Origin of the sequence: Rhizobium deserti, assembly GCF_004358025.1 — a bacterium.
GTDB lineage: Bacteria > Pseudomonadota > Alphaproteobacteria > Rhizobiales > Rhizobiaceae > Neorhizobium > Neorhizobium deserti.
In genome coordinates this window covers 1,014,113-1,126,372 of the sequence record NZ_SMTL01000002.1, presented here as the reverse complement: position 1 = coordinate 1,126,372, position 112,260 = coordinate 1,014,113, and the positions used below count along the sequence as shown (strand labels likewise).

Genomic DNA, 112,260 nt, shown 5'->3' with positions numbered 1-112,260 from the left:
CATATAGCGCCGGCCGATATGGCCGGCCCGGCCGAACGCCTCGACAGCAGCAAAGCCGGCGGCCCGGCGCGCAAGCGCAAGCGACGCCGCGCGAAATCTAGGCAGGCCGAAGGTCGCTCCGGTATGGTGGCGCCTTCGGCTGTCTCCGTTGCCGAAGGCGGGCAAGCAACCCAGCCGGCCCAGCCCGCCGGAGCCCGGCCTGCCGACGAGGCCGGCCGGGCTCGCAGCCGCCGCAAGAAAAACCGCGGCGGGCGCGGCCTTCAGGGGCGGCCCCTTGCGCAGTCGAAACTAGCCCAATCCAAACCGGCGCAATCCAAACCGGCGCAGGGAAAGTTTCCGGCACCGACGACAGCCAAGGCGTTGGGCGCACCCCCGGCAGCAGCGAACCGGCCTTTGCGCAGTCGCTCCGGCGAAGATGCCGCGGCCATCTTCGATGCCGGCAGCGACAGGCATGCCCAGCACCGCGACGATCTTTATGCGGCGCTTGACCTCGGCACCAACAATTGCCGCCTGCTGATCGCCCAGCCCGCCAGGCCCGGCCAGTTCCGTGTCGTCGATGCCTTTTCGCGCATCGTCCGCCTCGGCGAGGGACTCGGTGCTAGCGGCAGGCTATCTCCCGACGCCATGGACCGTGCGGTGGAAGCCTTGCGGGTCTGCGCGAGCAAGCTCGCCAACAGGCCGGTTCGGCGCATGCGTCTGATCGCCACCGAAGCCTGCAGAGCTGCCGAAAACGGTGAGGAATTCCTGGCGCGGGTGACGGCGGAAACCGGATTGCAACTGGAAATCATCGATCGGGAAACCGAAGCAAGGCTTGCTGTTTCCGGATGTTCCTCGCTGGTCGGGCGCGAAGCGCGTTCCGTGGTTCTTTTCGATATCGGCGGCGGCTCCTCGGAAATCGCCGTCATCCGCATCGGTGAAAACCGTTCCAGCCGGCTCGCCAACCACATCACGCACTGGACCTCTCTGCCGGTCGGCGTCGTCACCCTGTCCGAGCGGCATGGCGGGCGCGACGTCACGCCGGACGTCTTCGCCGCCATGGTCGACGAGGTCGAGGGCATGTTGGCCAAGTTCCATTGCCCGCCGATCGGCTTTTCGGACGCACCGGACGGGGAAGATTTTCATCTTATCGGCACGTCGGGCACGGTCACGACGCTCGCCGGCGTGCATCTCGATCTTCCCCGCTACGACCGCCGCAAGGTCGATGGCGTCTGGCTTTCCGATGAGGAAGTCACCGCCATGCAGGCCAAGCTTCTGTCCTGGGATTTCGACGACCGGGCCGCCAATGCCTGTATCGGACCCGACCGCGCCGACCTCGTGCTCGCCGGTTGCGCCATCCTGGAAGCCATCCGCCGCCGCTGGCCGAGTTCGCGCATGCGGGTTGCCGATCGCGGCCTGCGCGAAGGACTGCTGACCGACATGATGGCGGATGACGGCGTATGGCGGCGGGTTCGCCCCCGTCGTTTCGGCCCAGCCCAGCTTGAAGAGGCAGGATCAAGGCGATGACCAAACCACCCGTAGGCAGCAATCGCACCGGCCGCAAGCTCGGCCAGAGGGTCAAGAAGGGCAAGCTCAAGGCGTCGTCTCGGCGCTGGCTGGAGCGCCATATCAACGATCCTTATGTGCAGCGGGCAAAGCTCGAGGGTTACCGGGCACGTGCCGCCTTCAAGCTTCTGGAAATCGATGAGAAACACCAAATCCTCAAGGGCGCGCGACGGATCATCGACCTTGGCGCGGCACCGGGAAGCTGGTCGCAGATCGCCGCCAATGTGACCCGCTCCACGGATGAGGATATTCGCGTCGCCGCAATCGACTTCCTGGAAATGGCCCCGCTGCCGGGCGTCACCATCCTGCAGCTGGATTTTCTGGATCCCGATGCGCCGCGTCAGCTGAAGGAGGCGATTGGCGGAAGGCCGGATGTGGTTCTGTCCGACATGGCGTCTCCGACCACCGGGCATCAGAAGACCGACCATCTTCGCACCATGCACTTATGCGAAGTTGCCGCTTACTTCGCCGTCGAGGTGCTGGCCGAAGGCGGGCATTTTCTGGCCAAAACTTTCCAGGGCGGCACGGAACGCGAGCTTCTGACCATGCTGAAGCAGAATTTCCGGCAGGTGATCCACGTCAAGCCGGGTGCTTCGCGCCAGGAATCGGTGGAAATGTTCCTGCTCGCGAAGCACTTCAAGGGACGCAGCGCCACGCCTTCTGACGACCCTGCCGAAGACGGGGTCGAGGCTGAGGTTGAGCTCGAGCCTGCGTCGGAAGCCTGAGGCTATTCGCCCGGCTCCGGTTCCGGCTTCGGGCCGGCCTTGACCGTGCCGCGGCGGCGATAGCCGGACACGGCGGCGCCGGCCATGGGATCGAGCTTTATCAGCGGCAGGATGGAAAACAGCGACAGGGCCGCCACTAGGAAAAAGGCGAGGTGGAAATCGGCAAGCTGCAGATGCGTGCCGGAGATCGCCGAGGAGGCTTCGAGAATGAAGGCTGCGAAGGCAACGCCGAGCGCCAGGCTCACTTGCTGCAGCACTGAGGCGATCGAGGTCGCCTGGCTCGCCTGCGCGTCGCTGATCTCGGAATAGCTGAGCGCGTTCGAACCGGTGAAGAAGAAGGACCGGCAAAGTCCGCCCACCAGCAGGAAAAAGATGATCAGCAGATGCGGCGTCTGCGGCGTGAAGAAGCCGTTGACCACCGTGGTGGCGGCGCCGCAAACGCCCGCTGCGATCAGCGTGAACTTGAAGCCGGTGGCGGCAAAGACCCGTCGGGCGACGAATTTCACCATCAATGCGCCCAGCGCCCCGGCAAAGGTGATCAGACCCGACTGAAACGGGTTGAGGCCGAAGCCGAGCTGCAGCATCAGCGGCATCAGGAAGGGGATGGCCCCGGTCGAAATGCGAAACAGCGTGCCGCCTGTCGTCGCGGCGCGAAAGGCCTTGTCATTGAAGATGTTGAGGTTGAGGATGGGCGCTGGATGCGAGCGCGCATGCCGCAGATAAAGCAGGCAGGCGGCAATGCCGGCAATGGTGGCGCCGATCCCGATCCCGGGCGGCAAGGCCGGAAGTCCTATTACGGAAAGTCCGAAAACCACCCCGGCGGCGGCGATTGCAGTCAAGGCGAAACCGACCCAATCCATTTTCGGCGGGTTGGTCGGCGGAACCTCCGGCAGATAGACGCCCGAAAGGTAGATGCCGAGAATTCCGATCGGCACATTGATGATGAAGATCCAGTGCCAGCTGAAATAGGTGGTGATGAAGCCACCGATCGGCGGTCCGGTCAGGGGGCCGACCAGAGCCGGAATGGTGAGAAGCGCCATGGCGGACACGAGTTCGCTGCGCTGGGTAGTTCGCAAGAGGACGAGCCGGCCGACCGGCGTCATCATGGCCCCGCCCATGCCCTGCAGGAAGCGCGACAACACGAACTGAAGGAGCGATGAGGAGATCGCGCACAGGATCGAACCGATCACGAAGACCATGATCGCCAGCCGGAAGATCTTCTTGGCGCCGAACCGGTCGGACATCCAGCCGCTGAGCGGTATGAACATGGCGAGCGCCACCATGTAGGATGTCAGCGCCAGCTTCAGGGTGATCGGGCTGACGCCCAGGTCAATGGCAATGGTCGGCAGCGCCGTGGCAATCACCGTGGAGTCCATCTGCTCCATGAAGAGCGCGACGGCAAGGATCAGGGGAATGATGCGATTCATGGACAGGCCCGCAATGCGCGAATGGCCCCTCCTAAACCTCTTGCTCCCCCATGCCAATGAATGAATTTCACCTTTCCGACATTCGGGTCACGTCTGCGTGAGCGTGGATTTTCATGGCCGGAGATACGCTATCTTGCGCCCAAGCCACGGTGTGAGGGCTGCACGATCAACGGAGGGAGCTTAAGTCATGACATTATCGGCTATGGGACGAAGGACGCTGCTGGGCACAGCCGGGTTGGGGGTCCTTGCCGCGCCGGCCATTATCAGCGGGCAGGCTATGGCGCAGGAGAACAAGCAGCTGGCAATCGATCGTGTCACGCCGCCGGACATCCACCAGTTCAAGGTGGGCGGGTTCAAGGTGCTGGTCATCAAGGACGGTGCCCGGCCCTCCGGCAAGCCGGGGGAAACCTTTGGCACCAACCAGCCGGCTGAAGCGGTTGGCAGCCTTCTGACGGAAAATTTCCTGCCGCCGGACCAGTTCGTCAACAGCTTCTCGCCGACGCTGATCGACACGGGAAGCGAAGTGGTCCTCTTCGATACCGGCCTTGGGGAAGCGGCCCGCGCGCAAGGGGGAGGTCGGCTGATCGAAGGCCTGGCGGCCGCCGGTTACATGCCTGAGGACATTTCCACCGTCGTCATTACCCATATGCATGGTGACCATATCGGCGGATTGATGGACGGCGGAAAACCGACCTTTGCCAAGGCGCGTTACCTGGCCGGCCAGGTGGAGTATGATTTCTGGACCGATGGCGCCCGTGCCGGCACGCCGGCGGAAGGCAACCAGAAAGCCGTTCTCGCCAACGTCAAGCCGCTGGCTGAGAAGACGACCTTCCTCAAGGACGGCGGCGAAGTGGTGTCCGGCATCACTGCCATGTTGGCGCCGGGGCATACACCGGGGCACCTGATCTTCAACATCGAGTCGCAGGGCAAGCGCCTGGTGCTGACGGCAGATGCCGCCAATCATTATGTCCTGTCGCTGCAGCGTCCGGAATGGGAAGTCCGCTTCGACATGGACAAGGCGCAGGCGGCCGCCACGCGAAAGAAGGTCTTCGACATGATCGCAACCGAAAAAGTGGCTTTCCTTGGTTATCACATGCCGTTCCCGGCTGTCGGCTATGCGGAAAAGCAGCAGACCGGCTACCGCTTCGTGCCCAAGAGCTATCAGTTCGACATCTGATCCGATCGGTGAGACCTATGCAAACCCGGAAGCTCTGGCCTCCGGGTTTTGCTATTCCTTTCCTGTCATGAACGTGTTACCAGCCCTCGCCAACTTCCAAGCAATTATTGCCGGAACGACAGGACCTATCCATCGGCCCTTGAGCGTATCCCGCATTTTCTAGATCGAAGGAATTGGCCATGGCACGCATCATTGAAACGGCAACCGGCGCGGATGCGCTTACCTTCGACGACGTGCTGCTGCAGCCTGGCCATTCGGAAGTCATGCCGGGCCAGACGAACATTTCCACGACGATCGCCCAGGATATCGAACTCAATATCCCGATCATTTCCTCGGCCATGGATACGGTGACGGAAAGCCGCCTGGCGATCGCCATGGCGCAGGCCGGTGGCATCGGGGTCATCCACCGGAACCTGACGCCGGTCGAGCAGGCCGAAGAGGTCCGCCAGGTCAAGAAGTTCGAAAGCGGCATGGTCGTCAATCCGGTCACGATCGGGCCGGACGAGACCTTGGCGGATGCGCTCGGCCTGATGAAGACCTATCGCATTTCCGGCATTCCGGTCGTGGAGAAATCCGGCCGCCTGGTCGGCATCCTGACCAACCGCGACGTGCGCTTTGCCTCGGATCCCAGCCAGAAGATCTACGAACTGATGACGCGGGAAAATCTCGTCACCGTCAAGGAAAGCGTCGATCAGCAGGAAGCCAAGCGGCTCCTGCATGCGCACCGGATCGAAAAGCTGCTCGTGGTGGATGGCGAGGGCCGTTGCGTCGGGCTCATCACCGTCAAGGATATCGAGAAGTCGCAGCTCAACCCGAATGCATCGAAGGATGCCCAGGGCCGCCTGCGGGCCGCGGCTGCGATCAGCGTTGGTGACGATGGCTTCGAACGCGCCGAACGGCTGATCGAGGCCGGCGTTGATCTGCTCGTCGTCGACACCGCCCACGGCCATTCGCAACGGGTGCTCGACGCCGTGACGCGCGTGAAGAAACTGTCCAACTCTGTGCGCATCATGGCTGGCAATGTTGCCACGGCCGATGGCACAAGGGCGCTGATCGATGCAGGTGCCGATGCCGTCAAGGTCGGCATCGGCCCCGGCTCGATCTGCACCACCCGCATTGTCGCCGGCGTCGGCGTGCCGCAGCTCGCCGCCATCATGTCGTCCGTAGAGGCGGCGCGGGCGCAGAATATTCCGGTGATCGCCGATGGCGGCATCAAGTTTTCCGGCGACCTCGCCAAGGCGATCGCGGCCGGCGCTTCAGCGGTCATGATCGGCTCGCTGCTTGCCGGCACCGACGAAAGCCCGGGCGAAGTCTACCTCTACCAGGGCCGCTCCTTCAAAGCCTATCGCGGCATGGGATCGGTCGGCGCCATGGCGCGCGGCTCGGCCGATCGTTATTTCCAGGCGGAAGTGCGCGACACGCTGAAGCTGGTGCCGGAAGGCATCGAAGGACAGGTTCCTTATAAAGGCCCGGTTTCCGGCGTGCTGCATCAGCTGGGCGGCGGCTTGAAGGCGGCCATGGGCTATGTCGGCGGCGCAACGATCAAGGACTTCCAGGAACGCGCCACCTTCGTCCGTATCTCCGGGGCCGGTCTGCGCGAAAGCCATGCGCATGACGTGACGATCACCCGCGAAAGCCCCAATTATCCGGGCGCCGGCCTATAATCAGGCCGGAGACCTGCATGTCATAAAACTTGAATGCCGGGTCGGTCTCGATCCGGCATTTTTCGAGGGGATGGGGAGGATCGATGCTGACCACCGAGGCGATGCTTTGGCCGATGATCGCGCATGCCGCGCTGATCTTCTTTCTTTACTGGCTCTTATCCAAAAGGCGTTTTGCGGCCGTCAGGGCGGGAAGCGCCGAAGCGGGACAGTTCCGCGAAAACAGGCAGGAGCCCCTCGAAAGCCTGCTGGTCCACAACAACCTGAAGAACCAGTTCGAACTGCCGGTGCTTTTTTACGCCGTCTGCCTGGCACTCTACGTTTCGACCGCCGACAATGCCGCAACGATCGCTCTCGCCTGGCTCTTCGTCTTGTCGCGCTATGCCCATTCCTACCTGCACTTGACAAGCAACCGGCTGCGCTACCGCCGTCCTGCCTTTCTGGTGAGTTTTTTCACACTGATGATCATGTGGATCTGGCTCGCCGTCTGGATGGCGTTGAACTAGCGGGAGCAAGGGGTTCTCCCGTCTGCTCACGCACATGTGTAGCCGGCGGGCCGCCGATCACCGAATGTTTCATCTCCGGGTGCCGCTGCTTGGCTATAGTTTCTCTCACACAAAGGAGAGAGGAACTGAGCCATGGACAAGGAAGAGTCGAAGATCACCCAGGCGATGATCAACGCCTATGACGACTACACTCATCTTCATCTCGATCGCCGCCGCTTCATGGAGCGTCTGACCGCGCTGGCCGGCTCCGGCGCGGCAGCGGCTGCCATCGCGCCCATGCTTGCCGCCAGTGGTGCCAGGGCCGACATCATCCCCAGCACCGATGATCGGCTGACCAGCGAGGACGTTGCCTATCCGGGCACCAACGGCGCCACGATGAAGGGTTACCTGGTCCGCCCGAAGACGGCGGCGGGATCCTTAGGCAGCGTCATCGTTATCCATGAAAACCGCGGGCTGAACAGCCACATCAAGGACGTTGCGCGGCGGGTGGCACTTGAAGGCTTCAATGCCCTGGCCGTCGATTTCCTGTCGCCGCAGGGCGGCACACCTGCCGACGAGGATAAGGCCCGCCAGATGTTTTCCGCCGTCAAGCCGGAGGAAGTCGCTGCCAATGGCGAAGCGAGCCGGGTCTATCTGGCGGCGAGGAGCGGCGCCAATGGCAAGGTCGGGGCGATCGGCTTCTGCTGGGGCGGCGGCGCCGTCAATAATCTCGCCGTCAGGTCGCCGGACCTCAGTGCCGGGGTCGCCTATTACGGTGCGCAACCGAAGGCGCAAGACGTGCCGTCCATCAAGGCTCCGCTGATGCTGCATTACGGCGGCCTCGACGAGCGCATCAATGCAGGGATTCCGGCCTATCGTGATGCATTGGAAAAGAACGGCAAGACATTCGAGATCTATATCTACGAAGGTGCCAACCACGCCTTCAACAACGAGACGTCGGCTGCGCGCTACGACAAGGCGGCGGCCGATCTGGCGTGGAACCGCACCACCGCCTTTTTTAAAAAATATCTCGCCTAGTCTGCCTGCACCGGCACGCAAGCCTTGATCGCTTCTGCCAGAGCGGCCATGTCCCCTGGACGGCCGCTCGATTTTCGCCAGACGAGGCCGATCTGGCGGCATGGCGCGGGATCCGCAAAAGGTACAATATTCAGATTGTTGCGGGCGGTCTCGGTGCGGATGGCGATCTCCGGGATCAGCGTCATGCCCATGTCGTGGGACACCATCTGCAGCAGGGTCGCCATGGAAGTGGCGCCGAAATTGACGAGACTGCGTTTGCCGGCCACGCCACATACGGCCAGTGCCTGGTCGCGCAGGCAATGGCCTTCTTCCAGCAGAAGCAGCCGCTCGGCATCCACCTGATGTTCCGCAAGCGGCGACATCAGGACCTCGCTGTCGTTCCTCGCCATTGCCATATAGAAGCGGTCGGTGAACAGGAGCTCGGTTTCGATATTTTCCGCCTCCACCGGCAAGGCGGCGATCACCGCATCGAGCCGGCCGTCGAGAAGCTCGGTGATCATCCGGTCCGTCACCGCTTCCTTCAGCTCGATCTCAATGGCTGGATAATGCTTGCGTAGATGGGGAATGAGGCGGGGCACGAGATAAGGCGCGACGGTCGGGATGATGCCGATCCGGATCAGCCCGGCAAGCGTACCGCGGTCGTGGCGAGCCATCTGCTCCAGCCGCTCCACCTCGCCTAGGATCACCCGGACGCTGGCCAGCACGTCCTCGCCCTTTTTCGTCAGCAGCACGCCGTTGCGGTTGCGCTCGACGAGCTTGACCCCGAGATGCTCCTCCATGTCCATGATCTGCGCCGACAGCGCTGGCTGGCTGATATGTGCCTGTTGGGCAGCGCGGCCAAAATGCCTTGTGGATGCGAGCGCTTCGAAATAGCGCATCTGGCGCAGGGTCACCACGATAATTTTATCCGATCGAGATCTTAAAGAAATACGATTGGAAATTATCGATCTCGAATGGGATGGTCAATCCGTTGAGCCCGCTCGGGCTCCGGGGATTTTTTCCATCGAGGGAGATACTAATGACCGATCGTCCTATTTTGACGACGACCGCCGGTGCGCCTGTACCGGACAACCAGAACACCATGACGGCAGGCCCGCGCGGCGGCGTCATGCTGCAGGATTACCAGCTTCTGGAAAAGCTGGCCCATCAGAACCGCGAGCGCATTCCGGAACGCGTCGTGCATGCCAAGGGCTGGGGCGCCTATGGCACGCTGTCGATCACCGGCGACATCTCCCGTTATACGAAGGCCAAGTGTCTGCAGCCTGGCGCAACCACGCCGATGCTGGCGCGCTTTTCCACCGTTGCCGGCGAACTGGGTGCCGCCGACCATGAACGCGACGTTCGCGGCTTCGCATTGAAGTTCTACACCGAAGAAGGCAATTGGGATCTGGTCGGCAACAACACGCCGGTTTTCTTTATCCGCGATCCCTACAAGTTCCCGGACTTCATCCACACGCAGAAGCGCCACCCGAAGACCAATATGCGCTCCGCAACTGCCATGTGGGATTTCTGGTCCCTGTCGCCTGAATCTCTGCACCAGGTTACCATCCTGATGTCGGACCGCGGCCTGCCGGTCGACCCGATGCATATGAACGGCTACGGCTCGCATACCTATTCGCTTTGGAACGATGCCGGCGAACGCTTCTGGGTGAAATTCCACTTCAAGACCCAGCAGGGCCACCAGCACTATACCAATGCGCGGGGTGAAGAGATCATCGGCAAGACCCGCGAGGGCTATCAGGAAGCGCTGTTCGGCACGATCGACCGCGGCGAGTTCCCGAAGTGGACCGTCCAGGTGCAGATCATGACCGAGGCCCAGGCGGAAGCCACCTCCTTCAATCCCTTCGATCTGACCAAGGTTTGGCCGCATGGCGAATTCCCGGTGATCGAGATTGGCACGATGGAGCTCAACCGCAACGCCGAGAACTATTTTGCGGAAATCGAGCAGGCCGCCTTCTCGCCGTCGAACATCATCCCCGGTATCGGCCATTCGCCGGACAAGGTGCTGCAAGCCCGCGTCTTCTCCTATGCGGATGCGCACCGCTACCGCCTCGGCACCCATTATGAGCATATTCCGGTCAACCAGCCGAAATGCCCGGTTCATCACTATCACCGCGATGGCAGCATGAACATGTATGGCGGTCTGGCAACCGGCAATCCGGATGCCTATTACGAGCCGAATTCCGTCGATGGCCCGGTCGAGCAGCCTTCGGCCAAGGAGCCGCCGCTCAAGATCGACGGCGACATGAGCCGCTACAACCACCGCGACGGCAATGACGACTATTCTCAGCCGCGGGCGCTGTTCAATATGTTCGACGCCGATCAGAAGGGTCGCCTCTTCTCCAACATCGCGGCCGCGATGGGCGGCGTCCCGGGTGTCATCGTCGAGCGCCAGCTCGCCCACTTCAAGATGATCCACGAGGATTACGAGGCAGGCGTCCGTGCAGCTCTCGAAAGCCAGCACGGCTACAAGGTCGACACGATCAGCGCGACGCCGACGGCCGCCGAATAAGCAGCCGTATATGCGACAAGAAAAGCCGGGATTTTGTCCCGGCTTTTTTATTGCGTATGTCCACCGAACGTGTACACTTTTGTATATTATCTACTCCAGTCGGAGCAGCTTGCGGTGGAGTTCGAATGGGACGAGACCAAACGGCAGCAGGTGCTTCGCGAGCGCGGGGTCGATATTCTATATGCGGCTTTGATATTCGAAGGACCGGTGCTGACACGCACAGACGACAGGGCTGATTATGGCGAGATTCGCTATGTTTCGCTCGGCGTAGTTGACGACGAATGCTTCATCGTTGTTACGACCGATCGCAACAATGTCAGGCGACTGATCACCGCATGGAAAGGAAGTCGGAATGACCGATCAAGATATCAGGAAAGCCTCGCTCGCAGAGATCCGGGCGATGAAGGACACAGGTAAGGTGGCATCTCGATCCTCCGCGGTCGAAGCGGAGGATCTCGGCGCCGAATTTTGGGCCAAGGCGGAACTCGTGTCCCCCGAAAAGCGCTCCGTTCATCTCAAGATCGAAAACGAGGTCTTCGACTTCTTCTATGAGGAAACCAACGGTAAGGGGCATCTGACGAAGATGCAGAATGTTCTTCGCGCCTATATGCGTGCGCGCAAAGCCGGGTAACCGCCTATAGCCGCAAATCGTTCACCAGCCCGGCATCACCTGGGTGAGGCGCGGTCGCGACAATCTTGCAAACGCCTTGGAATCGCCGTCGAGATCATCCGGAATGACTGCCGGAGAAATATTGTCGAGGCAGGCGGTGATATGGTCGGTGATCGCGTTCATCAGCGACGGCGACAGGCCGGGGCGCTTCATCAGGCCGATCTGGACCGGCGGCAGCGGCGGGAAACCGTCCGCCGAAGTCAGCACCTTCATGCCGGTTCGCAGAGCCGATTCAGGCAGGACGGAAACCGCCATGCCGGCCAGAACGGCGGACGCGACCACAGTCGACGACCAGCTGGTGAACAGAACCTGATACTCCCGGCCGGATGCATCGAGCGCCGAGCAGGCCAGCTGCCGCCACAGGCAGTCGCGCCGACCGACGGCAAGCGGCACGGGCGCATCATCCTTTAAGGGATGATTGGCCGAGCCAACCCAGCAGAGCGGCTCGGTCCGCATGACGTCGGAAATGCGCTGGCGGGGATTGTGTGTAACGAGGGCGATGTCCAGCTCACCGCGCGCCATTTTCTCGGCAAGGCTCACCGACGGCTCGCAAACGATATAGAGCTCGACATTGGGATGGGTCTTGGCGAACCTGCCGATGATCTCTGGCATATAGCGGTCGGCGTAATCGTCCGGCGTGCCGATGCGTAGCGTGCCTTCCAGGCGGTTGTCGTCGAAGGCCGCAATGGCTTCATTGTTCAGCCGGATAATACGCCGCGCATAGTTCAGCAGCTTTTCACCCTCGGCGGTCAGCCGGTTGCCGCGCCCGTCCTTGGCAAACAGCTGCTTGCCGACGCGCTCTTCCAGGCGGCGCATCTGCATGGACACTGCCGACTGCGTCTTGAACACGCGATCCGCAGCCTTGGTGAAGCTGCCCGTATCCACGATGGCGGCGAAAGTATGCAACTGGTCGATATCAAGTGGCGCGGACATACAAGATCACCCATCAGAGCGTTTGATGCTAACCATTAGAAACATTCGTTGGACTGATCAATAGATTTTCAGCGATAACCGGATTGCAAATCACGATCCACTGCCGGCCGCCGAATATGATGGCCAGAAAGACCGGGAGCCTCTGCCGTCAGACGCGGCAGGGGGCGCCCATACTCGTGCCTGATGAAAGGATAATCCAATGCGCACGACCGAATGCGGAGCCGAACTGAAGCTTCTACACGAACCCTTGGGCGGCACGACCCGTCTCGGCCTCGTGCTGTCGCGAACGAAATCCGTATGGCGTGCCCTTCGAAACCGTGTCAGCGCCAACAGCCTTCACGACATGGATGATCGTCAACTCGACGATATCGGAATTACCCGGTACGATGTTGTCATAGCGCTCGAGCGCAGCGGCCTTCTCGACGATCCGTCACTACTTCTTTCACGCGCAGCCAGGGAACGGTCACGCACGCGCTTTGCACGGCCAGCCAATCGCTGAGCTGCGCCTCACATTTCCCCGCAGGGTGATAGCCAATAGCCCTGCTGCTTGCCCGGCCGGTTGATCCGCGCCGGGCTCTTTTTATTCCGGTTTTACGCCGGCCGCTGCAGGCTTATACCCTGAGCCGCTTCCCATATAGCGGTCGAGAATGGCTTCCATATTCGCCTGATAGCTCTTTTGCACCTCAAGACCGGTATCGAACATGCTGTTCATCATGTCCTGGTAGGGATTGGTTTCGGCTGCCGTCTTGTCTTTGGAAGTGCCGGCAGAGGTCGCCGCCGGCTGCCCTAAGGCAAATCCGCCTCCCATCAAGTCTTGGAATGCCTTGCCGAAGGGATTGTCGACGAAGGACGCCTGGCCCGATGGTTGCGGCTGTTCCGGCTTGTCGAGGCCCCACATGGAGCGCATTGCCTGGGCGAAGGGATTGTCGAGCGGATTGCTTGCCGGTTGCTGCGCTGCCTTGGGCTGCAGACCCAGGCCCTCGAGCCATTGCTGGTTCATCCGTGCCATCGCCGCTGCCATGGCTTCGTTGGAGGCGGGAATCTGGCCCGTCATCTGCTTGAAGAGGCCACCCATCATCGTCCCGGCCAGGACGGGCATCATCTTAGCCAAGATGTCCTGGCTGATGCCGGTCAACTGCTCGGCTTGTGCGGCAATGGCGCGCAAAATCTCCTGCGAACCGAACAGTGTTTGCAACACGGCATTCCCGTCGGACATGCCCTGCGGCATGAAGGATTTCGTTACGTCGTCGAAATACTGGGCATAGCTTCCGGTGAATATCGTGTTCATCAGGGCGCTGAGGTCGTAGGGGTTGGCGCTGGTCCGCTTCAGTCCGGAAGAAAAGGCCGGCATTAGCGCCGCCATAGCCTGCGCCGCCTGCTCCTGCGCCAGACCGAACTGCTTTGCCATGGCCTGCATGCCTTCGCCGTTCTGCGCCTGCAGCATCATGTCGAAGAGTGGCAGCATGGACGCTCCTTCCGGATCTGGTGACGAGGTCACTATATCCGGAAACCGGTCGGCGCAAACGGCCTTTTTCCGCTGCTGCGTTGGTCTCTTCTAATATTGATATTCGTCGAAGACGGGGAGAACCGAGCCGTTCCAGCGCCCGTGATACAGTGCCAGCATGTCTTCCGCCATGGTCGCCTTCTTGGCGAGAACCTCGTCGAGCGGCTGCAGGAATATGCTCTCGTCCTGGCCGTCGCCGTTGAGGCGGTGGCGGCTCTTCAGGCCGGCCTTTGCGATGGCGACAGCGTCGCGGGCAACATCCAGCACCGATCTGCTGCGGATTTCGGCAGCAAGCCCTTTGGTGGGCACGGCGTTGCGCATGGCCGTGACGTCGTCAGCCGTCCAGTCGCGGGTCAGCGCATCGGCATCCGCCAGCGCCGTGTCGTCGTAAAGCAGACCGACCCAGAAGGCGGGCAGGGCGCAGATGCGCCGCCACGGCCCGCCGTCGGCCCCTCGCATTTCCAGGAACCGCTTCAGCCGGACATCGGGAAAGAGCGTCGACAGGTGATTGGTCCAGTCGCCGAGATTGGGTTCCCAATCGGCAAGCTCACCTTTCAGCGCTCCGTTCATGAATTGGCGGAAGGTGACATGCGTGCAGTCGTGATACTTGCCGTCTCGCACCACGAAATACATGGGCACGTCGAGCGCCCATTCCACATAGGAATGAAAGCCGAAATCATTCCCGAACACGAAGGGCAGCACGCCGGATCGGCGGTTGTCCGTGTCGCGCCAGATGTCCCCGCGCCAGGAAAGAAGGCCGTTCGGCTTGCCTTCGGTGAAGGGCGAAGAGGCGAAGAGGGCGGTCGCGATCGACTGCAGCTTCATCGACACCCGCATCTTCGCCGCCATGTCCGCTTCGGAGGAGAAGTCGAGATTAACCTGGATGGTGCAGGTGCGGTACATCATGTCAAGGCCTTTTGTGCCGACCTTCGGCATGTAGCGCGTCATGATCTCGTAGCGGGATTTCGGCATGCGCGGCGTCTGCTCAAGCGTCCATTCCGGGCTGCCGCCGAGGCCCAGGAAGCGGATCCCCATCGGTTCGGCGATCTCCTTCACCAGGGCGAGGTGCCTGTTGGATTCCCGACAGGTCTCGTGAAGGGTTTCCACCGGCGCACCGGACAGTTCGAACTGGCCGCCTGGCTCGATCGAAATGGCGCCCATGCCCGATTGCTCACCGAGACCGATGATATTGCCACGGTCCATGATCGGTTCCCAGCCGAGCTTTTCCTGCATGCCCTTCAGCAGCGCCGAAATGCTGGCATCGCCGAAATAGGGAACGGGACTGTGGTCGGTCCGGAAGAAGGCGAACTTCTCGTGCTCCGTGCCGATGCGGAATTGCTCCTTCGGACGCGAGCCCTGCGCCAGGTAGTCCGAAAGCTCGGATACCGAGGAGAGCGGGGTCTGGTCGGTGGTATCACGGGCCATGAAAGTTACCTTGGTCGAATGCCTGATCTGGACGATTGTCCGGCTGCTTGGACCGGAATGAGCTGCGGTGCAAGTGAATTTCTTTCAAGATCGCTTCAGAAAATAGCGCCTTTCCGGGGCATGGTTCAGCGCCAGTCCCCAACCGTCGCCTGCAGCACGGCCAGTGCCGCGACGGCTGCCGTGTCGGCCCGCAAAATGCGCGGTCCAAGCGGAATGGCGGTGACGAAGGGCAGCGCCCGCAGCATGGCTCTTTCGTCTTCGGAAAAACCACCTTCCGGCCCGACTAGCAGGGCGAGCTTGGTTTCCTTGATGGCGGAAAGGATCGGCAAGGGGTTCTGGCCCTGGTCTCCCTCGTCGCAGAAGACGATGCGCCGGTCTTCGGGCCATGCCTCCAGCAGATCCACGAGCTTCCTGGGCGGCAAGACCTGGGGTACTGAAAGGATGCCGCATTGTTCGGCCGCCTCGATCGCATTGGCCTGTAATCTTTCCAGGCTGGTGATCTTGCCCTGGACGTGTTGCGTCATCACCGGCTGCAGGACGCCGGCTCCCATCTCGACCGCCTTTTGCACCAGATAATCGAGCCGGCCCACCTTCAGCGGCGCAAACAGATAATGCAGGTCGCAAGCGCCGGGCTGCGACCTGACCTGTTCAACCGGCTCCAGCAGGATTTTCTTGCGGCTCGGAAAGGTGAGCCTGGTCTTCCATTCGCCATCTCGACCGTTGAACGCAAGGATTTCGGCGCCTTCCTCCATCCGCAGTACATTGGCGAGATAGTTGAACTGCTCGGCGGAGACTGAGACCTGTTCATCAGGGCCAAGCGGCGCGTCGATGAACAGCCTCTGCATCCGGAAATTGGCGCGCATGGAGCTTCTCTCAAAGGAACAAGGCAAACATAGCCGATGCCAACAGAGCCGCAAGAGCGGCTGCGGCCGGGAGGGTAATCATCCAGGCGGCGATGATGCTCAGGAAATGCGAGCGCCTGACAAGGTAGCGCCGGGTCACTTCCTCGTCATTGCGTTCGAAAGGTTCGGGTGCGTCGATATCCTTGCCGGCCCGCACGCGGATATATTCGTAGCGGCGGCGGGAATGGCGGGTATACCATTCGCGGAAAAAGCCGACGCCGAACACGGCTCCGACGGCAATGTGGGTGGAGGAAACGGGCATGCCGATCCAGGACGCCACGAGAACGGTCATCGCCGTCGACAGGGAGACGCAAAAGGCGCGCATCGGGTTGAGCTTGGTGATTTCCGCGCCGACCAGCGTCACCAGTTTCGGCCCATAGAGCAGCAGGCCGAGCGAAATGCCGACGCCACCCACCACCAGTTCCCACAACGGCACATTGGCACCGGCCCCTGCACCGCGCTGGGCTGCCGCGACGATCGCCGCCAAAGGCCCGATCGCGTTGGAAACGTCGTTGGCGCCATGTGCAAAGGAAAGCAGTGCGGCGGCAAATACCAGAGGAAGCCGGAACAGCTTGCGCAGGGACTGGTTGCGGTTCTCCAGACCCTCGGCTTGGTGCGCGATCAGGGGGATCAGCAGTCGCCAGGAGATCAAGCCGCAGGTGACAGCGATGAGCGTCGCGACCGGTGCCGAGACGGACACAAGCTGTCCAAGTCCAAGCAGCGCGAGATAGCCGGCAAAGGCTCCAGCCATTGCGCCGATCAGGATCGGCACCCATCGACGTGCCGCTGCGATCTTGTCCTCGCGGTAGATGATGGTTTCCTTGATGAGGAAAAGGAAGGCGGCCGCAATCACTGCCCCGAGGATCGGCGAGACGACCCAGCTTGCGGTTATGCCTGCTAGCATCGACCAATTGACAGCAGACAGGCCGGCTGCGGCAATGCCGGCACCCGTGACGCTGCCGACGATCGAATGGGTGGTGGAAATCGGCGCACCGAGCCATGTCGCCACGTTGATGAGCAGCGCTGCGGACAAAAGTGCAGCCATCATCGCCCAGATCATCACATTCGGATCGTCGATGACCGCGCTTTGAACGATACCGTTGGCGATCGTGCTGGCGACGCCACGCCCGGCCAAGACGGCCCCGGCCACTTCGAAGACGGCCGCCAGGCCGAGACCGAAGGCCATGCTCATCGCCCGAGCGCCGACCGCAGCGCCGATATTATTGGTTACGTCATTGGCGCCGATATTCATCGCCATATAGGCAGCGAGCGCGGCCGCGGCGATGACCACGACGGCTCCGGGCTGACCTGTGACATAGGAGGCGGCGAAAATGGCGACCAGGATGATGAACAGCAGCGCCGTTCCCGGAGCAGCGAGGCTGCGCGACGTTTGACGCGTGGCTTCTTCCACGGAAGAAAGCTTTTCCAGATCCTTGTCTAGCGTCGGCTTTGCTAAACGCGGCCGTCTCTGGGGCATGTCTTCGTCCTGCGTGGATCCGAGGCGGACGATCGGCAACCACCGCTTGCCGCCTCATGGGTAGAAGTCTCGGCTCCGCTTACGCGCGCCGAGCCCAGAACGCAATATTGTGGGGATGCAAGGTCAGCTGGCCGCCTTGGCGGGAAGGGCGCGATGGCCGTGCTGCATTCTCTCGGCGAACTGAAGCATCAGCATTTTGAGCTCCGGTTCGTTGACGCGGTTGGCAGCTTCTTCGGGGGAAACCCACTCGATCACTCGAGACCCCTTCTCAGGAAAATTCTTGACGCAGTCATGAACTTCCAGGGCATGCACCTGGACCCGCACCGGAATCTTCAGGCCGCTGTCCAGCGTCTTTCGGTAATTGTAGAAGCCGAGCACGTCCTTTTCGACCTTGCCCTTGACGCCGACTTCCTCGAAGGCTTCCCGCTCCGCGACCTGATGAGCCTTTTTGTCGGTCATCGGCCAGCCTTTCGGGATCACCCAACGGCCAGTATCCCGGCTGGTGGCAACAAGAACTTCAACTTGTCCCTGCTTCTTCTTCATCCGATAGCAGAGCGCGGCGTATTGCTGGCGCGGGGGGCGCTGCAACATCAGCCGAAGATTGCTGCTGACTCGATCCATAAGGCCCAACTTCTGCGGTTCCTCCGTCGATAGTGTATTGCTAATATATAGAGCTTGCGCGAGCATTAACGAGAGACCACGGTCTTTTTTTGCGGAGAATCAACCGGCTGCGCACCATCACAAACCATTCTGAAGGCTGATAGTTGCAGGTCAATCGCTAACTTTGCACAGGTGTTCATTTTTGCTGGGTTACTGCTTCAGTGTGCGTGGTGCTGGTCTAAATGCGACGCCCAAGGAAGAAACGTTGAACAGCCCCGCCGATCATGGGATATGTGAGGTGGAGGATTGGGGAGGAAACATGTCAGAGGCAATTCAGTTTCTGCCGCCGCGGGATTCCGTCATGTCGCGGCGAGCGGCGATCGTGACGGATCTCGCCGAACTCTTGCCGCCGGAATGTCTGGTGCATGAGGCGCGCGAGCTGGTGCCCTTCGAGACCGACGCCTTCGTCTCCTATCGGCGGCTTCCGCTTGCCGTCGCCTTGCCCAAAACGACTGCGCAGGTGGCTGCCGTGCTGAAATACTGTCACCGTTACGGTGTGCCCGTGGTGCCGCGCGGGGCAGGAACATCTCTTTCCGGCGGCGCCATCCCTCAGGAGGATGCGGTGGTCCTGTGCTTGTCGAAGATGGCCCGCATCCTCGAGCTGGATTATGCCAACCGCACCGCCACCGTGCAGGCGGGCGTTACCAATCTGAGCATATCCGAGGCGGTCGGAACAGACGGCTTCTTCTATGCTCCGGACCCGAGCTCGCAGCTGGCCTGTACGATCGGCGGCAATATCGGCATGAATTCCGGCGGTGCTCACTGTCTCAAATACGGCGTTACCACCAACAATCTTCTGGGCGTGAAGATGGTTCTGGTCGATGGTGCGGTGATCGAGCTTGGCGGCAAGCATCTGGATGCTTCAGGCTATGACCTGCTTGGCCTGATCTGCGGCTCGGAAGGACAGCTCGGCATCGTGACCGAGGCGACGGTGCGGCTGATTGCCAAGCCGGAGGGGGCAAGGCCAGTCCTGTTCGGCTTTGAAGCCTCCGAAGCGGCGGGCGCCTGCGTCGCCGATATCATCGCCTCCGGCATCATACCCGTGGCGATCGAATTCATGGACAAGCCGGCAATCGAGATCTGCGAAGCCTTCGCCCATGCCGGCTACCCCCTTGATGTCGCCGCACTGCTGATCGTCGAGGTGGAGGGATCCGAAGCCGAAATGGATGCCATGCTGCAAAGCATTGTCGAGATCGCACGCCGCCACCAGGTCAAGACGGTGCGCGAGTGCCAGTCGGCAACCGAAGCGGCGCTCATCTGGAAAGGCCGCAAATCGGCCTTCGGCGCAACCGGCCGCATTGCCGACTATATCTGCATGGACGGAACCGTGCCGCTCAGCAAGCTGTCCTACGTCCTCAACAAGACGGCCGAGATCGTCGAAAGTTTTGGCTTGCGGGTCGCCAATGTCTTCCATGCGGGCGACGGCAACATGCATCCCTTGATCCTCTTCAATGCTAATGATCCGGCTGACGCCGCCAAGGCGGAGGCAGCGGGCAACGAGATCCTCAAGCTCTGTGTCGACGCGGGCGGCTGCCTGACCGGCGAACACGGCGTCGGCATCGAAAAGCGCGATCTGATGCGCCACCAGTATTCCGAGGTGGATCTTCATCAGCAGATGGCGGTGCGCGCCGCCTTCGACGAAGGCTGGATCATGAACCCGTCCAAGGTCTTTCCGCTGGATGGGAGAGCGTGAACACGATGCAGCCTTATCCTTCAAAAGATAGTGCGATACGGCGGGAAGGTTATGCGGCAAGGGGGCCTGTTTGCTGACCCCTCACACCGAAGCCGATGCAGCCTATGTCATCCGCACCGCCGCAACCGACGGCAAGACGCTCGGGCTTTGCGGCGGCAATACGCGCGCAGGCTTCGGCAATGTCACGGAAACCGCTGAAACAGTCAGTTCCCGCGCACTGTCCGGCATCGTCGATTACGATCCCGCCGAAATGGTCGTGACCGCCCGGTCAGGAACGCCGCTTGCTGAAATCGAGGCGGCACTCGCCGCCAACCGGCAGATGCTCGCCTTCGAGCCCATGGACCATCGCGGCATCATGGGCACCGGCGGCGAACCGACCATAGGCGGCGTATTTGCCGCCAATGTCTCGGGGCCCCGCCGTTTCGTGAGCGGAGCCGCCCGTGACAGCCTGCTCGGCATCCGCTTCATCAACGGAAAAGGCGAAGTGATCCGGGCCGGCGGCAGGGTGATGAAGAATGTCACCGGCCTCGACCTCGTGAAGCTGCTGGCGGGGTCTCATGGCACGCTCGGCTTCCTGACCGAAGTCACCTTCCGGGTGCTGCCTGTGCCGCAGACAGCAGAAACCATCGTCATCTCCGGTCTGGATGATGCCGGCGCCGCCAAGGCCATGGCCGCTGCCCTGGCTCTGCCGGTCGAGGTTTCCGGAGCCGCACATCTGCCGCAGACCGTGCGGCATCGGTTTCTGTCCGGCTCGCTTCCCGATGGAGAGGCGACGGTTCTGCGGCTGGAAGGTCTTGCCGCTTCCGTTTCCGTGCGGAGCGAAAAGCTGGCCGCGGTCATGCAGGCCTTCGGGCCGATTGCCCGGCTGGATGCGGATGAAAGTCGAACGTTGTGGCAGGAAATTCGGGATGTTCATCCCTATGCGGATAACAGTCAGAAGCCGCTCTGGCGGGTTTCCGTGGCGCCGTCTGCCGGCCATCAACTGGTGGCGGCGCTCCGGCTTGAGGCCGGCGTCGACGCCTTCTACGATTGGCAGGGTGGCTTGATCTGGATGCGCATGGAGGCCGATCCGGAAGCGGAGCTGCTGCGGCGCTTTATCCGCGCGCTCGGGGGCGGGCATGCGACGCTGGTCAGGGCGTCGGCGACTGTGCGGACGCAATGTCCTGCCTTTGAGCCGCAGCCGGACGCGGTGGCGCAACTTTCGGCGCGGGTGAAGCAGAAGCTCGACCCAGGCGGCATTTTCAGCCCGGGCAAGATGGGATAACCTGGATGCAGACCAATTTCACCGCCGCTCAGCTGGCAGATCCGCAGGTAGCGGAATCCGAAAAGATCCTGAGGCGCTGCGTCCATTGCGGCTTTTGCACCGCCACCTGTCCCACCTATGTGACGCTCGGAAACGAACTCGACAGTCCGCGCGGCCGCATCTACCTCATCAAGGACATGCTCGAAAACGGCAGGCCGGCGGATGAGCAAGTGGTCACCCATATCGATCGCTGTCTTTCCTGCCTTGCCTGCGTCACCACCTGTCCTTCCGGTGTCGATTACATGCATCTTGTCGATCATGCCCGGATCCATATCGAGAAGACCTATCGCCGACCGCTTGCCGACCGGCTGATCCGCGGCCTGCTGGCAAAAACCCTGCCCTATCCGGGACGCATGAGGGCAGCTTTGACGCTTGCCCGGTTCGGGCGGCCCCTGTCTCCGTTCCTCAAGCGCATCCAGGCCCTGCGTCCGCTGGCGGCCATGCTCGATCTCGCCCCGTCTTCTCCCGCCAGGTCATCAATGGCGGGGCTGGGCATACCGCAAGCATCGGGTGAAAGGCGCGGGCGCGTTGCCATCCTGTCCGGCTGCGCCCAACCGGTGCTCGATCCAGGCATCAATGACGCTGCGCTGCGCTTGCTCGCAAGATTCGGCGTCGAGGTTGTCACGCCGGAAGGAGAAGTCTGCTGCGGCGCCATCGTCCACCATATGGGCAAGGAAGACCAGGCGCTCGATTTCGCCAGGCGGAATGTCGATGTCTGGATCCGCGAATTAGAAACCGGCGGGCTGGACGCGATCATCATCACCGCCTCCGGCTGCGGCACGACCATCAAGGATTATGGCCACATGCTGCGGCTCGATCCCGCCTATCGGGACAAGGCCGCGAAAGTGTCGTCGCTCGCCAAGGATATTACCGAATATCTTGCCGGCCTCGATCTGCCCCGGCTCGATGCGAAGGGCGTTACCGTCGCCTACCATTCGGCCTGCTCAATGCAGCATGGCCAGAAGATCGTCGCCGCCCCGAAAAACCTGCTGAAGACGGCGGGCTTCACCGTCCGGGATCCGGCGGAAGGGCATCTCTGCTGCGGATCGGCCGGCACCTATAATATTCTGCAGCCGGAAATCTCGGGGCAGCTCAAGGCCCGCAAGGTGAAAAACATCGAGGCGACAAAGGCGGATGTGATCGCCACCGGCAATATCGGCTGCATGACCCAGATTGCGACCGGCACAGCAATGCCCATCCTGCACACGGTGGAACTGCTCGACTGGGCCTATGGTGGCCCGAGACCTCAAAAATATAAGCAAAAGGCCGCCTCGTGAGGCGGCCTCGGTCCAGTTCTATTGCTGCAGGCTGAGGATCAACCGCCGAAAATGGTGCGGAAAACGTCCATGCCGCGGTCTTCGAAGGCGACATTGCCCTGCTTGTTGCCGGGGCCGATGACGACGACCTTGGCGCCGACCGCAGCGCGATCGTAAAGATGCTCGACATCCTTATTCATCATGCGGATGCAGCCCGACGACATGTTGAGCCCGATGGTCCAAGGCTGGTTGGTGCCGTGGATGCGGAAGATCGTGTCGCGGCCGCCCTTGTAGAGATACATGGCGCGGGCGCCGAGCGGATTGTTGGGACCACCTTCCTGCACGGCGGGCAGGATCCGACCGGCACGGCGTTCGCGAACCCGCATTTCGGCGGGCGGCGTCCAGGAGGGCCACTCTTCCTTGCGGCCGATCGCGACAACGCCCGACCATCCAAAGCCCTCGCGGCCGACACCGATGCCGTAGCGCGTCGCCTTGCCGGCGCCCTCGATATAGTAGAGGAATTTGTTGTTCGTATCGACGATGATGGTGCCGGGTGCCTCGTTGGTGGTGAAGCGGACGGCGCGCCGCTTGTACCGTTCCGGAACCGCTTTTGAGCGAACCGAAGGCACAGCGTCACTGGCCGTCGTCTGCGGCTTGGCCGCACTCGCCGTCTGCGCCTCGGCCGTCGTGGTGATCAATGCCGCCATCATGCATGCGGTGGCGACCAGCATCTTGCCCGAATTCATCCAAACCCCCGTTGTCGAGTAATTTCGCAAAGTGAGACGAAAATGTCTGGGCTTCCGCCTTCAAGCAAGATCAAGAGCCGCAATACTGTCCGATTGCGGTCCTGATTGTTAAAACTGATCATGATCGTGGCTATCCGGCCACATGATTACATGACGATCACCTTGGTGCCGACAGCGACGCGGCCATAGAGATCGACAACGTCTTCGTTACGCATGCGGATGCAGCCGGATGAGACGGCGCTGCCGATCGTCCACGGGGCGTTGGTGCCGTGGATGCGATACAGCGTGGAGCCGAGATACATGGCGCGGGCGCCGAGCGGATTTTCAGGCCCCCCCTCCATGCGTGCCGGGAGATAATGCCCTTTGGCCGCTTCGCGGCTGATCATTTCGGAAGGCGGGTTCCAGTCCGGCCATTCCGCCTTGCGGGTCACCTTGTGTTCGCCGGCCCATTCGAAGCCGGGCTTGCCCACCCCGACGCCATAGCGACGAGCCTGGCCGTTGGCCATGACCAGGTAGAGAAAGCGGTTGTTGGTGTCGATGACGATGGTGCCCGGCTTTTCCCGACTTTCGTAGGAGACCATCTGCGGCAGGTATTGCGGCTCGATGCGGCTGCGAACCGGTGACGGCCGCATCGCGACATCCTGTACCGGGTCCCGGTCGAATATGCCGCGGCGCTGAACCACCCGTGGCCGATATACGACACGGGGTTGCGCGAACCGGCGGGGATAGGCTTCCGCCCGGCCACCCGGACGCGAAAGCTGCATCACCCAGGGAGCCGCCAGGTCTGGGCTGACCACCACCGGCGGACGCTCGCGGTAACGGTCGTTTGCGGTTGCGGCATGGGACATCGCGGCCGCAAGGCCAAACGCCAGGAGCAGGGTCTTCATCATCGTCGGTTCCACTCGTTACAAATAACCAGCCGGGCTTGAAAGCAATGCCCGTTCGCCGTCATCGTGCGTGCGAGGTGAAAGCGAATGGTAAACGGGTGGCGCGGCAGACGAGGCAAACGGCATAAACCTTTTGGCAGGGTTACCGGCAGGTTTTAAAACATGGTTGACCAGTGATAAAGCATCCGCGCAATGCGGGTAACGGGCAGGCTGGGCAGGCGGAAGCATGGAAAAAGCGGGGATCATCATTGGTGAAGACGGCAGGGGGCGCTGCTTCTGGCATGGCGGGCTTGAAGACTATCGCCGCTATCACGACGAGGAATGGGGAAGGCCGGTGACCGACGATTTTCGGCTGTTCGAAAAGATCTGCCTTGAAGGCTTTCAATCGGGCCTTTCCTGGCTGACGATCCTTAGGAAACGCGAAAACTTCCGGGCTGCCTTTGCCGGCTTCGACTTCAACAAGGTGGCGATGTTCGGAGCGGAGGACGTTGAGCGGCTGATGGCCGATGCCGGCATCATCCGCCACCGCGGCAAGATCGCGTCGACCATCAACAATGCCGCCCGTGCCATCGAACTGCGCAATGAATTCGGTTCCCTGGCAAAGTTCTTCTGGAGCTTCGAGCCGGGGCCGCAGGACCGGCCGGAACTAATGGACCTGGAAACCTTGCGCGCCAACCCGACGACATCGGTGTCCACCAGTCTTTCAAAGGCGCTGAAGAAGCGCGGCTGGACGTTTGTCGGCCCCACTACGGTCTATGCCTTCATGCAGGCCATGGGCATGGTCAATGATCATCTCAACGGCTGCTTCTGTCAGGCGGAAGTCCAGCACTTGCGGCTGAACTTCAAGCGCCCATGATTTCTTCCAGCACCGAAGACAGCTGGCCCAGATGCTCGATCTGGCGGAAGCGCGGCGCGTCGGTCGGGGCCTCCACATGTTCCAGCACCCAGGTCAACGCATGCGGTATGAAAACGCCGTAGGCGCCCGCAGCAATGGCCGGGACGATATCTGATTTCAACGAGTTGCCGATCATCATTGCCCGTTCTGGGCCATCGGCAAGCTTCGAGAATATGCGCCGATAGGTGGTAGCACTCTTGTCGCTCACGATTTCGACGGCGTCGAGATAATCGCCAAGTCCTGATTGGGCCAGCTTGCGCTCCTGGTCGAACAGATCGCCCTTGGTGATAAGCACCAGGAGATATTGGCCATTGAGAGTCTCGAGCGTTTCTTCCACATGCGGCAGGGTCTCAACCGGATGCCGCAACAGGTCCCGCCCCACGTCGAGGATCTCGCCGATTATCTTGGTCGGCACCTTGCCCTCGGTGATTTCAATTGCCGTCTCGATCATCGAAAGGGTAAAGCCCTTGATGCCGAAGCCGTAAAAGGAAAGGTTGCGCTTTTCCGCCTCCAGCAGGCGGGCCGACACATCCGGACCTTCGGCAAAATCCCCCAGCAGCTTCTGGAAATGCTCTTCCGTCAGGCGATAATATTGTTCGTTCTGCCAGAGCGTATCGTCGGCGTCAAAGCCGATCGCGGTAATCGGGCGCATGGTCATGTCTGCCTTCGATCATTTGGAGAATGAGCGTACGGCAGCTCCACCTGCCGCTGCGCATCGTCTATTTTCCCTGCGCCTTCAGCCAGGCCTGCATCTCAGTGATCTCAGCTTCCTGAGCCTTGACGATATCCTCGGCGAGCTTGCGCAGCTTGGCATCATTGCCATGCGCCAGCTCCACTTTCGCCATGGCGATGGCGCCCTTGTGGTGGGCGATCATGCCGCGAACGAAATCGACGTCCGTGTCACCGGAATATTCGATTGTCATGTCCTTGTGCATCTGCGCATTGGCGCCCTGGAAAGCCTTGGTGGAAATGCTCTTGTCTTTCGACATGGAGGAGTGGTCCATGCCCTTCATCTCCTGCGCGGCAAGCGTGCTGGCCAGCGAAAGACAGAGTGTCGTTAAGACGATGGTTTTTCCGAACATGCTTATCCCTTTCTCGTAGCGTCATTCGGCACAAAGCCGTTAAACGGCAATCACGTCGTGGATCGCCTCGCAGTTGCGGTCGAGTTCTCCAAACGGCGCGACCGGCCAGGGCCAGTTGCGTTTTGCCGGCGGAGGCGACAGGCCGCAGAGGAGATCGTCCTCTTCGACAGTCTCGCCTTTTCGATCCAGGACCTTGTAGCTGACGTCGGTGATCAGCACGGTCCTGCAGGGCTGAACTGCCAGCCCCTCCATATGGGCCTGTATCAGCCTGCGCAGAATATCGTCCTTGGCCGGATTGTCCGCAAGCTCCGGCCGGCGTTTTGCGCCGACGCCGATCTGCGACAGGATATTGGCGGAAATGACGAGGTCGAGATAGGGGACCTGGCGCAGAAAGCCGAGCGGCTCGATGGTTTGGCCGGCAAGCGCAGCTTGAAAACCGGAAAGGTCGCGGGAGATCAGCCGCACGTTGGAAAGGCGTTTTGCATTCAGCCACGCCCGCACGCTGGCCAGATGCACCAGATCCACAAGCACAACCGTATCGAAAGCAATGGCGAGCTCCTTGATAGGCACGTCGCGCAACAAACCGGAGCCGAGGACCACGGCGGTGCGCCGCTGTTTGATGCCGGTTACGGTCTCGCGGATGAAGGTCTTGCAGTTTTCCTCATGCGGCGCCCAGGCCTTGGCGCACCGCCCGGCTCGCGACCACAATCCGACGGAGGAGCGGATATACGGTCGGAATTCCGCAGGCGTGACCGGATAGGTGGCGGCATACTGCAAAGCTTCGAGGATCATGGCCTATCGATAGATTTCCCGACAATGGCCGACCTCGACAACCAGAACGACAAGCCGCTGATCCTGGATGTCACAGATAATGCGAAAGTCGTCGACCCTGTAGCGCCAGAGATGGTTGAATTGCTGCCCTTCGAGGGCGCGGCCGAGCGTACGGGGGTCTGCAAGTGGCGCATCATCTCCATATAGGAGATGATGCGCTCGGCATTCTGCTTTCCCATTTTGCCCAGTTGTTTGTGCGCCTTGGCGTCAATTTCAATCGTCCAGGCCAAGTTCGCCTTTCACCTCTTCAAGCGTGTAGGTCCGGCTTTCGCCGCGGCGATGCGCGGCGAGCGTCTCTTCCGCACGTTTCAGAAAATAGGCATCTTCCAGCCGCTCCTCCAAAAGATCGATCACATAAGCATTAGGATCGGTACCCGCTTCCTCTGCAAATTGCAGGATCAGGCGATGCATCTCATCCGGCATTTCGAGCGTGACGCACTTGTTCATGGCGATAATCCCCCAGATGCTGGCAATATACCATTTCACCGCAGTCTTCGCCAGCACGCGCGCTTGCCGCTCAAGTTCTCATCCTCTAAGAAACCGCACACACATCCGGCCTTTCTTTAAGGCCCGCCGGCAATGGAATATCGATCATGAACGACAAGAGCAAAAAGCCACAGAAACTCAAGGCCCGCCTGCCGCGCGGCTTTGTCGATCGCTCGGCCGCCGATATCCATGCCACGAACGAGATGACCGCGAAGATCCGCGAAGTCTACGAGCGCTACGGTTTCGATCCGATCGAGACGCCGCTGTTCGAGTATACCGACGCGCTGGGCAAATTCCTGCCCGACAGCGACCGCCCCAACGAAGGCGTGTTTTCGCTGCAGGACGACGACGAGCAGTGGATGAGCCTGCGCTATGACCTGACCGCACCGCTTGCCCGCCATGTGGCCGAGAACTTCAACGAGATCCAGCTGCCCTTGCGCACCTATCGCGCCGGCTATGTCTTCCGCAACGAGAAGCCCGGCCCCGGCCGTTTCCGACAGTTCATGCAGTTCGACGCCGATACGGTCGGCGCGCCGGGCGTCCAGGCGGATGCCGAAATGTGCATGATGATGGCCGACACGATGGAAGCGCTCGGCATCAAGCGCGGTGATTACGTGATCCGGGTGAACAACCGTAAGGTTCTGGACGGCGTGATGGAGGCGATCGGACTTGGCGGCGCGGACAAGGCGGGCCAGCGGCTGAACGTGCTGCGGGCGTTGGACAAGTATGACAAATTTGGCGTCGAAGGTGTCAAACTCCTATTGGGCCCGGGCCGTAAGGACGAAAGCGGAGATTTCACAAAAGGCGTTGGCCTTGATTCAAGCCAGTCGAGCATGCTGGTGGGATTTCTGCAGTCCAAGCTTTACGTGATAGCAGAGGGTGGAAAAGTAACCTCTCGCTTGGAAAGCCAGGGCCCAGATGCATTCTCTTCGCCGGAATATCAGCCAGGCTCCACCTATCACGAAGGTGTAGATGAACTTGGTCAAATTGCCAGCCTCGCAACCAGCGCCGGCTACGGCCCGGACCGCATCAAGATCGACCCGTCCGTCGTCCGCGGCCTGGAATACTATACCGGCCCTGTCTTCGAAGCCGAACTCACCTTCGATGTCACCAACGAGAAAGGCGAAAAGGTCGTCTTCGGATCGGTCGGCGGCGGTGGCCGTTACGACGGCCTCGTCTCCCGCTTCATGGGCCAGCCGGTTCCGGCGACGGGCTTTTCCATCGGCGTCTCCCGCCTGATGACGGCGTTGAAGAACCTCGGCAAGCTTGGCCAGGACGAGGTGATTGCGCCTGTCCTCGTCACCGTCATGGACGGCGATGTCGAGAGCATGGGGCGCTACCAGCGCTTCACGCAGGCGCTGCGCAACGAAGGCGTCCGCGCCGAAATGTACCAGGGCAACTGGAAGAAATTCGGCAACCAGCTGAAATATGCCGACCGCCGCGGCTGCCCGATCGCTATCATCCAGGGCGGCGACGAGCGCGGCCAGGGCGTCGTGCAGATCAAGGACCTGATCGAAGGCAAGCGCCTCTCTGGCGAGATCGAGGACAATGCCTCCTGGCGCGAAGCGCGCGTCGCGCAGGAAACGGTTGCCGAGGCGGATCTCATTGCCAAGGTCAAGGAAATCCTGGCGGCCCAGGCGGAAGATCGCAGGCGGGCGAAGAATGTCTGATCGGATTTTTCCGGAGGCGCTGACCCCATGCCTCTGATCAACATGCCGGAATTTTCCGGCCGGCTGCTGGATGATTTTGCCGCCCGCGGCGCCATGCGCATCGACACGCCGGTGATCCAGCCGGCTGCGCCCTTTCTCGACATGGCCGGCGAGGATCTGCGCCGCCGCATCTTTTTGACCGAAAGCGAAACTGGCGAAAGCCTTTGCCTGCGGCCTGAATTCACGATCCCCGTCTGTCTGCGACATATCGAGAGCGCGACCGGCACGCCGCGCCGCTATTGCTATCTCGGCGAAGTGTTTCGCCAGCGCCGCGACGGCGACAATGAGTTCTATCAGGCCGGCATCGAGGATCTCGGCGAAACGGCAACCGCCAGCGCCGATGCCCGCGCCGTTACCGATGCCGTGCAGATCCTCGGCCATCTCCTGCCGGGCCGACGCCTTTCCGTGACGCTTGGGGACCAGGCCGTGTTCGAGGCCGTGGTTCGGGCATTGGGCCTGCCCGCAGGCTGGCAGAAGCGCCTCATCCAGGCTTTCGGCAACAGCGAACTGATCAAGCAGATCCTGCTGCGTCTGGCCAGCCCGCAGCCGGTCGCCGGTCTGTCGGCGGACATGGCAAGCCTTGTCCGTCAGGACGAGGCGGCGCTGATCAGCCACATCGACCGGACCATGCAGGACACTGGTTATTCTACCAATGCCAGTCGTTCGCCGCGCGAAATCGCCGCGCGGCTGAAGGAAAAGCTGTCGCTGGCCGAAACCAGGCTCGATGGAACCGCTCTTCTGCTGCTGAGCGAATTCCTGTCCCTGGAACTGCCGCTCGCGGATGCATCCGCAGCGCTTGCGGGCTTTGCCGATGCGGCAGGTCTGTCGCTGGGCTCGGCACTGCACCGGTTCCAGGAGCGGGCGAATGCGCTTGCCGAACTGGGTATCGACCTTTCCCGCATCACTTATCGTGCCGCCTTCGGCCGTCCGCTCGACTATTATACGGGCCTCGTTTTCGAGGTGAGCAAAGCGGGGGACGAGGCCGTACTGGCAGGGGGCGGGCGCTTCGACCGGCTGTTGACGCTGCTCGGTGCTCGGCAAGACATTCCGGCCGTCGGTTTTTCGCTTTGGCTGGACCGGATTGAAAAGGCGAGGGCGCTCTGATGACGATCACCATCGCTCTCCCCTCCAAGGGTCGCATGAAGGATGATGCCGCCGCCGTCTTCGAAAAGGCAGGCCTGCCGATCGTCGCCGTCGGCAACGAACGCTCCTACCGAGGCAAGGTGGAAGGGCGCGACGACATCGAGATCGCCTTCCTGTCCGCTTCGGAGATTGCGCGCGAATTGGGCGCCGGCACTGTCGATTTCGGCGTGACCGGTGAGGACCTCATCCGTGAAGGCCTGGTCGATGCCGACCGACAGGTGGAAATCGCGGCCCGTCTCGGCTTCGGTCGTGCCGACGTGGTCGTCGCGGTTCCGGAAATCTGGCTCGACGTGGAAACCATGGCGGATCTTGGCGATGTCGCAGCCGACTTTCGGTCGCGTCACGGGCGAAGGCTGCAGATCGCTACCAAATACTGGCGGCTCACGCAGCAGTTCTTCTCATCCCAGCATGGGATTCAGCTTTATCGCATCGTCGAAAGCCTGGGCGCCACCGAGGGTGCTCCGGCTGCCGGTCAGGCGGATATCATCGTTGATATCACCTCGACCGGATCGACTGTCAAGGCAAACCACCTGAAAATCCTGTCCGATGGCGTGATCCTCAAATCCGAGGCCTGTCTGGTGCGGGCGAGGAAGGCCGAGCACGACGGAGATCCGCAGATCAAGGGCATCATGGAAGCCGTTCAGATGGCGCTGTGATGGCGGGCGAAGACAAGAACGTCATAGAACTTTACGAGCGTCATGCGCTCGCCTTCGATACCTTGCGTGGCCGAAACCTGTTTGAGAAGCCGTGGCTCGACCGGTTCGCAGCGCTTGTTGCACCGCGGGGTCATATTCTGGATCTTGGATGCGGCTCCGGCGAACCGATCGCGGCAAGTCTGATGCGCAAGTTCCGGTTGACCGGTGTCGACTCGTCGGAAACGATGATCGGCCTATGCCGAAGCCGTTTTCCCGAGCGGTCCTGGATCGTTGCGGACATGCGCGACTTCGACCTGCCGGCTCGTTTCGATGGCATTCTTGCCTGGCACAGCTTCTTTCACCTCGACCGAGACGACCAGCGCAAGATGTTTCCAAGTTTTGCAAAGCTGGCATCCCCCGGCGCGGCTTTGATGTTCACCTCCGGACATTTCGATGGCGTTGCCATGGGCGAGTTTGGCGGTGAGCCGCTTTATCACGCCAGTTTGTCTGCAGAGGAGTATGCCACACTTCTGGCGGAAAATGGCTTTGAGCTGGTGGAGCATGTCTCGCAGGATCCCCAATGCGGCCATGCCACCGTCTGGTTGGCGAGACGCCTGCACGGCTAAGCTTGCTCTATCACCATGAAAAATCCGCCGGATGTGGATATCCGGCGGACTGGATGCGGGGCAGGGAGACTAGAAGTTAGGCAGCAATTGCGACCGAACGGCGGCGGGCATCGACCGAGTAGAGGCCCGGGCCGAAGGTGGCCAGCAGGATATAGGCGCCGGCCAGCGTGACGTTCTTCATCAGCATGATGCCGTTCAGCGTATTGATCCAGCCGAGCGCTGCATCCGGCCAGCCGGGAACGGCAACCGTGCCGGAATGGAACATGACGCCGGTGAACACGCAGAACAGGGCCAGAGCCCAGCCAACGATCCTGGTCTGGAACCCGACGAGCACGGCAATACCGGCAACGAATTCGAACAGGCCAGCCAGATAGGCAAGTGCGGTCGCGGCCGGTAGTCCGGCGCCAGCGATCATGCCGGCTGTGCCGGCAGGATCGGCTAGCTTGCCGAAACCGGAATAGATGAACATGAAGGACAGAAGAATACGGGCGACGAGGATGATGATGTTGCTGCTATTGGACATGTTATTTCTCCGGTTCCTGAGAGGCAATTATGCTGGAACCTATGTGACCTAATTTCCCTGCTTCCGAAAGATGAACAAACGAATACGAATTGTTCATCAAATGAAGACAATCGGTATGCCACGCACCGGCGCGTGCGTCTGCTCTGACAGATCCCGGCATAGCCACTGGCTATGGGTCAAGCAGCCACCAGGCAGGCTCTTCCTGATCGCCCACCTGATGATCCGCAGATCCCGGGTTGCGCATCGTCGCCGTCTGGTTCTGGAAGGCTTGATGCAACCATTCTGGGCTTGTAGCCGTTCAGAGCCACCAAGGTGTTTGTTTCAGATGCCATATTAGCATGTGGAGAATAGAAAAATGAAGAAGATCGTCATCGCAGCCCTGGCCGTTATAGTGGGCTCGGCAATGCCAAGCGTTGCGCAGACCTATCGTAGCGAAGCGCGCGAAAGTCGTCAGGAATATCGCATCTATCGCGGTGCTGCCCGAGGCGATCTGACGCCGCAAGAACTGCGTCAGATCGAACGGCAGCAGCGACACATCGATCGCAGCCAGAGCCGTGCAACACGCGACGGATATATTTCGCCCAAAGAGCGCCGTCGGATAGAGCGCCAGCAGGATCGCGCTTCCCGCAATATCTATCGCAAGAACAATAATGGCCGATACATCGACTGATTATGGCTCAAGTAAAAAAAGGGCGACCCTAGGGCCGCCCTTTCCATAACTGAACCGGTTGGTTCAGATGCGAGACCCAACGGGTCTTACATCATGTCCATGCCGCCTGCTCAGCGCGCTTGACGCGCTGAGCCACTTTGGTGATGGGCGGTTTGATGGACATGAAAAAGGGCGACCCTAGGGCCGCCCTTCCTATAACCGAACCGGTTGGTTCAGATGCGAGACCCAACGGGTCTTACATCATGTCCATGCCGCCCATGCCGCCCATGCCGCCAGGCATGCCGCCGCCAGCTGCTTCCTTCTTCGGAAGCTCGGCGATCATGGCCTCGGTGGTGATCAGCAGCGAAGCAACCGAAGCTGCGTTCTGCAGAGCCGTACGAACGACCTTGAGCGGATCGACGATACCCATGGCGATCATGTCGCCATATTCGCCGGTCTGGGCGTTGTAGCCGAAGTTGTCGGTGTCGCTTTCGAGGATCTTGCCGACCACGATCGAACCTTCGTCGCCCGCATTTTCAGCAATCTGACGAACGAGGGACTGAAGAGCGCGGCGAACGATGGCGATGCCGGCTTCCTGGTCCTGGTTCTCACCCTTGGAGGTGATTTTCACGGAAGAGCGCAGCAGAGCAGTACCGCCGCCGGGAACGATGCCTTCCTGAACGGCAGCGCGCGTCGCGTTGAGCGCGTCGTCGATGCGGTCCTTCTTTTCCTTGACTTCGATCTCTGTGGAACCGCCGACGCGGATCACAGCAACGCCGCCAGCCAGCTTGGCAAGACGTTCCTGAAGCTTTTCGCGGTCGTAGTCCGAAGTGGTTTCTTCGATCTGCGCCTTGATCTGACCGACGCGGCCTTCAATGTCGGTCTTCTGGCCGGCACCGTCGACGATCGTGGTATTTTCCTTGGAGATCGAAACCTTCTTGGAACGGCCGAGCATGTCGAGGGTGACATTTTCGAGCTTGATGCCGAGGTCTTCGGAGATGACAGTGCCGCCCGTCAGGATGGCAATGTCTTCCAGCATGGCCTTGCGGCGATCGCCGAAGCCAGGAGCCTTGACGGCAGCAATCTTCAGGCCACCGCGCAGCTTGTTGACGACGAGCGTTGCAAGAGCTTCACCTTCGACGTCTTCAGCGATGATCAGGAGCGGCTTGCCGGTCTGAACGACGGCTTCGAGAACCGGGAGCATGGCCTGCAGGTTGGAGAGCTTCTTCTCGTGAAGGAGAATGTAAGCGTCGTCGAGGTCAGCAACCATCTTTTCCGGGTTGGTGACGAAGTAGGGCGACAGGTAGCCGCGGTCGAACTGCATGCCTTCGACGACTTCGAGTTCGGTTTCGGCGGTCTTGGCTTCTTCAACCGTGATGACGCCTTCATTGCCGACGCGCTGCATGGCTTCAGCAATGTCGAGACCGACCTGCTTGTCGCCGTTTGCTGAGATCGTGCCGACCTGAGCAACTTCTTCAGACGTGGAGATCTTCTTGGCCTTCGCCTGGAGATCCTTGACGACTTCGGTCACGGCCAGGTCGATGCCGCGCTTCAGGTCCATCGGGTTCATGCCGGCTGCAACCGCCTTGTTGCCTTCGCGAACGATGGCCTGGGCAAGAACGGTAGCAGTCGTGGTGCCGTCGCCGGCGATGTCGTTGGTCTTCGAAGCGACTTCGCGGACCATCTGGGCGCCCATGTTTTCGAACTTGTCTTCAAGTTCGATTTCCTTGGCGACCGAAACGCCGTCCTTGGTGATGCGCGGTGCGCCGAAGGACTTGTCGATAACGACGTTACGACCCTTCGGGCCGAGCGTTACCTTGACTGCGTCAGCGAGAACGTCGACGCCACGCAGCATTTTTTCGCGCGCGGTGCGGCCGAATTTGACTTCTTTGGCTGCCATTGTGAGTACTCCTGAAAAGGGGTGTCAGCGATATTTCGGAACGAGCAGACGGCTAGATCAGCCGATAATGCCCATGATGTCGGATTCCTTCATGATCAGAAGGTCTTCGCCATCAAGCTTGACTTCAGTGCCGGACCACTTGCCGAACAGAACGCGGTCGCCAGCCTTGACGTCGAGAGCAGTGATATTGCCCTTGTCGTCACGGGTGCCGGTGCCGACGGCGACGATTTCGCCTTCCTGGGGCTTTTCCTTGGCGGTATCGGGAATGATGATGCCACCCTTGGTCTTGGCTTCAGACTCGACGCGGCGAACAACGACGCGGTCGTGCAGGGGGCGGAAATTGGTGCTTGCCATTGTCTAATCCCTCGATCAAATGACATGAACGGATACGAGATCCGTGAGACTTGCTGTTAGCACTCTCCCTCGGGGAGTGCTAACGAGGCCGAGATAAGGGTGCCGGCTCGCAGAGTCAAGAACGCTGGAAAAATTTTCGAGACGCTTCTCATGCCGATGCCTGGTTCATCTGAAGCTGCGGATGCTCCGCCTTCGCCCACACTTGGTGAACTGAGCCGTGTGTTCGGCCGGATCGGCCTGCTAAGCTTTGGCGGCCCCGCCGGCCAAATCGGCATGTTGCATCGGGTCGTGGTGGAAGAAAGGCACTGGCTTTCCGAAGAGCGGTTTTTGCACGCCCTGAACTATTGCATGCTCCTGCCGGGGCCCGAGGCCCAGCAGCTTGCCACCTATATCGGCTGGCTCATGCATGGTGTCCGCGGCGGCATCATCGCCGGTCTTCTCTTTGTGCTGCCGGGACTGGCCGTCATCATCGGGCTGTCGTCGGCCTATGCACTCTACCAGGACACGACCTGGCTCGCCGGCCTCTTCTTCGGCCTCAAGGCGGCCGTGCTCGCCATCGTCGTGGAAGCGGTGATCCGGCTTGGGCGCAAGACGCTGAAAAGCCGGTTCCTCGTCGCTGTTGCAGCCCTGGCCTTCGTCGCGCTTTTCGTTTTCAGCCTGCCATTTCCCTGGGTCGTGCTTCTGGCGGCGTTGACGGGTATTTTCCACACGCGCAGCCGGGGCAGCCAAACCCAATTCGAAGCGGCGCCCGCCGACCTCGAGAAGAAGCCGCCTGTGCTGGGCTCCGCCTTGACACTGCTGTTCTGGATATGCGTCTGGCAGGCACCGATTGCCGTTCTTTGGATCGCTTCAGGTCCGCAAAGCCTGATGGCAATGTTCACCTTCTTCTCGAAAATGGCGCTGGTGACCTTTGGCGGTGCCTATGCGGTGCTTGCCTACGTAGCGCAGGTCGCTGTGGAGGATTATGCCTGGCTGAAACCGGGAGAAATGTTGGATGGTTTGGCGCTGGCCGAAACGACGCCCGGGCCACTGGTGCTGGTCCTGTCGTTCATCGGCTTCCTGGTCGGCTTTCGCGAGGCGGCCGGGCTTGGCCCGCTCGCCGGCGGCGTTGTTGGCGCGGTTCTGGTGGCCTGGGCGACCTTCGTGCCGAGCTTCATTTGGATTTTCGCCGGCGCCCCGTTTATCGAGCGCCTGCGCGGTAATCGAGTGTTTTCATCCGCCTTGTCTGCCATCACGGCGGCGGTGGTCGGCGTCATCCTCAATCTGTCGATCTGGTTTAGTCTGCATGTGCTTTTCCGCGATGTGCGGCAGGTGGCGATCTGGCCGGCGCTCGGCCTCGATCTCTCCTGGCCCATATGGGGAAGCCTCGATCCTCTGGCCGTCCTGCTGTTTCTGCTGTCAGCCATCCTCCTGTTTCGGATGAGGGTCGGCATGATCACCGTATTGGGTGTCTGTGCCGTCACGGGTCTCGCCCTCAGATGGGCCGGTCTTGCATGACACGAGGATGAAATCGCTGCCGCTTACGCAAATCTCCTTGCCATGAGATGCGTGCTTTGCGACATCAGCGCCATCAAAACCAGGTGGACAGGCAAGCATGGCAAAGCGCATCGGCAATCTGATCGAAGTGATCGGCGACTACGACGTCGTTCTTTCGGACGCCTGGGGCGTCGTTCATAACGGCGTCGAGGTGTTCCAGCATTCCTGTGCTGCTCTGGCTGCTGCCCGCAATGCCGGTGCAACCGTTGTCCTGATCACCAATTCGCCGCGCCCGGCGCCGGGCGTCATCGAGCAGATGAAAGCACTCGGCGTACCGGACGGGACCTACGACCGGATCGTCACCTCCGGCGATGTCACCCGCAAGCTGATCGCCGAAGGGCCGAACATGGTATTTCTGCTTGGGCCGGAACGCGACATGCCCCTCTTCGACGGCCTGGATGTCCAGGTAGTCGGCGCCGAAAAGGCGGACGCCATCGTTTGCACCGGCTTCTTCGACGACGAAAAGGAAGTGCCGGAAGATTACACGGAGATGCTGAAGGCCTTCGTTGCCCGTGGCGTGCCCTTCATCTGCGCCAATCCGGACCTGGTGGTCGAGCGCGGCCACAAGATTATTCCTTGCGCCGGCGCGGTCGCCGCCTATTACGAACAGCTCGGCGGCAAGACCCGCATTGCCGGCAAGCCCCATAAGCCGATCTATGAGGCAGCACTTGCGGCAGCCCGCGAACAACGCGGCGAATTCCAAAAAGATCAGGTCCTGGCAATCGGCGATGGCATGCCGACCGATGTGCGAGGCGCGCTTTCGCAAGGGCTTGACCTACTTTATATCAGCGACGGCATCCATGTGGCGGAATATGCCGTCAATGGTCAGACGGACGAGGCGATCTTGAAAGCCTGGCTTGCGCAGGAGAATGCGGCGCCCAAATACTGGATGCCGCGCCTGGCTTGATGGCAGTTGGAATTCAGTGATGACGGTATTCCACCGCAACGAGAAGAAAGAGCCGCTGCCTGAGGCGCTGCAGGGCGGCGTGGTGGCGATCGGCAATTTCGACGGCGTGCATCGTGGCCATCGCAGCGTTCTCGAGCGGGCCCTGGCGGTGGCTTCGGAGCGACAGGTGCCGGCCCTGGTTCTGACCTTCGAGCCGCATCCGCGCAGTATCTTCCGTCCTGATGAGCCGGTCTTCCGGCTGACGCCTGCGCCGCTGAAAGCACGGCTGCTCGAAGCCATGGGCTTCCTTTGCGTCATCGAATATCCGTTTGATGCCGATTTCGCCTCCCGGTCGGCGGAAGAATTCATCCAGACCATCCTCGTTGACTGGTTGTCTGCCAGCGCTGTCGTCACCGGTTTCGATTTCCATTTCGGCAAGGGCAGGGAAGGCGGCCCGGCTTTTCTCATGGCCTCCGGTGAAAGGCACGGCTTCACCGTGTCGCTGATGGACGCCTTCCGGGACGAGAATGCCGAAGTCATCTCTTCGAGCCGGATCAGATCGCTCCTGGCTGGAGGCGATGTCGCGGAAGCTGCCGGGCTTCTGGGGTATCGCTATACGGTCGAGGCGGAGGTGATCGGCGGCGAAAAGCTCGGACGGCAGCTCGGCTATCCAACTGCCAATATGCGGCTTCCTGCGGAAACCGAGCTGAAGGCCGGCATCTATGCGGTGCGCTTCCGCCGTCCGGACGGAAGCCTCCACGACGGCGTCGCCAGTTACGGACGCCGCCCGACCGTGACCGAAAACGGCGCGCCGCTTCTGGAAACCTACCTGTTCGATTTTTCCGGCAGTCTTTATGGCGAAACTTGTTCCGTTTCGTTCTTCGGCCATCTGCGCGACGAGTTGAAATTCGACGGCCTCGATCCCCTGGTCGCCCAGATGAAGCGGGACGAGGAGGAAGCGCGGGCGCTTCTGTCCGGCGTCACGCCTCTGGGCGAAGTGGATCAGAATATTGCGTTTTGAGGATTAGCGGAGCAGGCGGCTGTCGAAGGGATAGCGCGCAACGTTTTCGATCACCAGCCGCGTAGCATCTGCATGTTGCGGGTTGATCAGAACATTGGCGGCTTCGGGAAGAATGATCGAAGGTACTTTGAGAAGGCAGGACGACCGGCTCTCCAGCCAGTTGCTTCCCTTCTGCCGAGTAAGATCGATGTTATCGAGATTGGCAGCGTCGATCTCCACCGTTTCGAGCGCAATGTCATCAGGCACTTGGATTTTCAACAGCTGGAATTGCAAAGGCAGCTCATCCACATCCAAGTGGACTAGGATCTCAAGAAGAGCAGTCGAGGGATGGTCACAGCAGTAGACAATGGCAAAGCCCTGTCTGTGCCATCGACCGGGCGCGATCAGTCCACCTTTCCCGGCAAGATCGGCGTAGTTCGAAATACGCCACAGGATCATGGCTAGACGTAAATCCCGTGGTCGATCTGATGCAGGGCTTGTTCGACAAGGACGGCGCCGCTTTCCGCTTCCAACAGGTCGATCGGTACGATGCCCTGCATGCCGCGATTGGGTTTGCGCAGCCACTTCTGGGCTCGGCCAATATCTCCAAAGACACGCTCGGCCAATTTCATGACCCTCGCTACACGCAGGGCGCCGTCATTTTCGCCGATCGTCAACGGTTCGCCGTTGGCGATACGCCGGGCAAGCGTGCGGCGAGGAGCAACGAAACGGTGCAGCTCTTCCACTGAGAAGCCAAGCTTCGTCAGCTCCAGAACCGTTGTTCCATTATAGCTGTGAATCTGCCCGTGCGAGGCGACTTCAAGGCGTTGGCGAATGGGCATGTTGGCAGACGTGCGCATCGGAATCTCCTTTGTGCCGTATGCCCTCAAATATATGCGCAAGTGGCACCAGAATCAAATCCAGTTTTGAGCGGCCTGCTAATTGGGAATCCCCTTCCTTTCCAGCGTAAAAACCCTTAAAGAACCGCCACCATGAGAAAATTTCGGCTGGCCCAGATCATACGAATTATCGGCCCGGCCTTCCGCGCTGCTTGAAAGTAAGCGGGAGGGTCCGGGTTTCCGCGCGATAATCACGCGCTTTCCGCCAGCCGATTTCATCGACATGCGCCATCGAACGGCGCCAGAGACGATTGCCCCACATGACCGATACCGACCAGAAGCTCGACTACTCGAAGACCCTCTATCTGCCCGAGACGGATTTCCCCATGCGCGCCGGCCTGCCGCAGAAGGAGCCGGAACTGGTTGCCCGCTGGCGTGAGATGGACCTCTACAAGAAGCTCCGCGCCTCCGCCGCCGGCCGCGAAAAATTCGTGCTGCATGATGGCCCGCCCTATGCCAACGGCAACATCCATATCGGCCACGCGCTCAACAAAATCCTCAAGGACGTCATCACCCGCTCCTTCCAGATGCGCGGCTATGACTCGAACTATGTTCCGGGCTGGGATTGCCATGGCCTGCCGATCGAGTGGAAGATCGAGGAAGAAAATTATCGCGCCAAGGGCAAAGCCAAGCCTGACTTGAAGCAGCCGGACGCGATGATCGAATTCCGCAAGGAATGCCGCGCCTATGCGGAAAAGTGGATCAAGATCCAGGGCGACGAGTTCAAGCGCCTCGGCATCGTCGGCGATTTCGACAATCCTTACCTCACGATGAACTTCCATGCCGAAAGCCGCATCGCTGGCGAACTGTTGAAGATCGCCATGAGCGGCCAGCTTTATCGCGGCTCGAAGCCGATCATGTGGTCGGTGGTCGAGCGCACGGCGCTGGCGGAAGCCGAGGTCGAGTATCACGACTACGAGAGCGACACGATCTGGGTACCCTTCCCCGTCGTCCGCAAGGATGCGCCCGGCGCCCGCCTGGAATCCGGCGCGGCCTACCGCGATGCCATCGTCCGACAGAATGCCGATGAGACGGGCACGCTGGGCGAGCTTCAGGGCGCCTCCATCGTCATCTGGACCACGACGCCCTGGACCATCCCAGGCAACCGCGCCATCGCCTATTCGCCGAAGGTCGCCTACGGACTTTACAAAGTGACGGCGGCTGAGAACGATTTCGGTCCGAAGCCGGGCACCAAGCTCATCTTTGCCGATGCTTTGGCGGATGAAGCCTTTAAGAAGGCCAAGCTGGAATATATACGTCTTCAGGATGTTTCCGCCGACGATCTTGCCGAAATCACCTGCGGCCATCCTCTGCGCGATCTCGGTTATGACTTTCCCGTCCCGCTTCTCGCCGGCGACCATGTCACCGACGATGCCGGTACTGGTTTCGTGCACACTGCCCCCAGCCACGGCCGCGAGGACTTTGACGCCTGGACGTCGATGGTCCGCGAGCTGGAAGCGCGCGGCATCGACACGCGGATCCCTTTCCCGGTCGATGATGCCGGCTTCTACACCGCCGATGCGCCGGGCTTCGAGGGCGGCCGCGTGATGGATGACAATGGCAAAAAAGGCGATGCCAATGACCGCGTCATCAAGGCGCTGATCGAGCGCAATATGCTGTTTGCCCGCGGCCGGCTGAAGCATCAATACCCGCATTCCTGGCGCTCCAAGAAGCCGATCATCTTCCGCAACACGCCGCAATGGTTCGTCTACATGGACAAGGACCTAGCCGACGGCAGTACGCTGCGGACTCGCGCCCTGAAAGCGATCGACGATACGCGCTTTGTTCCGGCTGCCGGCCAGAACCGCCTGCGCGCCATGATCGAGCAGCGCCCTGACTGGGTCCTGTCGCGCCAACGTGCCTGGGGCGTGCCGATCTGCGTATTTGCCGACGAACAGGGTAATGTCCTGCAGGACGAGGCAGTCAACAAGCGCATCCTGGAAGCTTTTGACGCAGAAGGCGCCGACGCCTGGTTTGCCGAAGGCGCACGCGAGCGGTTCCTCGGGGGGCGCTCCAACGAGCCCTGGACCCAGGTCATGGACATTCTTGACGTTTGGTTCGATTCAGGGTCGACCCACACATTTACGCTGGAAGATCGTCCCGACCTGAAATGGCCGGCCGACGTTTATCTTGAAGGATCAGATCAGCATCGCGGCTGGTTCCATTCCTCGCTGCTGGAATCGGCCGCCACCCGCGGCCGCGCACCCTATGACACGGTCGTCACCCATGGCTTCACCATGGATGAAAAGGGCCAGAAGATGTCCAAGTCGCTCGGCAATGTCGTAGCGCCTCAGGATGTCATGAAGGATGCCGGCGCCGACATTCTGCGCCTCTGGGTGATGACCACGGATTACTGGGAAGACCAGCGGCTCGGCAAGACGATCATTCAGACCAATGTCGATGCCTATCGCAAGCTCAGGAATACGATCCGCTGGATGCTTGGCACGCTCGCCCATGACGAGGGCGAGGAAATCGCCTATGCCAATCTGCCGGAGCTCGAAAAGCTCATGCTGCATCGTCTCACCGAGATCGATAAGATCGTGCGCGAAGGTTATGACGCTTTCGAGTTCAAGAAGATCGCCCGCGCGCTGATCGATTTCGCCAATATCGAACTGTCGGCCTTCTACTTCGACATCCGCAAGGATGCGCTTTATTGTGATGCCCCGTCGTCGCTTCGCCGCCGTTCGGCGCTGGCGGTGATCCGCAAGATCTTCGACTGCATGGTTCTTTGGCTTGCGCCCATGCTGCCCTTCACAACGGAAGAAGCCTGGCTGTCGCGTCAGCCCGACGCGGTCTCGGTGCATCTGGAGCAGTTCCCGGCCATCCCTGCGGACTGGCGCAATGACGCGCTCGATGAAAAATGGGTGAAGATCCGCAAGGTTCGTTCGGTTGTCACCGGCGCGCTCGAAATCGAGCGCAAGGACAAACGGATCGGCTCCTCTCTCGAGGCGGCTCCGACTGTCTATATCGCTGATGCCGAATTGATGAAGGTGCTGGAAGGCCAGGATTTCGAGGAAACCTGCATCACTTCCCACATCTCCGTAATCTCCGGCGTGGGACCGGATGGCGCGTTCCGCCTCCCGGAGGTGGCAGGCGTCGCCGTCGAGCCGAAGCTCGCCGAAGGTGTCAAATGTGCAAGGTCCTGGCGGGTCACCAAGGATGTTGGGTCGGATCCCGCCTATCCGGACGTCTCGGCACGCGATGCCGCGGCGCTTCGGGAGCTCGCTGCTCTTGGACGTCTGGCCTGAACCAAGCTTAGCTGATCATTGCGCTTTTGCGCATGATCCGGTATTTCTGCCTGAAATCGGCCGGATTTTTCCGGCAGGGGGTTGTAAAGTATATCTCGCAGGCGCCGGGACGGGCGCTGCTGGAAGGGTTTAGATGAAAACGACATCTGCGTTTCGTGTCGCAATCGGCGCGGCAGGCATCCTGGCCGCGACATTGACCCTTTCCGGGTGCATGGGTAGCCCAACCTATGGCACGGACAAGACTGCCATGGAGCATCTTGTCGACGACTTGGGATCTTCTGTCGCGATCGCCCCCAAGAACCAGGACGCCAAACGCAACCTCAAATACAATCCGCGGCCTTCGCTGGTGGTCGCCACCAAGCAGCAGGGCGCCGAACTGCCGCCGCCGCAGGCTTCTCTGGCCAATCGGGAGAACAATGCGAATTGGGTCGAGTCACCGGAAGAAACGCGCGCGCGGCTGCGTGAAGAGGCGGACGAGAACCAGGGCAATGCAGGTTACCGCTCGCCGCTGCTGACCGGCAAGGGCCAAGCCGGGCAGCTGACCGAGAGCCAGAAATGGGAAGCCTTCCGCAAGGCCAAGGCCGATGCGGAAAACGTCGATATCGCCGGTACGCCGCGTCGCTCGCTGGCCGAGCCGCCGACCCAGTATCGCCAGGCGGATGCTGCCGTGCTTGCGGATGTCGGCGAGCCCGAAAGCCAGAAGGAAAAGCGGCGCAAGAAGGAAGCCGCCGCTGCCGGCAAGAATTCAAGCTGGTGGCAGCCCTTCCAGTAAGCGCTAGTCGTCTTGGCGCTTTGACCTGAAGAAGGTGGTGAGCAGGCTTGCTGCCGCTGTTTCGCCCAGCCCGGAGTAGACCTCCGGAGCATGATGGCAGGTCGGCTGGGCAAAGAAGCGTACGCCGTTGTCGACAGCCCCTCCCTTGGGATCTTCTGCGCCGTAGTAAAGCCGCCTTATCCGCGCAAATGAGATCGCCGCAGCGCACATGGTGCAGGGTTCCAGCGTCACGTAAAGATCGGCACCAAGCAGGCGCTCCTGGCCGAGGCTTTGAGATGCATTGCGAATGACGGCTATTTCCGCATGCGCCGTCACGTCATTGGCAAGCCGGGTGCGGTTTCCCGAGCGGGCAATGATCTTGCCGTCCAGCACCAGAACGGCACCCACCGGAACCTCCCCGATCCTCGCCGCTTCCGTCGCTTCGGCAAGTGCTGCTGCCATGAAACTTTCGCTATTAGCCATTCCCGGCGATTTCCTCTTAACCCGGATCGCGCGAACTGGTAGGAAGCATCCAACTGGACGTCCGGTTACCGGGCGCGAATCCGTCTCAGTCAACACGAACAAGAATGTCCGGATCATTCCGTAGACATCTGGCTTCAGGCAAACAACAAATGAATTCCAAAGACAAGCCGAAGCGCGGCGAGGCCAAGACCTTCGTTCGCGAAACCAAACCCAGAGCCGCTGCCAAGTCCGGAGCCGCCGGCAAGACAGGATTTTCCGCCAAGTCCGGCCTCGGCCCGAGAAAGGGCGCGGAAGCCAGGGGCGCCGGCGAAAAGGCCGGCAAGCCCGAGCGCAAGCTGCCTCCGTCACCCGCGACCATGGAAGCCGAAGGCAAGCCTGAGCGTATTTCCAAGATCCTCGCGCGCGTCGGCGTGGCTTCGCGCCGCGACATCGAGCGGATGATCATGGAAGGCCGTGTCAACCTGAACGGCAAGGTGCTTGACACGCCGGTGGTCAATGTCACCATGGCCGACAAGATCGAAGTGGACGGCCTGCCGATCCGCGGCATTGAGCGGACGCGCCTGTGGCTCTACCACAAGCGGGCCGGTCTGGTGACCACCAATTCCGATCCGGAAGGCCGCCCGACCGTGTTCGACAACCTGCCGGAAGGGCTTCCGCGGGTGCTGTCGATCGGCCGACTGGACATCAATACCGAAGGCCTGCTGCTGCTCACCAATGATGGCGGCCTGTCTCGCGTTCTCGAATTGCCGACCACCGGATGGCTGCGGCGCTACCGCGTTCGCGCCCATGGCGAGGTCAAGCAGGAAGATCTGGACAAGCTGAAGGATGGCATGGCGGTCGACGGCGTGCTCTACGGCTCGATCGAAGCGACGCTCGACCGCAGCCAGGGCCACAATGTGTGGATCACCATGGGCCTGCGGGAAGGCAAGAACCGCGAGATCAAGAACGTGCTCGGCGCGCTCGGCCTGGAGGTCAACCGGCTGATCCGCATCTCCTACGGCCCGTTCCAGCTCGGCGACCTGCCTGAAGGCGAAGTGGTCGAAGTCCGTGGCCGCACCTTGCGGGACCAACTCGGTCCCCGCCTGATCGACGAAGCCAAGGCCAATTTCGACGCGCCGATCTACAATGACAGCGATGCCGAGGACGAAAAGCCTGTCCGCGCCGAGCGCTCCGCCTGGTCCGAAAAGCCGCAGAAGAGCGAGCGCCCGCGGGCCGACAAACCCGAAGACCGGCGCGAAAAGGCGCTCGGCCGCCTCGACACCAAGCCGGGCGCCCGCAAGACTGCCAAAAAACCTCGCGGCAGCAAGCCTTTCCCCAGCAAGCCTTTCGGCAGCCGGGATCAGGAAGCCGACGATCGTCCGAAGAAGCGGCCGCCCATGGGCACCAGCCGCACCGCCAATGTCTGGATGGCGCCGGGAGCACGGCCGACCACCGATGACAGGGCAGGCAAGTCTTCGGCGCGAGCCGAAGCCGAAAGGCTGTTCGACAAGCCGAAGCCCGTCAACGATCGCCCTGTTGTCGTCAAGCGCGCCGATGACGATGCTGACTGGATCCGTGCCGATTCGCCGCCCGAGCCGGAACGTGGTGATTTCGGCCGCAAGCGTTCTTCCGGTGATCGTCCGGATCGCGGCGAGCGCTCTTTCGGCGACAAGCCGCGCGGTGATCGCAAGCCCCGAGAAGATGGCGACCGTCCGGCAAGGTCCGTCGACAAGCCCCGAGGTGAACGCTCCTTCGGAGACAAGCCTCGCGGTGACCGTCCGTTCGGCGACCGTCCCGCCCGTCCGCGTAGCGACAGGCCTTTCGGAGATCGTCCATCCCGCGGCGATCGTCCCTTCGCCGATAAGCCGCGTGGCGAACGTTCGTTTGGCGACAAGCCACGTGGCGACCGCCCAATCAGTGACAGGAAGCCACGCGAGGAGGGCGATCGCCCTGCACGGTCCTATTCTGCCGGCGACAGCCGTTCGGAACGGCCGCGTGGGGAGCGTGCATTTGGCGACCGTCCGCCCCGCACCGACCGGCCTACAGGTGACCGGCCTGCAGGTGACAGGCCCCGCAGTGCTCGCCCCGCTGGTGACCGTCCGTTCGGTGACAAGCCGCGCGGCGCAAGGCCTGCTGGCAAATCCTTCGGCGGCAAGCCTGCCGGTGGGCAGCCTTCCGGAGGACGCGGCAAGCCGGGTGGTGGCAAGCCGGGCGGTGGCAGGCCTAGTGGAACTGGCCGTCCGGGCGGCGCAAGGAGCGGCGGCAAGCCGCGCGCACCGAGAGGGTAAGCGGTCTTGCGTATTGTCGGTGGTGAGTTTCGCGGCCGCGCCTTGGCCACGCCTAAAACCAGTGTGATCCGGCCGACCATCGACCGGACGCGGGAAAGCCTGTTCAACATTATAGGTCACGTTTATCCCCAAGCGCTGGACGGAACGCGGGTCCTCGATCTTTTCGCCGGCACCGGCGCTGTCGGTCTGGAGGCCGTGTCGCGCGGGTGCCGTCAGGCGCTCTTCGTCGAAAACGGCGTCGAAGGCCGCGCTCTTCTCTGGGAAAATATCGATGCGCTTGGCCTGCACGGACGCGCCAGGATCCTGCGGCGGGACGCTACCTCGCTTGGCGATCCGGGCACGATCGAGCCCTTTCATTTCGTTTTCGCCGATCCGCCCTATGGCCAGGGACTCGGCGAAAAAGCCATTCGCGCGGCGCATACGGGTGGATGGATCGTGGCCGACGCTCTGGTCGTTCTGGAGGAGCGGGCAGATGTCACGGTTTCGCTGGATGTGGCCTTCAAGCTTTTGGAATCCCGGAATTTCGGCGACACGCGGATCGATTTCTTCCGCTACCAGCCGCTTTGAGCGAGATGAAGGAGGAAACGGATGAGCACGAGGCTTGCGCTTTCCGACCTTGAAATCCCCAAGCGCAGCGGCGGGCCGACTTTTGCTATCGCTTTCGGCGGCGGCGGCGCGAGAGGAATTTCCCACATCCACGCCATCGAGGCGCTGGATGAGCTCGGCATCCGCCCGGTTGCCATTTCCGGCTCATCGATCGGCGCCATCATGGGCGCCGGCATGGCGTCCGGCATGAGCGGCAAGGAAATTGCCGAATACACCGTTGAGACGGTGGGCAGTCGGGGCAAGCTGTTCAACCGGCTGTTGAGCCTCGGGTCTGCCACGATGCGCGACAAGCTCGGCGGCTTCCGCTTCGGTCATTTCAACCTTGAACTCATCATCGATGCCTTCCTGCCGCCGCAGGTGCCGCGTGAGTTCGAGGATCTTGTCGTCCCGTTGAAGATCTCTGCGACCGACTATTACGGCCAGGCGGAGGTCGTGCTGGAAAGCGGCGAACTGCGCACGGCTATAGCGGCCTCGGCGGCAATTCCCGGTCTTTTCATGCCGGTCTGGGTCAATGGCCGGATCATGATCGACGGCGGCGTCTTCAATCCTGTGCCTTACGAGCACCTGATGGATCTGGCCGATATCGTCATCGGCATCGATGTGGTCGGCGCGCCGGAAGGAGACGGAACGCATCCTCCGAACCGCATCGACAGTGTCTTCGGCGCCAGCCAGCTGACCATGCAGGCAAGCATTGCCCTGAAGCTGAAGCTCCACCCGCCGCATATCTTCCTGCGGCCAAGCGTAAACCGCTTCGGAGTGCTGGATTTCCTGAAAGCGCGAGAAATCCTTCAGGAATCCGAGACCGTCAAGGACGAGCTGAAGCGCGCCATCGAGGCGCTTCACACGGCGGTGGACGCCTGATCCGCCTCGGCTCGCAATGACTCCGGCGCCATATCCTCGATGATCACCGGTCGCTTCGGCTTGATCAGCGGTTCCGGCCGGACCGGGCTGTTGAAGAGTTTTTCGCGACCGGCGCCAAGGCCCTGGACGGCCTGGATCTGCAAGCGCTCCTCGTCACGCTGCCGGATATCCTCGCCGATCTCATAGGCCGCGTTCTCGCTCATGCCGAGCGATTCTAGCGTCCGCCGCCCGAACAGAAGCCCCGATTCCAGCGTCTCGCGCAGTTCATAATCGACGGACTTGTTGCGAAGTGCCAAAGAGTGGATGCGGTCGTAGGAGCGCACGAATAGGCGGACGGAGGGGAATTCCGAGTTGATCAGATCAACGATGCGGTCGGTCGTATCCCGTTTTTGCGTGCATACCGCGACGATCTTGGCGCGTTCGATCCCAGACGCAATGAGCACGTCGCGCCGCGTTCCGTCGCCGAAATAGATCCGGAAGCCGAAATTGGCAGCCTGCCGAATACGATCAGGAGAATCGTCGATCACCGTCACCGAACTGCCGCCGGCAAGCAGGATCTGCGCAGCGATCTGGCCGAAACGGGAGAAGCCGATCATCAGCACGTCGGCCCCGGCGCCGTCGAAATCCTCTTCCAGCTCCTCGCGCTTTTCTCCGTGCAGCAGGCGTTTTGAAAGCGCAGCGCCCAAAGGCGTCAAGGCCATGGAAAGCGTAACGGCAGCGATCAAAAGCGAAGCGGTTGCAGACGAAAGCAGGCCCGCCGCCGTAGCGGTGGTGAAGAGCACGAAGCCGAATTCTCCGCCCTGCGGCAGCAGGAAGGCGATCCGAACCGCATCATTGTGCGGTGACCCCCATACGCGGCAAAGCACGTAAAGAACTGCCGTCTTGACGATCATGAATGCCAGAACGGCGGGCACGATGAAGAGCAGGTTGTCGGCAATCGCCTCGACGTCCAGCGAAAGGCCGACGGCTACGAAGAAGAGCGCCAGCAGCAGGCCGCGGAAAGGCTCGATATCCGCCTCAAGCTCATGGCGGTAGGATGACTCGGCGAGCATCACGCCGGCCAGGAACGAGCCCATGGCCATGGACAGACCGACCGCCTGCATGGCGGCGGCGGATCCGAGCACGACAAGAAGTGCCGCGGCGATCATGACTTCCCGTGCGCCGGTGCGGGCAATGATCTGGAACATCGGCGTCAGCAGATAGCGACCAGCGACGATCATCGCCCCGACGGCGGCAATGGCAATGCCGAAATCCATGAGCGGCGTGGCCGCGGCCTCTTTGGTGCCGGGAGCCAGAATGGTGATGAGGGCCAGAAGCGGCACGATCGCCAGGTCCTGGAAGAGCAGCACTGAAAAGGACCGCTGACCATAGCGGCTGTTGATCTCGCCGGCGTCGTTTAGGATCTGAAGGGCAAAGGCGGTGGAGGAAAGCGCCAGGCCGAAGCCGATCATCAGACTGCCGCGCCAGTCCGACATCGCGGCCGCATAAGCAAGGCCGCTCAGTGCCGCGCCGCTGACGACGACCTGCATCGGGCCGAGCCCGAACACATCGCCGCGCATCTGCCACAGGCGCGAGGGCTTGAGCTCCAGTCCGATGATGAAAAGCAGGAAGACGACGCCGAATTCGGCAACATGCAGTACTTCCTCCGTATCGCTGACCTGCTGCAGCACGGGTCCGATAATCACGCCGGCGGCAAGATATCCAAGCACTGTGCCGAGGCCGAGTTTGCGGAACAATGGGGCGGCGACCACTGCGCCTGCCAGCAGCAGGAGCAGTTCGGCGAAAAGGGAGTTCTGGTCAATCATGCCAGTAGTTTCGGATGCCGGGTGATGGGGGTCAACCCGGAATCGCAGAGCTGCCCTTGATGCTTAGGCCTGTGCACAATAAATGGAAGGGGAATGAAAGGCTTGCAAATATGACTTCCGAAATTGATTCTGCGTCGCTCCTTGCTCGTGCCGGCGAGCTCATCGATCTGGCCAAGGCCGCAGGCGCCGATCAGGCGGATGCCGTCGTCGTGCGCTCCCGTTCGCGCTCGGTCAGCGTCCGGCTCGGCAAAGTCGAAGGTACGGAAGCTTCCGAAAGCGATGACTTTGCCTTGCGCGTCTTCATCGGCCAGAAGGTTGCAAGTGTCTCGGCCAATCCGGGCTTCGACATGAAGACCTTGGCCGAGCGCGCGGTTGCCATGGCCAGGGTTTCTCCCGAAGATCCTTTCGCCTGCCTTGCGAATGAACAGGATCTCACCCGGAACTATCCGGATCTCGATCTGTTCGACGCCACCGAAGTGCCGACCAATGCGCTTCGTGAGGCCGCGCTTGAAATGGAACAGGCGGCGCTGGATGTTTCCGGCGTCACGAATTCATCCGGCGCCGGTACGTCCGCCGGCTTTGGCGGGCTGGTGCTCGTCACGTCGCACGGCTTTTCCGGCAGCTATGTCGCAAGCCGGTTCGGTCGTTCAGTCAGCGTCATTGCCGGCGAAGGCACGAAGATGGAGCGAGACTACGATTTCGACAGCCGCCTTTTTGCGGCCGATCTCGACGATCCGAAACTGATCGGCCGGCGCGCCGGGGAGCGGGTGGTGAAGCGGATCAACCCACGCCAGGTGGATACGGGCAGCAATGTCACCGTCGTCTTCGATCCCCGCATCGCCCGCGGCTTCGTCGGCCATATTGCCGGCGCCATCAATGGTGCCTCCGTGGCCCGCAAGACGAGCTTCCTGCGCGACCGGATGGGCCAGCAGGTGCTCAAAGCTGGGCTGCACATCACCGATGACCCGCTGATCGTGCGCGGCTCCTCCTCCCGGCCCTTCGACGGCGAAGGGGTTGCCGGCGAGCGTCTGGTGATGATCGAGGACGGTGTGCTAAAGCATTGGTTCCTGTCCACCTCCACCGGCCGCGAACTCGGGCTCGGAACCAACGGCCGTGGTGTTCGCGGCGGCAATTCGGTGACCCCGTCTTCCACCAATCTGGCGCTGGAGCCGGGCGATGTTTCGCCGGAAGAGCTGATCCGCTCGGTCGGCAACGGCTTCTATGTGACCGAACTGATCGGCCAGGGCGTCAACATGCTGACGGGCGAATACAGCCGCGGCGCCACCGGCTTCTGGATCGAAAACGGCGAGCTGGCCTATCCCGTGTCCGAGGTGACGATCGCGTCCAATCTCAAGGACATGTTTATGCGCATCACGCCCGCAAACGACATTGACCGGAAATATGGCGTGGCCTCGCCGACGATTGCCATCGAGGGCATGACGCTGGCGGGATGCTGATTGATGGCGGGCGCGGTGAGCGATCAATGGCAGGACGATCTCGACCTGATCTTGGATGCTGCCCGCCAGGCTGGCGAAATCGCCTATGGCTTCTTCGGCCAATCACCGGAAGTGTGGTGGAAGAATGAGGGAAGCTCGCCCGTCAGCGCTGCGGATTTCGCGGCCAATGACCGGCTGCAGTCCGTGCTCTTGAAGGCCCGGCCAAACTATGGCTGGCTGTCGGAGGAAACCGATGACGACGCAGCCAGGCTGTCCTGCCAGACCGTCTTCGTCATCGACCCGATCGATGGAACGCGTGCCTTCATCAACGGCGAAAAGACCTGGTGCGTGTCCGTCGCGGTTGTCGACCGCGGCCGGCCGGTGGCCGGTGTACTGGTTGCGCCGGCGCTGGATGAGGAGTTTTCCGCCGTTGCCGGCGGTCAGGCTTTCAAGAACGGCCAGTCGATCGTCGTCAACGCGGAGCAAGGCGGGCAACTGGTGTTGGCCGCAGACGAAAGCCTCGTCAAGAAGTTCGAGCCGGCTTTCCGGGAACGAGTGCACCGGGTTCGCCACGTGCCGTCGCTGGCCTACCGGCTGGCCATGGTCGCCGACGGCCGTATCGACGGCACAGTGGTCAAGCGCAATTCCCATGACTGGGATCTGGCGGCCGCCGACCTGATCCTGGAACGAGCCGGTGGACGCCTGACCGATCTGCGGCGCGAGCCGCTGGCCTACAACCGTGAAACGGTTAGTCATGACGTGCTGGTTGCCGGGGCGGACCACGCTGTCGCGAGCCTTCTGCCGCATCTGCTGGACCGCCCGCCGGGTTGACCTTTTCGGGATTATGCAGCAGAGGAGGGTCCCGGGAGGACGGAACGCGGGAATAAACAGATGACGGATACAAGCGAAAAGAAACAACTCCTCCACTTGGTTTTCGGCGGCGAGCTGGAAAGCCTGGACGGTGTCCAGTTCAAGGACCTGTCAGGCCTCGACATCGTCGGCATTTTTCCGGACTATGCTTCGGCATTGGTGGCCTGGAGGTCAAAGGCCCAGCAGACGGTCGATAACGCTCAGATGCGCTATTTCATCGTCCACATGCACCGGCTGCTCGAGCCCGAAATGAAGTCCGTCTGATCCAAGCTTCGGCCGATTATCCACACCTATTTTCCGTCCCGGCTCCAAAAGGGCCGGGGACCCTTTTTTGACGCATTTGTGAAACAGTAAATTTCAGTTACGGATAGCGGTCGGAGGGCTCATATTTGACAGCGGCCATCATGGATCGGAGACATTGGCGATGAGTGGCGGGGTGGCACGCGTCGCTCTTGCGACCTATCGTCTGGCCGGCATCATGGCCTATCCGCTGGTTGGTCCTTATCTCGCTTATCGCGCCGTAAAGGGCAAGGAAGACGCGTCCCGCCGGCTGGAACGGCTCGGCTATGCAAGCTTGGCGCGGCCTCGTGGTCCGCTGGTCTGGGCTCATGCGGCAAGTGTCGGCGAAACCCTGGCGATCATGCCAATGATCCGCGAGCTGCGCCGCCGCGATATCCATGTCCTCTTGACCACGGGGACGGTGACATCGGCGGCCCTTGTACAGGCTCGCCTTGGGGAGGAGGTGATCCATCAATACGTGCCGCTCGATATCAAATTCCCGATCAAGCGTTTCATCGGCTATTGGCAGCCAGACGCCTGCATCACCGCGGAATCGGAAATTTGGCCGGCGACCGTCGCCGAGCTTGCGCGTCGCGGCATTCCTCAGATCCGCGTCAATGCCCGCATATCCGACCGTTCTTTCCAGCGCTGGAGCCGCCGCAAGGCCATTGCCGAGGCGCTTTTCGATAAGCTGGCCCTGGTGGTCGCTCAATCGGATCTCGATGCCGAGCGTTTCCGCGATCTCGGCGCCTGGCCGGTCATCGTATCCGGCAATCTGAAGACGGATACCGATCCACCGCCCTGCGACGCTGAGCTGCTGGTGCGATACAGCAATGAGATCGGCAGCCGCCAGACCTGGGCGGCCATCTCGACCTTCGAGGGCGAGGAGAAGGTCGCAGCAACCGTGCACCGGACCTTGAAGCCCAAGAACGGCCAGTTGACGATCATCGTGCCGCGCCATCCCGACCGCGCCGATGCTATCGAGGCCATGCTCAAGGAAGAGGGCTTGTCCGTCGCCCGGCGCTCGCGCAACGATCCTGTGACAGCGGAAACGGATGTCCTGCTCGGTGACACGATCGGCGAAATGGGTCTTTATCTGAGGCTGACGGAAGTGGCTTTCGTGGGGCGCTCCCTGACCAATGAAGGCGGCCAGAACCCGCTGGAGCCGGCCATGCTCGGATGCGCCGTGCTGTCAGGCCCGAACATCCAGAACTTCCGGGACGCCTATCAGCACCTTGCCCGCCGGGGTGCGGCGCGCGTCGTGCGCGATGTCGAAATGCTGGCCAAGGCCGTGCATTACCTGCTGATCAACGATCTGGCACGTCGGAAAATGGTCGAGGCTGGGCATGAAGCCATGGAAGACATGCGCGGCGCCCTTGGCAAGACGATCAAGGCGCTGGAGCCTTACGTCAACCCGCTGACGGTCAGTGCCAGGTTGCAGCCCAAGGCCGCAGCCGCGGTGGGCGGCTGATGACTGCAGATTGGCGGCAGATCGCCGGCATCCTGTTCGACAAGGACGGCACACTGCTTCGCTATGACGAGAGCTGGGGGCCCGTGAACCGGGAAGCGGCACGTGTCGCGGCGGCGGGGAATGAAAGTCTTGAGGCGCAACTGCTGTTTGCTGCTGGCATGGATCCCGTTTCCGGCCATACCCGACCCGACAGCCTGTTAGCTGCCGGCAATGCCGCCGAAATCGCTGCTGGCTTCGTGTCCGCAGGCTCGCCGTTGGGTGTTCTGGAACTGACGCAGCTGCTCGATGCGCTGTTCGTGCGGGCTACCGAATATGCAGTTCCGGTGACCGACCTTGGCGGCCTGTTCGGTCGCCTCAAGGCGCGCGGCTTCAAGCTGGGTGTCGCCTCCAGCGACAACGAGCAATCGATCCGTCAGACCGCGATGCGCTTTGGCTTCATCGATTATCTGGATTTTATCGCTGGTTATGACAGCGGCCATGGGGTCAAGCCGGGTCCGGGCATGCTCCTGGCATTCTGCCGTGCTGGCGGGCTCGATCCGTCGCACGTGGCAATGGTCGGAGACAATAATCACGACATGCATATGGGCCAGGCGGCAGGTGCCGGCTTGAAGGTGGCGGTGCTGACCGGAACCGGTTCGCGCGAAACCCTGGCGGCGGCCGCAGACCTTTGTCTGGACGACATCACGCTCCTTGAAGCTCTGCTGCCGCAAAAAGCCGAGATCTGACACCATCTCCACTTGTTTTTTCGTAAGAATAGCCATCTTGCTGCCCAGCCCGCCGGGCCTGAAAGATTAGGAAGTAGAGTATGGTTTCAGAGGCACCGCCGTTTTGGTGGATGAAGGCGGATTGGCGCGCTTGGGCGCTATCGCCGATCTCCTTTGTTTATGGGCGTGTCGCCGGGCGGCGGATGGCGCGAGGCCGGCGGGCTCATATACCGCTGCCGGTGATCTGCGTCGGAAACTTCACGGTAGGCGGGGCCGGCAAGACGCCGACCGCGATCGCGCTTGCCAAGGCTGCCAAGCAGCGCGGGCTGCGGCCGGGTTTCTTGAGCCGCGGTTATGGCGGCTCGCTGGACGTGACGACGCTGGTCGATCCGGACCATCATCGGGCCGAGGCTGTTGGCGACGAGGCTTTGCTACTGGCGCGCGAAGCCCCGACGGTCATTTCCCGCAAAAGGGTGGACGGCGCTCATCGTTTGATCGCTGAGGGGGCAGACCTCATCATCATGGACGACGGCTTCCAGAGCGCGAGGCTGGCACTCGATTTCTCGCTTGTGGTGATCGATACGGTGCGCGGCATCGGCAATGGTCATCTTGTGCCGGGCGGTCCGGTGAGGGCGCCGATCGCCGAGCAGATGCGCCAGCTTTCCGCCATCCTCAAAGTGGGTGACGGTGAGGCGGCCGATCGGCTGGTGCGCAAGGCGGCCCGGGCGGGAAAGCAGATCCATGTGGCGACGCTTCGCCCCCGCCAGCAGCAAACACTTTCCGGCAGCAGCGTGCTCGCCTTTACCGGCATTGCCGATCCGGAAAAGTTCTACCGCACCGTACACCAGGTTAGTGGCCTGATCGCTGTTCACCGGTCTTTTCCGGATCACCATTTCTTCAGCGAGGATGAAATCGTCAGTCTTCTGGAGGATGCCCGCAGCCAAGGGCTGACGCTGGTGACGACGGCAAAGGACGCCGTTCGCCTGGCTGGTCGTCACGGCCCGGCCGAGGACTTGCTGAAAAGCCTCAAGGTGGTGGAGGTCGATATGGTCTTCGACGATCATCAGGCGCCAGCCAAGATCATCGATGCTGCCTTCGCACACTTCCGGGAACGGCGCCTGAAAAGTACAAGCCCTTGCCGACCGTGACGGTCCGGCGCTTCAGGCGCGAACCTGCTGGTTCGGCAACATGCCGGCGCGCTTTTCTGCGTCGAGCGCCGTGGCGCAGTCCACATAGGGCTCCTGCCGGGCAACGCTCCAGTATTTCAGCTCGTCGACCGGGATCTGGGCACCCGTCATCGCGCATATGACATAGGAGCCGGCGCTCAGAATCTGGTAGTCGCCATCGAGATAGCGGATTTTCGCTTCGCGGAAGCCGCTTCCTTCGAACCGGTTCATCTTTCGTCTCCTGCGGAAGATCATAAGCATGCTCTAACGCGGCAGAAACCCGAAGGCCAGCGATTTCAGCTGCGTCCGAACAGCCGCTCAATATCGGAAAGCTTAAGCTCGATAAAGGTGGGCCGCCCGTGGTTGCAGGTCCCGGAGCCTGGGGTGGCCTCCATTTCACGCAGAAGCGCGTTCATTTCCTCGGGCCGCAGCCGGCGACCGGAGCGGACCGAGCCGTGACAGGCCATGGTGGCGGCGACATATTCGATCTTACCCCTCAGCCCACCGGCCGTGTTCCATTCCGAAACCTCGTCCGCAAGGTCGCGCACCAGCGCCGCCGCATCGACTTCACCCAGCATGGCAGGAGTCTCGCGCACGGCCACCGCACCCGGCCCGAAACGCTCCACCGCAAGCCCGAGCCGGTCGAGCTCCTGGGCATGCATCATCAGCCGGTCGCAATCTTCTTCCGGCAGGTCGACGATCTCCGGGATGAGCAGGACCTGGGAAGCGAGCCGCTTCTCGTCGAGCGCCTTGCGCATGGCTTCGAAGACCAGACGCTCATGGGCGGCATGCTGGTCGACAATGACAAGGCCGTCCTGCGTTTGCGCAACGATATAGTTTTCGTGCAATTGCGCCCGTGCTGCGCCCAGGGGATAGCGCGGCCCTTCCTCCGGGAACCGCGCTGTGGCGGGGGAACTGACGGCGTCTGCCCTTGCCGTGGGCATGGTCATCACCTCGAAATCCTGCTGCGGACGCTCGGCGAAAAAGGACGAGGCGGAAGCGTCGAGCGGCCGAGAAGGCGAGGCAGCGGCACTCCACGGCGCCTGCGGTGTGCCGGAAAAGCCCGGCCGAAACGCACGCATCATCCCCGATGTGCCGGTGGTCGAGCCGCGGTCTCCTTCGCGGTGGAGGGCCTGGCGGATAGCGCCGACGATCAGGCCGCGCACCAAACCAGGATCGCGGAAACGCACGTCCGCTTTGGCTGGATGCACGTTGACGTCCACCAGCGCCGGATCGAGCGTGATGGAAAGTACCGCCACGGGATATCGTCCAGACGGTATGCTTTCGGCATAAGCGCCGCGGATCGCCGAAAGGATCAGCTTGTCCTGCACCGGACGACCGTTGACGAAGGCATATTGGTGTGCCGAATTGCCCCGGTTGAAGGTCGGCAGGCCGACATGCCCCGCCAGCCCGACCTCCTCGCGCAGAGCCTCGATCTCGATCGCATTGTCGCGGAAGTCGGGGCCGAGGATCTGGGCCATGCGCACCAGCGGATCGTCGCCCGCGGCGGGGAATTCCAGGGTGGAACGGTCCGAGCCTGACAAAACGAAGCGCACTGCCGGAAAGGCGATCGCCATGCGTTTCACCACCTCGGTGATCGCTCCCGCTTCGGCCTTCTCGGTTTTGAGGAATTTCAGGCGTGCAGGCGTGGCGAAGAAGATGTCGCGCACTTCCACCACCGTGCCGGGATTGGCCGGGGCCGGGCGGACGCCGGAGGTCTTGCCACCGACAAGGGCGACTTGGGCGCCTTCCGTTTCTCCCTGCCGGCGGCTTGTGATCGTCAGCTTTGCAACCGATCCGATCGACGGCAGCGCTTCGCCACGGAAACCCAGGGTGCGGATATCGTCCAGCGTCTCGGAAATCTTGGATGTGCAATGCCTGCGGATTGCCAGGTCCAGGTCGCTCGCCGTCATGCCCGACCCGTTGTCGGTGATGCGGATCAGGCTCTTTCCGCCGCCGGCTGTCGCAATCTCGATCCGGCTGGCCCCTGCATCGATTGCGTTTTCGATGAGTTCCTTGGCGGCGCTGGCGGGTCTTTCGATGACTTCGCCGGCGGCGATCTGGTTGATGAGCGTTTCGGGCAATTGCTTGACTGACATGGCGTCATTCTCCCGGATTCGCGTCTCAATGGGAAGGCTGAGCTCCGATATGTCCCCGCGTTTTACGGGAAAGCTGCATTAATCGCGCCTTAAGATAAAGGCTCTAGTTTCGATTGCGTTAGATTTGGATGAACCAGGGGAAAACTTATTCCCCGCGAGTGATCGATGTGATGGCCGGCTGGGCACCGTCACAACAGGATCGACCACTCGTTGAAAACTTGCAGCCAGCATGTTTCGCTATGCCTTGACCAAATGCGAGAGGGTGAGCGCCGAAAGGCGTCGATCACAAGCAGCCTTCTCGGCGCCGAGCCAAAGAAGCATACGGGGGTCTCATCCTATGAATGATGTAGCGTCGGCGGACGCGAACATTCAAATTGCCATGCTGGAAGTCATCTCCGAAGGGATCTCCGGGGCGATCCTGGTCTATGACAAGAACGACCTGATCGTGTTTGCCAGTCAGCAACTGCTTGCTCTCCTGTCCCTGCCGAAGACTTTTCTGGTTCCGGGGACAAGGCTGCGCGATTTCCTCGGCGCCGTCTACGATGGCGGCGGCCGCTTCTCCGCGGATGCTTCCGGCGCGCGTCGCACGACAAGCCGCGAGGACTGGATCGCCGATCAGATAGCTACCTTGTGGAAGGAACGGGCGGAGATTGTCGAACGGCGCGACAATGATCGCTGGCTGAGCTTTACCAAGCGACGCTTGTCATCGGGCTACGGCATCTGTGTCATCCGCGACGTTTCCGAGCTCAAAAAGCGAGAGGAGCAATGGCGCGCCGACATGGAGCGGGTGCAGATTACCGAGGAAGTGCTCGATAACCTTCCCTTCACAGTGACGGTCAAAGACCGCAGCCATACCTTCGTGGCCGTCAACAAGGCTGCCTGCAAGTTTCACAACCTCTCACCCGAGGCGATCCTTGGCCACAAGGGTGAGGAATTCCAGCCGGTGGAACTGCGTGAGCGGTTGGAAGCCATCAACAATCACGTGCTTGATTCAGGAGAAGAGCTGTCGCTGCCGGAACGCCTGACCCGCGCCGACGGTTCGGAAGTGATTATCGTCGCCAACAAGTATCGGATCGGCAAGCCCGGGCGCTATTTCGTTGTCACGACCATGCAGGATCTAACCCGGTTCATCGGCGTGGACGATGTGAGCCATGATGCGATCGCCTCGATGAATAAACAGGAATTCATCGAATGGAGCTTACGCCGCGGCGAACGCGACAGGCATCTGGACAGCGAAGTATCGAGCTTGGCGAACCGCAAGGTCCTCGTCGTTTCAGCCGATCCGCAAGTGGAAGCCGACGCTCTGACGCTGTTGGGGGAACTCCAGCTGGATGTATCCTCGGTCTGCGCCAAAGAAGAACTGACACTCTTTTTGCAGCTGGCGCGAGAAGCCGACATCCAGGTTGACTTGGTTGTGGTGGACGGGCGGATGAAGGCGGCTTGTGCCGAGATCGCCGCCACGCACGGCATCCCAATGATCGAGATCGATGCAGGGGAAATGAGCGCCGACCTCATATCCGCTGTGTCCAGCCATTTCAGGGGAATGGCCGGTGAGATGCACGGGCGGCAGGACGGCAACTGGCAGATTGTCGAGGAGGATGGGGAGCCGGATCTCGACATTCTGGTTGCGGAAGACAACGAGGTGAACCAGATCGTCTTCTCGCAGATCCTGGAGGGCCTTGGGTATCGCTATGCCATCGCCGCCGATGGCGAAGAAGCGGTAAGCTTGTGGCGGGAGCGGTCACCGCGCCTTGTTCTAATGGATGTGTCTCTCCCCAAGCTCAACGGCTTCGAGGCGAGCTGCGCCATCCGCGCCTTGGAGGGCGAAGAGGCACGCACACCAATCATCGGCGTACTCGCCCAAGCATTTGAGCGCGACCGTGAGCAATGCTTCAGTTCCGGCATGAACGACGTCATCCTCAAGCCGATCAGCCCCGAAGCGCTTGAGACCGTGTTCGAGAAGTTTTTGGGCGAGCCCCAGCAGCGGACGACCTTTGCCGGCTGAAGCGTGCTGGAACATGTAAGGATCCAAGGCGAATTTCTTAATCTTTCTGTCGCATTCTTCGCAAACTTGTGCGTTCAAGCCAGGATTTCGTATGACGTCAGCGGGAAACCCATGGCCCCAGGTCAGCCAGAATGAGCTGCAGGCCATGGCCTATAGCGATCCCCTAACGGGGCTCGGCAATCGCTACCGGCTGCGCGACAAGGTCCGGCTGCTGGCAGCGGAACGTGCCGCCGATCCCGCTCCCTTTACCATCTGCATCGCCAATCTCGACGGCTTCAAGCCGATCAACGACCTGTTCGGCGCCGAAGCGGGTGATGAGATCCTTTGCCAAGTCGCCCACCGTCTCAAGGCCTGCATTCCCGACGGTGCGACGGTGACGCGTCACGACGGTGACGAATTCGCCTTCATCCTGCCGCTGATCTTCGAGCGCAATGGGGCCGAACGCATTGGCCAGATGATGAAGGATGTCCTTTCGGCGCCTTACGACCTCGGCGACCGCAATGTGCGTCTTTCAGCTTCCTTTGGTTTTGCCATCTATCCTTTTGCAGGCGAAGATTTCGAGGAGCTCCTGAAGAGCGCTGAAACCGCACTTTACCGCTCCAAGCGCCGCGGGCGCGGCCAGATCACCGTTTATTCCCGCGAGATTGCGCAGGAGATGAAGCGCGCGACCCAGCTGGAACAGGCTCTCCGGAACGCTATCATCAACGATGCGGTAGATGTGCATTTCCAGCCGATCGTCAGGCTCAGCGACGGTGCGCCGCTCGGCTTCGAGGCTTTGGCCAGATGGGTCGATGCCGACCTCGGTTTCGTATCGCCGGCCGTCTTCGTACCGCTCGCAGAAGAGCGCGGCTTCATCGACGCGCTATCCGAAACCCTACTGCGCAAGGCGGCGGAAGCGGCGCTGGCCTGGCCACGCGATCTATTCCTGTCCTTCAACCTGTCTTCCGCGCAGCTGATGGATCCGGGCACGACCGAAACGACGCTTGCAGCACTTGCCCGCGTTGGGCTCGACCCGCACCGCCTCGAGCTCGAAATTACAGAGACTGCGGTCATGACGTCGGCGGACACCGCGCACCGCATCGTCACCGACCTGCGCAAAGCCGGCGTGCGCATCTCGCTGGACGATTTCGGCACCGGTCAGTCGAGCCTCGGCCGGCTGCGCGATTTCACCTTCGACAAGGTGAAGATCGACCGTGCCTTCGTGTCCCGCATCACCAGCGATCGTGCTTCCGAGCATATCGTCAAGGCGATCATCGCCATGTGCCAGGGCCTCGACCTGGATGTCGTGGCCGAGGGCATCGAGGAGAAGGCGGATGCGGACAAGCTGAAATTCCTTGGTTGCGGCATGGGCCAGGGCTATTATTACGGCAGACCGGCGGACAGTGCCGCCACGTTGCGGTACCTGCAGGACCAGTACCGCGACTTCCTGACGATCGAGCGGGCCTGACGATCGAGCGGCCTGAAGACGACGCTGTGCGGACAGTGTGCGGCGCGTCTGGTCGTCGTCATCTTTGCTTTGCTGCGCAATGATGGTCTTTCCTCCAGAGGCCGGAGACCGCCATGTCCGTTTCCAACGATCCCCTCCTGCAGCCCTTTCAGCTCAAGCACCTGACGCTGAAGAACAGGCTCATGTCGACAGCTCACGAGCCGGCTTATTCCGAAGACGGCATGCCCAAGGACCGTTATCGGCTCTACCATCGGGAAAAGGCCAAGGGCGGCATTGCGCTGACGATGACGGCGGGCTCGGCGATCGTTTCGCAGGATAGCCCGCCGGCTTTCGGCAACCTGCATGCTTATCGCGACGAGATCGTCCCCTGGCTGAAGAAGCTGGCGGACGACTGTCATGACTACGGCGCTGCCGTCATGATCCAGCTTACCCATCTCGGACGTCGCACCGGTTGGAACAAGGGTGCCTGGCTGCCGGTTCTTGCGCCGTCGCCTATTCGCGAGCCAGCACACCGCGCTTTTCCCAAGGAGATCGAGGACTGGGACATCGAGCGCATCATCAGCGATTATGCTTCGGCGGCGGCGCGCATGCAGGCGGCCGGTCTGGATGGCATTGAGTTCGAGGCCTACGGTCACCTGATGGATCAGTTCTGGTCTCCCGCCACCAATCGGCGGGAAGACGAGTTTGGCGGATCGCTCGACAACCGCATGCGTTTCGCGATGCTGGTGACGCAGGCGGTCCGGAACGCCGTCGGTCCCGATTTCATCGTCGGCATACGGATGGTGGCCGACGAGGATTGGAGCAGCGGCCTGTCCAAGCAGGAGGGAATCGAAATCGCTCAGCGGTTCGCGCGATCGGGCCACATCGATTTCCTCAATATCATCCGCGGCCATATCGACCATGATGCGAGCCTCAACGAGGTGATCCCGATCCAGGGCATGCGCAGCGCCCCGCATCTCGATTTTGCCGGCGAGGTGAGGGAGGCGACGCGGATTCCTGTCTTCCATGCGGCTCGCATCGCTGACGTGGCGACGGCCCGTCACGCCATAGCCACCGGCAAGCTCGACATGATCGGCATGACGCGCGCTCATATTGCCGATCCGCATATCGGCGCCAAGATCGCCCGCGGCGAGGAGCATCTTATCCGTCCCTGCGTCGGCGCCACCTACTGCCTCGACAGGATCTATGAAGGCGGCGAAGCGCTGTGCATCCACAATGCTTCGACCGGCCGGGAGGCAGAGCTTTCGCATGCCGTTGCCGAGGCGGAGATTCGCCGAAAAACCGTCGTCATCGGTGCCGGGCCGGCCGGGCTGGAGGCGGCAAGGGTGCTCGCCGAGCGGGGCCACGCCGTTACCGTGTTGGAGGCTGCCGGAGAGGCCGGCGGCCAGGTCAATCTTCTTGTCCGTAATCCGCGCCGCAAGGAAATGATCGGCATTATCGACTGGCGCCTGGCGGAACTGGAGCGGCTTGGCGTGGAGATCCGCTATGGCGTCTTCGCCGAAGCGGAGGATGTGCTCTCGCTGACGCCGGATTTGGTCGTTGTTGCCACCGGCGGCATTGCCCAGGCTCCCGAGCTGGAGGCGGGAGGCGAGCTGCTGACCTCAAGCTGGGATATTATGGCCGGCGGGGTCAAGCCGGCCGGCCCCGTCCTGTTGTTCGACGACAATGGCGGACATCCGGGAATGAGTGCCGCCGAGGTGATTGCGCTAAGCGGTGCTGAGCTGGAACTCGTCTCACCGGAACGGTTCTTCGCGCCGGAAATGGGCGGGATGAACCACGTTCCTTACGCCAAGACCTTTGCAGAGCGCGGCGTACGGGTCACCATCAACAGTCGCCTGAAATCCGTGCGGCGCGACGGCAATGCGCTCATCGCGGTTCTTGGTTCGGATTTCTCGGATCAGGTCTTGGAGGAGCGGCGCGTTGCGCAGGTCGTGGTCGAGCACGGCACGGCTGCCAATGCGGAGCTCTACATGAGGCTGAAGCCGCTTTCGCGAAATGGCGGTGCCGTGGATTACGCCGCGCTGATCGCCAGGAGACAACCTTTGCCGGTTAAGCAGGTAGCGTCCGGTTTCGACCTGATCCGGATCGGCGATGCAGTGGCCAGCCGCAATATTCATGCGGCGATCTATGATGCATCGAGATACTGTTCGCTCCTCTGAAATAATGCGCGCGAGGCACAACAAAAGGGCGGCATCCGCGTGATGCCGCCCTTCCGATTGTCAGCGACGTGTCGCCCGTTCCAGGCTCCGGCCGATTACTTTGCAGGAGCCGTCGACGGGTTGGTGGCGCCGCCGGTAGCAGGCATGGTCGAGGACGTCGTGGTCCTGTCGGTTTCAGCCTGCTGATCTTCCATGGTCTTGAATTCCGGGGCGGCCTTCAGGGCCTCCGCCGTCTCAGTGGTTGTCAGCCGCGTTTCGTTATTGTTGTCGGCTTCGCGGGTCATGGTGATCCTGTCGACCGGCACGGCGACATCCTTTTCGCCGATGCCGAGGAACCCGCCGACGCCGATCACGGCTGCGACGATGGCACCCTTGTCTTCGAAGATAAGATCGTTGACGTCGCCAATGCTCTCATTGTTGGCGTTGTAGACGGGCTTGCCGATGTAGTCATTGGCGCTGATCTGGTTCTGGGCTTGCTCCGTCAGATACGAACCCGAAGATGCGGCCGTGGTGCCGGTGCTTGCAGCCGGGGTCGCGGCACTATCCGCGGGCTTAGCGGCCGGATCTACCGGAGCGCCCGGCGCTGCCGGAGTGTTAGGAGCTGCCGGGCTGGTCTGAGCAAATACCGGAGCGATGGCGGTGGATGCCATCAGAACTGCTGCGGCTGCCATTGTGCTGAGGGTCTTTTTCATAACTGTCCTGCCTTCCCTATGTTGATTTTGGGTTGACGAGTGGGCGACATGCGCCCGGGCCGACGGCTTCGTTGCGCCGTCGGTGTCGACAGGAAAATGATGACCAAAAGGAATGGTTCCGGAAAGGATGCCGATATTCAGCCTCGCCTGGCCAGATTTCAAGCACGTTCCGGTTCAGTCCTCACTTAAAGCCGGTAAAAGGGCTCGTGCTGCGATTCGATCGGCACGAGGATCTCGAAAAGCGCTCCTGCCAATGGGTCTTCGGCCCGTGCACCATCGTCGAGCCCTTGCCAGGCAGAGGTGACGGCAATCCGTCCATTGGCGATGAAGGCAGGGCAGGTCGTCTGCTTGGCAGGCAGCAGATAGCGTCCGAGATGAGCGCCGTCCGGCCCGAAACGGTCGATTGCGCCCAGCCCCCATCGGGCGTTCCAGATCGTTCCGTCGCTGTCGCAGATCGACCCGTCAATTCCGCCCGGCTGGCCCTTCTGGTCGACCAGAACCTGCGGTTCACCCTTCGGCAATCCGGTGTTTGGGTCGAGCGGCACCCGCATCAGCCGGTTGATCTTGGTGTCCACATAATATCCGATCGACCCGTCCGGCGAGAAGCAGATCGAATTGGGGATGCCCACGCCTTCGAACAGCCGGGTAACGACGCCTCGTGCGACATGATAAACGGCACCGGCGCCGTGGTCGCCAGTCTTGCTCATCGTTCCGATCCACAGGCTGCCGGACGGATGAACGCGGCCGTCGTTCGAGCGATTGGCTGGCTTGCCCGGCTCGATCTCGCAATAAGGAGACAACCTCCCGCTCGACCGGTCGCGAATGAAAAGCCCCTTTTCGCTGGCAATCAACTGCCGGTCTGCATCGATGGACGCAACTACGCTCGCCATGAACGGAAGCGCATGTACGGTTTCGCGCGCGGTGGCTACGTGAAGTTCGTGCAGGGCCTTGCCGACGATGTCAAACCACCACAGGGTTCCCGTCTCAGCTTCAAAGCTTGGTCCCTCGCCAAGCTCGCACAGCGAGGATGACAAAATGATTCCACTGAACTCGTGGATAGGCGTCATGCGGCAACTCCCAAACAATGTTTCAAGGCGATATCTAGAACAACAGAACCAGGATGTCGAAGGTGAAGAGACATTTGCGCCATGGTGGAGAAAAATCCAACGCCGGGCGGCACGAAATGCGCTCGGGCCCGATTGGCAATGTGACCAATTATCAGCATCATCAGTGTGGTGATTTGACAATACGCAACGATTTGACCCTGACTTGGATATTTATAATAGAGTTAGAAGCCTTCGGACACGTCAGGCGCGAAAGCCTGCAGCAAGCCTCGACGCTTACTGCCGGTAGGGTGACGCTACGCTGAGCAAGCATTTTAATGACCGGTGCAGATGAGATCCTCATTGCAGGCGACCGGTGAGCGAAGAGCAAGACATGTCAAAGACAGAAAAAGCTGCCGATATTCCGATCTTCGACGGTGACCCCAGCGAGATTGCCGGTCTCGGCACGCAGTTTGACGTGATCCGGTTCATGAAGCGGCTTGCACAAGCCTATGACTGCCGAAACTTCATGGTCCTTTATCTTCCGGCCACCACCTCCCGCGAACTTTCTTCCAATACGATCATCACCAACTGGCCGGCGGAGATGATGTCGCTGTTCGATCGCGAAGGCCTGATGCAGACGAGCCTGGTGCTTCGTCGGTTGCGCGATTCGACTACCCCTTTCAGTTTCGATCTCGACACGCTCTCCACGGACCGGGTGAAGCCGCAGGTCAGGGATCTGTTCACCCGATTCGGGATCATTCGTGGCGCCTATTTCCCGGTGCATGACGTGTCGGGTGTCCGGGGCGCTGTAGCACTGACCGGTTCGGGCCGGTCTTTCAGCCATCAGCAGATGATGGAACTGATGTATATCTCCATCCATGTCTTCCAGCGGCTGGCGGAGATACGCAATCTCGATATCCGGCCCGCAGACCTGTTGACGGACCGTGAAACCGACTGCCTCACCTGGACCGCGGCCGGAAAGACCAGCGCCGAGATTGCTGATATCCTCGGTCTCTCCGAACATACGATCAATCACTACCTGAATCGGGCGGCTAAGAAGATGGACTCGGTCAATCGAACCCAGGCCGTCGCCAAGGCCCTTCGCATGGGGCTGATCAAGTAGAAACTGATCAACCGATCACGCAAAGCCTTTAAGCACCTAATCATTCGCAAACATGATGCTGATGCCTTCTTGGGCGCCTGGCCGAAGATCTTGCTTGGTTATTTGGCAAAACACTTTCGAAACCCTGGCAATCTTGATGTTTGCATCTGGCATGATTTGTGCTTTGCCAAGTCAGGTCCAGAGGGGACCGCCAGCGCCCTCAAGAGGCGCGACTAAGAAAAACCGTCGCTCGAGCGTGGCGCCATGCGGCTGCCCGATCGAGCGACGGCCTCAAGCTTCTTGCTCCGGCACCGCTGCAACTCCTATATACAGTCGATATGCACCAGCGCCGCGTGATCGGCGCTGAGGATCGAGGAGTTTAAAATGTCGGAAGTGACGAAAGATCAGGTCCTGACGGTGCTGGCCAAGGTTCGTGGGCCGGATCTGCAGGGTGACATCGTCTCGCTCGGCATGGTGTCCGACGTCTTCATATCCGATGCCAAGGTTTATTTCTCGATCACTGTTCCGGCCGACCGGGCCCGCGACCTCGAGCCGTTGCGCCAGGCGGCTGAAAAGTCGGTGAAGGCGATGCCGGGGGTGAAGGGGGCGCTGGTCACCTTGACAGCGGACCGCAAGGCGGGTGCGGCGCCGGCGCCCCGACCACAGCCCGCCGCAGCCCAGGGACATGCCCATCCCCACCCGCCCCAGGGACAGGCCCGGGAAAAAATAGGCGTGCCAGGCATCGGCGCCATTATTGCGGTTGCTTCGGGCAAGGGCGGGGTCGGCAAATCGACCACGGCGGTCAACTTTGCGCTTGGCCTTCAGGCGAATGGCTTGCGGGTCGGCATTCTCGATGCGGACATCTATGGCCCTTCCGTCCCGCGTCTCCTCAAGATTTCCGGCCGGCCGCAGCAGATCGAAAACCGCATCATCAAGCCCATGGAGAACTACGGCCTGAAGGCCATGTCCATGGGCTTCCTCGTGGATGAAGAAACGGCGATGATCTGGCGCGGCCCGATGGTCCAGTCCGCCTTGCTGCAAATGCTGCGTGAAGTCGCCTGGGGCGATCTCGACGTGCTGGTCGTCGACATGCCGCCGGGTACCGGTGACGTGCAGTTGACCATGGCGCAGCAGGTGCCGCTCGCCGGCGCCATCATCGTGTCCACACCGCAGGACCTCGCGCTGATCGACGCCCGCAAGGGCATTGCCATGTTCAAGAAGGTCGAGGTGCCGCTGCTCGGCATTGTCGAAAACATGAGCTACTTCCTCGCCCCGGACACAGGCACGCGCTACGACATTTTTGGCCATGGCGGCGCGCGGGATGAGGCGGCCCGTATCGGCGTGCCTTTCCTCGGCGAAGTACCGCTGACGATCGATATCCGCGAACGCTCCGATGCAGGTACGCCGGTGGTTGTTTCCGATCCGGGCAGCACTACAGCGCAGATCTACCGGCAGATCGCCGCAAGGGCTTGGGCGGAGTTGGGAGCACTGAGCCCACGGCCGGCGCCGGCCATCGTGTTCGAATAAATCGCTGCAGGCTAGGATTTACCGGCTGGCAAAACCCGCCGTTTATCCGATGAATCCCGTTTCGCCTTAACCGGCTTGTTTATTGCCGATGCCGGAGTCATGTTGCGGCGCAAACGGGATCTTCCATGCGGCTCTTGATTTCGGCCCTACCTGTGTTTATAGGCGCCTCCCGCGAGAGGCCATCGCAGGACGCTGCCGTTTTGGGGACCATGTCTCCGCTTTCCATTCAAGGCCGAGCCAGTTCGGCCGGAGACCAAGCTTGATCAATGCTTATAGCGCCAACGGCACCATAACGACGCTTGCGCCGGCCGACGCCCTGCAGCAATTGCCCGAGAACATTGTCTGGATCGACCTCGTTCATCCAACTGCGCAAGAGGATTCCTATGTCGAGGGTCTGCTCGGCATCCAGGTCCCGACCCGCGACGATCTCAAGGACATCGAGCCGTCAAGCCGCCTATATATAGAGAAGGGCGCGGTCTTTATGACGGCATCGCTCGTCTGGCGTGCCGACAGCAACAGTCCGGAACTGACCGACATCGCCTTTATCCTGGCCGGCAGCCGCCTCGTCACCGTGCGTTATGCCGAGCCGAAGAGCTTCCAGCTGTTTATCGCAGCGCTTGGCCGCAATTCCGATGATCTACGCGACGGCCCGACAATGCTCGCCAGGCTTCTGGAAACCATTGCCGACCGCACCGCAGAAGTCCTCGAACATGCTGTCGATCATATCGACAAGCTGTCGATCGATATCTTTCGGGACCGTGGAAAACGGCGTCCGCCGCAGTTTCTCGAAGGCAAGCTTGCAGACATTGCCGAATTCCACAGGCTGGTCAGCAAGGTGCGCGACAGCTTGAATTCCCTGTCTCGGCTGCTGGCATTCTTGATGAATGTGCCGCTTATCCACGACGACATGAGCGACAAGAACCTTTGCCAGACGGTTGCCCATGACGTGACGACCTTGTCGGAACACGCAGCCTTCATCGCCAGCAACATCGCCTTCCTGCTTGATGCCTCCCTTGGGCTTATCAATGTCGAGCAGAATTCGATTATCAAGATATTTTCCATTGCCTCGGTGGTCTTCTTGCCTCCGACGCTCGTCGCCTCCATCTATGGCATGAACTTCAAATACATGCCTGAACTGGATTGGCACCTGGGTTACCCGCTTGCCATCCTCGGCATGTTGCTGTCTGCCATCATCCCCTTCTTCTTTTTCCGTTGGAAAGGTTGGCTGTAACAGGCCAGATGCTACATGGGTCATCCCGCAGAACATCACGCCGCGGAGAAATCCAAGGTTCAAGGGCTCTTCGCCCTGGCGCTTGGATCCGTCGGCGTCGTTTATGGCGATATCGGCACGAGCCCGCTTTATGCCTTCCGAGAGGCCCTCAAGCCCATAGCGCATGACGGTGTCACCGAAACCGAGATCATCGGGTTGATATCGCTGATGATCTGGACGCTGACAGTCATTGTCACGCTGAAATATGTCCTGTTCCTGCTGCGGGCAGATAATGACGGCGAGGGCGGAACCCTGTCGCTGCTTGCCTTGCTCACCAAGGCGGCAGCCGGCCAGCGCGCCATGCTGATGCTTCTCGGCTTGATCGGTGCGGCGCTGTTTCTCGGCGACGCCATGATCACGCCCGCCCTTTCGGTCATGTCGGCGGTCGAAGGCCTGAAGCTGGTCGCGCCGTCCATGGAAGGTGCGGTTCTGCCGATCTCGGTCTGCATGCTGATCGCCCTGTTTGCCATCCAATCAAAGGGCACCGGCTTGGTCGCACGCTTCTTCGGCCCGATCACGGCGGTCTGGTTCTTGGTCATGGGGGCAGGGGGAATTGCGCATCTCTTCGACGATCTAAGCATTCTGGCGGCCTTCAATCCCTGGTACGCTGTTCAGTTCATGCTGCGCGAAGGCTATGTCGGCATTGTCGTGCTGGGGGCCGTCTTCCTGACCGTTACCGGTGCCGAAGCGCTCTATGCGGATCTCGGCCATTTCGGTCGCAGGCCCATCCAGTGGGCGTGGTTCGTGCTGGTCTTCCCGGCCCTGACGCTGAACTATCTCGGCCAGGGCGCGCTCGTGCTGAAGCGGCCGGAAGCCATGTCGGATCCCTTCTATCTGATGTTCCCGCAATGGGCGCTGCTGCCGGTCGTCATTCTGGCCACCGCCGCCACCATCATTGCCAGCCAGGCCGTCATTACGGGCGCTTTTTCGCTGGTTCGCCAGGCGATCCATCTCGGCTATCTGCCGCGCATGCAGATCCTCTTCACCTCCGAAACCAATACGGGACAGATCTTTCTACCGGGCGTCAACACCCTGCTTCTGGTTGGTGTGATCGCTCTCGTGCTGGGTTTCGAAAGCTCCGAAGCGCTTGCTACCGCCTACGGGATCTCGGTGACCGGGGCCATGGTCGTCACCACCCTGATGGCATTCGAGTTCGTCAGGCTCAAATGGCGCTGGCCGCAGACCTTTGCGATTGCGGTGCTGGCTCCGCTTCTGGCGCTTGAAGTGGTGTTTCTCGGTGCCAACCTGCTGAAGATCCATGACGGCGGCTGGGTGCCGGTGATGATGGCGATCATTTTCACCATCGTCATGTGGACCTGGAAGCGCGGTGCCGGGATCCTGTTCGAAAAGACCCGGCGCATTGACGTGCCGCTCGGCACCTTCATCCCGATGGTGGAAAAGAAGAGTGATCACTCGCCCGTTTCAGTGCCCGGCATCGCCATCTTCCTGACCGGCGACCCGGAAACCGCACCGGCGGCGCTGTTGCACAACATCAAGCACAACCACGTTCTGCACGAAAAGAACGTCGTGCTAACGATTACCACCGTCAACAAGCCGCGTGTCTCCGTTGAAGAGCGGTTCCGCATCGAAAAGCTGTCCGATCGCTTCACCCTGATCGAGCTGCGCTTCGGCTTCATGCAATCGCACAATGTTTCCCAGGCGCTCGCTTATCTGCGCAAGACAGGCTTCAAGTTCGATATCATGTCGACATCCTTCTATCTCGGCCGCCGCAAGCTGGTGCCGGACGCGGCCTCGGGAATGCCCATGTGGCAGGACCGGCTGTTTATCGCCATGGCCAATGCCGCGACCGACCCGTCTGACTATTTCCATCTGCCGGCCAATCGCGTCGTCGAGCTCGGATCGCATGTGATCATCTGATGCTGCGATCGGTTCGGCACGGGGCGCTGGAGATGGCAGGGCGCGGGCCGCGCCGTGACATTTATGCGAGACTACTGAAATACCCGGGTCTTCAACGACCTCGGCCGGCCCACGTTAACGGCTCATCAAGGTTAATGATTCATCTTCACCGCATTGATTTGCCTTGTGGAGTGACCGGTTTTGCGTCCGAAGAGCGTTATGCGTCGCAAGTCCTCGTCCCGTCGGGACGGATGGATTTCCCCGGCCGTGTTCGGCCTTGCCTCATGGCTGATATTTCCGTCCGTTCCGGCCCAGGGTGATCTCGCTGATCTATTTGCGGGCGCCAACCGCAGCAACGATCAGTGGCGGATGGTGATCACCAACTCGCCGGCCGGCTCCCTTCATGCCGCCTCGCTGAGCTTTCCCGGCGCCGGCGAAGCGCTGGGCGGAGACGCGGGCTTGATCCTGCCCGACGGACGCAAGGTTGCGCTTGCCGGGCAACAGAAGTCTGCCGACGGCAGCCCCGACGAAGATCGCGTCAACCGCTCGGACAAGAAAGGCCGCATCGTCGCTGTCGAACTAATGCAGCCGCCAAAGGCATTTTCGGCAGGCTCCGTGCTGCAGCGTTCCAGCAGCCTGACGGCACCGGTGGAACAAAAGGAAGAAATGACCGCCTTCGTCAAGGCGGATCGCGACGAGCAGCCGGTGGAATTGGCCGCCTTTTATTTCCGCAAGGACGAGACGGAGCCGGGCAACGAGCTGCCGCCGATGATCGCCAGCCTCTTTACCAATGATCAGGCAGATGTTCTGGCCACCGCCTATGCACCCGCCAAGCCGGATTTCTCCAAGCAGTCGCCCTTTGATGCGATCCTCAAGGACAAGCCCGAAGCTGGCCGTTTCATCCCGCCGATCGGCCCGGACGACCATGCCTGGGCAGCGACGGCGCTGCCGGCAGAGGCATTTTCCCCGCAGCAGCAACAGTGCCTGGCATCCGGCATCTATTTCGAGGCACGCGGCGAATCGGTCCGTGGCCAGGCGGCCGTTGCCCAGGTTATCCTCAACCGGGTGCGCAATCCCTCCTATCCGAAAACCATCTGCGACGTCGTTTATCAGAACGAAGACTGGCGTAACCGCTGCCAGTTCTCCTTCGCCTGCGATAACATCAAGGACCGGATCCGTTCGCAAGAGCACTGGGATACGGCCCGCGAAGTGGCCATGGCCGTCACCGCCGGCAAGATCTGGCTGACGGAAGTTGGCTCAGCGACGCATTATCATGCGGTTTACGTCCGTCCGAACTGGGCGAAGACCATGAAAAAGGTCGGCCGCATCGGCTTGCATGTCTTCTACCGTACCTATGGTGGTGGCTGGAGCTGAGACTCCGGCCCTAAGGCATGCAGATTCCCGTGGAAGTTTTGTCCCGCCTGATGCGTTTCAGCCGTAAGCGATTGATTTCCGACTATTAATTTCCTCTGAATGAACCGTCCCCCATGCCTTGACTATAGGGGCGCCCAAAACTATGTTGCGCGCGACTTGAAAACGGGCCGGAAGGCGCGAAATCCCCCGCTTGCTGCATGTTGCAGCCGGCCGGCACCCTGGGGTCAGCCGATAAGGGAGGACGCGAATGACGGACAACCGTGACGATGGCCTGGAAGAGCGCCGGAAGCGTTTGTCTGCGGAATTGGCAGGCAAGCGTGCAGAGGACGCGGCAGAAGCGAAGAGGGACGCCCAGTCTGAGGAAAGCCGTAAAGGCATGGCCCTCGGCTTGAAGATTTCCTCCGAGTTCATTGCAGCGGTCGCAGTTGGCGCGGTTCTGGGTTATCTGCTAGGGCTTGCATGGCCGGCGTCGAAACCATGGGGGTTGATCATCCTCCTCCTGCTTGGTTTCTGTGCCGGGGTCTTGAATGTCCTCCGCGCCGTGGGAATGGTGGCTCCGCCGACCAGCCTCACGGAGGGGCGCGACAAGAATGGGAAGGGAAGCTGGCGCTGAGCCGGTTTCCGAATTGAATGGTGTCGCCAAGGCGGCAAAGCAAAGAGGTAGACGGTGGCAAACGATCCGATCCATCAGTTTCAGATCAGCAAGATCGTTCCGATCGAGATCGGCGGCCTCGATTTCTCGTTCACCAACGCTTCCCTGTTCATGGTCGCCACCGTGGCCTGCGCTGCCGGCTTCCTGTATTTCGCCACCTCGAAGCGCAGCCTCATTCCCGGTCGCGGCCAGTCGGTTGCCGAAATGTCCTATGAATTCATCGCCAATATGCTGCGCGAAGGCGCCGGCAACAGCGGCATGAAGTTCTTCCCGCTGGTCTTCTCGCTGTTCATGTTCATCCTGACGGCGAACCTGCTCGGCATGTTCCCTTATTTCTTTACCGTGACAAGCCAGATCATTGTGACCTTCGCGCTGTCGCTGCTCGTCATCGGCACGGTTCTGGTCTACGGTTTCTACAAGCACGGCCTGCATTTCTTGCAGCTCTTCGTGCCGAGCGGCGTCCCCGGCGCGCTTCTGCCGCTGGTCGTCGCCATTGAAATCATTTCCTTCCTGTCGCGCCCGGTCTCGCTTTCCGTTCGTCTCTTCGCGAACATGCTGGCGGGCCATATCACACTCAAGGTGTTCGCAGGCTTCGTTGCCTCGCTTGGAGCCCTTGGCGCACTTGGCATCGGTGGTGCCATCCTGCCCCTCATCATGACCGTCGCCCTGACCGGTCTCGAATTCCTCGTCGCCTTCCTCCAGGCCTATGTCTTTGCGGTGCTCACTTGCATGTACCTCAATGATGCGGTCCATCCGGGCGGGCACTAAGGATAACGACATTGGCGTCCTGAGGCGTCAGTCATCAGCCGCAACAACAATTTCAAGGAGTTTCTCATGGAAGCGGAAGCAGCAAAGTTCATCGGTGCAGGTCTGGCTTGCTTTGGCATGGCCGGCACGGCTCTCGGCCTCGGCAACATCTTCGGCAACTACCTCTCGGGCGCCCTGCGCAACCCGTCTGCCGCTGACAGCCAGTTCGGCCGTCTGGTATTCGGCTTCGCCGTTACGGAAGCTCTGGGCATCTTCTCGCTGCTCATCGCTCTCCTGCTGCTCTACGCAGTCTGAGACCTGACCAGGATTGGGATCGCGGCGCGCTTTCGCGAGCGTGCCGTGATCCTTTGCATTCGGAATACACCTGGAGGTGATGATGTTCGTGACCTCGGCACATGCGCAAACCGCGCCGGCCGCTCCTGAAACCCCTGCAGCGCCGGGCACTGCCCCAGCAGGGGATACGCATGCCGCGCCGGCAGGCGAAACGCATACCGAAACCGGCGTCGCCCATGGCGACGAACACGGCGGCGGCACCTTTCCGCCCTTCGACGCGACCTACTATCCGTCGATGCTGCTGTGGCTCGTCATCACCTTCGGTCTCTTCTATTTCCTTATCAAGAACGTCATCGTTCCGCGCGTCGGCGGCATCATCGAGAACCGCCAGGGCCGTATCGCCCAGGATCTCAACGAAGCATCACGCCTGAAGGCGGAAGCCGATGCGGCTGTCGCAGCCTATGAAAAGGAACTGGCGACCGCCCGTTCCAAGGGGCATAAGATCGCCGAAACTGCCCGCGAAGCAGCCAAGACCAAGGCTGCCGCCGACCGCGCCGTCATCGAGGCGGAACTCGGCGAAAAGCTGGCTGCTGCGGAAATCCGTATCGGTGAAATCAAAAGGCAGGCTTTTGCAGAAGTCGGCCAGATCGCCGAGGAAACTGCTGCGGCGATTGTCGATCAGCTGATCGGTGCCAAGGCGAACAACGACGACATCAAGGCTGCCGTTGCAGCCGCGAAGACGGGGGCCTGATCCCATGGCATTCGATGCAACATTCTTTGCCTTTGTCGGCCTCGTCCTCTTCATCGCGCTGATTGCCTATCTTAAGGTTCCGGGCATGATGGCGAAGTCGCTCGATGAGCGCGCCCAGAATATCCGCGATGAACTCGACGAAGCCAAGCGCCTGCGCGAAGAGGCTCAGCAGCTGCTGGGCGAATATCAGCGCAAGCGCAAGGAAGCCGAAGCGGAAGCCGCCCAGATCGTGGCATCTGCGGAACGTGAGGCCGCGGCTTTGACCGAGGAAGCGCGTCAGAAGACCGAGGAGTTCGTTGCCCGCCGCAATGCGCTGTCTGAGCAGAAGATCAAGCAGGCCGAATCGGACGCCATTGCTGCGGTTCGTTCCGCTGCCGTGGATCTCGCGATTGCCGCTGCCGAGAGTGTCATCGCCCGCAAGGCCGATGCCTCCACCCAGGAAGCACTCTTCAAAGATGCTGTCGGCACGGTGCAGACCCGCCTGAACTGAACCGACGTAAATTGACATTTGACGAAGGCCGGGTGAAAGCCCGGCCTTTTTCGTTGCTTGTCAGCGAAGCAGCCGGCCCATCCACACTGTCCGAGCGCTTTGAGCCAGTGGCGGCGCGAGCTCGGTGAAGCCCTGCTGGGCCCAAAACCTGAGAGCTCTGCTATTCTGCCGATTGACGCCGACATGGACCCCTTCAGGCGAAGCGGCAGCAATCACTTCAAGCCATCCGTCCAGCAGGCGGGAGCCGATCCCGACGCCTTGGGCATGCGGCATTAGATTGAGGTGGATGTGGGCCGGGTAGCGATCCTTTATCTCCGCCGGGACGGGAGTGGGATGATGGATCATGTGAACGCGGCGCTGGTCCAGCGTCCATTCAGGTTGTGGGACAGGACCGGGATCGGCATAGACTGATCGCAACAACGGCCACCATTCGGTTTCGAGCCGGTTCTCCCATGCATCGGTATCAACAGCACCAAGCACGAAGCCCAGCGGACCGGTCTCGTCCAGCGCCAGTTGGACAAGGCTTGGCTCGAGCGCAGCATAGGGCGCGGAATATATAAGGCCCATCAGCTCTGAATTCTCATAAAGGTGAGACGCATCGCCTCCTATATGGCCGGTTGCCAGTGATATGGAAAAGAGCGCCCCGATGTACTGCGGGTCGAACGCTTCTATCTTGATCATACCACCTCCGTCCAAGGTAGCCATTAACCGACCGGCACTTCATCCTTGCGCAAGGGCCGGAAGCTCATGCGGTGGAGCGAGCAGGGGCCGTGCGCCTCGATGCCGGCGCGGTGCTGCGGCGTGCCATAGCCGGCATGATTGGCAAAGCCATACACGGGATAGACGTGGTGGGCGCGGGTCATCATCCGGTCACGCGTCACCTTGGCGATAATAGAGGCGGCGGCGATGGACACGGACCGGGCGTCGCCCTGGATGACTGCCTTGCCGGCGCAGCACAACCCCTGCGGCACGTCGCGGCCATCGGCCAGCACATAGGCGGGCGTCACCGAAAGGCCGGAAACGGCCCGGCGCATCGCATCGAGGCTGGCCCGCAGAATATTGCGTTCGTCGATATGGCGCGGTCCCGAAGCCGCAATCGAAACTTCCGCCGTGGCCATGATCGCCTCGAACAGCGTTTCCCGCTGCTTCAGCGTCAGTTGTTTGGAATCGTTGAGGCCCGGCGGGATATTGTCGGGATCGAGAATAACCGCGGCTGCCACGACCGGGCCGGCCAGCGGTCCCCGTCCGGCCTCGTCCGTTCCGGCAACCGGCCAGTGGCCCGCCTGGCGCGCCACGAGTTCCAGGCTGAAATCCGGAAGCAGCGGCGGCGCGTCAAAAAGCATCGGAGAATCGGGCGGCGTGCGAAGCAACATGGCGGCAACCTCGCATGCCGTCCCGATCTCCTGCAACCCCCGGGGAAGCGATGCGGCGTCGCTTTCCACCATTGCCATGTCGAGGGGCAGAGGTGGATCGGGGGTATTCCGGCACGAGACGGAGGCGGGGACGCGTGCCGAAAACCAAATTCAATGGCCTAGACTCAAGGCTTAGAGCAATGACAACTGTATGCCGGAGCCATTCGGCCGCACGAACAGATCGTCGCGCAGCGGCAAGCCCCTCTTGACCATGCCGAGCCGTTTGGTCGCCATTTCGAAGCGACGGCCGATCTGCCAGGCATAAGGACCGGCGCCTTTCATTCGTTTGCCAAATTCGGCATCGTAATCCTTGCCGCCGCGCATGGAGCGCACAAGCGACATGACGTGCCGGTAGCGGTTCGGATAGTTCTGCAACAGCCAGTCCCGGAAGAGCGGGCTGACCTCCAAAGGCAGGCGCAGGAGTACATAAGTGGCTTCGGCGGCCCCGGCTGCATGGCCGGCATCCAGGATACGCTCGATTTCGTGGTCGTTCAGCGCCGGGATGACGGGTGCCACCATGATCGCAGTCGGGATACCCGCACCGGTCAGGGCCCTGATCGCCTCCAGCCGCTTGGCTGGCGTTGAGGCGCGCGGCTCCATGCTGCGGGCCAGCTTGCGGTCCAGCGTCGTCACCGATATGCCCACCTTGGCCAGGCCCCTGACCGCCATGTCCGACAAGATGTCGATGTCACGGGTAATCAGGGCGGATTTGGTGACCACCGCCACTGGATGGTTCGCTTTGTTGAGCACTTCGAGGATCTGCCGCATGATCCGCCATTCGCGCTCAATCGGCTGATAGGGATCGGTATTGGTGCCGATGGCGATGGCGCGGACCTTGTAATCGGGTTTGCTCAGCTCCCGCTCCAGCAGCTTGGGAAGATCCGGTTTGGCAAACAATTTCGCTTCGAAATCGAGGCCCGGAGACAGTCCCATGAAGCTGTGGGTCGGGCGGGCGAAGCAATAGATGCAGCCATGTTCGCAGCCCCGGTAGGGGTTGATCGAACGATCGAAGGAAATATCGGGAGATTCGTTGCGGGTGATCGCGGTGCGCGGCTTTTCCACCTGCACCTCAGTCTTGAAAGCATCCAGCTCCTCGATCGTCTGCCAGCCGTCGTCGAAGCTCTCACGGCGCTCGTCCTCGAAGCGTCCGCTCGGATTAAGGCCAGCCCCGCGGCCCCGCCGCCGGTCGATGTCGATGCGCAGACCTGAAGTCTTCACCAAGGCGTCGGCAATATCAGCCGTATGAGCAGGCGCAAAAGCAGCCTGCCGCAAATGGGACAGCTCTGTCATGAGGCACTCCTGCGGGAAGGCTTCCCGTTTCGATGAATAGATTCCTAGCTCAGGGATGAGAACAATGCAAGAACAAAGTGAGACGTGTTGTTCTGGCAATTCCCTGAGCAATGGGCTAAACCTCGATCATGCTCACTGTCTTGATGGAATGCCACGACCAGGAGGCCGAACTGGCGCAAACGCTTTCAGTGCTGGTATCGGCTGCCGTTGAAGGGCTGGTCAGCGATGTCATCGTTCTGGATCATGGATCGCAGGACGGTTCCTCGCGTGTCGCCGATGCCGCCGGCTGCCGCTTCCACCAGAATTGGAGTATCAAGGATGTGCTGCTTTCGGCCCGCGGCGACTGGCTGCTGCTGATCGAGCCGGGTGCCCGGCTCCAGGCCGGCTGGGTCGACGAAGTCATGGAATTCATCGCCTTGAACAGGCAGGCGGGGCGATTTGCGCCGGCGCGGAACTACCGGCGCCCGTTGTTGAGGCGGCTCACCCGCCCCGTGCCGCCCCTGGAGCACGGGCTTCTTCTGCCGAAACTGCAGGCGGTAACGCTTGCCGGTCCGGGAACGGATCTCGAGGCGCTGGCACGAGGGCAGAAGCCGCTCAGACTTTCAAGCGAGATCATACCGGCCTGGGTGGCCAGCTCGGTGCGCTAGCCAGAAGCGGTATACATGGCCTTCATGGCTTGCCGCCACGCTTTAGATGCTCGTCCAGCCTTGGCATGATCTCGATGAAGTTGCAGGGCATGTGGCGGTAATCGAGCTGCGCCTTCAATATGCCGTCCCAGGCATCCTTGCAGGCGCCTGGCGAGCCCGGCAGCACGAAGATGAAGGTTGCATTAGCAACGCCGCCGGTGGCCCTGGATTGAATGGTCGAGGTGCCGATCTTGTCATAGGAGATGCGGTGAAACACTTCCGAAAAGCCGTCCATGCGTTTTTCGAATAGCGGCTCAAGCGCCTCGGGCGTCACATCGCGGCCGGTAAAGCCCGTTCCGCCGGTGGTGATGACGACATCGATCTCGGGATCGCGTGTCCAAGCCTGGACCTGACCGGCAATGGCCTCCCTGTCGTCCGCCACAATGGCGCGCGCTTTCAGGTGATGGCCCGCCTCTGCGATCCGCGCCGCCAGCGTATCGCCGGATTTGTCGTTCTCCAGCGTGCGGGTATCGGAAACGGTCAGTACGGCAATGCCGACAGCTACGAAGGGGCGGGTCTCGTCGATCCGGCTCATGATGTTTCTCCAGATTTGCGGCCCACGGTCTGTACCGCCTGAAAATACCAATCCGGCTTCTGGCCGCAAAGGTTGGCGGCTGCCGTCTGCGCCATATCAGCCGACGGAAAAATGCCGAAACAGGTTGCGCCGGAACCGGACATACGGGTCAACAGGGCGCCTTCGCCACCAATCATATTCGATATCTGATCGATTTCCCTCACCAGTGAACGTGCGGGAGGCTCCAGGTCATTGCGCAGTGTCTTGAGGAGCGGCATCCAGTCTTTGGCCGCGATCTGTCCGATCGGGGCATTATCCTTGGTGGCCAGGCGGCGAAATATGTCCGGCGTCGCAACGCCGACCAGCGGATTGCCGAGAACCAGCGCCAGCGAAGGAAGCTCCGGCAAGGGCGTGATGTCCTCACCTATGCCTGTCGCCATCAAGGCTTCGCCCTTCAGGCACATGGGTACATCGGCGCCCAGTTTCAGGGCGAGGGCGAGGAGCTCGGCCTCCGCAATCTCTGCCTGCCAGAGGCGCAAAAGGCCCCGCAAGGTCGCTGCAGCATCGGCGGAACCGCCGCCGATCCCGGCAGCCACCGGCAGGTTCTTTTCCAGGTGAATGGCGACCGGCGGAGCGGGCTGGCTGCTTTTCAACAGGCAGTCGCGCAGCAGATCGCGTGCCCGCAGCACCAGATTGTCAACCTCCACGCCTACCGAAAGAGCCGGCGCGAAAGGACCGGAAACCATCAATGAATCCTCGTCCGCCAGGCAAAAGCTCAGCTCGTCACCCATATCCGCGAATGTCACCAGGCTTTCAAGCAGATGATAACCGTCGGCCCGCTGTCCGACCACATGCAGGGCGAGGTTGATCTTCGCAGGTGCCAATTCGAAAAGACCCGCCGATGAGGCGGGTCTTTCGTGGGCAAAGGTGTCTAAAGGCATCAGGACTTCTTGTCCGGATTTTCCGGTGCTGGCGCCGGGGGCACGGGAGCGGCGGGTTCGGGGGTGCTCCGGTCGGCTGTCGTGGAATTCGGATCGATCGGCGGCAGGCCCTTCTCGACCTTGTCCTTGATGTGATCGCGGTTAACGTCGTCGCCCTCCGAGATCAGCGCCCGGTTCCACTGGTAGACGGCTTCCAACTGGCGGCCCACCCTCCAGTAGGCGTCGCCGAGATGATCGTTTATCGTAGCGTCGCCGGCACGCAACTGCACCGCCCGCTCAAGCTCGGTCACCGACTCTTCGAACTTGCCTAGGCGGAAATAGGCCCAGCCGAGTGAATCGACGATGTAACCGTCGTCCGGCTTGGCATCGACCGCCTTCTTGATCATGTCGAGTCCCTCGTCGAGGTTGATGTTCATGTCAACCAGCGAATAGCCGAGATAGTTAAGGACCTGCGCCTGATTGGGGTTGAGCTCCAGCGCCTTGCGGAAGCTCGGCTCGGCCTTGTCCCACTGCTTCAGCCGCTCATAGGCGATGCCGCGCTGGAAGAAGACAGTCCAGTCGGCCGGTCGCGGCACGGGGCCGATCACTTCCACAGCCTTGTCATAGTTTTCCGCCATGGCCTTGTAGTCCTTGGCCTCGGAAAGCACGCTGCCATAGGCGATATAGCTGCGGATGTCGGCAGGATCGGATTCGATCAGCGCCTTGAGGTGCTGCTTTGCCTCTTCCACCTTGCCGGTGTCGGAAAGGGTTACACCCAGCTGCAGCTCGGAAATGCGCCGCATCGGCGAATCGGCCGGCACCTGTCGATACAAGGCGATGGCGCGCTGCGGATTTTCGAGCTTCTCGGCAATGCCGCCCAGCATGATCAGCGTGTCCGCGCTTTTGGGGTCCATGGCATGCGCGACCTGCAGATACAGAGCCACCATGTCCTCGGCACCCTGGCGGTTCAAAGCACCGCCGATCGAAAACAGCACGCCTGCGGCCCCCTCGGCTGCATTGGTAACCTGCTGGACCGGCTTCTCGCCCTTTTCGATGCTCTGGCGCAATGCCTTCAAGGGCGCGTAATTGCTGATCAGCTCGTCGCCGACCGAAATGGCATCGAGCGCCTTCTGCTTATTGCCGGCTGACGCCTCCAGGCGCGCCAGCGCCATGACGGCGCGCATGAACGTATCGGGTGCGGTGGCAACCGCGTCGCGATTGGTCACCGCATTGTTGAGAGACTTGCGGGCGGCGTTGACGTCGCCGGCCACCAGCGCCATGGCGCCAAGGTGGTAGTCGGTGAACACCTTGAACCAGTCCGGGCCCTTGAGCCCGCTGATCGTCGCCATCGCCTGCTTGCCCTTGCCGCCGCCGACTTCCGCCCATGCCGCCAGAAGTTGATGGGTCAGCCGGTCGAGGTCGTTGGGGCCGTCATAGGCGAGGATCTTGCGCGCCGAATCGAATTTTCCGTCGCGGATGGCATCGAGCCCCCGTACGATGCGAGTGATGCGTTCGACCGCTGCATCCCCCTTCAAGGCGTCGGCTTCCTTCAGCCCGCTCTCGAATTCGCCATTGAGGAGCAGCGAGATCATCAGCCGCTCACGGATTTCCAGATTGGCGGGGTCGAAGATCAGCGCCTTGCGGTAAAGCGAGATGGCGCTGGCATAATCATGGTCCACATCGGCCGTCCGGGCGGCGAGGAAGGCACCGGAAAACGAGTTGGCGTCATCGGCCTCAAATTTGACCGCGTCTTCTGTCGCCGGCTTTGGCTCGGCCGTCGCAGCCTGCGCGAAACCGCTCAGCGTCAGGGCGGTGGCGAGCGCAACGCCGGAAAGCAGAAGAAGGCGTAATTTCTGCCGCATAAAGAATGCCTTTCGTAAGAGCATGATTCGGCGGCATGGCGCCGCCCGATCTTGCGCCGATTGATTCATGACAGAATGGCTTTTTTGAAGCGGGTCGGCAAGAAATGTCGACCCGAGGCCCTGTCCCAGATTAAGTTCAGTTGACCCGCTGGATCGAGAAGTCGATGACCTCGAGAAGCGCCGCCTTGAGCAGAGAAGCCGGCAGGGGAGCAAGCGCATCGCGAGCCATGGTGCCGTAATGCAAGGCTCTGCCGATCGTGTCGTTCAGGGCGCCATACTTATTGATAAGGCCGAGCGCCTTTTCGAGGTTTTCTTCACTGCTCTCGCCGTTCTCGATCGCCTCGCGCCAGAAGGCGCGCTCGCCTTCGGTGCCGCGGCGATAGGCGAGGATGACCGGCAGGGTGATCTTGCCCTCGCGAAAATCGTCGCCGACATTCTTGCCGAGGTCGGCGGCCTTGCCGCCGTAGTCCAGCGCATCATCGACCAGTTGGAAGGCGAGCCCGAGATTCATCCCGTACGACCTCAGCGCCGAGCGGCTGGACTTGTCCGCATTGGCGATGATCGGCCCGACTTCGGCGGCAGCGGCAAAAAGGGCTGCGGTCTTGGCGCGAATGACGGAAAGATAGTCATCCTCCGTCGTTTCCATGTTCTTGGCGACGGAGAGCTGCAGCACTTCGCCTTCGGCAATCACCGAAGCTGCGGCCGAAAGCACGTCGAGTGCTTCCATCGAGCCCACATCCACCATCATTCGGAATGCCTGGCCGAGAAGGAAGTCGCCGACAAGCACGCTGGCTTGGTTGCCCCAGATCATCCGTGCCGTCGACTTGCCGCGCCTCAGGTCGCTTTCATCCACCACGTCGTCATGCAGCAGCGTCGCCGTATGCATGAACTCGACGCTGGTAGCCAGCTTGACATGGTGGTCGCCCTGATAGCCGAACAGCGAGGCCGAAGCGAGCGTCAGCATCGGGCGCAGCCGCTTTCCGCCCGATGAAATCAGGTGGTTGGCGACTTCCGGGATCATTTGCACGTCGGATCCGGCCTTGGACAGGATCAACTGGTTCACCCGTTCCATGTCCGCTTTTGTCAGATCCACCAGCGGCTTGACGGACGCAGGTTTGTTTTTGCCTTCTTCAAGCGGTATGACGACGCCCAATGACCAGGCCTCCCTATCGAAATCTTTCAAAGCACAATAGAAAGAGGCAGATAGTGCGGCAAGCGCAAAACGCATCACGCTTCGTTTAACAAGGGTATTTCGCCATCATGCAGGAGATCATCCGCACGAACGACCTGGTGATCCTGTCGCTGGCGGAAAGCCTGATGAAGGAAGCCGGCATTCACTGCATGATCGCCGATCAGTCGATGAGCGTGCTGGAGGGGTCGCTCGGGCTTCTGCCGCGCCGCTTTCTCGTCGAGAGCGATCGGGCCGATGAGGCTCGGCGCATTTTCAAGGATGCGGGGTTGGAAGCGGAGCTCAAGGCGTGAAGCCTGCTTCGGAAGATAATGCCTCGGGCACAGCCATCGGCGTGGCGGCCGCCGAGATGTCGTATACGGTCGATGCGTTCCATCGCGGTCGGTTTCATGTGGTTCAGCCGAAGGGGGAGGGGCATCGCTCAGGGGTGGATGCCATGCTGCTCGCCTCGCTCGTTGCCGCAGATGGTCCCGTAAGCGTTGCCGATCTCGGCGCCGGTGCCGGTGCCGCTGGTCTTGCGGTGGCAGCGCGTCTTCCTTTGGCAAAGGTCTTGCTGGTCGAAAAGTCACAGCTGATGGCGGACTATGCGCGGCGCTCCCTGGCGCTTGAGGAAAACCGCTTCCTCGCCCACCGCGTCGAGGTTGTGGAGGCGGATGTCACCTTGACCGGTAAGGCACGCCTTGCAGCTGGCCTTCAGGACGAGGTTCATGACCATGTGATCATGAACCCGCCGTTCAATCATTCCGGTGACCGGCGCACGCCCGATGCCCTGAAGGCGCAAGCGCATGCGATGACCGAAGAGCTGTTCGAGACGTGGATACGGACAGCCGGCGCCATCATGAAGCCTGGCGGCCAGCTATCGCTGATAGCCCGGCCGCAATCCGTAGCCGAGATCATCGCGGCCTGCGGCAGGCGTTTCGGCGGGCTTGAGATCACGGCTCTGCATCCGCGTCCGGGAGAAGACGCCACCCGTGTTCTGGTCACTGCCATCAAGGGGTCGAGGGCGAGGCTTGCACTGCGGGCGCCCCTGGTCGTCCACGAAGGCCCCGGTCATTCCTTTGCGAGCCTGGTCGATGACCTCAATAACGGACGAGTGGCTTATGCTCGAACAAGGCGCTGAACCGGGGATTTTTCAAGCGCAACCATTGTGTTCCCGCTGCCGTTACTTACATCACGCAAGCTCTAATATTTGCAAAAGCAGGATCAAAGATGGATTTTCTGACGCGCCTGACGCCGAAACGGTTCCGCAAGAAGGGGATGGTGATCCCCGTGGTCCGGCTGAGCGGCGCGATCATGACGGGCGGCAACCAGTTCAAGCCGACGCTCAATCTTGCCACCGTTGCGCCCATGCTGGAAAAGGCATTCGCGAAGAAGGCGTCGCCGGTCGTTGTCATATCCATCAACTCGCCGGGCGGATCACCCGTGCAATCGCGATTGATATTCCAGCGCATTCGGGCGCTGGCTGAGGAAAAAGATAAGAAGGTGCTGGTCTTCGTCGAGGACGTCGCGGCATCCGGCGGCTACATGATCGCGCTGGCCGGCGACGAGATCTTTGCCGATCCGACCTCGATCGTCGGCTCGATCGGCGTCGTTTCGGGCGGCTTCGGCTTCCCAGAACTGCTGCGCAAGATCGGTGTCGAGCGCCGGGTCTACACGGCCGGTGAAAACAAGGTCATCCTTGACCCCTTCCAGCCTGAAAAAGAAGGCGATGTGGAATATCTGAAGACGCTGCAGCTCGAGATCCACAAGGTCTTCATCGAAATGGTGAAAATGCGCCGCGGTGAGCGGCTTGCAGATGATCCGACCATTTTTTCCGGTCTCTTCTGGACCGGCCTGCGCGGACTTGAACTCGGCCTGATCGACGGCCTCGGCGAGATGCGCGGCGTCGTCAAGCGCCGCTTCGGCAAGGACGCCAAGCTCGAACTCATCGGTGGTACCCGCAGCCTTTTCGGTCGCCGCGTGCCGGGCGTGCTATCGCGAGGCCTGGGCCTTGGCGAAATTGCCGGGAGTGCCGGTGCGGGTCTTGCCGAAGGCATCGAGGAAAGGGCATTGTGGAGCCGTTACGGGCTCTGAAGTCCGGACGAGGGGGATGAATGGCGCAGCTCATATTCTTGATCGTCGTGATTTGCGGCGGCTGGATGCTTTACAAGCGTTTCATCATGGACGCCCAGCGGCTTTCCAGCCGCAAGCGTCGTGAGGAACAGGAACGCCGCACCGGCGCGGTCGCGACCTTGGAAAAGGACCCGGTTTCTGGCGAATACCGGATCAAGCGCGACGAGGAATAGACGCTAGCTCCGCTCTTTCACCCGCGACGCCCAGTCGGAACCCGCATAGCTGATACAGATGATGAAGACGGTCAGACTCGCGTCATCGACCGTGAAGCAGACGACGGCTTTTTCGGCTGCCGGAATGGCGCGCAGACCCGGCAGTATATCGCTGCGGATCGAACCGATTTTCGGGAAGCTTGAAAGGTTCGATATGAAGCGGGTGATTTCGCTGGTTTTGGACTTCCCAATCGTTAAACCCGCATAGGACGAGACCATATCCGTGATGTCAAACAGGTCGCTTTCAACAAGCGGGTGATTGATGATGCGATAGATCATCCTTGCTTATTGTATTTCTTGTCAAGCTTCGCCTTGATCCTGTCGGCCACTGCCTCGCCGTCCCAGGGGATCCACTGATCCCTCGGCAGTTCCATCCTTCGGCGGATCTCGTCTGCCATGCCCATCACCGCCTCGTTCTGTTCCGGCGTCAGATCGTCGGACCGCAGCAGTTCGTCGATGCCTGCTTCGACGACCTTTTCGATCGACGAGAATTGGCCGTCTTCCACCATCTGTTCGGCGCGCCGCATGTAGCGGTCGGAAAGCGTGATCGTGTTCTTGACGTTCATTTCGGCCTCCGGAAAACTGATCGCAGCTTATCACGGATCGCCCCGCGCCGGCAAAGCCGCTATGCCGCGAGGTGCATAAATCCTTGACCCCTGCCGCCCTGCATGGCACTCGTCCGGAAAAATCAATCATCTGGCGATATTCCCATGACTGATCTGCCCGACCATATGTCTCCGACCCGCTCCTTCCAGGGGCTGATCCTCGCGCTCCACCATTATTGGGCCGACAAGGGCTGCGCCGTGTTGCAGCCCTACGACATGGAGGTGGGAGCCGGCACTTTCCATCCGGCCACGACGCTGCGTGCGCTGGGACCTAAGCCCTGGAAGGCGGCCTATGTGCAGCCCTCAAGGCGTCCTTCGGATGGTCGCTACGGCGAGAACCCGAACCGTCTTCAGCATTATTATCAATATCAGGTCATTTTGAAGCCGAACCCGTCCAACCTGCAGGAGCTCTATCTGGGCTCGCTCGAGGCGATCGGTCTCGACCCCCTGCTGCATGATGTCCGCTTCGTCGAGGACGACTGGGAAAGCCCGACGCTTGGCGCTTGGGGTCTTGGCTGGGAATGCTGGTGCGACGGCATGGAGGTGTCGCAGTTCACCTATTTCCAGCAGGTCTGCGGCATCGAGGTTTCGCCGGTCGCCGGCGAGCTGACCTATGGCCTGGAGCGCCTGGCCATGTATGTTCAGGGCGTCGACAATGTCTACGACCTGAACTTCAACGGTCGCGAGGGCGACGAAAAGATCTCCTACGGCGATGTCTTTCTGCAGGCGGAGCAGGAATATTCGCGGCACAATTTCGAATTCGCCAATACCGACATGCTGCACCAGCATTTCATCGATGCCGAAAAGGAATGCCAGGCTCTGCTCGCAGCCGGTGCTCCGGGCAATCACGCCAACCAGGCGCTCCATAAATGCGTCTTCCCCGCCTATGATCAGTGCATCAAAGCATCCCACGTCTTCAACCTGCTGGATGCCCGCGGAGTCATTTCGGTGACGGAACGCCAGAGCTACATCCTGCGGGTTCGGACTTTGGCAAAGGCTTGCGGCGAGGCCTTCCTGCTGACGGATGCCGGTGGTGCCAATTTTGGTAAGGACGCGGCCTAACCTCTTCTTTCTTAGTGACAATCTCTATTTGCCGACTTAGTGTCCGCTCGGGGTTAGCTTATCCTGGGGGATTAAAAGCTTGTATATTGTACTTGGACTAGTCGTTCTCGTCGGCCTTTACGTTGTTCTAATGTATAACGGCCTCGTCAAAGCTCGCCAGATGGCGGAAGAGGCCTGGTCGGGCATCGACGTTCAGTTGAAGCGGCGTGCCGATCTCATCCCGAGCCTGGTCGAAACCGTCAAGGGTTACGCGGCGCACGAAAAGGGCACTTTTGAGGAAGTCGTCAAGCTGCGCAACCAGGCGCAGGCGGTGCCGGCAGGGGATGTCGCGGGCCGCGCCCAGGTGGAAGGTCTGCTCGGTCAGGCACTCGGCAAGATCATTGCGCTTGCAGAAGCCTATCCGGAACTGAAGGCCAACCAAAACTTTTCCGAGCTGCAGGCATCTCTGGAAACCATCGAAGGCGAGCTGCAGATGTCACGGCGTTATTATAACGGCGCCGCCCGCGATTTGAACGTCAAGGTCGAGAGCTTTCCGTCCAACCTCATTGCTGGTCAGTTCGGCTTTTCGAAGCGCCCATATTTCGAGATCACCAATAAAGCGGATCGCGCCGTGCCGACCGTCAAGTTCTGAAACGGCGCGTCCCATGCTGATCCGTTTCGCGCTTGCGCTTCTCCTCGCCTTTTCCGCGGCGCTTCCAGCCGTTGCCGAGGAATATATCCGCTCCTACCATTCCGAGGTTGCGGTTGCCGGAAGCGGTGAGCTGACAGTCTCGGAAACCATAAGCGTCAATGCTGAAGGCGACAGGATCAAACGGGGTATTTTCCGCGATTTTCCTTTGACCATGCAGGACGAAAGCGGCCGCACGGTGAGGGTCGATTTCGAGATGGTTTCCGTCACCCGCGATGGCGAGGATGAGCCGTGGCACACGGAGGCGGTAACCGGCGGGATCAGGATCTATGCGGGATCGGCGGATGTTCTGCTGGACGACGGCGAGCATACTTACGTCTTCACCTACAAGACGAGCCGCCAGATCCGCTATTTTGACGATCACGACGAGCTTTACTGGAATGCCACCGGCAATGGCTGGCAGTTCCGGATTGCTCGGGCCTCGGCCCGCGTGACGCTTCCGGACGAGGCGCAGGTCGTCAAGGTGGCGGCCTTCACCGGTCCGGTCGGGTCGACCGACCAGAACGCCCGCATGTCGGGAAATGGCGATACGGCAACCTTCGCCACGACGAGGCCACTTGCGGAGCAGGAAGGCTTGACCATTGTCATAGGCATTCCGAAAGGCGCCGTCGCGCCGCCCTCGGCCGAACAGCAGCGTGCCTGGTGGTGGCGCGATCACATGGCGGCAATCCTTGGTCTCGGCGGACTGGTTCTCGTCGGGCTCTACTACGGCCGCAACTGGACGAAGGTCGGCCGTGATCCGCAAGGTGGCGTGGTCGTCCCGCGCTGGGATCCACCGGAGGGCATATCGCCGGCCTTGGTCAACTATATCGACAACAAGGGGTTTTCCGGCGAAGGCTGGACCGCCTTGGCTGCAAGTGCGCTCGATCTGGCGGTCAGGGGCTATGTGGTACTCGACGACCTGCAGAACTCGATCACCATCCGCCGAACCGAAAAGAAGGTGGATGCAAAAAGCCTGTCTGCAGGGCAAGACGCGCTGCTCGCCGCGATTGGTCCGGCAGACACACTCGTCATCGACAAGGCCAATGGCAGCCGCGTGCAGAGCGTCGGCGCGAGCTTCCGCCAGTCGATCGAAAGGGAACATCGCGGCAAATATTACAAGGCGAATATCGGCTACATCATCGGCGGCGTGGTCGTGAGCCTTGCAGTGATCGCTGCCATCCTGGTGTTTGGCAATCTGGAGCCGGACCTGATGGTGGTGCTGATCGTGCCGGCTTTCTTTGCCGTCGTCTTCGCTTTCCTGGCGGTCGGCTTCGCCAAGAGCTTCCGGCGCGGACGCTCGCTGTTTTCAAGAATTGCGGCGGCCGTGGTTTTCGGCTTGATCGGGCTGGTGGCGCTGTCGATCCTGTCGACCATCCTGGTCGCTATGCTATCGGAACTGACGGGAGGCGATCATTGGCCGGTTCTGGTGGCGGTAGGCGGCATCGTCCTGATCAACGCCGTGTTCTTCTTCCTGATGAGTGCGCCGACGCCGCTCGGCCGCAAGCTGATGGATGGCATCGAGGGCCTGAAGATCTACCTTGATCTGGCTGAAAAGGACCGGATGAACATGGCCGGGGCGCCGACCATGTCGCCACAGCATTTCGAAAAGCTGCTGCCTTATGCGGTAGCGCTCGGCCTCGAAAAGCCCTGGAGCCGGTCCTTCGAGACCTGGCTTGCCACAGCTGCTGCGGGGGCCGCTGCAGCCTCCTACCAACCTTCCTGGTATCACGGCAATTACGGCGGCTTCGGCGAGCGCATTGGCGGCTTCTCGTCTTCCATGGCGTCTACCATCGCCTCGACCATACCTACGCCGCCACCGAGCTCTTCACCCTCCTCGTCGGGATTCTCCGGCGGTTCGTCCGGCGGCGGTGGAGGCGGCGGAGGTGGCGGCGGATGGTGAGCCTTTCGCCAATCCGGCTCGTGACTTTTGCTGCCTGGCTTGCTAAGTCCGCCGCGACTTGGTCCTGAAAGCAAAGATATCATCATGCCTGATCTGCTTCTTGAACTCCGCTCGGAGGAAATCCCGGCCCGCATGCAGCGCAAGGCCGCAGGAGACCTGAAAAAGCTCGTCACCGACGCGCTGGTGGAAGCCGGTCTGACCTATGAGGGGGCGCGCGAATATTGGACGCCGCGACGCCTGACGCTCGACATCCGCGGCCTGGTGGCCCGCTCCGCCGACCAGCGCGAGGAAATCAAGGGTCCTTCCACCAAGGCTCCGGAACAGGCGGTAGCCGGTTTCCTGCGCAAGGCCGGGCTATCTTCCGCCTCCGAAGCAACGGTCGTCAGCGATCCGAAAAAGGGTGATTTCTACGTCGCCGTGATCTCCAGGCCCGGACGTGCAGCCGAAAGCATCATTGCCGATGTCATGCCGGGCATCATCCGCAATTTCCCTTGGCCGAAGCCGATGCGCTGGGGAGCCGCCTCCATGCCGAAAGGCACGAGCTTCGGCGGCATAGAAGGCCAGGGCTCAGAGAGCCTGCGCTGGGTGCGGCCGCTTCAGTCGATCGTCTGCGTGTTCGGTCCCGAACATGACGAGACTCAGGTCATCCCGTTCGAGATCGACGGACTGACGGCCGGCAACGTCACCTATGGCCACCGTTTCCATGCGCCGGTAGCCATCACCGTGCGCCGTTTCGATGACTATGTCTCGAGCCTGGACAAAGCGAAGGTCATGCTCGACGCCGACCGGCGCAAGGACATGATCCTTCACGACGCGCGCGATCTCGCTTTCGCCAATGGGCTTGATCTGGTGGAAGACGAAGGCCTGTTGGAGGAAGTGTCCGGCCTCGTCGAATGGCCGCATGTGCTGATCGGCGAGTTCGAGCCGGAATACCTGGAAATTCCGGCCGAAATCATCCGGCTGACCATCAAGACCAATCAGAAATGCTTCGTGACCCGGCCGCAGGGTGCGCAGGAGGGGCTATCCAACCGCTTCATCCTCATCTCGAATATCGAGGCCAAGGACGGCGGCAAGGAAATCATCCACGGCAACGGCAAGGTCGTACGTGCCCGTCTGTCCGACGCCAAGCATTTCTGGACGCGGGATCAGGGCAACCTGCCGGATCTCGAAACCCTGCAAGACGCTGCGCAGAGATTTGGCCTCGACCTTGCAAAGCCGCTCGACCAGCGCATGGCCAAGCTCGACGCGCTGAACGTCACATTCCATGCCAAGCTCGGCAGCCAGGGCAAACGTGTTTCGCGCATTCGCGCCCTGGCGGCAAAGCTCGCCCCGCTCGTCGGCGCCGATGCCGCTCTGGTGGATCGGGCTGCCGTGCTGGCCAAGGCGGATCTACGCACGGAAGCGGTGGGTGAATTCCCGGAACTGCAAGGGCAGATGGGTCGCCGCTATGCGCTGCTTCAGGGCGAGGATGCCTCTGTTGCTGCCGCCGTCGAGGAACACTGGAAGCCGCAGGGCCCGACGGACATAGTGCCGACGGACAGGGTTTCGCTGACGGTGGCGCTCGCCGACAAACTCGACACGCTCGTCGGCTTCTGGGCGATCGACGAAAAACCGACCGGCTCAAAGGATCCTTATGCCTTGCGGCGTGCGGCGCTCGGGGTCGTGCGCATCCTGCTGGAGCGGCGGGTGAGGCTGAACCTTCTCGATGTGTTCGCCCAGGCCATGCCTGATCGGCAGGCTGCTCCGGTCGTGTCGTCTTCGGACGAGGAAGGGCAGGTCGCTCAGGCGCTTTCGGACAACAGCTATATCAACGAAACCTTCCCGGTGGTGTCCGTCGAGCCGCAGATTGCTGCCGATCTGCTCGCCTTCTTCCACGACCGCCTGAAGGTCTATCTGCGGGATCTTGGTGCTCGGCACGACATCATCGATGCGGTTCTGACATCCGAAGCAGACGACCTGCTGATGGTCGCCCGACGGGCTGAAGCGCTGACGGCATTCATCACCTCCGAAGACGGCAGGAACCTGCTCGCCGGCACGAAGCGCGCCGTGCAGCTGCTGGCTGCCGAGGAGAAGAAGGGCACGGTCGTTGCCGACGGCGTTTCGGATGAACTGCTGAGGCTGGACGCGGAAAAAACGCTTTGGGCAGCCATCACCGCCGCTTCCAGGGAAGCCTCCGCTGCGATCGGCAAGGAGGACTTCCGGTCAGCCATGGAAGCGCTGTCGAAGCTGCGCGCGCCGGTAGATCGCTTTTTCGAAGACGTGCTCGTCAATGACGAAGACGTGGTCATTCGCGCCAACCGCCTGGCCTTGCTCAAGGCGATCCGTGAAGCGACCGGCACAGTGGCCGATTTCTCTAGGATTGTGTCCTAAGTTTTTATGGAAAAGCCGCCGGATCTTTCGATCCGACGGCTCCCACCCGCCCCCGCGTGTTGTGCTTTTGCCGTTAGCTCGCCCTGCGCATCTTGTGCGCCATGTGGTGAAGCTCGCCAGCGTCCTGACCCTGGTTGCCGACCCGGAAGCTGCGGATCAAGTTGAGCAATTCGTCCGTATCCGTCGCCAGAGCCTCTGCGGAAGCGGTCGTTTCCTCCGCCATGGCAGCATTGTGCTGGGTGGCGGCGTCGAGCTGGTTCAGCGAAGAGGAAATCGAGCGAAGCGTCGTATCTTGCTCGGACGCGGAATGGGCGATCTTGCCGACGATGTCGCTGGCGGCACGCACCTGGCTGGAGATACGCTTCAGCGCTTCGCCGGCCTCGCCGACCAGACGGACGCCGTTCTGGACCTGGCCCGAGGAGCGGGCGATCTGGTCCTTGATTTCCTTGGCTGCGGCGGCTGATCGCTGCGCAAGCTCGCGCACCTCCTGCGCCACGACAGCAAAGCCCTTGCCGGATTCGCCGGCACGGGCGGCCTCGACGCCGGCATTCAGCGCCAGAAGATTGGTCTGGAAGGCGATTTCGTCGATGACGCCGATGATCTTGGAGATTTCGCCGGAAGAATGCTCAATACCACCCATGGCTTGGATGGCCTGCGCCACGATCTCGTCCGACCGCGTCGCTTCGGTGCTGACGGACGTAACCCGCTGGGCCGCCTCGTGGGCACCTTCTGCCGTATGGCGAACAGCGACGGCAAGCTCGTCGAGCGCTGCCGAGGTTTCTTCCAGATTGGCCGCCTGGCGCTCGGTGCGCTGCGACAGTTCGTTGGATGCGCGGCGGATTTCTTCCTTGGAGCCGCCGATGTCCAGACCCTTGGCATTGACCTTGGACATGGCCGCTTCGAGATGCGAGATTGCCTCGTTGAAGTTGTGGCGCAATTCTTCGTAGCGTGGGCCGAGATCATCGCAGCGGACGGTCAGGTCACCCGTCGCCAAGGTTTCCAGTGCGTGGCCGATAGCGGCCACGACATGGGCCTGCGCCGCCGCTTCCTGCTGTTGCATGTCCTGATTTTGCCGGCGCTCGCGCTCAATTGCCTGGTTCTGGCTCGCTTCGCGCTCGGACATGGCATGTCTTTCGCGGATTTTTTCCTGCAGAGCCTGGGTCGCCTTGGCCATCATGCCGATTTCGTTCGACATGCCCGTATGCGGGATCTTGATGGCCACATCCTCGTCCGCAACGGCCTGCAGCGACTTGTGGATGGCAGCGAGAGGCTTGGTAATGCCGCGGATCACGAAATAGGCGGCAACAAGGGTGAGGGCCAGGATGAGGACACCGGTACCGACCGCGCGCAGGATCATCTGGCGGATCTCGGCCTGCAGATCGTCCATGTAGACGCCGGTGGCGAGCACGATCTGCCAGGGCTCGAAAGCCTTGGCATAGGATGTCTTCAGGTAATCCCCTTCAGGCAGTCCCGGCTTGCTGCTGCTGTAGTAGTTGACAACACCGCCCCCGGCTTTGCCCACCGCGACCATCTCGTCTCGAAACAGCTTCCCTGCAGAGTCCGCCTTGCCCTTGCCAGGCTCGCCGACCTTCTTGGGGTCGGGATGCAGGCGCATGATCACATCATAGTCATAGGCAAAGAGATAGCCGTCCGGCTGAAAGCTCATGGAGGCGACGACGGCGAAAGCCTGCTTCTGGGCGTCTTCACGGGTCAGTTCGCCGGCCGCTTCACGCTGCTGGAACTTCTTGAGAATGCCGAGACCGGACTCCACCTGCGTCCTCAGCATGCCATACCGTTCGGCATAGATGGCTCGTGTCGCGGATTGCAGTTCGAAATAGGTAACGACGGCAAAGCCGACAATCAGCGCCGATACCAGCAGCACAAGCTGCTGTGAGATCTTGAGGTTCTTCATCTTCGACTCAAAGGTATAGCCAGCCGAACCTCTCGAACTGAGAGTTGAAGCGGGACAGATTTGTGGGGAGAAGCGCATCCTGCGCCTGGACGGATGCTGGTCATCGCATCCGCCGAAACAATGACAATAATATTTGAAGGAAAATTTAAATAATGCCGCGCAACTACTGTGCGACGGTAAAGAAACCGTCCGTCATTTCTTGGGTGCTCTGCATCTTCTGCGGAGCTTCTTTTGAGAACGCCACGAAGACGTTAGTAAGCAGGCCCTAATCTAGTTGCCGTTGGGCAGCCGCAATTCGAAGTTTGTCAGCGCCAGTGGCGTCGGCGCGGCTGCCTGGGCAATCTCTGGTGCCTGCAGGGCGCTGGTTGTGGCTTCAAGGTCAATGCCGTCGCCCGGCGCGATTACAGCCTCTATTCCCGTTTCCGTGGAGCCGTCGGAGGAGGGCGAGAGCGTGGCAATTGCCTTGTCGTTCTTCAGCCATTCGGGCAGCTTGCTGACATGAATGACGGGCGACCCGCCGAGCCATGCCTCGGTGCGGGCCAGCCTTTTTTCGCCGTTGATTTCGACGATCTCCATTTTTTGCGTCCCGGATTTCAGAACCGGAACGTGATAGCTCGACGTATCGGCCTTCGGCGCACCGGCTTGGCAGTCGGAGCAGTGTTTCTCGACGAGGCTCGGGCTCGGCACCGCCGTCCCGCCCATGACAGTGATGGATGAGCCGAAGGCGGTGCCGCTTATCAGCACCAGAGCTGTGGTCAGAACGAGACGCATTACCGGACTCCACGATTATCGCGGTTCATCCTAGCTTCGCTTCGTTTCCATCCCGTCAGGAGAATTGGTAAATATTGAATCAACCCTGACGGCTGGCGGCCTGCTCGCGCTCGACGGCCCGCCAGCCGATGTCCCGCCGGCAAAAGCCGTTGTCCCAGGTTACCTGGTCGACGAGCCGATAGGCGGCGGCCTTTGCCTCGCCTGCGGACTGGCCCGTTGCCGTCACGCTCAGCACGCGCCCGCCGGTTGCGACCAGCAGGCCGTTCTGCAGCGTCGTGCCGGCATGGAAGATCTTTTCGCCTGCAGCCGTGTCCGGCAGATCTGCAATCGGGGTCGCCTTTTCATACGGCTCCGGATAGCCTTTCGACGCCATGACCACCGTCAGTGCCACCTCATCGCTCCATTCGGCGGAGACCTGATCGAGAGAGCCGGTGGCAGCCGCATAAAGAAGCTGAAGCAGGTCGCTTTTCAGCCGCATCATCAGAACCTGGCATTCAGGATCGCCGAAACGGACGTTGTACTCGATCAGTTCGGGTCCCTTGGCGGTGATCATCAATCCGGCGAAGAAGACGCCCGTGAACGGAAAGCCGCTTTCGGCCATGCCACGGATCGTCGGCTCAATGATCTCCTTTATGGTGCGCTCCACCATGTCCGGCGTCATGACCGGGGCAGGTGAATAAGCGCCCATGCCGCCCGTATTGGGGCCCGTATCGCCGTCGCCGACGCGCTTATGGTCCTGCGCAGTGGCAAGCGCGAGAGCCGTCTTGCCATCCGATAGGCAGAAGAAGCTGGCTTCCTCCCCGTCAAGAAAAGCCTCCACCACCACTTCAGCGCCGGCGCTGCCGAAGGCGCCATCGAAGCAATCGTCGATAGCGGCCAGGGCTTCCTCTACGGTCATAGCGACCGTCACGCCTTTGCCGGCCGCCAGTCCGTCTGCCTTGACGACGATCGGTGCGCCTTGCTCGCTCACATAGGCCTTGGCCTCATCGGCAGAGGTAAAGCGCTTGTAAGCACCAGTGGGAATTCCGTAGCGGGCGCAGATATCCTTGGTGAAACCCTTGGAGCCTTCTAACTGCGCTGCAGCCTTGGAAGGGCCGAAAACGGTTACGCCGTTGCTGCGCAACAGATCGGCAAGGCCGGCGACCAGCGGTCCTTCCGGCCCGACCACCACGAAGTCGATGGCTTGCGCCTTGCAGACGTCGAGAATGGCAGCCTGATCGTCTATGTCCAAAGGCAGGAGTTCTGCATGCTCGGCAATGCCGGGATTGCCGGGGGCAGCATAAAGCTTCGTCAAGAGTGGCGACTGAGCCAGTTTCCATGCCAGCGCATGTTCGCGCCCGCCCGAGCCTATCAACAGAACCTTCATATGCCGCCCTCGCTTTCATAGCTTTCCGGCGGTTAAGGCGAGGGACCCGAAAGGTCAAGGCCCGCGCCCTTCTTACCCCTCGCTTAAGGTGATCCGGGTGCCGCACTTCAACAAGCCGGCCCGCGGGTTCATCAAACGCCCTCAGTCGCCTTCGCGGCGCGGCGCAATTTCAAAGTCGTCTCAAATATAACTTTATTACGGTAGGATAAAAAAGGCACTGGTTCGTTTCTGAATTCGGCCTCCTGCAGCTTTCGGCTGAGATAGAAAATTGCAGCTTCCAGCTCCTCGGAGCCGACTGCATCGTCTGCAGCCAGCACCTGGGCGATCTTCTTAGGCATTCATACCTCCATGCTGCCGTGTCATTCGGCACCGGGATTATAGGTGGGGCATCAAATCCGAGAAGCTGTCACGTCTTTATCCACTGCTCTGGGGTTAACAACCGCCTTAGGAGATCCTGAAACGAAACATGCCAAGCCCAGCTTGTGGAACCGGGCGGCACGCTGTTGCCTTGCCGCAAAGTTTGACTATGGTCGCGCCTCCGATTTGAACGAGGACATGATGGCCGCCGATATCCGCTTCCTTGCCGCCGCAATCGCTGCCGAGATCAACGCCCGCCCGGAGCAGGCTGCGGCTGCCATCGGGCTGATCGACGAGGGTGCGACCGTGCCCTTCATCGCCCGCTACCGCAAGGAAGTGACAGGCGGGCTCGATGATACGCAGCTGCGCAATCTGTCGGAGCGGCTCGTTTATCTGCGCGAACTGGAGGCGCGGCGTTCTTCCATCGTCGACTCCATCCAAGGCCAGGGGAGGATGACCGACGAGCTGGCTGCCAGAATCCGCAAGGCGACCACCAAGGCCGAACTGGAAGACCTTTATCTGCCGTACAAGCCGAAACGCCGCACCCGTGCAGAAATCGCCCGGGAACGGGGCCTTGGTCCGCTCGCCGAAGCGATTTGGGCGGATCGCGCAGCCGATCCCGCCAAGCTTGCGCAGGCCTACGTCACCGGCGACGTTACCGACATCAAGACAGCGCTGGACGGCGCCCGCGATATCGTCGCCGAAACCATTTCCGAAAATGCCGACCTGCTCGGCAAGCTGCGCCAGCATATGAGAAACGGGGCTGTGCTGAAGGCCAAGGTCGTCGATGGCAAACAGGAGGCCGGCGCCAAGTTCTCCGATTATTTCGACCACTCCGAACGCTGGGCAAAGGTAGCCGGTCATCGGGCACTGGCCATGCTGCGCGGCTGGAACGAGGAATTCCTGACGCTCAACATCGAGGTCGATCAGGATGACCCGTCACCGATCAAGCCGGCCCAGCGGATCATTGCTGCCGCCTTTGAGATCAGGGATCGCGGCGCCGCCGATCGCTGGCTGATGGAAGCGGCCGGCTGGACCTGGCGCGTCAAGCTGTCCGTGTCGCTGTCGCTGGATCTGATGCGCGAACTGCGCGAGCGGGCCGAGGAAGAAGCGATCCACGTTTTCGCCCGCAACCTCAAGGATCTGCTGCTCGCCGCACCTGCGGGATCGCGCACCACCATGGGCCTCGACCCCGGTATCCGCACCGGCGTCAAGGTCGCAGTGGTCGATGGTACGGGCAAGCTTCTGGAAACCTCGACCGTTTATCCGTTCCAGCCCAGGAACGATATCCATGGCAGCCAGACCGAACTTGCATCGCTGGTGCGCAAACACAATGTCGAGCTGATCGCCATCGGCAATGGCACCGGCAGCCGCGAAACGGAGAAGCTGGTGGCCGACATGCTGGCCAACTTGCCGGGGCAGAAGCCCACCAAAGTCATCGTTTCCGAAGCCGGAGCCTCGGTCTATTCCGCTTCCGAAGCTGCGGCTCAAGAATTCCCCGGTCTCGACGTGTCGCTCCGTGGTGCCGTTTCGATTGCCCGGCGCCTTCAGGATCCTCTGGCGGAACTGGTGAAGATCGAGCCGAAGTCGATCGGCGTCGGCCAGTACCAGCATGACGTCGATCAGAACAAGCTGTCCCGCTCACTGGACGCGGTAGTGGAGGATGCCGTGAATGCTGTCGGCGTTGACCTCAACATGGCCTCCGCTCCGCTGCTCGCGCGGGTTTCCGGCCTGAGCCGCTCGATTGCCGAAGCCATTGTGACCCATCGCGACCAGAACGGCCCGTTCCAGAGCCGCAAGGAGCTCTTGAAGGTGGCGCGTCTCGGCAACCGCACCTTCGAACAGGCAGCCGGCTTCCTGAGGATTCCAAACGGCAAGGAGCCTCTCGATGCATCCGCCGTTCACCCGGAAGCCTATGGGATCGCCAAGAAGATCGTGGCCGCATGCGGGCGCGACCTGCGTTCGTTGATGGGCGACAGTGCCGCCTTGAAGGCGCTCGACCCGCGCCAGTTCATCGACGAGCATTTCGGTCTGCCGACGGTGAAGGATATCATTTCCGAACTCGAAAAGCCGGGCCGCGACCCGCGCCCGAGCTTCAAGACCGCGACTTTCGCGGAAGGCATCGACGAGATCAGCGATTTGAAGCCGGGAATGATGCTCGAAGGCACGGTGACCAATGTGGCTGCCTTCGGCGCCTTTGTGGACATCGGCGTCCACCAGGATGGGCTTGTGCATGTGTCGCAACTGGCCGACCGCTTCATCAAGGATTCGCATGAAGTGGTGAAAGCGGGCGACGTGGTGAAGGTTCGGGTCGTCGAAGTTGACGTCAAGCGCAAGCGCATCGCGCTGACCATGCGCAAGGACGGCGGTGAGGCCGCCCCGGTTTCGCGGACAGCCGATCGTGGCAAGCCGGTTAACCCGAAGTTCGCCAACACGGACAAGAGCTCATCGCAGGGCGCTTTTGGTGCAGCCTTCGCGGAAGCGCTCAAGAAGAAATAGGATCCCCTCGAAAGGGGCTCTGCTTCTAGGGCACGAGGCCAAGCCGGCCGCGCGTAGCGGCCTGCTTGACCGTCCGCTTTGGCCAAGGCTAGAACCGGCTATGACCCAAGCCGATCATTTCAGCGGCCGGGTGGCCGACGCGCCATCCAGCAATTTCGTTTACCGCCTGCTGCCGCGGGGCGCCTGGCCCTACGCGCAGCTTGCCCGGTGGGACCGGCCGATCGGCTGGCAGCTGCTGATGTGGCCGTGCTTCTGGTCGGCGGCGCTTGCCGCAAATGCAGCCGACGACATAGGGCTGTTCTCGCCGAAACTCTTCCTGTTTCACCTTTTCCTGTTTTTCATAGGATCGGTCGCCATGCGAGGCGCCGGCTGCACCTATAACGATCTGGTGGACCACGAGATCGACATGGAAGTGGCCCGCACTCGCTCGCGACCCTTACCCTCCGGCCGCGTGTCCCGCTTCGGGGCAAAGGTCTTCCTCGTCGCGCAGGCGCTGATCGGCTTTCTCGTGCTGATCCAGCTCAATCCCTTCGCGATCTTCCTTGGCATCCTGTCGCTTGCCACCGTCGCCATCTATCCCTTCGCCAAAAAGTTCACGGATTGGCCGCAGTTTTTTCTGGGCCTGGCCTTTTCCTGGGGCGCGCTGATGGGCTGGGCGGCTACCTTCGGCAGCCTGTCGTGGCCGGCGATCTGGCTATATGCCGCAGCGATTGTATGGACGATCGGCTATGACACGATCTACGCGCATCAGGACAAGGAGGATGACGAACTGATCGGCGTCCGCTCCACGGCTCGCCTGTTCGGCGACAACACAAAGCCTTGGCTGGCCGGCCTTTACGGTTTGGCGCTGCTTTTTCTGCTCTTTGCTTTTGCAGGCGCCGGCGTCGACCTGCTTGCCTATCTGGGTCTGCTTCTGGCGGCCGTGATGTTCGCCTGGCAGATCTTTATCCTCGATATTTCCAATGGCGACCAGTGCCTCAGGCTCTTCAAGTTCAATAGCCGCGTCGGTGCCATCCTGTTCATAGGCCTCGTCTTGTCCCTGGTGATCTAACGAAAGAAGCCCGGCCTTTGCGGTCGGGCTTCTTCTTCATCGCGCGCTGTTTCGGACCAAGGGACAAGCCTAGCGGCGCGCAATGATCTCCTTGCCCTCGATCTTCATCATCACGCCAAGGCTGCCGGTGGTACGGCGGACCAGGAAGCGCGGGCGGCGGGCGGCAAAATAGGAGTGGCGGCGGCGCGGCTTGGCGGCATGGGCGCGGATGCTGCCGACATGGTTTTCCAACGGACGGGCAATGCCGTCAGCCTCAACCATCAGCATGGGAATGCGGAAGGCGTCGGACCAGCTGCGCCAGTCCGCGGCAATATCGCAAAGGTCATGAGCGACAAGCAGTGGAATGCACAGTTCGGGATCGTCGTGATGCAGCTCGAGCGTGACGGTCACTTCCCCGTCGCCATGATCGATGGCGCGGGCGGCAACACCCTTGAAGGCACGCGCCGGCAGGGCGAAAGACATCGGCAGGCCGCTGCCGGGCAGGATCTTACGCATGACTGCGCCGCGATCGTCGAGGGTGATGGTGACATCTCCTGATGTCTCTTGCAGCCGGTAAGTGACCTGCTGCGGGAAACGAGACGGATCGATCCTCAGTGTCGACCCTGCCCAAACGGGCTTCAGAACGGTTTTGCTCATCGTGTATGCTACCCTTGTTTTACCTGAGAGCCTCTTCCGGTTTTCCGGTCGGTGTTCTCTGCGGGACTTTTGTCCTCTGATAGCCAAAGCATAGGGCGCGCCCCTTCGAGACTACTTAAAAATCGCGGTTAAGGAAGGTTTGCCGAAGGGAATGGTTAGCGAAACAGCACGTTCCACGGTTTCCGAAGCGTGAATCCGGCAATTCTGTTCAAAGCCTGAACAGTCCTGTTCCGACGCGGGAAGGGAGACCTGAATCCTGTCGCGCGGGCTGAGCGAAGAAGAGACAGGTGTTCCGAAATGCGCCAGCAAGGGCGAGGCATTCTCGACCACCTACGCGGGCCCCGTTAGGCCGGCCGGTGTGGCCGCGAACCTGCAATCGTGTCTTTAATCTTTCTTTTCGCCCGGGTGAAAATCCGGGTCCGTATGAACGGCCAGCCAGTCCAGGTCGGCCTGCGTCGCATCGCGGACCATCTGGTTCATCCGCCGGTAGCGGGAAAGCAGTTCCTGGCCGAACTCCGTCAGTCCGGCTCCGCCGCCGCTCTTGCCGCCGTGACGCGTGAAAATCGACGGCTGGCGGAACATCCGGTTGATCTCGTCGCCCAGCAGCCAGGCACGCCGGTAGGACATGCCGATCGATGCACCTGCGGCCCGGATGGAGCCGTGCTCCTCGATGAGGGCCAGAAGTTGCGCCTTGCCAGGGCCCAGTCGCACGCCGTTTTCGAGATCGATGCGGATCGTCGTTTCCGGCCGGCTGGTCATGGAAGCGTCACGACCTTGCCCGGGTTCATGATGCCGGCCGGATCGAAGGCGCGCTTGATGCGGTACATCAGCTCCATCTCGATCGGCGAGCGGATATGCGCCAGCTCGTCCCGTTTCAGCTGACCGATGCCGTGTTCGGCCGAAATCGATCCGCCGGCCGAAAGCACTACGCCGTGAACGATCTCGTTGACCTCGCGCCAGCGGCCGATGAAGGCTGCCTTGTCGGCACCGATCGGCTGGGAAATGTTATAATGGATATTACCGTCGCCCAGATGTCCGAAGGCACAGATGCGCGCGCCCGGCACGGCCTTCAGCACCGCATCTCCGGCTTCCGCCATGAAGGCGGGGATCTTCGAGACCGGCACCGAAACGTCATGCTTGATCGAGCCGCCCTCCGGCTTTTGCGCATCAGAAAGGCTTTCGCGCATATGCCAGAGCGCCTTTTGCTGCGCGACCGAAGAAGCGATGACGGCGTCGCGCACCAGTTCCGCCTCGACGCCCTGTTCCAGCAGCGACTGGATCATGATCTCAGCCGTTTCGGCCGTGTCGGATGTGGAGATGTCGATCAACACATACCAGGGATGCGGCTCGGAAAGCGGGTCCCGCACGCCGTCGATATGGCGGGTGGTGAATTCCACCCCGATGCGCGGCATCAGCTCGAACCCGGTGAGGGCCGGGCCGCAAAGGTTGGACGCGCGTTCGAAAAGCCGTAACGCATCTTCGGGCGAACCAATCCCTGCCAAGGCGACCTGGTGTCCCGCCGGCTGCGGGTAAAGCTTCAGGACTGCGCCGGTAATGATGCCGAGCGTGCCTTCGGCACCGATGAAAAGGTCGCGCAGGTCGTAGCCCGTATTGTCCTTCTTGAGGCGCCTTAGGCCGTCCCAGATCTCGCCGGTCGGCAGCACGACTTCCAGGCCGAGGCAGAGCTGGCGCATATTGCCATAGGCAAGCACGGCAGTTCCGCCGGCATTGGTGGATAGGTTGCCGCCGATGCGGCATGAGCCTTCCGAGCCGAGCGACAGCGGAAAAAGACGTCCCACGGCTTCCGCGGCTTGTTGCACGTCGGCAAGAATGGCCCCGCCATCGGCCACCAGAACATTGGCGACGGGATCGACATCGCGAATGCGGTTCATGCGCTCGAGCGAAAGGATGACGTCATTGCCGCCTTCACGCGGCGTCTGGCCGCCGACCAGCCCGGTATTGCCCGTCTGCGGCACGATGGCCGTGCCGGTTTCGCTGGCCAGTGCCAGTATGGCCGAAACTTCCTGCGTCGATCCCGGCTTCAGCAGCAGGGGAGAGGCGCCGCGGTAAAGGCCGCGCCCTTCCACAAGCCGTGGCGCCAGTTCCGCTGCGTCGCGTATGGCATGGCTGTCACCGACAATGGCCGCAAAGCGCGCAAGAAGTTCCGGCTTTAGTGCGGATAGATCCATGCGTTTTACCTCCCTTTCGGCTTATTCCCGCGGAGCTGCAGCGCGAGTCAGCCTGTCATTGATTGCCTCGCCGAGGTCGGTTTGCGGAACAGACGCCACTGCGATTCGGGCAGCACCGGTGGCATCCGCCCGCTTCAGGTAATCAAACAGATTTGCGGCTGCTTCCGCAAGATCGCCGGTCGGGCTGAGGTCGAAAACGGCGACTGCGTGTTCCGCGCCCTTGATCGGCGCTGCGCCAAAGGTAATCAGCGCTTCGCCGGCTTCAACCTCTGTCGCATTCAGCCGCACGGCGGCGCCCGGTGCGTAGTGGGAGGCTAGCATGCCGGGTGCCTCGATGATCGCGGTTGGCCCTTGCGGCCGGATCACCGGCTGCCCAGTCGCCGCCTCGATAGCTTCGGCCGAGATCCCGCCCGGCCTTAAAAGCCTGATCTGCCCGTCCTCGACACGAAGAATGGTGGATTCGACGCCGACGGGTGCAGCACCGTTATCGAGGATCAGTGTTAGCTTCTCGCCCAGGTCCTCCACCACATGACGGGCGCTTGTCGGGCTGACCTTACCGGATGTATTCGCGCTCGGCGCGGCAAGCGGCCGGTCGAACTGGCGGATGAGCTCGGATGCAAAGCCGGCCGGTACCCGCACGCCCACCGTGTCGAGGCCGGCGGTTGCCAGCGGATGAATGCCGCTGTCGGGCTTCAGCGGCAGGATTAGGGTCAGCGGCCCTGGCCAGAACGTCTCCGCCAGGCGGCGCGACAGGGCGTCGAAGCTGGCATAACGTTCCGCCATGGCCAAGTCCGCCATGTGGCAGATCAGCGGATTGAAGCGCGGCCGGCCCTTGGTCTCGTAGATCCTGGCGATGGCGGCCGGATTTGTGGCGTCGGCGGCAAGCCCGTAGACAGTCTCGGTCGGCAAGGCGACCGGAAAGCCATCGGAAAGCACTGCCTCGGCTTGCTTGAGCGCGGCTTCCGGTTCGCGTCGGATATCGATGATTGTTGCCGTCATATCCGCGTCAATACCGCGGACTTCCGTTGCTTCAAAGCTTTTTGATGATGTCGCGCGCAGTGTGGTCGGGGGCGCCGAGCATGAGCACGTTCTTCATCGCTTCCTTGGGATCGCGGGTCTTGAACAGCAGGCCATTGCCGCGCACCGTGCGGTTGATCTGGATGTCCTTGCCTGGCTCGCCTTTGATGGCCACCGCAAAATACATGCGGGAATATTGCGCATTGATCCGCTCGAAGAAGATCTCGCCATCGCCGATCTCGGAAAAGAAGTTGGCAATGTAGAAGGACCAACTGACCCGCGATTCGGGCGTGAAGAAGGTGCTGGCCGCCGTGACGTGGCAATAGCCGAGATGCGGGCTTCCGTCGAGCGTCCGGTGAAAGAGGATCTTCGGGAACTGGATCGTGCGATGGAAGCCGTTGATCCTGCCATGGGTGACGTCGCCGGCGGCTTCGAGCTTCTGCCCGGTGCGCCTCGCCACTTCGTCATAGCTCATGTAAAGGCGTTCGGCGGGCATCCAGATCGGGTTAGGTCTGGAAATCTTGCCGGTGCGCAGAAATTCGGAATGCGCGACCTGCTTGTTGGTCGGCGCAACCGGCGGCTTCTGGCCGCGAGCTTCGTAGTAGCGGAGCTTACCTGTCGTCTGCATCGGCCGGTCCTTTTGATAGGACGATTCTAGACGCGAGCCTTTAACAGTCGGTTTCCTCGTCCAGTCAAAATCGCACCACTACCGTCGTCAATGCAGTTGCCGATGTCGCAATGTTGCCTATGCGACAAGCTCGGGCGATGTTTATATCCGCGAAAGCTCAAGGTGCCGCCTCGCTAGGGAAGGCGGAGAATTGGGAAGCCGGCAGGCTCTGGCCGATCCGGCGCTGCCCCCGCAACGGTGGTGGAGTACAAAGCATGGCGGAAAGCCACTGGGCAAGAGCCGCAAAGGCCGCCCGGGAAGGTGCCATGCAGTCCTTTCGGGACGGCTCCTTAGCCCGGAAACCAGCCTTGAGCCGATGAAGGACCGATCGCGGCGGGCGTTCGGGGCAGGAGCTGACGGCTGGCGCCGAACCCATCTCCATGTCCTCCCGCACAATGTTGACGAGGAAGGCATATGGATATTCATAATCAGGTCCTGCGGCAATTGAAGAACCGCCGCGAAGGTTTCAGCCTCGAACAACCCTTTTACATCGACCCGGACTATTACAAGCTCGATCTGGAAATGATCTGGTATCGCGACTGGCTGTTCATCGGCCACGACTGCGAAGTGGCAAAGCCCGGCAATTATTTTACGCTTCAGATCGGTGACTACCCCGTCCTCGTGATCCGCGGTCGCGACGGTGAAATCCGTGCCTTCCACAATACCTGCCGCCACCGAGGCCACCGCGTCTGCACCAAGGAAAGCGGTTCGGCCGTGCGCCTCGTCTGTCCTTATCACCAGTGGACCTACCAGCATGACGGCTCGCTGATGGCGGCGCGTCACATGGGCGAAAACTTCGATAAGAGCCAGTATGGGCTCAAGAAGGTCCATTGCGAAACCGTCGCTGGCTATATCTTCATCTGCCTCGCCAACGAGGCGCCCGATTTCGCTCCGGTCCGTGCCATGATCGAGCCCTACATGGCGCCGCACCGCCTTTCCGAAGCCAAGGTCGCGCATCAGAACACCATCATCGAGAAGGGCAACTGGAAGCTGGTCTGGGAAAACAACCGGGAATGCTATCACTGCGCCGGCAATCATCCGGAACTCTGCCGCACCTATCCGGAAGCGCCGACCGCAACCGGCGTCCAGGGTGCAGGTGACGATCCGCTGATCGCCGAGCACTGGGCCCGCTGCGAGGGTTCAGGCCTGCCCAGCACTTTCACCATGTCGACCGACGGTCAGTTCCGGGTTGCCCGCATGCCCTTGATCGAAGGCGCGGAAAGCTACACGATGAACGGCCAGCGCGCGGTCCACCGCCCGCTCTCGGACGACGTCACCATTCCACAGATCGGTACCATGCTGCTTTTCCATTATCCGAGCAGCTGGAACCATATGCTCGGCGACCACGCCATCTCGTTTCGCGTCACGCCGCTGGGGCCGGAGGAAACCGCAGTGACCACGAAATGGCTGGTCCACAAGGATGCGGTCGAAGGCGTGGATTACAACCTGGAAGAACTGACCCATGTCTGGGACATGACCAACGACCAGGATCGCCAGATCGTCGAGGAAAACGCCTTCGGCATCCGCTCCCCGGCCTATGAGCCCGGACCCTATTCCGAGGCTCATGAAGGGGGTGTCATGCAGTTCGTCGAATGGTATTCGAACTTCATGATGGGCCGCCTGCAAGGCGAACAAAGCAAGCTGTCCGTCGTCGCCTGAAGGCATCCGGGACTTAAGTCCCGGGGAACTAAGTCATGGCATTTCCTGTTATATGCTAAACTTGTAACAAACAGGAAATGCCCAGATGAATGCCTTCCGTCTTCGCCTGACAACTGCCGCTGTTGCGCTAGCCGTTGCAGTCGGCAGCTTCGTGCCTGCCCAGGCCATGCAATTGCCCGCCGCCCCGCAGCTTTCCGATGCCGCCGCCGTCACGGATGTCCAGGACGTCCAGTACCGCCGTCATTACGATCGCCGCGACCGCCGAGATTGGCACAATGGTCATCGCGGCTATCGTGACCGTCGTCCTGGCTATCGCTATCACAACGGCCTCTGGTTCCCGCTGGCAGCCTTCGGTGCCGGCGCGATCATCGGCGGTGCCGTCGCTTCGGATCGTGGCAGCTACAGCAGCCGGCATGTTGCCTGGTGCGAGAGCCGTTACCGGACCTACCGTGCATCCGACAATAGCTATGTTGCGAGCGGTGGCGTTCGCCGCTCCTGCAATTCGCCTTATTGAGGCATCACGGCGCCTGGCTGATAAGCCGGGCGCCGCATGTTCAGCGTTAATGGTCAGTTCAGGTCGGAAGTCCTAAGCTTTCGGATTGCGGCGATGACCTCACCTGATACGCATCGCCAGGCAAAGGGTGACATTCAACCAGGGGAATGGAGATCTCGAGATGAAGCTTTTCAAGAAGTTTGCCGTCGCCGCGCTATCGGCGACATTTGTGCTTGGGGCACTGGCACCGGCTGAAGCCATGCCGCTGCCCGCCGCGCCGACCGCCCAGCCGGCAAATAGCGACGTCACAACCGTGCAGTACCGTCATTACGGTCGCGGTGGTTATTACGGCCGCGGCGGCTATTATGGTGGCTATCGCGGTCACCGTGGTTATCGGTCAGGCTATCGCCACCACAACGGCTATTGGTATCCGCTGGCGGCCTTCGGCGCCGGCGCTTTGATCGGCGGCGCGATTGCATCGCAGCCGCGTTACGTCGAGCCGGCTCCTGTTTACAGCGGCGGCAGCGGCATCAATCCGCGCCATTATGAATATTGCTCGGCGCGCTACCGGTCCTATGACACCTATTCCAACACCTTCCAGCCCTATAACGGGCCGCGGCAGGTCTGCACGTCGCCCTATTATTGATCGACGTCATCCATTGGAAGCCCGACCGTTGCAAAACGGCCGGGCTTTTGTCGTCAGAAGATGCCGGTGCGCCTCAACAGCCACCAGGCGATCGCGACCGACAGCGCCATGAAGCCGAATGCGAGCAGGGTTCCATGCGCGCCCTCGGCAAAGGGAAGGGCGGAGGTGTTCATCCCGAAAAAGCCGGTGACCAAGGATGGCGGCAGCAGAAAGGCCGTCATGATCGACAATATGTAGAGATGTCGGTTGGTTTCGGACGAAAGCTTGGAATCGATCTCTTCGTGGAGCAGACGGGCACGCTCCTGCAAGGCATACACGTCGTGGTCGACGGCCTCGAGACGGGCGATCAGTCGCCCCGCAACGTCGTCGAAGCCGGGCGGCATCTCGTCGTCATCGGCCGCCGCGGCCCGACGCATTAATGTCAGCACGGTGCGCAAATGCCGGTGCAGCCGCACCACTGTCCGACGTACAGGCGCTAACCTTCGCCGCTCGTCGCGCGGTGCATTGTCGTAGACGAAGTCCTCGATCAGGTTCAATTCTTCGGTGAACTCCATCACCAGGGTGATCATTGTCCGCTGAAACTCCGCCACCAGCGTCTCGAAAACGTCGATCGGCCGCCGGTATCGCGTGCCGTTCTTCTCGACCGCCGACCGCACCCGGTCGATTGACCGGAGCGGCTGCAGCCGCGTGGTGATGATGATGCGGTCCGATACAAAGAAATGCAGCCAGCCGATGTCGCGCGTGTCATTGTCGAAGTCCCGCTGGAAATCGACGAGCGTGCCAAAGGCAAGCTGCTCGTCCAGGGTCACGGCTGCATGCGTTTCATGGGTCGTCAGCGCTGTGATCGCCGCCGGCGTCAGTCCGGGAAGTGATTCCAGAAAGCCAGCCACCCGCATGTCGGCGAGGTTGAGGTGCAGCCACAGGAACCCTTCATCCACATCGAGGTCGCTACGCGCGGCTTCGAGCGGCAAGGCAGTGCAGCGCCGGGCGTTGGAGTGGAAGTGATAGGCCCAGACGAGGCCTGGAACGGCAGGGGTGATGGAAGCAAGGGACGTGGAATCTGGAAGCATGGGTACTCCTTACGCCCGCAATATAACGCCGGTTCAACAGGATCGCTGATCGTATCCGCTCGTTTCCCTCGGCGCCACCACCTTTCGGTTATCGATTTTCCTAGGCCACTGCTTTCTCTTGCCGCCTCCGTTGTGATCTTCCTTGTCGTCACGCTTATCTTCTCGCCGACGGCAGCGCGTCGTCGTTGACAAGCTCATTTACGTTTACGTAAAAAGCATATGGAGAAGGCGCTGTTCGGATCGGATGCGGCGCCAGCGGGGAGGAGCATCACCATGTATCGGGCACCTGTGGAAGAAATCGCCTTCACGCTCAATTATGTCGCGGGTCTTGCTCGTGCGCTTGAGGACAACCGTCTGGGAGACCTCTCCTCTGATCTCGTTGATGCCATCCTGGAAGAGGCGGGGCGGTTTGCCGGCAATGAAATGGCGCCGCTCGGAGAGGTTGGCGACAAGCAGGGTGCGCGGCTGACGGACGGCGAGGTGAAGACGCCCGATGGCTGGCCGGAGCTTTATCGCCATTGGCGCGAAGGTGGCTGGAACGGCCTGACCGCGCCGGAAGAATTCGGCGGCCAGAACCTGCCGCATATGTTGAATGTCGCAGCGCTCGAAATGTGGAATTCGGCCTCCATGGCCTTTGCGCTCGCGCCGACGCTGACGATGGGAGCAATCGAGGCGCTGGTTGCCCACGGCAGCGACAGCCTCAAGGCGACATACCTCGAAAAAATGGTGTCCGGCGAATGGACCGGCACGATGAACCTGACCGAGCCGCATGCCGGTTCGGATCTCGGTGTCCTCAAGGCACGCGCCGAACGGGCCGGGGAGGGCACTTACCGGATCTTCGGCCAGAAAATCTACATCACCTGGGGCGAGCATGACGCCGCCGACAACATCATCCACCTGGTGCTCGCCCGGCTGCCGGACGCGCCGGCCGGCACCCGCGGTATCTCGCTCTTCCTCGTGCCGAAATTCCTGGTCAATGACGACGGCTCGCTCGGGGCCCGCAACGACGTCTTCTGCCATTCCATCGAACACAAGCTTGGCATCCACGGCTCGCCCACCTGCACGATGATCTATGGCGACGGCAAGTTCGGGAACGACAAGGGCGCGATCGGCTGGCTGATCGGCGAGGAAAACAAGGGCCTTGCTTGCATGTTCACGATGATGAACAACGCCCGTCTGGCGGTCGGCATGCAGGGCGTCGCGATCGCCGAAGCAGCCACCCAGAAGGCCGTAAGCTTTGCGCGGGAACGGACCCAAGGCAAGGCGCCGGGCTGGAATGCCGTCGACGGGCAGGCCATGAGCCCGATCATCGAGCATCCGGATATTGCCCGCACGCTGATCACCATGAAGGCGCTGACGCAAGGCTCCCGTGCCATTTGCTACGCCTGCGCCCATGCCATCGACATGTCGCATCATACGCAGGGCGATGAGGCTCGTCACTGGACGGAGCGGGCCGCCTTGCTGACGCCGATCGCCAAGTCCTTTGCGACGGATGCCGGCGTCGATGTCGCCTCGCTGGGTATCCAGGTGCATGGCGGCATGGGCTTTATCGAGGAAACCGGAGCCGCCCGCTACCTGCGCGATGCCCGCATTGCGCCGATCTACGAGGGCACCAACGGCATCCAGGCCATTGACCTTGTGCTGCGCAAGCTGCCGCTCTCTTCGGGCGCGCAGGTGCAGGGTTTTATGGCGGAACTGAAGATCATCGCAGGTGACGTGGCGGCCTCGAACAAGCCGGCCTTTGGGGAAACAGCAGAACGGCTTGGCAGGGCGATCACCGATCTCGAAGACGCGACCCGGTGGCTGCTCGAAGCGCAAGCCAGCGGACGAACCGCGGAAGCGCTAGCCGGCGCGACGCCTTACCAGCGGCTCTTCGGCCTCGTCCTAACAGGCGCCTACTTGGCGAAAGGGGCGCTTGCCGATACCGGCGATGGGCACGCCGATAGGCGCGTAAGCCTCTGCCGCTTCGCAGCCGAAAACATGCTTGCCGAGACCGCTGCCCTTAAAGACCGCGTTATCTGCGGCGCCGCCAGCCTTGAAGCCGCCCGCGCCGTTCTCGGCTGAAGGAGATGCTTGTGACCGAAAACTTTGTTCTCGTCGAGCGGCCAGATGCCTATCCGGGCGTCATGGCCATCCGCTTCAATCGGCCTGAAAAGAAAAACGCCATTACCTCTTCCATGTATCAACGCATGACCGCGGCTCTGGAAGAGGCAAACGGCGATGACGCGGTCCGCTGCGTCGCATTTCTCGGAACCGCGGGCTGCTTCTCGGCCGGCAATGATATGGGCGATTTTCTCGCCTATGCCATGTCGGCATCCAAGGATGCGCCAGCGGCGGCAGTCTTCATCAAGGCGCTGGCGCTTGCCGAAAAGCCGCTCGTCTCAGGCGTCGACGGGTTGGCGATCGGGATCGGCACGACGTTGAACCTGCATTGCGACATGACGATTGCTTCTGGCCGCAGCCTGTTCAAGACGCCGTTCGTCGATCTGGCGCTGGTGCCCGAGGCTGCCGCAAGCCTTCTGGCACCAAGGATCATGGGCCATCAACGCGCCTTCGCCATGCTGGTGGCCGGAGAGGGCTTTTCCGCTCAGGCTGCACTCGACGCCGGGCTGATCTGGAAGCTTGTCGAGCCGCAGGAGGTGGAAGTGCAAACACTGGCGTTGGCCGCCAGCCTAGCTGCCAAGCCGCCGCAGGCGCTGAGGATCGCCCGGGACCTAGTGCGGGGCACCCGAGATGAAGTGCTTGCGCGCATGGACGAGGAACTGGTGCATTTTTCGGCGCAGCTGCGGAGCGCCGAAGCGCGGGCTGCCTTCGAGGCCTTCATGCGCCGTTAACGCTGCCGGCCGGGAAGCTGCGGGAGCGTCTTCTTTCAGGGTCAGCAAGCCACTAGGATGTTCTTTGATATGGAGGACATGATGCGCCAAATTCTTTCGGCCTTGGCCCTGACGCTTTTTTCCGCAGCCGCAGCCGCAGCGGATGCAGGTGCCGGCTCCCTGACAGCTATCGGCGAGCAACCAGGCCTTCATCTGGTGCAAAGCCCGGCAGTCACTATCGGCCCGAACGGTGTCATCCTGCGGCCGGGCAGCGAAGACTATCAGACGGATCGGCCAAGGGATCGCGACCGGGACCGATTTCAGCGCTATGTTTGCGTCGTGCCGCCGCCGCAAAGCTCGGACCGCAGGCGGCCCTATATCTGCAATGCCGATGAAGGCCGTATCGGCGGCCGCTGCCGCTGCCCTGGCACGGTAGGCAACGGCAGGCTTGATTTCGCGCGGTAACTATTGCGCCGGTTCGAGCTTCTCCGCCGGTGTGCCTGCCATGGTCCTTGGTTGAAACGGCCCGGTGCCGATGGGGTTTGCCTCCCCGACGAAGGCGATCAGATCGGCCATGGTGAACTGGCCGGGTGTCTTGCCGAGATGCGGCTGCCAGTTCGAGCGCCGATACAGAAATGACTGCTTGTCCCCATGCACCATGCCAAGGAAAGTCTCGGCAATGATGGCGGAGGCCATTGGGCCAAGCCTTTCGCCTTTGCCGTGATGATGAGCTTCACAGAGGACATAGTACCAAAGAGGTGTCTCTTTGTGGAGGTCATGCTTTGCGGCCACTTCACCCGCCGGACAGTCGGCGATTTCCTTAGCGGTCATAGGCTCCATGCCCATTGCGCGGCAGACAGCTTGCCCGGACGGAAGGCCGAGTTGCACACCGCGTCGAAGGTTGCGGAAGGGCAGAACGAATTCACGCCGCTCTTTTTCCGGCATCTCCGGCGTCAGGCCAGGCAATGTATGCAGTGCCGGCGCCATTAACGGGTCCAGTCTGCGTGAATGATTGAAAGCAAAGCCTTCATCATCCGTCGGCAGGTCGAGTTCGAAAAAGCGGCGCCAGTCAATCACCCAGTTGGACGGCAAAGTGGCCTGAGGTGCTGGTGGTTTTTGCGCCGGCGTCGGCGCAAGTTCGCCGATGATAAAACCCGATTTTCCGGTAAACAGGAAAAGCAGGGGCAATGTGCCGTTGGCAATTTTCTGGCCATCGCCCGGCCGGAACAGCCGGTTGTGGCTATACGTTTCGCGGACCATGGAATGGCCAAGCCGGTAGCAGGCAGCTGCAAACTCGGCCGGCATGAATGGCACATCGGGGAAACGAAAGATATTCCGGCCATTTTCCTTGATCTTGTTGATGATGCCGGGTTCCGTCAGCCGTTCCACGAAGTCGAAAAGCACGATCCACTGATAATGCCAGGTCACGATACGGCGCGCTTCAGCAAACAACGCCATCCCGGTGAGACTTGGCTTCGTTTCTTCTAAGTGATCGACCACGGCATTGTGAAACTTCAGCATTAACAAGTGGAATTGCGCGACCAACAGATTCTCGTCATTGCGCTCGTCGAAGATCAAGGCATGCCCGACCTGGTTGCGTGGTAAATCATTGTCGAGCTTTGGCACCATGATTGGTGGCTTTGGCTCTTCGACAGGCTGGACGTCATCGGACTC

Annotated in this window: 108 protein-coding genes, 1 pseudogene and 1 riboswitch (2 of these 110 only partly in view); of the genes and pseudogenes, 63 read left to right on the top strand and 46 right to left on the bottom strand. The window is 61.2% G+C overall.

What is annotated here, in order from left to right:
* Both E2F50_RS11965 and E2F50_RS11960 read left to right on the top strand, forming a co-directional pair.
* A protein-coding gene (locus E2F50_RS11965; protein ID WP_202615441.1) for a Ppx/GppA phosphatase family protein crosses the window boundary here: on the top strand, positions 1-1,503 show its 3' portion. Its footprint begins 132 nt before the window's first position; only the last 1,503 of its 1,635 coding nucleotides appear in the window; its start codon lies off the left edge, out of view; its stop codon occupies positions 1,501-1,503.
* Complete coding sequence (locus E2F50_RS11960) at positions 1,500-2,267, top strand: RlmE family RNA methyltransferase (RefSeq protein ID WP_133316326.1); 768 nt, start codon at positions 1,500-1,502, stop codon at positions 2,265-2,267. Before E2F50_RS11965 ends, E2F50_RS11960 begins: the two co-directional genes overlap by 4 nt.
* 2 nt (positions 2,268-2,269) lie before the next feature.
* Here the strand turns inward: E2F50_RS11960 and E2F50_RS11955 are convergent, their stop codons facing one another.
* Positions 2,270-3,694 (bottom strand): MFS transporter, encoded by a 1,425-nt coding sequence (locus tag E2F50_RS11955; protein ID WP_133316325.1) that lies wholly within the window; start codon positions 3,692-3,694, stop codon positions 2,270-2,272.
* A 187-nt stretch (positions 3,695-3,881) separates the two neighbouring features.
* On the opposite strand from E2F50_RS11955, the gene E2F50_RS11950 reads away from it, so the two are divergent.
* The 4 genes from E2F50_RS11950 to E2F50_RS11935 all read left to right on the top strand — a co-directional run bounded on the left by E2F50_RS11950 (position 3,882) and on the right by E2F50_RS11935 (position 8,055).
* Positions 3,882-4,871: an MBL fold metallo-hydrolase gene (locus E2F50_RS11950; protein ID WP_133316324.1), complete on the top strand. Its 990-nt coding sequence runs from the start codon at positions 3,882-3,884 to the stop codon at positions 4,869-4,871.
* 179 nt (positions 4,872-5,050) lie between these two features.
* On the top strand, positions 5,051-6,535 hold the full coding sequence (guaB, locus tag E2F50_RS11945; RefSeq protein ID WP_133316323.1) for an IMP dehydrogenase: 1,485 nt from the start codon (positions 5,051-5,053) through the stop codon (positions 6,533-6,535).
* Between the two features lie 86 nt (positions 6,536-6,621).
* Positions 6,622-7,038 (top strand): MAPEG family protein, encoded by a 417-nt coding sequence (locus E2F50_RS11940; protein ID WP_133316432.1) that lies wholly within the window; start codon positions 6,622-6,624, stop codon positions 7,036-7,038.
* A 132-nt stretch (positions 7,039-7,170) separates the two neighbouring features.
* Entirely contained in the window at positions 7,171-8,055 is an 885-nt protein-coding gene (locus tag E2F50_RS11935; RefSeq protein ID WP_133316322.1) for a dienelactone hydrolase family protein, read from the top strand.
* On the opposite strand, the gene E2F50_RS11930 is transcribed toward E2F50_RS11935, so the two are convergent.
* Entirely contained in the window at positions 8,052-8,951 is a 900-nt protein-coding gene (locus E2F50_RS11930) for a hydrogen peroxide-inducible genes activator (RefSeq protein ID WP_133316321.1), read from the bottom strand. The genes E2F50_RS11935 and E2F50_RS11930 overlap by 4 nt on opposite strands.
* Before the next feature lie 122 nt (positions 8,952-9,073).
* Between E2F50_RS11930 and katA the strand changes: the two genes are divergently transcribed.
* From katA to E2F50_RS11915, 3 genes are all read left to right on the top strand, one after another.
* Positions 9,074-10,567, top strand: a complete 1,494-nt coding sequence (katA, locus tag E2F50_RS11925) for a catalase KatA (protein ID WP_133316320.1) — start codon at positions 9,074-9,076, stop codon at positions 10,565-10,567.
* Positions 10,568-10,636: 69 nt separating this feature from the next.
* A complete protein-coding gene (locus E2F50_RS11920) occupies positions 10,637-10,984 on the top strand; it encodes a BrnT family toxin (RefSeq protein ID WP_342635718.1) in 348 nt (115 codons plus the stop codon).
* Positions 10,920-11,198 carry a hypothetical protein gene (locus E2F50_RS11915; RefSeq protein WP_202615451.1) on the top strand — a complete coding sequence of 93 codons (279 nt, stop codon included), beginning with the start codon at positions 10,920-10,922 and terminating at the stop codon, positions 11,196-11,198. The genes E2F50_RS11920 and E2F50_RS11915 overlap by 65 nt, the downstream gene beginning before the upstream one ends.
* A 21-nt stretch (positions 11,199-11,219) precedes the next feature.
* Here the strand turns inward: E2F50_RS11915 and E2F50_RS11910 are convergent, their stop codons facing one another.
* On the bottom strand, positions 11,220-12,170 hold the full coding sequence (locus E2F50_RS11910; RefSeq protein ID WP_133316318.1) for a LysR substrate-binding domain-containing protein: 951 nt from the start codon (positions 12,168-12,170) through the stop codon (positions 11,220-11,222).
* A gap of 199 nt (positions 12,171-12,369) precedes the next feature.
* On the opposite strand from E2F50_RS11910, the gene E2F50_RS11905 reads away from it, so the two are divergent.
* Positions 12,370-12,669: a DUF1127 domain-containing protein gene (locus E2F50_RS11905; protein ID WP_133316317.1), complete on the top strand. Its 300-nt coding sequence runs from the start codon at positions 12,370-12,372 to the stop codon at positions 12,667-12,669.
* 81 nt (positions 12,670-12,750) lie between these two features.
* Here E2F50_RS11905 and E2F50_RS11900 read toward each other — a convergent pair whose 3' ends face one another.
* From E2F50_RS11900 to E2F50_RS11880, 5 genes are all read right to left on the bottom strand, one after another.
* Positions 12,751-13,635: a DUF937 domain-containing protein gene (locus E2F50_RS11900; protein ID WP_133316316.1), complete on the bottom strand. Its 885-nt coding sequence runs from the start codon at positions 13,633-13,635 to the stop codon at positions 12,751-12,753.
* Between the two features lie 90 nt (positions 13,636-13,725).
* Positions 13,726-15,099 carry a glutamate--cysteine ligase gene (locus tag E2F50_RS11895; RefSeq protein ID WP_133316315.1) on the bottom strand — a complete coding sequence of 458 codons (1,374 nt, stop codon included), beginning with the start codon at positions 15,097-15,099 and terminating at the stop codon, positions 13,726-13,728.
* A gap of 125 nt (positions 15,100-15,224) precedes the next feature.
* The gene (locus tag E2F50_RS11890) at positions 15,225-15,962 is read right to left on the bottom strand and encodes a 16S rRNA (uracil(1498)-N(3))-methyltransferase (protein WP_133316314.1); all 738 of its coding nucleotides are present in this window, start codon (positions 15,960-15,962) and stop codon (positions 15,225-15,227) included.
* Positions 15,963-15,972: 10 nt separating this feature from the next.
* Positions 15,973-17,478, bottom strand: coding sequence for an inorganic phosphate transporter (locus E2F50_RS11885; RefSeq protein WP_133316313.1), 1,506 nt, complete (start codon positions 17,476-17,478; stop codon positions 15,973-15,975).
* Between the two features lie 123 nt (positions 17,479-17,601).
* Entirely contained in the window at positions 17,602-18,108 is a 507-nt protein-coding gene (locus E2F50_RS11880) for an NUDIX hydrolase (protein WP_133316312.1), read from the bottom strand.
* Between the two features lie 289 nt (positions 18,109-18,397).
* Here E2F50_RS11880 and E2F50_RS11875 point away from each other — a divergent pair, with 289 nt between their 5' ends.
* The 3 genes from E2F50_RS11875 (at position 18,398) to glcF (ending at position 22,411) form a co-directional block, all read left to right on the top strand.
* On the top strand, positions 18,398-19,831 hold the full coding sequence (locus E2F50_RS11875) for an FAD-linked oxidase C-terminal domain-containing protein (RefSeq protein WP_133316311.1): 1,434 nt from the start codon (positions 18,398-18,400) through the stop codon (positions 19,829-19,831).
* 70 nt (positions 19,832-19,901) lie between these two features.
* Positions 19,902-21,095 carry a glycolate oxidase subunit GlcE gene (gene glcE / locus E2F50_RS11870; RefSeq protein ID WP_133316310.1) on the top strand — a complete coding sequence of 398 codons (1,194 nt, stop codon included), beginning with the start codon at positions 19,902-19,904 and terminating at the stop codon, positions 21,093-21,095.
* Positions 21,096-21,100: 5 nt separating this feature from the next.
* Entirely contained in the window at positions 21,101-22,411 is a 1,311-nt protein-coding gene (gene glcF, locus E2F50_RS11865; RefSeq protein WP_133316309.1) for a glycolate oxidase subunit GlcF, read from the top strand.
* Between the two features lie 38 nt (positions 22,412-22,449).
* Here glcF and E2F50_RS11860 read toward each other — a convergent pair whose 3' ends face one another.
* Positions 22,450-23,136: a L,D-transpeptidase gene (locus E2F50_RS11860; RefSeq protein ID WP_133316308.1), complete on the bottom strand. Its 687-nt coding sequence runs from the start codon at positions 23,134-23,136 to the stop codon at positions 22,450-22,452.
* Positions 23,137-23,282: 146 nt separating this feature from the next.
* The gene (locus E2F50_RS11855) at positions 23,283-24,026 is read right to left on the bottom strand and encodes a L,D-transpeptidase (protein WP_133316307.1); all 744 of its coding nucleotides are present in this window, start codon (positions 24,024-24,026) and stop codon (positions 23,283-23,285) included.
* 223 nt (positions 24,027-24,249) lie between these two features.
* Here E2F50_RS11855 and E2F50_RS11850 point away from each other — a divergent pair, with 223 nt between their 5' ends.
* On the top strand, positions 24,250-24,879 hold the full coding sequence (locus tag E2F50_RS11850) for a DNA-3-methyladenine glycosylase I (RefSeq protein WP_133316306.1): 630 nt from the start codon (positions 24,250-24,252) through the stop codon (positions 24,877-24,879).
* On the opposite strand, the gene E2F50_RS11845 is transcribed toward E2F50_RS11850, so the two are convergent.
* The 5 genes and pseudogenes from E2F50_RS11845 to relB form a co-directional block, all read right to left on the bottom strand.
* Entirely contained in the window at positions 24,866-25,576 is a 711-nt protein-coding gene (locus E2F50_RS11845) for an HAD family hydrolase (protein WP_133316305.1), read from the bottom strand. The genes E2F50_RS11850 and E2F50_RS11845 overlap by 14 nt on opposite strands.
* 61 nt (positions 25,577-25,637) lie before the next feature.
* Positions 25,638-26,000 (bottom strand): CopM family metallochaperone, encoded by a 363-nt coding sequence (gene copM, locus E2F50_RS11840; protein ID WP_133316304.1) that lies wholly within the window; start codon positions 25,998-26,000, stop codon positions 25,638-25,640.
* A gap of 39 nt (positions 26,001-26,039) precedes the next feature.
* Positions 26,040-26,792 carry a hypothetical protein gene (locus E2F50_RS11835; protein WP_133316303.1) on the bottom strand — a complete coding sequence of 251 codons (753 nt, stop codon included), beginning with the start codon at positions 26,790-26,792 and terminating at the stop codon, positions 26,040-26,042.
* A gap of 3 nt (positions 26,793-26,795) precedes the next feature.
* Positions 26,796-26,900: pseudogene (locus E2F50_RS23595) on the bottom strand (type II toxin-antitoxin system RelE family toxin); the annotation flags it as partial.
* Positions 26,901-27,044: 144 nt separating this feature from the next.
* The gene (gene relB, locus E2F50_RS11825) at positions 27,045-27,335 is read right to left on the bottom strand and encodes a type II toxin-antitoxin system RelB family antitoxin (RefSeq protein ID WP_133316302.1); all 291 of its coding nucleotides are present in this window, start codon (positions 27,333-27,335) and stop codon (positions 27,045-27,047) included.
* A gap of 89 nt (positions 27,336-27,424) precedes the next feature.
* On the opposite strand from relB, the gene hisS reads away from it, so the two are divergent.
* Genes hisS through E2F50_RS11805 form a run of 4 tightly spaced genes read left to right on the top strand, consistent with a single transcriptional unit; the run spans position 27,425 to position 31,430 of the window.
* Complete coding sequence (hisS, locus tag E2F50_RS11820; protein WP_133316301.1) at positions 27,425-28,987, top strand: histidine--tRNA ligase; 1,563 nt, start codon at positions 27,425-27,427, stop codon at positions 28,985-28,987.
* Positions 28,988-29,014: 27 nt separating this feature from the next.
* Positions 29,015-30,130: an ATP phosphoribosyltransferase regulatory subunit gene (locus E2F50_RS11815; protein WP_133316300.1), complete on the top strand. Its 1,116-nt coding sequence runs from the start codon at positions 29,015-29,017 to the stop codon at positions 30,128-30,130.
* Positions 30,130-30,825, top strand: a complete 696-nt coding sequence (hisG, locus tag E2F50_RS11810; RefSeq protein ID WP_133316299.1) for an ATP phosphoribosyltransferase — start codon at positions 30,130-30,132, stop codon at positions 30,823-30,825. The genes E2F50_RS11815 and hisG overlap by 1 nt, the downstream gene beginning before the upstream one ends.
* Positions 30,825-31,430, top strand: a complete 606-nt coding sequence (locus tag E2F50_RS11805) for a class I SAM-dependent methyltransferase (protein WP_133316298.1) — start codon at positions 30,825-30,827, stop codon at positions 31,428-31,430. Before hisG ends, E2F50_RS11805 begins: the two co-directional genes overlap by 1 nt.
* A gap of 76 nt (positions 31,431-31,506) precedes the next feature.
* On the opposite strand, the gene E2F50_RS11800 is transcribed toward E2F50_RS11805, so the two are convergent.
* Positions 31,507-31,953, bottom strand: a complete 447-nt coding sequence (locus tag E2F50_RS11800) for a DoxX family protein (RefSeq protein WP_133316297.1) — start codon at positions 31,951-31,953, stop codon at positions 31,507-31,509.
* 355 nt (positions 31,954-32,308) lie between these two features.
* Between E2F50_RS11800 and E2F50_RS11795 the strand changes: the two genes are divergently transcribed.
* Positions 32,309-32,623 (top strand): hypothetical protein, encoded by a 315-nt coding sequence (locus E2F50_RS11795; protein ID WP_133316296.1) that lies wholly within the window; start codon positions 32,309-32,311, stop codon positions 32,621-32,623.
* Positions 32,624-32,858: 235 nt separating this feature from the next.
* Here E2F50_RS11795 and groL read toward each other — a convergent pair whose 3' ends face one another.
* Entirely contained in the window at positions 32,859-34,502 is a 1,644-nt protein-coding gene (gene groL / locus E2F50_RS11790) for a chaperonin GroEL (protein ID WP_133316295.1), read from the bottom strand.
* A 57-nt stretch (positions 34,503-34,559) separates the two neighbouring features.
* A complete protein-coding gene (gene groES, locus E2F50_RS11785) occupies positions 34,560-34,856 on the bottom strand; it encodes a co-chaperone GroES (protein ID WP_007752582.1) in 297 nt (98 codons plus the stop codon).
* Positions 34,857-35,012: 156 nt separating this feature from the next.
* Here groES and chrA point away from each other — a divergent pair, with 156 nt between their 5' ends.
* The 3 genes from chrA to E2F50_RS11770 all read left to right on the top strand — a co-directional run bounded on the left by chrA (position 35,013) and on the right by E2F50_RS11770 (position 38,299).
* Positions 35,013-36,353: a chromate efflux transporter gene (chrA, locus tag E2F50_RS11780; RefSeq protein ID WP_245515368.1), complete on the top strand. Its 1,341-nt coding sequence runs from the start codon at positions 35,013-35,015 to the stop codon at positions 36,351-36,353.
* A 97-nt stretch (positions 36,354-36,450) separates the two neighbouring features.
* Positions 36,451-37,299, top strand: a complete 849-nt coding sequence (locus E2F50_RS11775; RefSeq protein WP_133316293.1) for a TIGR01459 family HAD-type hydrolase — start codon at positions 36,451-36,453, stop codon at positions 37,297-37,299.
* A gap of 19 nt (positions 37,300-37,318) precedes the next feature.
* Complete coding sequence (locus E2F50_RS11770) at positions 37,319-38,299, top strand: bifunctional riboflavin kinase/FAD synthetase (RefSeq protein ID WP_133316292.1); 981 nt, start codon at positions 37,319-37,321, stop codon at positions 38,297-38,299.
* A gap of 3 nt (positions 38,300-38,302) precedes the next feature.
* On the opposite strand, the gene E2F50_RS11765 is transcribed toward E2F50_RS11770, so the two are convergent.
* Together E2F50_RS11765 and E2F50_RS11760 are read right to left on the bottom strand one after the other, a co-directional pair.
* Positions 38,303-38,737 carry an RES family NAD+ phosphorylase gene (locus E2F50_RS11765; protein WP_133316291.1) on the bottom strand — a complete coding sequence of 145 codons (435 nt, stop codon included), beginning with the start codon at positions 38,735-38,737 and terminating at the stop codon, positions 38,303-38,305.
* A 2-nt stretch (positions 38,738-38,739) separates the two neighbouring features.
* Entirely contained in the window at positions 38,740-39,138 is a 399-nt protein-coding gene (locus tag E2F50_RS11760; protein ID WP_133316290.1) for an antitoxin Xre/MbcA/ParS toxin-binding domain-containing protein, read from the bottom strand.
* A gap of 299 nt (positions 39,139-39,437) precedes the next feature.
* Between E2F50_RS11760 and ileS the strand changes: the two genes are divergently transcribed.
* Together ileS and E2F50_RS11750 are read left to right on the top strand one after the other, a co-directional pair.
* The gene (gene ileS / locus E2F50_RS11755) at positions 39,438-42,425 is read left to right on the top strand and encodes an isoleucine--tRNA ligase (protein ID WP_133316289.1); all 2,988 of its coding nucleotides are present in this window, start codon (positions 39,438-39,440) and stop codon (positions 42,423-42,425) included.
* Between the two features lie 133 nt (positions 42,426-42,558).
* Positions 42,559-43,197: a hypothetical protein gene (locus tag E2F50_RS11750; RefSeq protein WP_133316288.1), complete on the top strand. Its 639-nt coding sequence runs from the start codon at positions 42,559-42,561 to the stop codon at positions 43,195-43,197.
* A 3-nt stretch (positions 43,198-43,200) separates the two neighbouring features.
* On the opposite strand, the gene E2F50_RS11745 is transcribed toward E2F50_RS11750, so the two are convergent.
* Positions 43,201-43,659 carry a nucleoside deaminase gene (locus E2F50_RS11745; RefSeq protein ID WP_133316287.1) on the bottom strand — a complete coding sequence of 153 codons (459 nt, stop codon included), beginning with the start codon at positions 43,657-43,659 and terminating at the stop codon, positions 43,201-43,203.
* Between the two features lie 149 nt (positions 43,660-43,808).
* On the opposite strand from E2F50_RS11745, the gene E2F50_RS11740 reads away from it, so the two are divergent.
* From E2F50_RS11740 to E2F50_RS11730, 3 genes are read left to right on the top strand one after another with little or no spacing between them, the layout of a single operon-like run.
* Positions 43,809-45,926 (top strand): pseudouridine synthase, encoded by a 2,118-nt coding sequence (locus tag E2F50_RS11740; RefSeq protein WP_133316286.1) that lies wholly within the window; start codon positions 43,809-43,811, stop codon positions 45,924-45,926.
* A 6-nt stretch (positions 45,927-45,932) separates the two neighbouring features.
* Complete coding sequence (rsmD, locus tag E2F50_RS11735; RefSeq protein WP_133316285.1) at positions 45,933-46,493, top strand: 16S rRNA (guanine(966)-N(2))-methyltransferase RsmD; 561 nt, start codon at positions 45,933-45,935, stop codon at positions 46,491-46,493.
* Positions 46,494-46,514: 21 nt separating this feature from the next.
* Positions 46,515-47,393 (top strand): patatin-like phospholipase family protein, encoded by an 879-nt coding sequence (locus E2F50_RS11730; RefSeq protein WP_133316284.1) that lies wholly within the window; start codon positions 46,515-46,517, stop codon positions 47,391-47,393.
* On the opposite strand, the gene E2F50_RS11725 is transcribed toward E2F50_RS11730, so the two are convergent.
* The gene (locus E2F50_RS11725; RefSeq protein ID WP_133316283.1) at positions 47,372-49,198 is read right to left on the bottom strand and encodes a monovalent cation:proton antiporter-2 (CPA2) family protein; all 1,827 of its coding nucleotides are present in this window, start codon (positions 49,196-49,198) and stop codon (positions 47,372-47,374) included. The two genes, E2F50_RS11730 and E2F50_RS11725, sit on opposite strands and share 22 nt — an antisense overlap.
* A 110-nt stretch (positions 49,199-49,308) precedes the next feature.
* Between E2F50_RS11725 and E2F50_RS11720 the strand changes: the two genes are divergently transcribed.
* The 6 genes from E2F50_RS11720 (at position 49,309) to lpxK (ending at position 55,106) form a co-directional block, all read left to right on the top strand.
* A complete protein-coding gene (locus E2F50_RS11720) occupies positions 49,309-50,655 on the top strand; it encodes a TldD/PmbA family protein (RefSeq protein WP_133316282.1) in 1,347 nt (448 codons plus the stop codon).
* A gap of 3 nt (positions 50,656-50,658) precedes the next feature.
* Positions 50,659-51,465: a 3'(2'),5'-bisphosphate nucleotidase CysQ gene (locus E2F50_RS11715; RefSeq protein ID WP_133316281.1), complete on the top strand. Its 807-nt coding sequence runs from the start codon at positions 50,659-50,661 to the stop codon at positions 51,463-51,465.
* Positions 51,466-51,525: 60 nt separating this feature from the next.
* The gene (locus tag E2F50_RS11710) at positions 51,526-51,768 is read left to right on the top strand and encodes a DUF4170 domain-containing protein (RefSeq protein WP_133316280.1); all 243 of its coding nucleotides are present in this window, start codon (positions 51,526-51,528) and stop codon (positions 51,766-51,768) included.
* A gap of 160 nt (positions 51,769-51,928) precedes the next feature.
* On the top strand, positions 51,929-53,254 hold the full coding sequence (gene waaA / locus E2F50_RS11705; RefSeq protein ID WP_133316279.1) for a lipid IV(A) 3-deoxy-D-manno-octulosonic acid transferase: 1,326 nt from the start codon (positions 51,929-51,931) through the stop codon (positions 53,252-53,254).
* Entirely contained in the window at positions 53,254-53,979 is a 726-nt protein-coding gene (locus E2F50_RS11700; RefSeq protein ID WP_133316278.1) for an HAD family hydrolase, read from the top strand. Before waaA ends, E2F50_RS11700 begins: the two co-directional genes overlap by 1 nt.
* An 80-nt stretch (positions 53,980-54,059) precedes the next feature.
* Complete coding sequence (lpxK, locus tag E2F50_RS11695) at positions 54,060-55,106, top strand: tetraacyldisaccharide 4'-kinase (RefSeq protein ID WP_133316277.1); 1,047 nt, start codon at positions 54,060-54,062, stop codon at positions 55,104-55,106.
* Positions 55,107-55,118: 12 nt separating this feature from the next.
* Here the strand turns inward: lpxK and E2F50_RS11690 are convergent, their stop codons facing one another.
* Positions 55,119-55,355 (bottom strand): DUF2093 domain-containing protein, encoded by a 237-nt coding sequence (locus tag E2F50_RS11690; RefSeq protein ID WP_133316276.1) that lies wholly within the window; start codon positions 55,353-55,355, stop codon positions 55,119-55,121.
* Between the two features lie 65 nt (positions 55,356-55,420).
* Positions 55,421-57,223 (bottom strand): DNA mismatch repair endonuclease MutL, encoded by a 1,803-nt coding sequence (mutL, locus tag E2F50_RS11685; RefSeq protein WP_133316275.1) that lies wholly within the window; start codon positions 57,221-57,223, stop codon positions 55,421-55,423.
* Positions 57,224-57,560: 337 nt separating this feature from the next.
* On the opposite strand from mutL, the gene E2F50_RS11680 reads away from it, so the two are divergent.
* The 3 genes from E2F50_RS11680 (at position 57,561) to E2F50_RS11670 (ending at position 62,834) form a co-directional block, all read left to right on the top strand.
* Positions 57,561-59,228, top strand: coding sequence for a response regulator (locus tag E2F50_RS11680; RefSeq protein ID WP_161974097.1), 1,668 nt, complete (start codon positions 57,561-57,563; stop codon positions 59,226-59,228).
* Between the two features lie 91 nt (positions 59,229-59,319).
* Complete coding sequence (locus E2F50_RS11675) at positions 59,320-60,675, top strand: putative bifunctional diguanylate cyclase/phosphodiesterase (RefSeq protein ID WP_133316273.1); 1,356 nt, start codon at positions 59,320-59,322, stop codon at positions 60,673-60,675.
* A gap of 113 nt (positions 60,676-60,788) precedes the next feature.
* Positions 60,789-62,834, top strand: a complete 2,046-nt coding sequence (locus E2F50_RS11670; protein WP_133316272.1) for an NADH:flavin oxidoreductase — start codon at positions 60,789-60,791, stop codon at positions 62,832-62,834.
* A gap of 95 nt (positions 62,835-62,929) precedes the next feature.
* Here the strand turns inward: E2F50_RS11670 and E2F50_RS11665 are convergent, their stop codons facing one another.
* Complete coding sequence (locus tag E2F50_RS11665; RefSeq protein WP_133316271.1) at positions 62,930-63,526, bottom strand: PRC-barrel domain-containing protein; 597 nt, start codon at positions 63,524-63,526, stop codon at positions 62,930-62,932.
* Positions 63,527-63,711: 185 nt separating this feature from the next.
* Complete coding sequence (locus E2F50_RS11660) at positions 63,712-64,593, bottom strand: SMP-30/gluconolactonase/LRE family protein (RefSeq protein ID WP_133316270.1); 882 nt, start codon at positions 64,591-64,593, stop codon at positions 63,712-63,714.
* A gap of 370 nt (positions 64,594-64,963) precedes the next feature.
* Between E2F50_RS11660 and E2F50_RS11655 the strand changes: the two genes are divergently transcribed.
* The 10 genes from E2F50_RS11655 to E2F50_RS11610 all read left to right on the top strand — a co-directional run bounded on the left by E2F50_RS11655 (position 64,964) and on the right by E2F50_RS11610 (position 74,636).
* On the top strand, positions 64,964-65,695 hold the full coding sequence (locus tag E2F50_RS11655) for a LuxR family transcriptional regulator (protein ID WP_133316269.1): 732 nt from the start codon (positions 64,964-64,966) through the stop codon (positions 65,693-65,695).
* A 363-nt stretch (positions 65,696-66,058) separates the two neighbouring features.
* Positions 66,059-67,201, top strand: a complete 1,143-nt coding sequence (apbC, locus tag E2F50_RS11650) for an iron-sulfur cluster carrier protein ApbC (RefSeq protein WP_133316268.1) — start codon at positions 66,059-66,061, stop codon at positions 67,199-67,201.
* Positions 67,202-67,460: 259 nt separating this feature from the next.
* Positions 67,461-68,432 carry a magnesium transporter CorA family protein gene (locus tag E2F50_RS11645; protein ID WP_133316267.1) on the top strand — a complete coding sequence of 324 codons (972 nt, stop codon included), beginning with the start codon at positions 67,461-67,463 and terminating at the stop codon, positions 68,430-68,432.
* A gap of 15 nt (positions 68,433-68,447) precedes the next feature.
* Positions 68,448-70,349 carry a potassium transporter Kup gene (locus tag E2F50_RS11640; protein ID WP_133316266.1) on the top strand — a complete coding sequence of 634 codons (1,902 nt, stop codon included), beginning with the start codon at positions 68,448-68,450 and terminating at the stop codon, positions 70,347-70,349.
* A 198-nt stretch (positions 70,350-70,547) separates the two neighbouring features.
* The gene (locus tag E2F50_RS11635; RefSeq protein ID WP_133316265.1) at positions 70,548-71,702 is read left to right on the top strand and encodes a cell wall hydrolase; all 1,155 of its coding nucleotides are present in this window, start codon (positions 70,548-70,550) and stop codon (positions 71,700-71,702) included.
* Positions 71,703-71,949: 247 nt separating this feature from the next.
* A complete protein-coding gene (locus E2F50_RS11630) occupies positions 71,950-72,315 on the top strand; it encodes an AtpZ/AtpI family protein (protein WP_133316264.1) in 366 nt (121 codons plus the stop codon).
* 54 nt (positions 72,316-72,369) lie between these two features.
* Positions 72,370-73,122 carry a F0F1 ATP synthase subunit A gene (locus E2F50_RS11625; RefSeq protein ID WP_133316263.1) on the top strand — a complete coding sequence of 251 codons (753 nt, stop codon included), beginning with the start codon at positions 72,370-72,372 and terminating at the stop codon, positions 73,120-73,122.
* A gap of 66 nt (positions 73,123-73,188) precedes the next feature.
* Positions 73,189-73,416, top strand: a complete 228-nt coding sequence (locus tag E2F50_RS11620; RefSeq protein ID WP_037158317.1) for a F0F1 ATP synthase subunit C — start codon at positions 73,189-73,191, stop codon at positions 73,414-73,416.
* An 82-nt stretch (positions 73,417-73,498) separates the two neighbouring features.
* A complete protein-coding gene (locus E2F50_RS11615) occupies positions 73,499-74,146 on the top strand; it encodes a F0F1 ATP synthase subunit B (protein ID WP_133316262.1) in 648 nt (215 codons plus the stop codon).
* A gap of 4 nt (positions 74,147-74,150) precedes the next feature.
* Complete coding sequence (locus E2F50_RS11610) at positions 74,151-74,636, top strand: F0F1 ATP synthase subunit B (RefSeq protein ID WP_133316261.1); 486 nt, start codon at positions 74,151-74,153, stop codon at positions 74,634-74,636.
* A gap of 60 nt (positions 74,637-74,696) precedes the next feature.
* Here E2F50_RS11610 and E2F50_RS11605 read toward each other — a convergent pair whose 3' ends face one another.
* The 3 genes from E2F50_RS11605 to E2F50_RS11595 all read right to left on the bottom strand — a co-directional run bounded on the left by E2F50_RS11605 (position 74,697) and on the right by E2F50_RS11595 (position 77,338).
* Complete coding sequence (locus tag E2F50_RS11605) at positions 74,697-75,317, bottom strand: GNAT family N-acetyltransferase (RefSeq protein ID WP_133316260.1); 621 nt, start codon at positions 75,315-75,317, stop codon at positions 74,697-74,699.
* Positions 75,318-75,340: 23 nt separating this feature from the next.
* A complete protein-coding gene (locus E2F50_RS11600) occupies positions 75,341-76,009 on the bottom strand; it encodes a ribonuclease HII (protein ID WP_133316259.1) in 669 nt (222 codons plus the stop codon).
* 171 nt (positions 76,010-76,180) lie between these two features.
* Positions 76,181-77,338, bottom strand: a complete 1,158-nt coding sequence (locus E2F50_RS11595) for a PA0069 family radical SAM protein (protein ID WP_133316258.1) — start codon at positions 77,336-77,338, stop codon at positions 76,181-76,183.
* A gap of 128 nt (positions 77,339-77,466) precedes the next feature.
* Here E2F50_RS11595 and E2F50_RS11590 point away from each other — a divergent pair, with 128 nt between their 5' ends.
* The gene (locus E2F50_RS11590; protein ID WP_133316257.1) at positions 77,467-77,985 is read left to right on the top strand and encodes a glycosyltransferase family protein; all 519 of its coding nucleotides are present in this window, start codon (positions 77,467-77,469) and stop codon (positions 77,983-77,985) included.
* 22 nt (positions 77,986-78,007) lie between these two features.
* Here E2F50_RS11590 and moaB read toward each other — a convergent pair whose 3' ends face one another.
* From moaB to E2F50_RS11570, 4 genes are all read right to left on the bottom strand, one after another.
* Positions 78,008-78,559, bottom strand: coding sequence for a molybdenum cofactor biosynthesis protein B (gene moaB / locus E2F50_RS11585; RefSeq protein ID WP_133316256.1), 552 nt, complete (start codon positions 78,557-78,559; stop codon positions 78,008-78,010).
* Positions 78,556-79,479, bottom strand: a complete 924-nt coding sequence (locus tag E2F50_RS11580; protein WP_133316255.1) for a 4-(cytidine 5'-diphospho)-2-C-methyl-D-erythritol kinase — start codon at positions 79,477-79,479, stop codon at positions 78,556-78,558. Before E2F50_RS11580 ends, moaB begins: the two co-directional genes overlap by 4 nt.
* Positions 79,479-81,320: a tetratricopeptide repeat protein gene (locus E2F50_RS11575; RefSeq protein ID WP_133316254.1), complete on the bottom strand. Its 1,842-nt coding sequence runs from the start codon at positions 81,318-81,320 to the stop codon at positions 79,479-79,481. The genes E2F50_RS11580 and E2F50_RS11575 overlap by 1 nt, the downstream gene beginning before the upstream one ends.
* Positions 81,321-81,456: 136 nt before the next feature.
* On the bottom strand, positions 81,457-82,473 hold the full coding sequence (locus E2F50_RS11570; protein WP_133316253.1) for a polyprenyl synthetase family protein: 1,017 nt from the start codon (positions 82,471-82,473) through the stop codon (positions 81,457-81,459).
* A 107-nt stretch (positions 82,474-82,580) separates the two neighbouring features.
* Here E2F50_RS11570 and E2F50_RS11565 point away from each other — a divergent pair, with 107 nt between their 5' ends.
* The 4 genes from E2F50_RS11565 to E2F50_RS11550 all read left to right on the top strand — a co-directional run bounded on the left by E2F50_RS11565 (position 82,581) and on the right by E2F50_RS11550 (position 84,794).
* Positions 82,581-82,802 (top strand): putative signal transducing protein, encoded by a 222-nt coding sequence (locus E2F50_RS11565; RefSeq protein WP_133316252.1) that lies wholly within the window; start codon positions 82,581-82,583, stop codon positions 82,800-82,802.
* Positions 82,803-82,858: 56 nt separating this feature from the next.
* Positions 82,859-83,629, top strand: coding sequence for a tRNA1(Val) (adenine(37)-N6)-methyltransferase (locus E2F50_RS11560; RefSeq protein ID WP_133316430.1), 771 nt, complete (start codon positions 82,859-82,861; stop codon positions 83,627-83,629).
* 89 nt (positions 83,630-83,718) lie between these two features.
* Positions 83,719-84,582 carry a S49 family peptidase gene (locus E2F50_RS11555; RefSeq protein ID WP_133316251.1) on the top strand — a complete coding sequence of 288 codons (864 nt, stop codon included), beginning with the start codon at positions 83,719-83,721 and terminating at the stop codon, positions 84,580-84,582.
* Between the two features lie 20 nt (positions 84,583-84,602).
* Complete coding sequence (locus E2F50_RS11550) at positions 84,603-84,794, top strand: hypothetical protein (RefSeq protein ID WP_133316250.1); 192 nt, start codon at positions 84,603-84,605, stop codon at positions 84,792-84,794.
* A 3-nt stretch (positions 84,795-84,797) separates the two neighbouring features.
* Here E2F50_RS11550 and E2F50_RS11545 read toward each other — a convergent pair whose 3' ends face one another.
* The gene (locus tag E2F50_RS11545) at positions 84,798-85,112 is read right to left on the bottom strand and encodes a type II toxin-antitoxin system RelE/ParE family toxin (RefSeq protein WP_133316249.1); all 315 of its coding nucleotides are present in this window, start codon (positions 85,110-85,112) and stop codon (positions 84,798-84,800) included.
* Positions 85,109-85,399, bottom strand: a complete 291-nt coding sequence (locus E2F50_RS11540; RefSeq protein WP_133316248.1) for a hypothetical protein — start codon at positions 85,397-85,399, stop codon at positions 85,109-85,111. The genes E2F50_RS11545 and E2F50_RS11540 overlap by 4 nt, the downstream gene beginning before the upstream one ends.
* A gap of 144 nt (positions 85,400-85,543) precedes the next feature.
* Here E2F50_RS11540 and E2F50_RS11535 point away from each other — a divergent pair, with 144 nt between their 5' ends.
* From E2F50_RS11535 to glyS, 4 genes are all read left to right on the top strand, one after another.
* The gene (locus E2F50_RS11535; RefSeq protein ID WP_133316247.1) at positions 85,544-86,500 is read left to right on the top strand and encodes a glycine--tRNA ligase subunit alpha; all 957 of its coding nucleotides are present in this window, start codon (positions 85,544-85,546) and stop codon (positions 86,498-86,500) included.
* Between the two features lie 79 nt (positions 86,501-86,579).
* Positions 86,580-87,131 (top strand): LemA family protein, encoded by a 552-nt coding sequence (locus E2F50_RS11530; RefSeq protein WP_133316246.1) that lies wholly within the window; start codon positions 86,580-86,582, stop codon positions 87,129-87,131.
* Positions 87,132-87,144: 13 nt separating this feature from the next.
* Positions 87,145-89,070, top strand: coding sequence for a DUF2207 domain-containing protein (locus E2F50_RS11525; RefSeq protein ID WP_133316245.1), 1,926 nt, complete (start codon positions 87,145-87,147; stop codon positions 89,068-89,070).
* A gap of 84 nt (positions 89,071-89,154) precedes the next feature.
* Positions 89,155-91,440 carry a glycine--tRNA ligase subunit beta gene (glyS, locus tag E2F50_RS11520; protein WP_133316244.1) on the top strand — a complete coding sequence of 762 codons (2,286 nt, stop codon included), beginning with the start codon at positions 89,155-89,157 and terminating at the stop codon, positions 91,438-91,440.
* A 73-nt stretch (positions 91,441-91,513) separates the two neighbouring features.
* Here the strand turns inward: glyS and E2F50_RS11515 are convergent, their stop codons facing one another.
* The 4 genes from E2F50_RS11515 to E2F50_RS11500 all read right to left on the bottom strand — a co-directional run bounded on the left by E2F50_RS11515 (position 91,514) and on the right by E2F50_RS11500 (position 95,827).
* Entirely contained in the window at positions 91,514-93,352 is a 1,839-nt protein-coding gene (locus E2F50_RS11515; protein ID WP_133316243.1) for a methyl-accepting chemotaxis protein, read from the bottom strand.
* A 270-nt stretch (positions 93,353-93,622) separates the two neighbouring features.
* The gene (locus tag E2F50_RS11510) at positions 93,623-94,123 is read right to left on the bottom strand and encodes a plant virulence effector HPE1-like domain-containing protein (protein ID WP_133316242.1); all 501 of its coding nucleotides are present in this window, start codon (positions 94,121-94,123) and stop codon (positions 93,623-93,625) included.
* Between the two features lie 79 nt (positions 94,124-94,202).
* Positions 94,203-95,489, bottom strand: a complete 1,287-nt coding sequence (gene purD / locus E2F50_RS11505; protein WP_133316241.1) for a phosphoribosylamine--glycine ligase — start codon at positions 95,487-95,489, stop codon at positions 94,203-94,205.
* Positions 95,490-95,620: 131 nt separating this feature from the next.
* Complete coding sequence (locus tag E2F50_RS11500; RefSeq protein WP_133316240.1) at positions 95,621-95,827, bottom strand: hypothetical protein; 207 nt, start codon at positions 95,825-95,827, stop codon at positions 95,621-95,623.
* A gap of 220 nt (positions 95,828-96,047) precedes the next feature.
* Here E2F50_RS11500 and E2F50_RS11495 point away from each other — a divergent pair, with 220 nt between their 5' ends.
* A complete protein-coding gene (locus E2F50_RS11495; RefSeq protein ID WP_133316239.1) occupies positions 96,048-98,345 on the top strand; it encodes a Tex family protein in 2,298 nt (765 codons plus the stop codon).
* Between the two features lie 100 nt (positions 98,346-98,445).
* Positions 98,446-99,396 (top strand): 4-hydroxybenzoate octaprenyltransferase, encoded by a 951-nt coding sequence (gene ubiA / locus E2F50_RS11490; protein WP_133316238.1) that lies wholly within the window; start codon positions 98,446-98,448, stop codon positions 99,394-99,396.
* A gap of 69 nt (positions 99,397-99,465) precedes the next feature.
* On the opposite strand, the gene E2F50_RS11485 is transcribed toward ubiA, so the two are convergent.
* The 5 genes from E2F50_RS11485 to E2F50_RS11465 all read right to left on the bottom strand — a co-directional run bounded on the left by E2F50_RS11485 (position 99,466) and on the right by E2F50_RS11465 (position 103,866).
* Positions 99,466-100,032: a DUF6101 family protein gene (locus E2F50_RS11485; protein ID WP_133316237.1), complete on the bottom strand. Its 567-nt coding sequence runs from the start codon at positions 100,030-100,032 to the stop codon at positions 99,466-99,468.
* A 384-nt stretch (positions 100,033-100,416) separates the two neighbouring features.
* Positions 100,417-100,791, bottom strand: a complete 375-nt coding sequence (locus tag E2F50_RS11480) for a winged helix-turn-helix domain-containing protein (protein ID WP_133316236.1) — start codon at positions 100,789-100,791, stop codon at positions 100,417-100,419.
* Positions 100,788-102,221, bottom strand: coding sequence for an FAD-binding oxidoreductase (locus tag E2F50_RS11475; protein WP_133316235.1), 1,434 nt, complete (start codon positions 102,219-102,221; stop codon positions 100,788-100,790). Before E2F50_RS11475 ends, E2F50_RS11480 begins: the two co-directional genes overlap by 4 nt.
* A 21-nt stretch (positions 102,222-102,242) precedes the next feature.
* Entirely contained in the window at positions 102,243-103,220 is a 978-nt protein-coding gene (locus E2F50_RS11470; protein WP_133316234.1) for an L-threonylcarbamoyladenylate synthase, read from the bottom strand.
* A gap of 31 nt (positions 103,221-103,251) precedes the next feature.
* On the bottom strand, positions 103,252-103,866 hold the full coding sequence (locus E2F50_RS11465; RefSeq protein WP_133316233.1) for a DUF6656 family protein: 615 nt from the start codon (positions 103,864-103,866) through the stop codon (positions 103,252-103,254).
* A 143-nt stretch (positions 103,867-104,009) separates the two neighbouring features.
* Positions 104,010-104,230: riboswitch (cobalamin riboswitch) on the top strand.
* An 89-nt stretch (positions 104,231-104,319) separates the two neighbouring features.
* On the opposite strand from E2F50_RS11465, the gene E2F50_RS11460 reads away from it, so the two are divergent.
* From E2F50_RS11460 to E2F50_RS11450, 3 genes are all read left to right on the top strand, one after another.
* Positions 104,320-105,564, top strand: coding sequence for an aromatic ring-hydroxylating oxygenase subunit alpha (locus E2F50_RS11460; RefSeq protein WP_133316232.1), 1,245 nt, complete (start codon positions 104,320-104,322; stop codon positions 105,562-105,564).
* An 85-nt stretch (positions 105,565-105,649) separates the two neighbouring features.
* On the top strand, positions 105,650-106,078 hold the full coding sequence (locus tag E2F50_RS11455; RefSeq protein ID WP_133316231.1) for a BA14K family protein: 429 nt from the start codon (positions 105,650-105,652) through the stop codon (positions 106,076-106,078).
* Positions 106,079-106,238: 160 nt separating this feature from the next.
* Positions 106,239-106,703 (top strand): BA14K family protein, encoded by a 465-nt coding sequence (locus tag E2F50_RS11450; protein WP_133316230.1) that lies wholly within the window; start codon positions 106,239-106,241, stop codon positions 106,701-106,703.
* A gap of 53 nt (positions 106,704-106,756) precedes the next feature.
* Here the strand turns inward: E2F50_RS11450 and E2F50_RS11445 are convergent, their stop codons facing one another.
* A complete protein-coding gene (locus tag E2F50_RS11445; protein ID WP_133316229.1) occupies positions 106,757-107,773 on the bottom strand; it encodes a transporter in 1,017 nt (338 codons plus the stop codon).
* Positions 107,774-108,046: 273 nt separating this feature from the next.
* On the opposite strand from E2F50_RS11445, the gene E2F50_RS11440 reads away from it, so the two are divergent.
* The 3 genes from E2F50_RS11440 (at position 108,047) to E2F50_RS11430 (ending at position 111,051) form a co-directional block, all read left to right on the top strand.
* Positions 108,047-109,837 carry an acyl-CoA dehydrogenase family protein gene (locus E2F50_RS11440; RefSeq protein ID WP_133316228.1) on the top strand — a complete coding sequence of 597 codons (1,791 nt, stop codon included), beginning with the start codon at positions 108,047-108,049 and terminating at the stop codon, positions 109,835-109,837.
* A gap of 11 nt (positions 109,838-109,848) precedes the next feature.
* Positions 109,849-110,607 carry a crotonase/enoyl-CoA hydratase family protein gene (locus tag E2F50_RS11435; protein WP_281029199.1) on the top strand — a complete coding sequence of 253 codons (759 nt, stop codon included), beginning with the start codon at positions 109,849-109,851 and terminating at the stop codon, positions 110,605-110,607.
* Between the two features lie 81 nt (positions 110,608-110,688).
* Entirely contained in the window at positions 110,689-111,051 is a 363-nt protein-coding gene (locus tag E2F50_RS11430; RefSeq protein ID WP_133316226.1) for a hypothetical protein, read from the top strand.
* Here E2F50_RS11430 and E2F50_RS11425 read toward each other — a convergent pair whose 3' ends face one another.
* A protein-coding gene (locus E2F50_RS11425) for a peroxidase family protein (protein WP_245515367.1) crosses the window boundary here: on the bottom strand, positions 111,052-112,260 show its 3' portion. Its footprint extends 432 nt past the window's final position; only the last 1,209 of its 1,641 coding nucleotides appear in the window; its start codon lies off the right edge, out of view — the gene reads right to left on this strand; its stop codon occupies positions 111,052-111,054. It abuts the gene before it with no gap.

Coding starts and splice junctions, on each gene's coding strand:
- E2F50_RS11660 (WP_133316270.1), bottom strand. CDS start 64,593: ATGACGCCTATCCACGAGTTCAGTGGAATCATTTTGTCATCCTCGCTG.
- E2F50_RS11590 (WP_133316257.1), top strand. CDS start 77,467: ATGCTCACTGTCTTGATGGAATGCCACGACCAGGAGGCCGAACTGGCG.
- E2F50_RS11665 (WP_133316271.1), bottom strand. CDS start 63,526: ATGAAAAAGACCCTCAGCACAATGGCAGCCGCAGCAGTTCTGATGGCA.
- E2F50_RS11630 (WP_133316264.1), top strand. CDS start 71,950: ATGACGGACAACCGTGACGATGGCCTGGAAGAGCGCCGGAAGCGTTTG.
- moaB (WP_133316256.1), bottom strand. CDS start 78,559: ATGAGCCGGATCGACGAGACCCGCCCCTTCGTAGCTGTCGGCATTGCC.
- waaA (WP_133316279.1), top strand. CDS start 51,929: ATGAGTGGCGGGGTGGCACGCGTCGCTCTTGCGACCTATCGTCTGGCC.
- E2F50_RS11915 (WP_202615451.1), top strand. CDS start 10,920: ATGACCGATCAAGATATCAGGAAAGCCTCGCTCGCAGAGATCCGGGCG.
- E2F50_RS11475 (WP_133316235.1), bottom strand. CDS start 102,221: ATGGATCTATCCGCACTAAAGCCGGAACTTCTTGCGCGCTTTGCGGCC.
- E2F50_RS11640 (WP_133316266.1), top strand. CDS start 68,448: ATGGGTCATCCCGCAGAACATCACGCCGCGGAGAAATCCAAGGTTCAA.
- E2F50_RS11760 (WP_133316290.1), bottom strand. CDS start 39,138: ATGCGCACGTCTGCCAACATGCCCATTCGCCAACGCCTTGAAGTCGCC.
- E2F50_RS11795 (WP_133316296.1), top strand. CDS start 32,309: ATGAAGAAGATCGTCATCGCAGCCCTGGCCGTTATAGTGGGCTCGGCA.
- E2F50_RS11550 (WP_133316250.1), top strand. CDS start 84,603: ATGGCGCAGCTCATATTCTTGATCGTCGTGATTTGCGGCGGCTGGATG.
- E2F50_RS11465 (WP_133316233.1), bottom strand. CDS start 103,866: ATGCAGACGACAGGTAAGCTCCGCTACTACGAAGCTCGCGGCCAGAAG.
- E2F50_RS11850 (WP_133316306.1), top strand. CDS start 24,250: ATGGAAAAAGCGGGGATCATCATTGGTGAAGACGGCAGGGGGCGCTGC.
- E2F50_RS11440 (WP_133316228.1), top strand. CDS start 108,047: ATGTATCGGGCACCTGTGGAAGAAATCGCCTTCACGCTCAATTATGTC.
- E2F50_RS11860 (WP_133316308.1), bottom strand. CDS start 23,136: ATGAATTCGGGCAAGATGCTGGTCGCCACCGCATGCATGATGGCGGCA.
- E2F50_RS11770 (WP_133316292.1), top strand. CDS start 37,319: ATGACGGTATTCCACCGCAACGAGAAGAAAGAGCCGCTGCCTGAGGCG.
- E2F50_RS11835 (WP_133316303.1), bottom strand. CDS start 26,792: ATGATCCTCGAAGCTTTGCAGTATGCCGCCACCTATCCGGTCACGCCT.
- E2F50_RS11600 (WP_133316259.1), bottom strand. CDS start 76,009: ATGTTGCTTCGCACGCCGCCCGATTCTCCGATGCTTTTTGACGCGCCG.
- E2F50_RS11535 (WP_133316247.1), top strand. CDS start 85,544: ATGACTGATCTGCCCGACCATATGTCTCCGACCCGCTCCTTCCAGGGG.
- E2F50_RS11885 (WP_133316313.1), bottom strand. CDS start 17,478: ATGCCCCAGAGACGGCCGCGTTTAGCAAAGCCGACGCTAGACAAGGAT.
- E2F50_RS11635 (WP_133316265.1), top strand. CDS start 70,548: ATGCGTCGCAAGTCCTCGTCCCGTCGGGACGGATGGATTTCCCCGGCC.
- E2F50_RS11575 (WP_133316254.1), bottom strand. CDS start 81,320: ATGCGGCAGAAATTACGCCTTCTTCTGCTTTCCGGCGTTGCGCTCGCC.
- ubiA (WP_133316238.1), top strand. CDS start 98,446: ATGACCCAAGCCGATCATTTCAGCGGCCGGGTGGCCGACGCGCCATCC.
- E2F50_RS11455 (WP_133316231.1), top strand. CDS start 105,650: ATGAATGCCTTCCGTCTTCGCCTGACAACTGCCGCTGTTGCGCTAGCC.
- guaB (WP_133316323.1), top strand. CDS start 5,051: ATGGCACGCATCATTGAAACGGCAACCGGCGCGGATGCGCTTACCTTC.
- groES (WP_007752582.1), bottom strand. CDS start 34,856: ATGGCAAGCACCAATTTCCGCCCCCTGCACGACCGCGTCGTTGTTCGC.
- E2F50_RS11655 (WP_133316269.1), top strand. CDS start 64,964: ATGTCAAAGACAGAAAAAGCTGCCGATATTCCGATCTTCGACGGTGAC.
- E2F50_RS11890 (WP_133316314.1), bottom strand. CDS start 15,962: ATGCGCGCCAATTTCCGGATGCAGAGGCTGTTCATCGACGCGCCGCTT.
- E2F50_RS11900 (WP_133316316.1), bottom strand. CDS start 13,635: ATGCTGCCACTCTTCGACATGATGCTGCAGGCGCAGAACGGCGAAGGC.
- E2F50_RS11560 (WP_133316430.1), top strand. CDS start 82,859: ATGTCGTATACGGTCGATGCGTTCCATCGCGGTCGGTTTCATGTGGTT.
- groL (WP_133316295.1), bottom strand. CDS start 34,502: ATGGCAGCCAAAGAAGTCAAATTCGGCCGCACCGCGCGCGAAAAAATG.
- E2F50_RS11445 (WP_133316229.1), bottom strand. CDS start 107,773: ATGCTTCCAGATTCCACGTCCCTTGCTTCCATCACCCCTGCCGTTCCA.
- E2F50_RS11710 (WP_133316280.1), top strand. CDS start 51,526: ATGACGGATACAAGCGAAAAGAAACAACTCCTCCACTTGGTTTTCGGC.
- katA (WP_133316320.1), top strand. CDS start 9,074: ATGACCGATCGTCCTATTTTGACGACGACCGCCGGTGCGCCTGTACCG.
- E2F50_RS11495 (WP_133316239.1), top strand. CDS start 96,048: ATGGCCGCCGATATCCGCTTCCTTGCCGCCGCAATCGCTGCCGAGATC.
- E2F50_RS11595 (WP_133316258.1), bottom strand. CDS start 77,338: ATGACAGAGCTGTCCCATTTGCGGCAGGCTGCTTTTGCGCCTGCTCAT.
- E2F50_RS11960 (WP_133316326.1), top strand. CDS start 1,500: ATGACCAAACCACCCGTAGGCAGCAATCGCACCGGCCGCAAGCTCGGC.
- ileS (WP_133316289.1), top strand. CDS start 39,438: ATGACCGATACCGACCAGAAGCTCGACTACTCGAAGACCCTCTATCTG.
- E2F50_RS11510 (WP_133316242.1), bottom strand. CDS start 94,123: ATGCGTCTCGTTCTGACCACAGCTCTGGTGCTGATAAGCGGCACCGCC.
- E2F50_RS11765 (WP_133316291.1), bottom strand. CDS start 38,737: ATGATCCTGTGGCGTATTTCGAACTACGCCGATCTTGCCGGGAAAGGT.
- chrA (WP_245515368.1), top strand. CDS start 35,013: ATGCCTGGTTCATCTGAAGCTGCGGATGCTCCGCCTTCGCCCACACTT.
- E2F50_RS11605 (WP_133316260.1), bottom strand. CDS start 75,317: ATGATCAAGATAGAAGCGTTCGACCCGCAGTACATCGGGGCGCTCTTT.
- mutL (WP_133316275.1), bottom strand. CDS start 57,223: ATGTCAGTCAAGCAATTGCCCGAAACGCTCATCAACCAGATCGCCGCC.
- E2F50_RS11620 (WP_037158317.1), top strand. CDS start 73,189: ATGGAAGCGGAAGCAGCAAAGTTCATCGGTGCAGGTCTGGCTTGCTTT.
- E2F50_RS11910 (WP_133316318.1), bottom strand. CDS start 12,170: ATGTCCGCGCCACTTGATATCGACCAGTTGCATACTTTCGCCGCCATC.
- E2F50_RS11740 (WP_133316286.1), top strand. CDS start 43,809: ATGAATTCCAAAGACAAGCCGAAGCGCGGCGAGGCCAAGACCTTCGTT.
- E2F50_RS11675 (WP_133316273.1), top strand. CDS start 59,320: ATGACGTCAGCGGGAAACCCATGGCCCCAGGTCAGCCAGAATGAGCTG.
- E2F50_RS11745 (WP_133316287.1), bottom strand. CDS start 43,659: ATGGCTAATAGCGAAAGTTTCATGGCAGCAGCACTTGCCGAAGCGACG.
- E2F50_RS11555 (WP_133316251.1), top strand. CDS start 83,719: ATGGATTTTCTGACGCGCCTGACGCCGAAACGGTTCCGCAAGAAGGGG.
- E2F50_RS11565 (WP_133316252.1), top strand. CDS start 82,581: ATGCAGGAGATCATCCGCACGAACGACCTGGTGATCCTGTCGCTGGCG.
- E2F50_RS11525 (WP_133316245.1), top strand. CDS start 87,145: ATGCTGATCCGTTTCGCGCTTGCGCTTCTCCTCGCCTTTTCCGCGGCG.
- E2F50_RS11470 (WP_133316234.1), bottom strand. CDS start 103,220: ATGACGGCAACAATCATCGATATCCGACGCGAACCGGAAGCCGCGCTC.
- E2F50_RS11500 (WP_133316240.1), bottom strand. CDS start 95,827: ATGCCTAAGAAGATCGCCCAGGTGCTGGCTGCAGACGATGCAGTCGGC.
- E2F50_RS11430 (WP_133316226.1), top strand. CDS start 110,689: ATGCGCCAAATTCTTTCGGCCTTGGCCCTGACGCTTTTTTCCGCAGCC.
- hisS (WP_133316301.1), top strand. CDS start 27,425: ATGAACGACAAGAGCAAAAAGCCACAGAAACTCAAGGCCCGCCTGCCG.
- glcF (WP_133316309.1), top strand. CDS start 21,101: ATGCAGACCAATTTCACCGCCGCTCAGCTGGCAGATCCGCAGGTAGCG.
- purD (WP_133316241.1), bottom strand. CDS start 95,489: ATGAAGGTTCTGTTGATAGGCTCGGGCGGGCGCGAACATGCGCTGGCA.
- E2F50_RS11935 (WP_133316322.1), top strand. CDS start 7,171: ATGGACAAGGAAGAGTCGAAGATCACCCAGGCGATGATCAACGCCTAT.
- E2F50_RS11670 (WP_133316272.1), top strand. CDS start 60,789: ATGTCCGTTTCCAACGATCCCCTCCTGCAGCCCTTTCAGCTCAAGCAC.
- E2F50_RS11715 (WP_133316281.1), top strand. CDS start 50,659: ATGGCGGGCGCGGTGAGCGATCAATGGCAGGACGATCTCGACCTGATC.
- E2F50_RS11845 (WP_133316305.1), bottom strand. CDS start 25,576: ATGACCATGCGCCCGATTACCGCGATCGGCTTTGACGCCGACGATACG.
- E2F50_RS11955 (WP_133316325.1), bottom strand. CDS start 3,694: ATGAATCGCATCATTCCCCTGATCCTTGCCGTCGCGCTCTTCATGGAG.
- glyS (WP_133316244.1), top strand. CDS start 89,155: ATGCCTGATCTGCTTCTTGAACTCCGCTCGGAGGAAATCCCGGCCCGC.
- E2F50_RS11730 (WP_133316284.1), top strand. CDS start 46,515: ATGAGCACGAGGCTTGCGCTTTCCGACCTTGAAATCCCCAAGCGCAGC.
- E2F50_RS11680 (WP_161974097.1), top strand. CDS start 57,561: ATGAATGATGTAGCGTCGGCGGACGCGAACATTCAAATTGCCATGCTG.
- E2F50_RS11775 (WP_133316293.1), top strand. CDS start 36,451: ATGGCAAAGCGCATCGGCAATCTGATCGAAGTGATCGGCGACTACGAC.
- apbC (WP_133316268.1), top strand. CDS start 66,059: ATGTCGGAAGTGACGAAAGATCAGGTCCTGACGGTGCTGGCCAAGGTT.
- E2F50_RS11540 (WP_133316248.1), bottom strand. CDS start 85,399: ATGAACGTCAAGAACACGATCACGCTTTCCGACCGCTACATGCGGCGC.
- hisG (WP_133316299.1), top strand. CDS start 30,130: ATGACGATCACCATCGCTCTCCCCTCCAAGGGTCGCATGAAGGATGAT.
- E2F50_RS11700 (WP_133316278.1), top strand. CDS start 53,254: ATGACTGCAGATTGGCGGCAGATCGCCGGCATCCTGTTCGACAAGGAC.
- E2F50_RS11750 (WP_133316288.1), top strand. CDS start 42,559: ATGAAAACGACATCTGCGTTTCGTGTCGCAATCGGCGCGGCAGGCATC.
- E2F50_RS11690 (WP_133316276.1), bottom strand. CDS start 55,355: ATGAACCGGTTCGAAGGAAGCGGCTTCCGCGAAGCGAAAATCCGCTAT.
- E2F50_RS11855 (WP_133316307.1), bottom strand. CDS start 24,026: ATGATGAAGACCCTGCTCCTGGCGTTTGGCCTTGCGGCCGCGATGTCC.
- E2F50_RS11615 (WP_133316262.1), top strand. CDS start 73,499: ATGTTCGTGACCTCGGCACATGCGCAAACCGCGCCGGCCGCTCCTGAA.
- E2F50_RS11610 (WP_133316261.1), top strand. CDS start 74,151: ATGGCATTCGATGCAACATTCTTTGCCTTTGTCGGCCTCGTCCTCTTC.
- E2F50_RS11805 (WP_133316298.1), top strand. CDS start 30,825: ATGGCGGGCGAAGACAAGAACGTCATAGAACTTTACGAGCGTCATGCG.
- E2F50_RS11875 (WP_133316311.1), top strand. CDS start 18,398: ATGTCAGAGGCAATTCAGTTTCTGCCGCCGCGGGATTCCGTCATGTCG.
- E2F50_RS11515 (WP_133316243.1), bottom strand. CDS start 93,352: ATGAAGAACCTCAAGATCTCACAGCAGCTTGTGCTGCTGGTATCGGCG.
- lpxK (WP_133316277.1), top strand. CDS start 54,060: ATGGTTTCAGAGGCACCGCCGTTTTGGTGGATGAAGGCGGATTGGCGC.
- E2F50_RS11725 (WP_133316283.1), bottom strand. CDS start 49,198: ATGATTGACCAGAACTCCCTTTTCGCCGAACTGCTCCTGCTGCTGGCA.
- E2F50_RS11720 (WP_133316282.1), top strand. CDS start 49,309: ATGACTTCCGAAATTGATTCTGCGTCGCTCCTTGCTCGTGCCGGCGAG.
- E2F50_RS11460 (WP_133316232.1), top strand. CDS start 104,320: ATGGATATTCATAATCAGGTCCTGCGGCAATTGAAGAACCGCCGCGAA.
- E2F50_RS11905 (WP_133316317.1), top strand. CDS start 12,370: ATGCGCACGACCGAATGCGGAGCCGAACTGAAGCTTCTACACGAACCC.
- E2F50_RS11450 (WP_133316230.1), top strand. CDS start 106,239: ATGAAGCTTTTCAAGAAGTTTGCCGTCGCCGCGCTATCGGCGACATTT.
- E2F50_RS11480 (WP_133316236.1), bottom strand. CDS start 100,791: ATGACCAGCCGGCCGGAAACGACGATCCGCATCGATCTCGAAAACGGC.
- E2F50_RS11485 (WP_133316237.1), bottom strand. CDS start 100,032: ATGAGCAAAACCGTTCTGAAGCCCGTTTGGGCAGGGTCGACACTGAGG.
- E2F50_RS11895 (WP_133316315.1), bottom strand. CDS start 15,099: ATGGCCCGTGATACCACCGACCAGACCCCGCTCTCCTCGGTATCCGAG.
- E2F50_RS11815 (WP_133316300.1), top strand. CDS start 29,015: ATGCCTCTGATCAACATGCCGGAATTTTCCGGCCGGCTGCTGGATGAT.
- E2F50_RS11950 (WP_133316324.1), top strand. CDS start 3,882: ATGACATTATCGGCTATGGGACGAAGGACGCTGCTGGGCACAGCCGGG.
- E2F50_RS11800 (WP_133316297.1), bottom strand. CDS start 31,953: ATGTCCAATAGCAGCAACATCATCATCCTCGTCGCCCGTATTCTTCTG.
- copM (WP_133316304.1), bottom strand. CDS start 26,000: ATGTTCGGAAAAACCATCGTCTTAACGACACTCTGTCTTTCGCTGGCC.
- E2F50_RS11545 (WP_133316249.1), bottom strand. CDS start 85,112: ATGATCTATCGCATCATCAATCACCCGCTTGTTGAAAGCGACCTGTTT.
- E2F50_RS11580 (WP_133316255.1), bottom strand. CDS start 79,479: ATGCCTTTAGACACCTTTGCCCACGAAAGACCCGCCTCATCGGCGGGT.